Source organism: Rhodoferax ferrireducens (assembly GCF_003347515.1).
GTDB lineage: Bacteria > Pseudomonadota > Gammaproteobacteria > Burkholderiales > Burkholderiaceae_C > Rhodoferax.
Map to the genome: position 1 here is coordinate 1 of NZ_QEII01000323.1, position 113,581 is coordinate 113,581.

Consider the following 113,581-nt stretch of genomic DNA (forward strand, 5'->3'; position numbering starts at 1 on the left):
TTCTGGAGGCCTACAAGGCCAAGACCATCATCGTCAACAAGCGCTCCATGGCCGCCGGCTACGCCGGTCTCGACAACGAGCTGTTCTACCTGGACAAGACCATGATGGTGTTTGGCGATGCCAAGAAAGTCGTGGAGGACATGGGCAAGGCGGTGGAGTGATCCTCAGGCGCCGCAACACTTCTTGTATTTCTTGCCGCTGCCGCAGGAACACGGGTCGTTGCGGCCCGGTGTGGCCACCTTGTGCACGGTTTCCACGCGCGGGCCGATGCTTTGCCACATCTCGCGCAGGTTGTACACGGCCCATACGGCGTCGGCAAAGTCGTTCATGCGCTTGAGGCTGAGCGTGGGCGGGCCTTCGCCGTCGTCAAAGGCGGACATCGTCGGCGGGTCGGTGTCGTCCTCGGTCAGCGTGACGATGACGTCGAGTGCGGCATTGAGCCACTTGACGGCCTCCTTGTTGCGCGGCGCGGTCCATTCCTCCGGCCAGGCTTCGACCGCAAACATGAAACCCAGCGCCCACACCTGACCGAAGGACGGCACCTCTTCACCTTCCATGGCGGCGCGTTCTTCCTCGGGCAGGGCGGCGATAGCGCCGCGCACATCCATCACTTCGGGCTGGTAGGCGGCCTCGTCGTCGAGCGCCTCGATCTTGGTGTCGAGCGCCTGCACGACTTCGTTCCAGCGCCGCGCCCACAAGGCCATGAAGCGATCTTGCTGCGCCGCGTCGGCAAACGAGACGTCGCCGTCGGAGTCCTCCGCACCGTTGCCCAGCAACACCGGCAGGTATTCGGCGGTTGGGATCGGACGGCGGCAACAAATCAGCGCGGCCATGAAGCCTTCGCAAAACTCCCACTGCGGCGTCTCGTCGTCGCGCGTGCGCAACTCATCCAGGATGGCGTCGATTTCATCAAACTCGTCGGCGCTCAACAGCTCGGGCGTCAGGATGGCGGTGTCTGCGAAGTCCGCAGCGGTTGGGGGCAGGTCTTGGGTCATGGTCGTGCTCGGGCGAAGAAGGAGGAAGGGAAACCCTGTATTTTGCCCTGCCACCGCTGCTGTTATCGTCAGCGCCAAGGAACCCACCCATGCTGCACTACCTGAACTCCATCTTCCCGGTTCGCTACACCGCCTTGGCGCTGAGTAGCGTGGGCCTGTTGCTCAGCCTCTTCGCCGTAGTGGGTTTCGGCGTCGGCATGCAGGCGGCACTGCTGTTTGCCGCGCTGCTGGGCCTGGGTGTTTTCGACGTGCGGCAGACCAAACGCTCCATCCTGCGCAACTACCCCATCATTGGTCACCTGCGTTTCATGATGGAGTATGTGCGGCCCGAAATTCGCCAGTACTTCATTGAAAGCGACAGCGAGGCCGCCCCGTTTTCGCGGGCCCAGCGCTCGCTGGTGTACCAGCGCGCCAAGGGCGAGCCGGACAAGCAGCCCTTCGGCACCCAGCTGGCGGTGTACGCCGAGGGCTATGAGTGGATGAACCACTCGGTGGCGCCCACGCAGCTGGCCTCGCACGACTTTCGCGTCACCATTGGCGCCGACACGACGCAGCCCTACGAGGCCAGCATCTTCAACATCTCGGCCATGAGTTTCGGCGCCCTGAGCGCCCATGCCGTCCTGGCGCTCAATGCCGGGGCCAAGCGCGGCGGTTTTGCGCACGACACCGGCGAGGGCTCGATCTCGGTCCACCATTGGAAGAACGGCGGTGACCTGATCTGGGAAATCGGCTCCGGCTATTTTGGCTGCCGCAATGCCGATGGCATTTTCTGCGCCGACAAGTTCATCACCAATGCCTGCGACCCGCAAGTCAAGATGATTGAACTCAAACTCAGCCAGGGCGCCAAACCCGGCCACGGCGGCGTGCTGCCCGGCGCCAAGGTGACGCCCGAGATTGCCGAAGCGCGTGGCGTGCCGGTCGGCGTGGACTGCATCTCGCCGGCCTCGCACAGTGCGTTCCATACGCCCACCGAAATGATGCACTTCATCGCCCGGCTGCGCGAACTCTCGGGCGGCAAGCCGACCGGCTTCAAGCTGTGCATCGGCCATCCATGGGAATGGTTTGCCATCGTCAAGGCCATGCTGGCCACCGGCATCACGCCCGACTTCATCGTGGTGGACGGGGCCGAGGGCGGCACCGGCGCGGCGCCGCTGGAGTTCACCGACCATGTCGGCTCGCCCCTGCAGGAAGGCCTGCTGCTGGTGCACAACACCTTGCGCGGCGCCGGCCTGCGCGAACGGATCAAGGTGGGCTGCGCCGGCAAGGTGGTGAGCGCTTTTGACATCGCGCGCCTGATGGCGCTGGGCGCCGACTGGTGCAACAGTGCACGTGGCTTCATGTTTGCGCTGGGCTGCATCCAGGCGCAGCACTGCGCCAGCGGCCAGTGCCCCACCGGGGTCACCACACAAGACCCGCTGCGCCAGCAATCGCTGGTGGTGCCGGACAAGGCCGATCGGGTCTACAACTTTCACCAACAAACGCTGCATGCGCTCAAGGAATTAGTACAGGCTGCTGGCCTGACGCACCCCAGCGACATCACGGCCCACCACATCGTGCGGCGCACGGCGGACCGCAAGGTGCTGTCGTTTGCCCAGTTGATCCTGACACAGTTGCCGGCAGGCGCCTTGCTGCAGGACGAGTTGGTGGGTCTGCCGCTGATCTACCAGCACAGTTGGCCTCTGGCCAGTGCGAACAGCTTCATGCTACAAAATACATAGCTTCTTGCGCACACCCCAAAAGGGCTAGAGCTCTATTTGATATAAAAATGGCTTTATTCGCCATGGATTGCTTCACTGCGTTCGCAATGACGGCAAACGGCAAAAAAACAGGCAGCTGGATCAGATGGGTGCATACCGGGGGTGCGATTCGCCCAAGTAAGATACTTTGTTTGAGGTGTTTCAATTTTTAATTCGTCATCGGACTCGCGAATAATTGAAGCGTTCAAGTGCCACGTCTGCAGCCAGACATCAACTTTGAATTGATACTCTTTGAGTGCCCAACATGTTGACAAACCCTCAATTTCCGAAAACTTGCATGCATTTTTTCGCCTGCGGCGCCAGCAGATATCACGCCCGGCGCATGGCGTGGGTGGCCATCCTGCTGGGCGGCCTGGGCTTTGGCGGCGGGGTTCAGGCGGGCGACAAACTGGTGCTCACCACCGGCGTGCTGGCCCCCTACACCACGCCTGATCACAGGGGGTTTCTGGACCAGATCATCGTGGCCGTCTTCCGTGAGGCCGGGCTCGATGCCGAGTTGCAGGTGTTTCCCACGGCGACCGCACGCGCCCTGCTCAATGCCAATGTGGGCGTTGACGACGGCGAGGCGATGCGCATTGCCGGACTGGAAACGCAGTATCCGAACCTGATTCGGGTACCAGAAACCCTCATCGCCAATGATTTCGTCGCTTATGCCACCCGTTTGCAATTGACCACCGGCAACTGGCAGTCAATTGAGCCCTACGTGCTGAGCTACATCATCGGCTGGAAGATTTTCGAAAAAAATGTCCCCCATGCCCGGGAGGTAACACCCGTGCGGGATGCCGACCAGCTCTTTGGCCTGCTGGCCAATGGTCGCACCGATCTGGCCTTGTACGAGCGCTGGCAGGGCCTGGCCAGAATCAAGGCCATGGGGCTCAAGGCGCATGCGCTGGAGCCGCCCCTGGCCAGGACCGACATGTTCATCTACCTGCACAAGAAACATGAGGCGCTGGTGCCGCGCGTGGCACAGGCGCTGGTGCGCCTGAAAGCCAATGGGACTTACCAGCGCATTTTTGATGCGACCCTGACGTCGCTGGCACCGCGCCTCAACACCACGGGCGATTGATGGGTTTTCTTCCGCTGAGATACCCCGGCCGGCTGGCGCAAAAACTGGCAGCTTTCATCGTGTTGTTCAGTTCGGTGCTGGCGCTGGGCATCACGGCGGCCGAGTTGTCGATCGAGTACCAGCGCGATTTGCGCAGCATCGACAGCCAGATGGCCCAGATCGAGGACGCCTACCTGCCCAGCGTGGTCGAGAACGTCTGGGTGGTTGACCATGAGCGACTGGGCACCTTGCTGCTGGGCATTACCCGCCTGCCCAATTTCAGCCTCGCAGAAATCCGCGTGGAGGGAAAAACGCTGTTGCGCCGGGGTCAAGAGGTGCAGGGAAACGGCGCCCGACGTGTCCTCCCGTTATGGCGCGAACACCGGGGCCAGAAACTGTTGATTGGCGAACTGCTGGTGGCGGCCAGTTACGAGGAGGTCTATCAACGCACTATCAATCGCCTGGTGTTTTTCCTCGGTGCCAATGTACTCAAGACTTTTTTTGTGGTGCTGTTCGTCTTCAGCCTGTTTTACCGCCTGATCGGGCGACACATAGTGCAGGTGGCCCGCCACGCCGGGCAGGTGGCCGAAGACCAGAGCATCGGCCCGCTGACGCTGGAACGCAAAGAGCCCCGCGAAGGCGACGAATTTTCCGAGCTGGTCACCGCCCTGAACCACATGCGCGAGCGCCTGCGCCAGCAGCAGGACTCTCTGCTGGCGCAGGTCAAGGATTTGCGGACCAAGGATGCTGCCATGGCGTCCTCGCTCAATGCCATTGCGATTGCGGATCTTGACGGCACTGTGACCTACATCAACCGCGCCTGCGCCGACCTGTGGCGGCTCGCTCACGAGGATGATGCGCGCGGGCACCCGCTGCGCGAGTACTGGAACGATCCGGTCGCGTTGAGCCCGGTACTGCAGGCACTGCAACACCACGGGCGCTGGCAGGGCGAGCTGCTGGCGCGCCGCGCCGATGGCAGCAAGGCGGACCTGCAGCTGGCGGCCAACATGGTCCTCAATGAGGCGGGCCAGCCGCTTTGCATGATGGCCTCGTTCGTTGACGTCACTGAGCGCAAAAAGGCCGAGAAGAAAATCAACGAACTGGCTTACTTTGACCCCGTGACCGGTCTACCCAATCGGACTTTGCTGATGGATCGCCTGCAGCAGTCCATGGCAGCCAGCACGCGCAATGACCTGTACAGCGCGCTGTTTTTTGTTGATCTGGACAAATTCAAGACGATCAACGACACGCTCGGGCGCGACATGGGTGATTTGTTGCTGAAGAAGGTCGCCAGGCGCCTCTCCCGCCTGGTGCGCGAGGGCGACACCGTGGCCCGCCTGGGCGGTGACGAATTTGTACTCATTCTGGAGGGCTTGAACCTGGAAGAAGGCGCCAGTGCAGCGGCGATTGAAACCATCGCCCACAAGATGCTCGACGCGCTCAACCAGCCCTACCTGCTCGGCGAGGTGACCCACCACAGCTCGGCCAGCCTGGGCATTACGCTGTTCAAGGGCGATTTGGTCAACGCAGAATATCTGATGAAACAGGCCGAGATTGCGATGTACAAGTCCAAAGAAGCCGGGCGCAACGCCTGGGGCTTTTTTGACCCCCGCATGGAATCGGCGGTCAAGGAGCGCGCAGCAATGGAGACCGATTTGCGGCTGGCCCTGGCACAGCAGCAATTCGTGCTTTTCTACCAGCCTCAAGTCAATGGCAAAATCCGGCTCACCGGCGCCGAGGCCCTGATCCGCTGGCTGCACCCACAACGCGGCATGGTGTCGCCGGCCGAGTTCATCCCACTGGCCGAGGACACCGGCCTGATCCTGCCCATAGGCCAATGGGTGCTGGAGGAGGCTTGCGCCCAGCTTGCGCGCTGGGCCGCCCAGCCGGGATTGGCCCATCTCACGATCGCGGTGAACGTCAGCGCCCGGCAATTCCGTCAGCCGAGCTTTGTCGACCAGGTCATGAGCGCCATCCTGCAAACCGGGGCCAATCCGCAACGGCTGAAACTGGAGCTGACCGAAAGCCTGCTGGTCCAGGATGTGCCGCAAGTGATCGAAAAAATGTCTGCCTTGAAAAGCCGTGGCGTGGGCTTCTCGCTCGACGATTTCGGCACCGGTTACTCCTCGCTGTCCTACCTCAAGCGTCTGCCGCTGGACCAACTGAAAATCGATGCCTCCTTCGTGCGCGACATCTTGCTTGACCCGAACGACGCCTCGATTGCCAAAACCATCGTGGCGCTGGCCCACAGTCTGGATCTGAATGTGATTGCCGAGGGGGTTGAAACAGAAGCGCAGCGGGAGTTTCTGGCAAGTTCGGGCTGCCATGACTGCCAGGGCTATCTGTTCAGCAGGCCCGTCCCCATCGCTGATTTCGAGCAGTTTACGCTACAAACTTAATAGCTGCCTGCGCGTGTACGCCAACGGCTAGAAGCCGTTTTTCCATACAAAGCACGGCATTGTCCTTGCTCAAGAGCAGGCTCTTGTGGGCAACGGCCAGATCGATGAACTTCTGGTCATCCGGGTCGGTGCAGGTGACGCCGGCCTTGGGGACGGCATCGACAATGCGCGCCTGAGCATCGAACTGCGCCAGCACCTGCGCGGCGCTGAGCTGGTAGAACGCCAGCCGCACGACAATCTTTGGATAGGCCAGCACCCGTTCCAGTTCATCGCGCATGGGCTGGGTGGCGATCCACTGAATCTCTTGGGCGGCCAGCGCCGCTTTCAGCGGCTGGGTGGCCGGGTCGTTGAAGACGAACGCGTCCAGGACAATATTGGTGTCGAGGACGATCATTTCGCGCGCGCCGAACCCTTCACCATGTCGAAGCGGAACATGCGGCACTCGATCGGCCCGTTCCACATCGGCACGCGGCGCGATTCCTTCAGACGCATCTTGCCCGGCAGCTTGAGGTCGGGCGTCAGCACCCACGCGGTCCAGTTGGGGTAGTTTTTCTTCCAGTGCGTGGCCAGCTGGCTGAAGAACTCGCCGCCGTCTTCGGTTTCGGGCAACTCGCGCGCACCAAAGCGACCCTCTTGCGCGGGCGCTCCCGCCACACCGGCCACCTCGATGCGCTCGCCATAAGGCGGATTGAGCATCATCACGCCGGGGCCTTCCACTGGCGGCATGCGCTGCAAGGCGTCGCCACCGCGGAATTCGATCACGTCAGCGACGCCGGCGCGTTCGGCGTTGCGCTGGGCAAAGTCGACCATGCGGTGCGATACATCGCTGCCAAAAATAATGGGCTTTTGGCCTGGTTCGCGCACCACCTCTGCCTCAGCAGCTTCCTTTTTCATGGCCTCCCACTCCTGACGGCGGAACGGCAAATACTTCTCGAAGGCGAAGCGGCGGCGGCTGCCGGCGGCGATATTGCAGGCCATCTGCGCGGCTTCAATCGCAATCGTGCCGCTGCCGCAGCAGGGGTCGTACAGCGGCAGCAGGTCCTCGTCGCCCTCCATCCAGCCGCTGGCGGCGATCATGGCCGCGGCCAGGGTTTCCTTCAGGGGCGCGTCGCCCTTGTCCTCGCGCCAGCCGCGCTTGAACAGCGGTTCACCCGAGGTGTCCAGGTACAGCGAGCAGTTGTCGGTGGTCAGGTGGGTGTAGATGCGGGCATCGGGCCACTGGGTGTTGACATCCGGGCGCACACCGCCCGCCGTGGCCCGGAAACGGTCGCACACGGCGTCCTTGATCTTGAGGGCCGCAAAGTTCAGCGAGGTCAGCGGGCTGTGCTGCGCCGTGACTTCCACCTTGATGCTTTCGCGGGGCGTGAACCAGCGCTCCCACGCCACCTCACTGGCGGCGCGGTACAGGTCCTGCTCGCTGCGGTACTCGGTGAACGACAACAGCACCAGCACGCGCTGCGCCAGGCGGCTGTAGAGGTTGAGCAGCATCGCATGCGCGAGCGAGGTGCGCACGGCCACGCCGCCGCGTTGCTTGGTCGCACAGCCCGGTGGCAGGCCGGTGATGCGCAGCACCTCGGGTAGCAACAAGTCCTCCACGCCGGCGGCACAGGGCAAAAATAATTGAAGTTGGTTCACGGAAGTGTCCTGTCAGTTAGTCTGTCATTGCGAGTGAAGCGCGGCAATCCAGGGAGCATGGATTGCCGCGCTTCACTCGCAATGACGAAAATTAATTTCCAGCTCGTTACAGCGCTTTTCTCAAGGACGCCGGGGCAATGCGAAGCCCTTCCCGGTATTTCGCCACGGTACGGCGGGCACATTCGATGCCCTGCTCCTTGAGCATCTCGGAAATCTGGTTGTCGCTGAGCGGTTTGTCGACACTCTCGGCACTGATGAATTGCTTGATCAGCGCCCGCACCGCCGTGCTGGAGGCGTTGCCGCCGGAGTCGGTGCCCAGGCCGGAGCCGAAGAAATACTTGAGCTCAAAGGTGCCAAACGGCGTCGCCATGTACTTGGCGGTGGTCACGCGGCTGATGGTGGACTCGTGCAGGCCGAGCTCGTCGGCAATCTCGCGCAGCACCAGCGGGCGCATGGCCAGCTCGCCATGCATGAAGAAACTTTTTTGCCGCTCGACGATGGCGTTGCTGACGCGAAGAATGGTGTCAAAGCGCTGCTGGATGTTCTTGATGAACCAGCGCGCCTCCTGCAAGCGCTGCTGTAGCGCGGCATAGCTGGACGCCTCGTTGCCGCCACCCTTGTGCTGCTTGAGGGCGTTAGCGTAGATGTCGTGCACCCGCAGGCGCGGCATCACATCGGTGTTGAGGCGCACGCGGAACTTGGCTTGCGCGCCCTTGCCGGTCTGGATCACCAGCACGTCCGGCACCACGATGTTGCGTTCGACATCACAGAAGCGCCGCCCCGGTTTGGGCTCCAGACGGCCAATGAGCGCAATCGCTTCGCGCACCAAGGCGTCGGTCGCACCACACAGCTGCACCAGACGTTTCACGTCGCGCCGCGCCAGCAGGTCCATGGGCTGGGCGCAAATGCGCAGAGCGACTTTCACCGCCGCCATCATGGGCTTGCACGCCGGGTCTGTCGCACCTTGATCCAGCAAGGCCTTGAGCTGCAAGGTCAGGCACTCGGCCAGGCCACGCGCGCCCACGCCGGCCGGCTCCAGACTCTGCAGCAGGGACAAGGCCACGGTGAAATGGTGCACCAGCTGTTCGACCTGCTCTTCGTCCTCGCCCGCCAGCCCCTGGGCCAGCGAGAGCAGCGTGTCTTCCAGGTAACCATCGTCGTTCAGCGACTCGATCAGGAAGCGCAGCGCGGCCCGGTCTTCCTCGCTCAGGCGCAGCCCCAGCGCCTGGCGATGCAGATGGCTTTGCAGCGACACCTGGGTGCGCGCCATCTCGGTCACGTCGGCGTCTTCATTGCCGTTCAGGTTGTTGCTGCTGGGCTTGGCGTCGCCGCCCCACTCACTGTCGTCGGGCGACAGGGTCGCGCTGCCGTCCCCGTCCCAACTTTGCCCGTCGTCCGAGGAGAGGGGCGCAACTTCAGAGTCATTTTCGCTTGTAACCCTTGTTTCTGTTACGTAGTCTGCTGCTGAATTAGCAGCAGATTCAGCTTCGAGGTCGTCATTGCGAACGGGTGTGTCGGCCTGTGCCAGACCGAACTCTTCGCGCGGCGGTTCGTCGGCGCTCTGCTCCAGAAACGGGTTCTCGTCGAGCATCTGCTCAACCTCCTGGCTGAGCTCCAGCGTCGACAACTGCAACAGCCGGATCGACTGCTGCAACTGCGGTGTGAGCGCCAGGTGCTGCGAAACGCGAAGGGACAGGCCTTGTTTCATGTGCTCACCGTCGTATCGGGCGCGTGAGTAAAGGCCGCCGCGCCGGGCCGCCCCAAGCAAGGCCAGCCCCCTCGGGGGGCAGTGCAGTACACGCAGTGACAAACGTGGGGGCCATATATCTACATTTTGAAGTGTTCACCAAGATAGACACGGCGCACGTTGGCGTCGTTAACGATCTCGGAAGGTGTGCCTTGCGCCAGCACGGTGCCGTCGCTGATGATGTAAGCATGATCACAAATACCCAGGGTTTCGCGCACGTTATGGTCGGTGATCAAGACCCCGATGCCGCGGCCTTTCAGGAAACTGATGATGCGCTGAATCTCGATCACGGCAATCGGATCGATGCCGGCAAACGGCTCGTCCAGCAGAATGAAGCGCGGCTGGGTGGCAAGCGCCCGCGCAATCTCGACCCGGCGCCGCTCGCCACCGGACAAGGCCAGCGCTGGCGTTTCCCGCAGGTGGTCCACGCGCAAGTCCCGCAACAGGCTGGTCAGGCGCTTTTCGATCTCGCCTTTGGCCAGCGGTTTGCCCGATTCGTCACGCTGCAACTCCAGCACCGCCCGCACATTGTCTTCAACGTTGAGCTTGCGAAAAATGGAGGCTTCCTGCGGCAAGTAGCTCAGGCCCAGCCGGGCCCGCCGGTGGATCGGCATTTGCGCGACCGAGTGCCCGTCAATCGTGATGTCCCCGGCGCTGGCGTGCACCAGGCCGACAATCATGTAGAAGGAAGTGGTCTTACCGGCGCCGTTGGGGCCCAGCAGCCCCACGACCTCGCCCTTGCGCACCACCAGGGACACGTCCTTGACCGCCTTGCGGCTGCCATAAAACTTCTGCAAATGACTGACTTCCAGCCGGCTCTCGCCGCTGGCAACGTCAAGTCGGGCCGGTGCTGCAGGGGCGAATACGTCTTGCGTCACTTTTTCTCCCCGCCCAGCGTCGTGCTGTCGCGCAATACCGGTTTCGGCGCTTGCGCCTTGTTGGCCTCGGCCGACGGCGCGGTTGCGGCCGCGTCCGGCGCCGGCGTCAACATGGCCCGCACCCGCCCGGCCAGACCGCCCTTGGCGACAGCGCCGTCGATGGTGAAAACATCGGTGGTGTTGTTGTACAGGATCACCGCGCCCGTCATCTCGTCGTTCAGCGTGGCGCCGCGGTAACGGCGCAACTGCGCGTTGCTGATGAACTTCACGGTGTCAGCCCGGCTGTCGTACTCGATCGTCTCGCCTTCGCCCTCAATGAACTCCTCCACCCCTTCGCGCTTCTGCCGGAAAAACGCGAGCTTGCCCGGCTCGGCGACCACCACGCCAAACTGGTAGCCCTCGGCATCCTGGCGCACGTCGATCCGGGCGCCCCGGATCAGGATGGTGCCTTTGGTCAACACCACCCGACCGGTGAAGACACTGGTCTGCTTCAAGTCGTCATGACGCAGCGCATCGGACTCCACATTCATGGGCTTGTTGCGGTCGGCTTTCTCTGCGCGAGCCAGTCCCATGGCAAGGGTCAGGCTCGCAATCAAAAGCAGGGAGAAAAGGGGTGATTTCATAAAGGCATGAATCTTGCATTAACGTCGTGCTTTTGATTGTAACGACCATAAGCGGCATCGTGCCACCTCACCCGATCAATGGTGAGGGCAATTGCGTTCTTGTGGGGCTTGTCGGGCATGCACCCTGGACAGATCCATGGTGTGCTGTGCCAGTGACGAATGTAGGAGCTAACGCAACAGCGCATCAACTCGGGGCCGCGTGACGGCCCCTTGCGCTCAAATCACCTCACCGACCGCTGCGCACTTGCGCGGCCAGAAACTCAACGACCGTCAGGGCGCGGTCCATACTCTTGGCCAGCGAACCATCGGTGTAAAAACGACCCGCCACGCCCATGGCGGGCACGCCCTCGACCTTGTAGGCGTTTTGCAACTGGGTGCCGCGGGTCGCCTTGGTCGCGACCGAGAATGAGTTGAACTGCTCCAGAAATTTGGCTTTGTCCACGCCCTGCTTGGCGACCCAGTCGGCGATTTGCTCGCCCTTGGCGAGGTTTTGTTTTTCAGCATGAATGGCCGTAAACACCTTCGCATGCAGTTTGTCCAGCAGGCCCATGGCCTCCAGCGCATAGTACAAACGCTGCTGCGGCACGAAACTGTCCTGGAAAGCCACCGGCACGCGTCGCACCGCCAGATCCTTGGGTGCGCGCTTGCGCCAGGCCTCAAAGGCTGGCTCAAAGACATTGCAGTGCGGACAGCTGTACCAGAAGAACTCGACCACTTCAATCTTGCCGGCAGGTGCTTCCACCGGCGCGGCTTTCTCCACCACCAAGTAATCGGTGCCCGCCTCGGGCGGTTTGCCTTGGGCCAAAGCCACGGATGGTACTAATGCAGAACCTGCCACAGCAGCACCGCAGGCCAGAGAAAAATCACGACGCTTCATCTTCAAACACTCCAGTTAAATCAATCGGACCCAGCCCGGCGCAATAAGTTCAGCGCCACGGGGCCACGGCACCTAGCGCTGCACCCGGACCAGCGCGGTTTCCATGCCGGCGGCCTCCAGCTTTTCCTTGGTTTTGTCAGCCTCTTCTTTTCTGTCAAAGGGGCCGACGCGCACCCGGTACACGACCCGACCCGACTGCTCACGCTCGGTCACTTTGGCTTCCACGCCGCCCAGCGACAACTTGGCCCGCTGGCTTTCGGCATCTTCGGGTGTGCGAAACGCGCCCACCTGGACGAAGTACGAGAACGGTTCCGCCGCCGCGTTGGCCGCACGCGCCTTGGCCAGATCCCCGAGCGGATCGGTAGACACCGCCGGTTTACCGCCATTTTTGGCCGCTGCCGCCACCGCGGCCGCGTCTGGCGATGGTTTCGCCGCCGGCACCGGTGCGGTCGCCGCGACCGGTCCGGCGGAAGGCGCTACGGGAGCCGGGGCCGCCGGAACCACGGGCTTGATCGGATTTTTGCCATACAAGGGGGTATTGGGATCCCAGTCCTTGTTCTTTTTGAGCTCTGCCGCATCCTGATCCGCGCTGCGGCTTTGTCCTTTGCTGACAAACGGGATGGGAACCTTGGTGACATAGACAGCGACCGCCAGCGCCGCACCGAGACCAACGACCACCCCTATGACGAACCCCAGAATGGTTCCCCCGTGCTGTTTTTTCATGTGCTGCCCATTCAACTCGATTTACATTTTCTGCGGAGCGCTGACGCCCAGCACTGCCAGACCATTGTGCAACACCTGGGCGGTGGCAGCGACCAGCGCCAGGCGGGCCAATTTGACAGTCACGTCATCCACCAGGATGCGCTCGGCATCGTAATAACTGTGGTAGCAGGCCGCGAGTTCGCGCAGGTAAAAAGTGACGTCGTGCGGCGCGAAATCCTGCGCTGCAGCGCTCAGCATCTCGGGGTACTTGGCCAGCAACAGCATGAGGGCCTGGGCCTGCGGGCTTTGCAGCGGCGACAGGTCGACCTGGCCCAAGCTCGCCACGTCGCCCCCATCCTTTTCACGCCAGGCGGCCAGCACCGAGCAAATCCGGGCATGCGCGTACTGCACGTAGTACACCGGGTTGTCGTTGTTCTTGGCCACGGCCAGATCCACGTCAAAGGTGTATTCGGTGTCGGGCTTGCGGCTGAGCAGGAAGAAGCGCACGGCATCCTTCGAGGTCCATTCGATCAGGTCGCGCAGCGTCACATAGCTGCCGGCGCGCTTGGAAATCTTGACCTCTTCGCCACCCTTGACCACGCGCACCATGGTGTGCAGCACGTAGTCCGGATAGCCTTGGGGGATGCCCACACCGGCGGCCTGCAGGCCGGCCCGCACGCGGGAAATGGTGCCATGGTGATCCGTGCCCTGGATGTTGACCACCTTCTCGAAGCCGCGCTCCCATTTGGTGATGTGGTACGCCACGTCGGGCACGAAGTAGGTGTAGCTGCCGTCGCCCTTGCGCATGACGCGGTCCTTGTCGTCGCCGTATTCGGTGGACTTGAGCCACAGCGCGCCGTCCAGCTCATAGGTCTTGCCGGCGTCGTGCAGCTTCTTCACCACATCATCGACCTTGCCGCTGAGGTAAAGGCTGGATTCCAGGTAGTAGTTGTCGAACTGGACGGAAAAAGCCTTCAGGTCCAGATCCTGCTCGTGGCGCAGATAGGCCACGGCAAACAGGCGGATGTCGTCGAGCGCTTCCACGTCGCCGGACGCCGTGTACTCGCGGTCGTCCGAGCGCACGGTCTTTTTCGCCTGGAAGTCGGCCGCAATGTCGGCAATGTAGTCGCCGTTGTAAAAGCCCTTGCTGGCGGGGTTGTCGGGGTCCACCGGCCAGCAGTCATCGCCCGGCTTGAAGCCCCGGGCTCGCAATTGGGTGCTGGTCGCGAGGGTGCCGATCTGCACGCCGGCGTCGTTGTAATAAAACTCGCGGTACACCTCCCAGCCTTGGGTCTGGTACAGGTTGCAGATGGCATCGCCCAAAGCTGCCTGGCGGCCGTGGCCCACATGCAGCGGGCCGGTCGGGTTGGCCGAGACAAACTCCACCAACATGCGGTGACTTGTACGCGCCTGGCTGCCAAAGTTGGGGCCCTGCGCCAGCACCTCGCGCACGATTTGTTGCTTGGCCTCGGGCTTGAGCTTGATATTGATGAAGCCGGGGCCGGCAATGTCAATGGCCTCCACCCAACGCTGAAACGGGGCGGCTACCAGCAATTCGGCGCGTAGATTCTCCGCCAGCTGGCGCGGGTTGAGCTTGAGCGGTTTGGCCAGTTGCATGGCGGCCGTGGTGGCGAGATCGCCATGGGCGGCGACCTTGGGCGACTCAAAGGCGGCTTTGGCGCCGGCGCCAGGAGACAGTTTTTCCAGGGCTTGCGCCAGGGATTCGAGCAATTCAATTTTTACAGACAACATGGCGTGATTTTACGAGGGACGCCGATGCCGCCCGATCGGCCCCGCGGTAACGCTTTGTCATCAGATTTGCCAATCCGGGCGTTGTGTGCTGGAATCCAGCCCGGATTCCCCTTCTAAACCCGTTCAAAGGATGCATGATGAAGAAACTGATGACCCTTCTCGGCCTGGCCCTGTCCCTGTCTATGGGCGCTGTCCATGCCGCTGACGCGCCCGCCGCCGATGCCGCCGCCAAGACGCCGCAGCAAAGCAAAATGGCCATGTGCAACAAGGAAGCCACTGACAAAAAGGGGGATGAACGCAAAGCCTTCATGAAGGAATGCCTGAGCGCAAAACCTGTGGCCGCCACCTCCGACAAGAAAATGGCCCAGCAGGAAAAAATGAAAACCTGCAACAAAGACGCTGGTGAGAAGAAACTCAAGGGCGCCGAGCGCAAGACCTTCATGAAAGACTGCCTGAGTAGCTAACTTTCACGTTTAACCAGGCCATGCGGGATGAGGTCAAGCACTGACGTCACGAAGCGCAAAAAAACCCCGCCGGTTTTGCCCGACGGGGTTTTCTTTTGGCATGATGCGACCATGATGTCCCGTTCTCCCCAGTCCCCGTCCATTTCCTGCGTGATCCCCGCCTTCAATGAAGCGCGCAATCTGGGCGCGGTGGTGCCTCATATCCTGGAAACACTTTCGTCTTTAAGTGATCGCATCGAGCTGATCGTGGTGGACGACGGTAGCCGCGACGACACCACGCAAGTCATGCAGGCGCTGTGCGCGGCCCACAGTGAGGTGGTCTACCTCAAGCTCTCGCGCAACTTCGGCAAGGAGCCGGCCCTCACGGCCGGCATCGACGCCACCCGCGGCGACGTGGTGGTCTTGATGGATGCTGACGGCCAGCACCCCGTGGCACTCCTGCCCGAGATGCTGCAAAAGTGGCAAGCCGGCTCGGACGTGGTGTACGCCGTGCGAAAGACCCGCGAAGACCAGTCCGGGCTGCAGGTCAGCCTGACCGGGCTGTTTTACAGAATGGTCAACTTCGGCAACCGGGTCAAGATTCCGGCCAACGCCGGAGATTTCCGGCTGATGGACCGCAAGGTGGTCGACGCCCTGAAAAGCCTGCCCGAACGCAACCGCTTCATGAAAGGGCTGTACGCCTGGGTTGGCTTTAACAGCACGGCCATTGATTACCAGCCGCTGCCGCGTGCGGACGGCAAGAGCAATTTTGGCCTGCGCGGCTCCCTGTCGCTGGCGCTGACCGGTATTCTGGCGTTTTCGATTGCCCCCTTGCGCGCCTTGACCCTGGTCGGGCTGGTGCTGTCGGCCATCGCGCTGGGCTATGGCGGCTGGGTCGTCGGCGAATATTTCTTCTCCGGCATCGCCGTCCCCGGCTACGCCACGATCGTGGTCGGCATGATGTTTTTCAGCGGCATCCAGCTGCTCTCGATCGGCGTGCTGGCGGAATACGTGGGCCGCATTTATGAAGAGGTCAAGCAGCGCCCGCCCTACCTCATCAGCCAGCGCGCGGGGGCCGGACTGGCCACGCCCGCATCGGCCGTGGGCGAAGACCTGCCTCTGGAACGCCAGGAAGCCTCCCTGCTTTGAGCGCCTCCACGTTCTGGTTCCTGGCCGTCGGGGGTACGGCGGCGCTCACGCACATGCTGGTGTTCACGCTGGTGCAACATCTGATGTGGCCCGAGCTGGCCAACGCCCTGGGGTTTCTTGTCGCGTTTTTTGTCAGCTTTGCGGGCCACCGACTGCTGAGCTTCAAGGATGCAGGCACCAGCGTCGGCACCAGTTTGCGCCGCTTTGCCGTGACCGCCCTGGCCGGTTTTGCCAGCAATGAACTCGTCTTTGTGCTGCTCTTGCGCGGCTTTGATATGCCCGCACTGCTGGCGCTATTTATAGCCTTGGTCTTTGCAGCCGGACAAACCTTTGTGTTCAGCCGCTTCTGGGCCTTTCGCCGCTAGCAGGCGGCCCCATGGGGCGGGGCCATCAGGGTCCATGACATCGCTAGATCGCAATACCGCGCCACAAGGGTTCCAGCCACATTTTTTCGAGCTCCCCCAGTCGCTCACCCAGGAGCAGGCATTCGCGCTGGAGCTGGGTCAAACGCTGCTGCAACTCATGGCCGGCCAGTTCCAGTTCAAATAGCTCCGGTGGACTCAGGTCATGGGGGTTGGCACCCCAAAAGCCCAAGGCGTTCCAGGCTTGGCGCAAGCGGTTCAATCGTATGAGGGCGGTGTCCACAATTTCCAGGACCGGGCCGGCCCGGCCTTGCGCCTTCAGAGTCACGGCCAATTGCTGCGCCTGCGCCGTGCGTTCGTCGATTTGCTGCAGTGGCGACCCGTCCGCGAAGGCAGGCTGAGCCGGGGTCGTGGTCGGGTTTTCCGGCACGGCACGGGCCAAATTGCATATGAAACTGCTCCACGCTGGATCATATTCACCGGGCACCACGCGCAGCGCGAAGTCGGCACGGGTCAAGGGCGCACGGGGCGTGCGCAAGATGCCCATGGTGAGCTCGACAACGGCAAGCAGGCGGCCAAGGGACGAGATACCTGGCTCCAACAGGCGCGCTGGATAACCCGAGCCGTCGAGCCGCTCGTGGTGCTCGCCGATGGCCCGGCACAATGTCTGCGGGTAGTCGGTCGTCTTGCTTAACAACATTTGCGCCACCCGGGGGTGAACCATGAGGTGCTTGTGACCCATCAGGTCCAGTGGCGCCTTGGACGTCAGGTATTCGGGCTGAATATAGACCTCTCCGATATCGTGCAATAGCCCGCCGAGCATGGCCATGCGGACGTTCACCGACGAAGACAAATCCGGCCCGCTGGCCATGGCACCCGCCAGCGCCATGGACTCCAGCGCATGCGGCAGGCTGCTGGGTCGGGTGGCCATGGCGGCGGTCAACAGCAGTTGCGCCACCGAATGCAACGGCAATTGCTTGACTTGCTCCAGCAAGACAGGCGCCCAAGGGCGCAGGGCTCGCGCCAGCGCGGCATCCGTGTTCAAGCAGGCCAAAAGGTCCGCATGCAGGCTGAACGAGGTGACACCATCTTCCGCCGCCAGGCAGGTCTCCAGCGGATATCTCAATTTGCGATCCAGCAGCCGCTGCTGCAAGGCAGATGACACGGGTTGCCCTTTGGCCCAGAGCTTGAGCCCCTGCACATCGACGATGTCCTGTGAGGCGACGATGGAGTAGGCCTCGCTCGCCTTGACGATGGCATTGAGTGCGTCGGGATTGGCCTGGTTGTCGCCGGCAGGGGCCATGGTCATGGCCGCCCTCTGCAAGCTGTGGCGTGATTCCACGCCAGTTGGAAAACGCACGCGCGCGACGACCTGAACAGTTCATTCATGACCCAGACTCCCGTTTGGTTTCTTTTGTTGAACTAGAACGTTTATTCTGGCATGAAAGTCGTGTCCACGGGAAACTAGTCGCCCGCGTGGCAGTGAGCGCCCTTGAGATGCGCGCTACTGGCGTTATCGGTGACCCGGGTCTTTGCAGCCGGGCAAGCCTTTGGGTTCAGCTGGTTTCGCGCCTGCCGCCGCCAGCGGGCTGCCTGACTGGTACAGCGCCCAGCCGGCGCCCTGGAAAAACAGCTGCCAGTCGCTCAGACCCGCAGCCATGGTGTTGCCGGTGCGTGCCACAAACCAGTTGCCCGGCACGGCACCGGCCTGGGCCAGCACCACCGGCGATTGCAGCACCCGGGCTGCCTGTTCGTCAAAATCCGCCCCTTCAAACAGCTCGCGCTGCCAGCCGTCGCCCACCTGCTCACGCAATTGGGCCCAGTGCTCCAGCACCACCAGGGGTTTGCGCGTTTGCGCGTAAAACGGCAGGTCGTAGGGATAGGCATCCGACACATACACCGTGTCCGAGGGGCGGGCCGCGCAGGCCAGGGCCTGGGCAATGTCTTGCGTGCGCCCGGTGCGGGTCACGCCGCCGACCTGGGTGACGATGGCCAGCGCGATGCCGATATTGAGCAGGCACAAGCCGGCAAAAATCTTGCCCGCACTGGCACGGTGCGCCATGGCGCGCTCCCAGCCCAGCGCGGCCAGCAGCGCCAGCCCGGGCATGACCGGCAAAATATAGCCAACCAGCTTGGAGTTGGGGATGGAAAAGAAAAGCGTAATCGCCCCGACCCAGATCCAGCACAAACTCCACCATGGCGGGGCCATTAGCGGCGCGGACTTGGGCGCAACGCCGAGTGCGTGGCGAGCCTGCCGGCGCAACTGATTCAGTGCAAAAAACACCCAGGGAAACAGCAGCAGGACCAGCGACAGCAGGTAAAACCACCAGGGCTGCGGGTTGTTGTAGGTGGCCGCGGTGTAACGGTTGAACTGCTGGCCGATGAACATGTAGTCAAACAGCTGTGGGTATTTTTGCTGGGCGACGACAAACCAGGGCAGGGCAATCGCCGCAAACAGCGCCAGACCGGTGAGCCAGGGCAGGTACAGCACTTTCTTGAACTGACGTGTCCAGAGCAGCCAGATGAATATCACCAGGCCCGGCAGCGCAATGCCGATCAGTCCCTTGCTGAGCATGCCCAGAGCGCAGGCCACAAAACCCATACGCGCCAGCGTGGCATCGGGCTTGTCGCCGGCCATGAAGGCAAAGGCAAAACACCAGATCGCCACGCCAATCCAGGTTGCCACCAGCATGTCGTGGTTGATGTACTGGCCGCCGATCAAAAAGGTCAGGCTGGTGCCCAGCATGAGAACGGCGCGGCGGGCGATGGACTCGCTGCTGATGGTGCGCGCCGACAGGTACAGGGCGATGATCATCAGGCCCCCGTGCAGCGCCGGCACCAGACGCAGGGCCAGCTCGTTGACGCCAAACGTGGCCAGCGACATCGCCTCCAGCCAGTACAGATAGGGCGGTTTGTGAAAGAACGGCAGGCCGTTGAGGCGCGGCGTGAGCCAGTCACCACTTTGCAGCATCCAGCGTCCGATTTCGCCGTAACGGCCCTCGTCGGGCACAGCCAGCGGCCGCAGGGACGCCAGCAACAGCAAGAGCAGCCAGAGCGCGGCCAGGGTCAGCCAGGATTTTTGTCGTTCGGTCAGGGAGGTATTCACTGGCGAATTTTAGCGGGCAGGGCCAGGATCACGCGTCTGGCCGTGGGCTAGGTCGACGCGCCCCGAACCAGCTGGACCCGCGCCTGGGCCAGCGCCATGGAGAAGTCGGCCCCGCTCAGATAGGCGAATTCCTGCGCACGCGCCGCGCCGATGACGTCGCCCGGCTCGGCGGCCCGCGCCGGGTGGCACATGATGATGCTGCCGGCCGGGGCGGCGCGCAGCCAGCCGGCCATCCGCCCCGCGTAGCGGGCTTCGGTGCCCGCAAAATCATAAATGCCTAAAAGGGCTGTACCGCACGTCACACCTGCGTTAGAAGCTATCTTTTCAAGAGCAGATGCACCCATCGCCGCGATCACCCGGCTTTTCAAGTCGGCGTGGCCCGCTGGCGCGCGTGAAATCCGCAGATAAGGCAGGCGAGCGCCATAGCGGCTGGCCAGGGCCTGTACCAAGGCCTCGCGAATGCCGGCGAACTGCTGCACATGCTGGTGGCCGTCGACGTAATCGGGCGGCGCCTGCCATTGCGCTTCGAACGCATCCAGCTGGCGCTCGATCACGCCGCGCGCCGCCGTCGGCTCGAAGCCCCCCAGCGCGGCTTTGAGCATGGCCGCGCCCAAGGACAGGCCGTGCCCGGCGCTGATGGCAAAGTCACTGGTCCAGTCCAGGTGCAGGCCGACATCGATGCGCCCGCGCAGCTCGCGCAGCAGCGCCACATCCTGCGCCCAGCGCGGTGACAGCACCATGGCGCTGGTGGCGCTGAGGCGCCCCAGACGCGCCAGCCGGGCAATGCCCAGCGAGGCGCTTTCATGAACGGCAAAGTCATCGGCGCACAGGATCACTCCTTTCATGCCCGCCTCGTCTCGCCTGCCACTCGCATCCGTGTCCATCATTGCGCCTTCCAAAAACCGGCCTGACCGTAATGGTGTTTGAGAAAATCAATCCACAGGCGCACGCGCAGGGGCAGGTGCCGGGCACTGGGAAACACGGCGTAAATGCCGTTGGCCGGGGCGGCGAAGTCTTCCAGCACCGGCACCAGCGCCCCGGCGGCGATCTCGGCCTCGACCTCCCAGGTGCTGCGCCAGGCAATGCCATAGCCGGCCAGGCACCAGTCATGCAACACCTGGCCGTCCGAGCAGTTCAGCGGGCCGCCGGGTTTCAGATAGATGAGTTCATGGGCCTCACCCTTGGGCAGCTTGAAGGCCCAGCCCCGGGTTTGAGAGGCCTCGCTGGACAGGGTCAGGCAATCAAAGCGCGACAAGTCCTGCGGGTGGGCCGGCGTGCCGTGCTGCCTCAGGTACGTGGGCGTGGCCACGCACAGGCGGCGGTTGTCAGCCAGGCGCACGCTGACCAGGGACGAGTCCGGCATGTCGCCGACGCGCACCGCGCAGTCAAAGCCTTCGCCCGCCAGATCGACCACTCGGTCGCTCAGGTTCAAGGAAATGGTGACCTCGGTATGTTGCTCCCGAAATCGCGGCACCAGCGGCGCCACATGGCGCCGCCCAAAGCCGGCCGGCGCCGTGATGCGCAAATGCCCGCTGGCTTTGACGCCACCGGCCGAGACACTGGCCTCGGCATTGGCGAGGTCGGCCAGCAAACGCTGGCAATCCTCCAGAAATGCGCTGCCTTCGTGCGTGAGCGCGATGCGCCGCGTGGTGCGCACCAGCAGCTTGACGCCAAGGCGCGCTTCCAGCGCATCGAGGCGGCGCCCCATGATGGCCGGGGCCACGCCCTCGGCCTTGGCGGCTGCCGTCAGGCTGCCGCGGGTGGCGACGGCGACAAAGGATTCAAGTTGTTTGAGCTGGGCCATGGGGGCAGAGCGCCTCTATTTCTGTGGTGCTGTAACCCAGCTCGGCCAGCAGTTCCGTGCTGTGCTCGCCAAGCCGGGGCGGGCTCAGGCGCACGCCCGGGCGCGCGCCGTCCAACGTGAGCGGCAGCAATACCGTTTTGGTTTGCCGGCCGTCCGGCAGGGTGATGGCGGCCAGGCCGCCGGTGGCGTTCAGGTGCGGATCGTCCAGCAAGTCCTGCGGCCGGGTGATGGGCGCAAACGGCAAGGCGTTTTTCTCGAACACGGCGCTCAACTCGGCCGCGCTGTACGCCGCCAGCCGTTCGCGCAGCACAGGCATCATCCAGTCGCGCGCGCGCACCCGGTCGTTGTTGCTGCGCAGGCGCGCGTCATTCTGGAGGTCGGCAAAACCGAAGGCCTCGCAGAACAGGGCCCAGGCGGTGTCGCTGACCACGGCCAGGAAGATCTGCTCGTTGTCCTTGACCTTGAACACGTCGTACACGGCCCAAGCCGAGATGCGCGCCGGCATGGGCGCGGCGGCCTGGCCGGTGACGGCGTACTGCATCATGTGCTGCGCCACCAGGAACACATTGTTCTCGAACAGCGCGCTTTGCACCTCCTGGCCGACACCAGTTTTTTCACGCGCACTGAGGGCGGCCATGGCGCCGATGGCACCGAACAGGCCGCCCATGATGTCGTTGATACTGGTGCCAGCGCGCAGTGGGTCGCCCGGGCGCCCGGTCATATAGGCCAGGCCGCCCATCATCTGCACCACCTCGTCCAGCGCCGTGCGCTGCGCGTAGGGGCCGGGCAGAAAACCTTTGTGGCTGACGTAGATCAGGCGCGGGTTCAGGGCCTTCAGGCTGGCGTAATCGAGCCCCAGTTTCTTCATGGTGCCGGGCTTGAAGTTTTCGCTCACGATATCGGCGGTGGCAATCAGGCGCAACACCGCCTCCTTGCCCTGCGGCGTCTGCAGGTCCAGCGCCAGGCTTTTCTTGTTGCGGTTAAACATCGGGAAAAAGCCGGCGCCGGAGCCGAGCAACTGGCGCGTGGCGTCGCCGGCACGGCCGTGGCCAATCGGCTCGACCTTGATGACTTCGGCCCCCAGGTCCGCCAGCACCAGGCCGCAGGTCGGGCCCATGACCATGTGGGTGAATTCGACGACGCGCAGGCCGGCATAGGGCAACGGCTTGGCCGTACCGTGGGGTTCTGTCACGTCGGACGCTGATGCCAGAGCGGCGGACGCGGGACGTGGCGTCCAGCCTTTGGGCAGACCCGCCTCCGGCGTCATGCCATAAAGCGGCTCGCCCGGCAGGCCGGCCGTCAGCGGCGCGCGCGCGGCCATGAGTTTGTCGAGATCGACGCCGGTGGCGACGCCCATGGCCTCGAACATGAAGACCAGGTCTTCCGTCACCACATTGCCGGAAGCGCCGGGCGCGTAGGGGCAGCCGCCCAGGCCGCCGAGCGAGCTGTCAAAGGTGCGGATACCCACGTCGTAGGCGGCCAGGCAGTTGGCCAAGCCCAGGCCGCGCGTGTTGTGCATGTGGGCGGCGCCGGTCCGCGCGCCGATGGCCGCACGCACCCGTGTGAACAGGCGGCGCACCTGGGCCGGGTTGGCCATGCCGGTGGTGTCGCTCAGGCCAACCTCGTTCACCCCAGCCGCCACGAGTTCGCGGGCCAGCCAGACCACATCATCCTCGGCCACGGCACCCTGCAGCGTGCAGCCAAAGGCGGTGGACATGCCGGCCTCGACCGTGACGCCGGGTGCGATGTCGTCGCGCAGGCGCACGATGGCGCGCACTTCTTCGATCATCTCTTCACGCGTTTTCCGCACATTGGCCAGCGAATGCGCGGCGCTGGCGGATACCGGAATCGTCAGCTTGTGCACGCCGGCCTGAAGGGCCGCCTGCGCGCCGCGTCGATTCGGCACCAGCGCCATGATGGTCACGCCGGGGTGGGTGAGGGCATGGCGCACCACCTCGGCGGCGTCGGCCATTTGCGGCAGGTGCCGGGCCGGCACAAAAGAGCAGACCTCGATCTCGCGCAGGCCGCTCGCCACCAACGCGTCAATCCAGCGGAGCTTATTCGCCGTGGCCAGGGTGGCCTTGACCGATTGCAGGCCGTCTCGCGGTCCGACCTCGCTGATCAGGACCTGCGGGTCAGTGCGCATCTTCTTGGCTTTCTCAGGCAAAGCGCCTATTGCGGCACCACGCCGGCCTTTTTCACCAGCCCGGCGTACTTCACCATTTCCGACTTGAAGTGCGCCAGCGCGAACTCCGGCGTCGAGATCTTGATGGTGTTGCCTTGCTTGGCCATGGACTCCTTGACCTCGGGCGTTGAAAACGCCGCCACAAAGGCGGCGTTGATGTGCTTGACCAGGTCCGGGGCCATGCCCTTGGGCCCGACCACGGCGATCCAACCTTCCACCATGTAGCCAGGGTAGCCTTGCTCGGTCGAGGTGGGGATGTCCGGCGCGGCCGGAATCCGCGCCGGCGCCGACACGCAAATCGCGCGCATGGTGCCGTTCTTGATGTGCGCCTGGGCGGACGGCAGGGCCAGCACGCCCATGTCGACCTGGCCGGCAATGATGTCCTGCACCATGGGCGCGACGCCGCGGTAGGGAATGTGGGTGACGAAGGTCTGCGTCACGTCCTTGAACATCTCGGGCGCCAAGTGCAGGATGGTGCCGTTGCCGCTGGAGGCGTAGTTGTACTTGCCCGGGTTGGCCTTGAACAGGGCCACCAGCTCCTTCATGTTTTTCGCCGGCACCTTGGGATTCACCACCAGCACCAGCGGGGTTGCGCCAATGATCGCAATCGGCGTGATGTCGGCCACCGGGTCAAACGGCACGGACTTGAGCACAGCAGGGTAAATCACATGGTTGTTGGACACCATGGAGAGCGTCAGGCCATCGGGCGCCGACTTGATCATGGTCGAGGTGCCGACCACGCCACCGGCGCCGGGCTGGTTCTCGATCACCACGGTCTGGCCGAGCGCCTTGCCCAGGGCGATTTGCGCGGCGCGGGCGATGCCGTCCACGCCGGAACCGGCCGACACCGGCAGGATGAACTTGACCACGCGGTCACTCGTCTGCGCCAGCAGCGCGGCGGGTGCGCCCCAAGCGGCGAGGCCGGCCGCAACGCCGCCGAGACGGATCAGGGTGTGGCGGCGGGAAAATTGTGTCGTTTGGTGTGTCATGTCTGTCTCCTTGTTATAAATAATTCAATGCTCTGCAGTATCACCTGATCGCGGCCTGCGCCTGCAGGGATTCAATTTGGGCCGCGTCATAACCCAGATCGGTCAGCAGCTGGCGCGTGTGTTCGCCCAGGGTCGGCGGGTGCAGGCGCACGCCCAGGCGCTGGCCGTCCAGGGTGATCGGAAACAGCGTGGTCTTGACGGTCTGGCCGGCCTTGGGGCCATCGGGCAGGCGCACATCGGCCAGGCCGCCGGTGGCCAGCAGGTGCGGGTCATCGAGCAGGTCTTCGGGCTTGCGGATCGGCGCGAAGGGCAGACCGGCCTGTTCCATCACCGCCGCCAGCTCGGCGGCGCTGCGCGGCGCCAGGCGTTCGCGCAGCGTGGCCAGCAGCTGCGGGCGCCGGGCCACGCGCAGGTTGTTGGTGGCGAGTTCGGCGTCGGCCTTCAAGTCGGGCAGGCCCAGGGCGTCGCAGAAGGTGAACCACTGCGCGTCGCTCACCGCCGCCAGGAAGATCTGCTCGCCGTCCTTGACCGTGAACACGTCATAGACAGCCCAGGGGTTGTCGCGCGCCGGCATGGGCGCCGGGTGCTTGCCGGTCATCGCGTACTGCAGCATGTGCTGGCCCATCAGGAACACATTGTTCTCGTACAGCGCCGACTGCACTTCCATGCCCTTGCCGCTGATGCCGCGCTGGATCAAGGCGCCCAAGGCGCCGATGGCGCCGAACAGCCCGCCCATGATGTCATTCACGCTGGTGCCGGCGCGTAGCGGGTCACCCGGGCGCCCGGTCATGTAGGCCAGGCCGCCCATCATCTGCACCACTTCGTCCAGCGCGGTGCGGTGGTCGTAAGGGCCGGGCAAAAAACCCTTGTGGCTGACGTAGATCAGGCGCGGGTTCACCAACGACAAGGCGGCGTAGTCCAGCCCGTATTTGCCCATGGTGCCGGGCTTGAAGTTCTCGGCCACCACGTCGGCCGAGGCCGCCAGCTTGCGCGCGACCTCGGCGCCGGCCGGGCTGTGCAGGTCGATCGCGATGCTTTTCTTGTTGCGGTTGAACATGGGGAAAAAGCCCGAGCCCGCGCCCAGCAAGTGCCGGGTGCGATCGCCGTCGATGGGCTCGACCTTGATCACCTCGGCGCCCATGTCGGCCAGCACCATGCCGCAGGTCGGGCCCATGACCATGTGGGTGAATTCGACGACGCGCAGGCCAGTCAGGGGTTGGGGCGTGGGGGTCTCTTGCATTTTGGATTGATTATTTAAAAAGGCGTTGATACGTGTCAGGCACAGGCCTGGGCGGGCGTGATGCCAGTGGGCAACATGGTCTTGGGCAGGCCGGCGCGCCACAGCGTGCCGTGCAGGGTTTCGCCATCCAGCCAGTGCGCCACTTTCTGGCGCAGCGCCAGCAGGCGCTCAATATCCTGCCCGGTGGCGATGCCCATGCTGGCGAACATATAGGCCAGGTCTTCGATCGCCACATTGCCGCTGGCGCCCGGTGCGTGCGGGCAGCCGCCGATGCCGGCCAGGCAGGCGTCGAAGCGCGTCACGCCCATTTGCAGCGCGGCATACACATTGGCCACGCCCATGCCGCGGGTGTCGTGAAAATGGCCGCAATTGAGTTTGTCGCCGGCAATGGGCAGGGCTTGCGCGAACAAGTCGTGCACCATGGCCGGGTCGGCATAGCCCACGGTGTCGGCCAGGCCCACGCGGTCGGCACCGGCGTCCAGCACGGCCCGCAGCAGGCGCAGCACTTCGGCCGGCTCGACCCGGCCCTGCAGCGTGCAGCCGAAGGCCGTGCTCATGCCGACCTCGATCAGCGTGCGCGAACCGCTGGCATTGCGCGCCGCGACGATGCGGCCGATCTCGGCCACCACCTCGTCCGGCGTTTTGCGCAGGTTGGCCAGGCTGTGGGCATGGCTGGCGGAAATAGGCAGCAGCATCAGGTCAGCCTCGCACGCCATGGCCAGCTCAGCCCCCTTGAAGTTGGGCACCAGCACCGAAGCCGTGAGGCCGGGCAGGGTCTTGGCAAAGGCCAGCAGCTCGGCGGTGTCGGCCAGTTGCGGCAGCAAACGCGCCGGCACGAAGGAGCCGACTTCGATCTCGCGCTGGCCGGCATCAAAGGCATCCTGAATCCATGCCAGCTTCTGCTCGGTGGGCATGACGCGGGTGATGCTTTGCAGGCCGTCGCGCAGTCCGACCTCGCGAAGGATGACGTAGCGGGGTAAAGCGGGGCTTGGGTGAGTGTGGTTCATGTGGGCGAGTTTAGATATGCCGGACAAGATAACGAAATAGATTTCGGAAGCGCTACCATTCCGAGATGGAACTTCTTGATCCTCCCCATTTCAGCCCTTGTTCAGCATGCGCGATCTCGATTTAACCACCTTGCGCCTGTTCGTGACGGTGTGCGAAACCCGCAATATTGCGCGCGCCGGCGAGCAGGCCCACATCGTGGGCTCGGCCATCAGCAAGCGCCTGGCGCAATTGGAAAACACCGTCGGCACGCCTTTGCTGGTGCGCCGCCGCCGCGGCGTCGAGCCCACGCCGGCCGGCGAAACCCTGCTGGAGCACGCCCGCAGCATGCTGGCCAGTGCCGACCGGATCGAGCGCGACATGGCCGCCTATGCCTCCGGCATCAAGGGCCAGGTGCGGCTGCTGGCCACGGCCTCGGTGATGGCCGAAGCGCTGGCCGACGACGTCGCGGCGTTTCTGAAGAACCCGGCGCACCGTGACATCCGGGTCGACATGGAGGAACGCATCAGCCCGGACGTGGTGCGCGGCATCTGGCAAGGCAGCGCCTCGCTGGGCATCTGCTGGGCCAGCGAGCACGGTGCCGATCTGGGCGCGCTGCAGTCGCGTCCCTACCGCAGCGACCACCTGGCGATCGTGGTCCACCCCTCGCATCCGCTGGCGGGCGCCAGGTCAGTGCGTTTTGAGCAGACCCTGGACTATGAGCACGTCAGCCTGCCGGTCAGCAGTGCCGTGCAGGTGATGTTGCAACGTATGGCTGCGGCCTTAGGCCGGACCCTGGTGCACCGCGTGATCGTCTCCAACTTTGAAGCTGCCCTGCGCGTGGTGCATGCCAACCTGGCCATCAGCGTGGTGCCGCTGGAGGTGGCGCGGCCTTACGCCGCCGGCCATGCGCTGTGCCTGATTCCGCTGGAGGAAGTCTGGGCGCGGCGGCATTTTGCGATCTGTTTTCGGGATGAGGCGGCTCTGTCGGCGGCGGCGCGCTTGCTGCTGGCGCATTTGCAGACACCCGGCGCCGGCATGGCGTGAATCAGGGTTTATAGCGCGATAGGCCTCAACCCAGATGCGTATGCCGTTCGGGTTTGGGCTCGGTTTCCATCGCCGCCAGCCCTTGCAGAATGCCACAGGCATTGACCGCCTGTTCGCTTTGACAGCGCTCGCGCAAGGCCCCCAGTTGTTGCTTGAGTTGCGTGAGTTCCCGCAGACGTTCATCGACATGGGCGATGTGCTGGTCAAACACCTCACTGATGGCGCCGCAGCCTTCGGCGGGCTGATCGGCCAGCCGCAGCAGGGCATGAATTTCACCGTGGCTCATGTCCAGCGCGCGGCAGTTGCGGATGAAGCGCAAACGCTCCACATGCGCCGGGCCGTACACCCGAAAGTTGCCTGGCGTGCGCGCGGGCGCTGGCAGCAGGCCTTCCTTCTCGTAATAGCGCACCGTCTCCACCGTGCATTGCGCCACCTGTGCCAATTCACCGATTTTCATGAGGGACTCCAGAAATACCTTGACTCTATAGTAACTTCAGGTTGCCTAATGGGCTGAATCAGTTTCAGGAACACGCCATGTCAGCCCAGCACCAGCACGATACACACGACCACGACCATTCACATGCCACGGCCTGTTGTGACCATAGTGCGGATCAGCCCTTGGTGCAACTCGGCCAGCCCGAGACGCGCCGTGACGGCATTCAAACCCCTATCCGCATCATGCAGATGGATTGCCCCACCGAAGAAGCGCTGTTGCGCAAGAAGCTGGGCGGCATGGCCGGTGTGGCGGGCATGGATTTCAACCTGATGCAGCGAGTGCTGACGGTGACGCACGAGCCCAAAGCCATAGAGACCATTTTGGCGGCTGTCCGTTCATTGGGCTTCACGCCCGAGATTGCCTGCGATACGTCGGCCCACTCCGAGCCCACGCCGGAGCCTGTCAAACCCTGGTGGCCGTTGGTGCTGGCGGGCGTGGCTGCCATTGGCTCAGAGCTTGCTCATTGGGCCGGACTGCCTACATGGGTGGCGGCCTTGCTGGCCATGGCAGCAGTCTTGGCCTGCGGCATCACGACCTACAAGAAGGGTTGGATTGCCATCCGCAACGGCAATCTCAACATCAACGCGCTGATGAGCATCGCCGTGACCGGTGCACTCCTGCTGGGCCAGTGGCCTGAAGCGGCCATGGTGATGGTGCTGTTCACGATTGCCGAGCTGATCGAGGCCAAGTCGCTAGACCGGGCGCGCCATGCCATCCGAGGCTTGATGCAGCTCGCGCCAGAACGCGCCACTGTCTTGCAAGCTGACGGGACTTGGGGCGAGGTCGCCGCAAAGTCGGTTCAAGTGGACGCCCGCGTTCGTATCAAACCCGGCGAACGCATCGCCTTGGACGGAACCATCGTCAGTGGGCGCTCAAACATCAACCAGGCACCGATCACGGGTGAGAGCCTGCCGGTGGAAAAAGCCGAAGGCGATCCTGTATTTGCCGGGACGATCAACGAATCCGGTTCCTTCGAGTACGCCGTCACAGCGGCAGCGGGCGACAGCACCCTGGCGCGCATCATCCATGCCGTCGAAGCCGCGCAAGGGGCGCGCGCGCCAACGCAGCGTTTCGTCGATCGCTTCGCGCAGGTCTATACCCCGGTGGTGTTCGCCATGGCGGTGGCCGTTGCCGTTTTACCGCCGCTGTTGTTGGGTGGGGACTGGTTTGACTGGGTCTACAAGGCGCTCGTTTTGCTCGTCATTGCCTGCCCTTGCGCGCTGGTGATTTCAACCCCTGTCACCATCGTGAGTGGCCTGGCCGCCGCGGCGCGCCAGGGCATTCTCGTCAAAGGTGGTGTTTATCTGGAAGAGGGCCGCAAGCTGGCCTGGCTGGCGCTCGACAAGACCGGCACCCTCACCCACGGCAGGCCCGCACAGACGGATTTCGTGGTGTTGAATGGCTGGAACGAGACCGAGGTTCGCAGTCTGGCCGCCAGTCTGGCCAGTCGCTCGGATCACCCGGTGTCACGCGCTTTGGCCGAAGCGGCCAAACGCGATGGCGTTGTCTTGCGAAATGTGGAAGAGTTTGAGGCGCTGCCCGGGCGCGGCACCAAAGGTTTGATTGACGGCAAGCGCTACCACCTGGGCAATCACCGCCTGATTCATGAGCAAGGCCGATGCTCGGACGAGCTGGAAGCGCGTCTGTCGGCCCTGGAAGAACAAGGCAAAACCGTAATCTTGCTGACCGACGAACAGAGTGTGCATGGCTTGTTCGCCGTGGCGGACACGGTCAAGGACAGCAGCCGCCAGGCGATAGCAGAACTGCACGCCTTGGGGATCAAAACCATCATGCTGACGGGCGACAACGCCCACACGGCACGGGCGATCGCCGCTCAGGTCGGTATCGACGAAGCCCGTGGCGATTTGCTGCCCGAGGACAAGCTCAAGGCGATTGAAAGCAAGCTCGGCAAAGAGGGTGCGGTCGGCATGGTCGGTGACGGCATCAATGACGCGCCGGCGCTGGCACGTTCCGACATTGGTTTCGCCATGGGTGCCGCGGGCACGGGGACGGCCATCGAGACGGCCGACGTGGCCTTGATGGATGACGACCTGCGCAAGTTGCCGCGCTTTGTTCGCTTGTCGCGCGACACCCATGCGCTATTGATTCAAAACATCGTGCTGGCGCTGGGCATCAAGGCTGTTTTTCTGGTCCTGACACTGACCGGCGCAGGCACGATGTGGATGGCGGTGTTTGCCGACGTGGGGGCGAGCTTGCTGGTGGTCGGCAATGGCCTGCGTTTGTTGCGGAAGTAGCCCGCCTCCGCCTGACTCGGGGTTTTATACGACCCAATTCAAGGCCTCAGCACCCCATCAAAATGGTCGATATCGGCCCGATCCTGCAAGCGCTGAATCAGCTGTTTTTGGGATGCGATGTCTTGCATCAATACCGCGAAGGCCTCCTGGGACACGGGTTTGCTGAACAGGTAGCCCTGGTAGATGGGACAGCCGTGTTGGTGAAGAAATTCGCGCTGGGCCTCGGTCTCCACGCCTTCGGCAATCACGTCCAGCCCCAGACTTTGGGCCAGCGTGATGATGGCCTGCACCACCACGGCATCGTTGGGGCCGTCTGGCAGGTTGTGCACAAACGACTGGTCAATCTTCAACTGATTCAGCGGAAGCTGGGTGAGGTAGGACAGGGATGAATAACCAGTGCCGAAGTCGTCCATGGAAAAGCTCAGCCCGAGCGCTTTGAGCTGTTGCATCTTTGCGATGGTGTCGCTGATGTTGTCAAGCACCAGGCTTTCGGTCAGTTCGAGTTTCAGGCGTGTTGCCGGGGCCCCCGTGCTCAGCAGCGCGTAACGCACCCGGTCAACGAAATCCGTCTGATGGAACTGGCGTGCACTGACATTCACGGACAGGTACAGGTCACGGTGAAGCGGATCACGCGACCAGGCGGCGAGTCGCTCACAGGCCTCTTCAAGCACCCATTGCCCCAGCGGCAGGATCAGGCCGGTTTCTTCCGCCAGGGGGATGAACTGGGCCGGTGACACGAGGCCGCGCGTGGGATGGTTCCAGCGCAGCAGGGCCTCCGCGCCGACAATCCCCACCTGGCCATGAACCTGCGCCTGATAGTGAAGCACAAATTGCTGGCTCTTGATGCCTTGGCGCATGGCGGTTTCCATGTCGGCCCGGGCAGCCAGGGAGGCTTGCATGTCGGGGTCGAAGAAACGCAAGGTGTTGCGCCCCGCTGACTTGGCCTGGTACATGGCGATGTCGGCCTGCTTGAGCAGGTCATCCACCGAATTCTCGTTGCCGACAAACAGGGTGGCACCGATGCTGGGTGTGCTGTGGTGTGTGCGGTCTCCCATCACATAGGACTGGTTCAAGGTTGACAACACTTTTTCGCCGATGGCCTGGGCCTGCGCAGCGGCCTCCTGCGGTTGCTCGCTCAAACCCTCCAGCATGACCACGAACTCGTCACCGCCCAAGCGCGAGATGGTGTCACCATCGCGCACACAGGTGGCCAAGCGGTGGGCGACCTCGATCAGCAAGCGGTCCCCGACATCATGGCCACAGGTGTCGTTGAGCATTTTGAAATTATCCAGGTCAATGAACAGCAAGGCCCCCATGTGTTGGGTACGCGCACTACCGGTCATGGCTCGATCCAGACGGTCCATCAGAAGGCGCCGGTTGGGCAACTCCGTCAGGGGGTCGTAAAAGGCCAGGCGCTCGATGCGCTGCTCCGCCGCCGTGCGCTCGCTGCGGGTACGCAGGGAGACGATGCCAAAGGCCAGATCGTCGGCGAGCTCTTCCAGCAGGCGTTGCTCTTCGATCGTGAAGGCATGGGCTTCGGTGGCGTAGATGCCCAGCATGCCAAAGGTGCTGCCGCCTTCGTCTTTCAGCGGCAGGGCAATGCAGGAACGGTACCCGCGTTGCAATGCGGCTTCACGCCAGGGTTGCGTCTGGGGGTCTGCGGCGAAATCGTCAACACCCGCAATGTCGCCGGTTCGAATGGCGGCTCCGCTGGGTTCGTCGGTGTCGGCCCAGGTGAACCGGGTGTGTTCCAGGTAGCCCATGTCGGCACCCGCCTTGGCCACCGGGCGCACGGTTCTGGCTTCATCGTGCTCGGCGTAGCCGACCCATGCCATGCGGTAGTCAGCCTCCTCGCACACGATGCGGCAGATGTTTTCCAGCAGGGTCTGCTCATCTTCCGCACGCACCAGAACCTGGTTGCAGTCGCTGATGGCACGCAACTCCCGATTCAGGCGACGCATGACCAGTTCATCCTGCTTGCGCTTGGTGAGGTCATAGGCCAGGCCAACGAATCCCGTGATGCGCGCGCGCTCATCCCGCAACGCGGTCACCGACAGGTTGACCGGAATGCGTGTCCCGTCTTTACGAATGTAGGTCCATTCGTTCTCCTCAGGCAGATTGCGACGCGGGCGGGCCGCAAACACATCAAATCCAGGGGCAATCGTTTCCCCCAGTTGCTCGGTCAATTGGGTGGCGTACCGGGCAAGCTCTTGCGGATCGTGCCAAAGCGCGGGGGTCTGCTGGTTCACCACCTCTTCGGCGGTGTAGCCCAGCAAGCGCTCGGCAGCAGGATTGAAGCTGGTCACGATGCCATCGGGTGAGGCGGAGATGACACCGTAGGCCACATTGTCCAGAATCGTGCGCTGGAAGAAGGTGAGCCGCTGCAAATCCTCTTCGCGCTGCTGAATCGCTGCCATCATGTCGTTGAAGCTCTGCCCCAGGCGGGCCACTTCGTCGCTCCCATTCGATGGCACGCGATGCCTGTAGTCCGCCTTGGCGCGAGCGAGTTCGGCCGCGTGCGTCAGGGACGCGATGGGGCGCACGATGGTGCGACGCAGAACCGCCAACTGACCCAGTGTGGCAATCAGAAATACGAGCGCACCGACACCAAAGAGCCACAGGACCTGCCGGGTTTGCTCGCCGAGTTGATTCAAGCCCATCCTGATGTGCAGCCGCGCGCCGTGAGGCAAGGCTTGCAGCATGTCTGCCGTATCGTGGCTGATATACAGGCCGTTGGGCTTGTCCGGCAGGACCCCAGGCGTGGCGTTGGACGTGCGGGTGAAGCTGGCCAGCGGGCGCTTGTTGTCCAGATAAATCACGGCCTGCAGGATTTGTGGGTTGACCCGCAAGGTGTTCAGGATTTCAGTGGCGCGCTGCGGGTCTTCAAAAGCCACAGCCGCGTCGGTGCCCACCGAAACCAATTGCGCATAGGGCTCCATGATTTGCCGTGTCCGGTCTTCAAGCGTAAAACGCTGATACAGCACCAGGCCCGCACCCGCCACCACAAACGCCAACAGGGCAGCACCCAGCAGCACGAGCGCCAACCGGTTGTGAATACTGAGTTTGCGAACCATGGCTCAGCGCACCTTTCGGATCACGCCATTCTCGAGAATCTCATGCGAGACTTCCAGCATCCGGGTCTGGACGGCCAGCGAAACCGCGCGTGCCTGGTCAAGATTGATGCTCATGCGCACCCGGTCTTCGACCTGGAAGCGGATCACACCCCCTTCGCGCAGGAATTCCGGCGCGTCGCCCACCGTCAGGATGGGCTTGCCTTTTAATTCACCCAGGACGGCGCGGCGTGCAACCGGGTTGTCAAGGGCCACAAAAACGATGTGGCAGCCCGGCAGTTTGTGCAGTGTGTCTGCGCGGTAAATTTCAAAGGGGTGACCTTGTTCGGTGCGGCCCTTGAACGTGTTCTCCAGCATATCGCCAAACGGATCGCGGCCCACGATGCAGACCCGCCAAGGGCCGAGGCCATTCGGGAAAGCACTGCTGGGCCAGGTCACGTAGTGGGCGAAATTGCGCAGAAAGGCGGCCTTGACCCGGTTCGGGTTTTCTGCCGTCAACTCCTGGCTTGCGACGTAGGCCTGCACCGGCAGTATGAGCAGGGCCAAGGCCAGCCGGGCGATCCAGGTCCAGCATGCTGAACGGCAGGGACTGGGGGTGGTTGTCATGAACGTGGCCCGGTGCTCAGAAGCTGGCGGTGAACGTGAGGAGAAACTCACGCGGACGGCTCCGCGTGCTCTGCGAGGGGCGGTAGCTTTGGTCGGTGAGGTTTTTTCCGGTCAGGGCCACATTCATGCGTCGATCACCGCGTGTCCACGCGTAGCCCACCATCGCATTGACGAGCGTGTAGGTCTGCTGGGCGGTGTCGGGGCTGTCTGGCAGAAGCGTCTGATCGGACACAAAGTTGACACCCCCACCGATATAAAAGCCCCGCAGGCCGTCTTGCGTGAAGTTGTAGCGCGTCCAGAGATTGGCCAGACGTGGTGCACTCATCTGCAGGGGCGCGTTGTGATACCTCAGCACGTTTTTGTAATTGGCTTGTCCGGCAGCGTCCAGCAAGGCAGGATCCTGGGCCAGGATGGCTGCGTCGTTGCCGCTGAACTCGGTGATCCGCGCGTTCATGAGGCTGTAGGACACATAGAGTTGCCAGTTGGGGGTCAAGGTAGCGGTGGCATCCAGCTCGACACCGCGCGAGCGTTGCTCGCCGCTTTGGACGTTGTAAATCTTCACCGTGCCGGAGCTATCGGTGACCGCCAGGTCATTGACGATGTTCTGGTTGCGAATATCGAAGAAGCTCAGCGTGCCAGAAACGCGGCCCTCGAACAGCTCAGCCTTAAGGCCGATGTCGTAGCCATCGCCCCGGGTCGGCGTGGCAGGCTGGGTGGTGCCGTCCGGGTTGTTTAGGACCTGGGTGCCGGGCACGAAGGACTCGGCATAGGAGCCGAACAGTGACAGCGCCGGCGTGAGCTTGTAGAGCAAGCCGTATTGCGGCGTGATGGCACTGGCGGAGATGGCGGCTTGAGACTCGCCGGTGAGGTGGTTGGTGAGCTGGCTTTGCGTCGACGTCCTGCGCCAGCCCGCTAGGAGCAGCAACCGGTCATCCAGGAAGCCGAAGGTGCTGCCACCATAAACGGACTTGTCCACGTAGTCGGTGGTCTGGTCGGTTGGGCTCGCGGTGAGCGCGGAGAGGGGCAAGGTGGCGAAGCGATTCCAGGTGGATGGATTGCTCAAATCCCATAGCGGCAATGGCGAGGCTGTGGGGTCGTTGCCAAGCGCCGGGTCGTTGGGCGCCTGGCCGGCCCGGTTGTCGAAACGGCGGTCAATATACTGCCCGCCCAGGAGGAGTCGAAGGCTGGCCCAGCTGAAGTTGTATTGGCCGACCGCCTGGGCCTCGATGGTGTTGTCCCGGTTGTGGTAGCTCTGGTATCTGACGCGGCGGCCTTGCAGCAGTGTCGTGTTGTTGGCCATGCCGAGGTTGCCGGAGAACAGGGCGTCTACCTGGTACTTCAAGTGGGAGTACCCGGCGCGCAGGTTCCACTGCTCATTGGCCTTGACATCGAGCCAGGCGCTCAGGTTGTCGGTATTGCTTTGGCGAAAGTCGGCGTAGGCCATGCTGTTCCAGTTGTCTGGCAGGCCTGGCACATCAACGCCTGACAGATTGGGGGCAGAGGCGGTTGGCACAAGCCCGCTCTGCGTGCCGTAGCCGGGCTTTTGCATCAGTTGGGGCGTCTCGGACTTGCGAAAGTTCTCGTACTTGAGCGTCACGCTCACGCGGTCATTGGGTTGCCACAGCAGGGACGGCGACAAGTTGCTCGAATGGGCATCATAGGGGTCCCAGTAGTGCATGTCCTGGTCGTAGGACGCCGCGAGCCGGTAAAAGAGCGTGGGGGATGCCGGGCCGGTGATGTCAGTCTCGAAACGGTGCTGGCCATAAGAGCCCACCGCCACATCGGCGGTGGCGGCAAACTGGGCCTGCGGGCTCTTGGTGATGATGTTGACGATGCCGCCGGGCGCAACCTGGCCATACAGGAAGGAGGCCGGTCCCTTGACCACCTCGACGCGCGAGATGTTGGTGAAATCGAAGACCGAGGGGCCATGGAAGCCGTCGCGCAATATCTGGACGTTGCCGGGCGTGGCGCTGACGGCGAAACCGCGGATGGCCAGGTTGGCATTGCCCTCGTTGAAGTCGTTGCTGCGGTAGGTAACACCCGGTGAGAAGCGTGCAACATCGAAAATATCCCTTGGCTTCTGGTCCTTGATGAAGGATTTGGTGAAGGCCTGGATGGCAAAGGGAAGTTCGCGGATCGGTGTATCCAGGCGCGAGCCCGAGACGGAGTTTGACGCGCGGTAACCGCTGTCGAGATAGGCGGACACCTCAAAGGGGGACACGCGCACATTGGCCAATTCGCCCAGGTCCATATCGGCCACGTCTTTTCGGGAGGCGACCGTCGCCTGAACAGCGGTAAGGTCACTTGCCATCGCCAATGACAGCGGCTGCAACCCGCCAGCCAGCCCCATCACCGCCAGGGCGAGCGTGCGTATTTCGAATTCAGGCAAGAAAAATGGCATTTAGACAATCGTGGATATCCAACGATTCCTCTCCCTTTGCATTCGGGTCACTATGTCCGCGGGACTCGAATGTAACGACTAAAAAAGCCTTCATCCATTGGTATTAACCTCCGTGCGTGAATGATGCGCCCGTCCCCCGTCGTGACGCGTGTAGCAACTTGATTTTGCGCAAGATTTGATGAAATGGGCGGTGGTGCAGGCATCGCGATGCGTGCCATGCATTTTCATGAAGAAATTAGCCTCTAGCCCTTGTCCAATAAGCGTATGAAGCTATTTATTTGATAGTTAATCGACTTGAACCGCGACGCGCGCCTGCAGCCCCGCAAACGAGATCAACTCTCCTGCCAGCGCACTGGCCATCACGGTCGGCGGGCTGGCCAGCCAGACCTGGCCGGGGCCGGAGCGGCCGGGGAAGTTGCGGTTGATGGCGCTGACCGTCACCTGGTCCGCCTCGGTGGACGAGCCCGGCCCGCAGTTGGCGCAGGCGCCGCACGAGGGTTGCAGGATTTGCGCGCCCACGGCGGCGAAGGTCTTGTCATAACCCTGGGCGATGCAGTAATCGCGCACGGCGGTGGTGCCGTATTGCAGATACAGCTTGACGCCGGACGGCACGCGCAAGCCATGCTGCAGCCCCCAGGCCAGCACGGCGTGGTAGTGCGCAAAGTCGCCGCGCTTGCCGGCGGTGCAGGAGCCGCCGTAAGCGATGTCGATCTTGACCGGGACGTCCAGCTGGCTCAGGGCCACGCCGTTGCCGGGGTCGCCAGGCGCGGCCACCATGGGGGAGAGGGCGGCGCAATCCAGCGTGATGTACCCGGCGTAATGCGCGTCGGGGTCGCTGTGCATCCAGGGCTCGATCTCGAAGTCGACACCGCGGCGTTCGCGCAAAAACACTTGCGTCTGGGCGTCGGGCGCCACGATGCCGGTCAGGCCGCCGAGTTCAGCCGTCATATTGGTCAAGGTGGCGCGCTCGTCGATGCTCAAGTGCGCCAGCGCCGAGCCGCCAAACTCGAACACCTTGCCGACCCCGAGCCCGGCCCGGATGTCGGGCGCGGCCAGCAGGTGCAGCACGATGTCTTTGGCGGTGATGCCCGGCGCGATCGGGCCGAGCAGCTCGATGCGCAGCGAGGCCGGCACGGTCAGGCGCACGGCGCCGGTGACAAAGGCGTTGGCCATGTCGGTGGTGCCGACGCCAAACGCCACGCAGCCCAGGGCGCCGCTGTGCGGCGTGTGCGAGTCGGTGCCGACCACCAGCTGGCCCGGCAACGCGTAGTGCTCGGCCATCATGGCGTGGCTGATGCCCGCCACGTTACTGCCGTCGTCCAGCGCCGCTTCTTCGTCGGTCAGCGTGCGGTGAAAGCGCAGGCCGTAGTCGTGCGCAAAGTCGCGCTGCGCCTGGCACATGGTCCGCACATTCGGCACCAGGCCCGCGCGCAAGTGGGCCGGGCTGCTCGCCACATAAGAGGTATGGTCTTCAAACACGATGATGGAGGCCGGCCCATGCAGGACCAGCGGGCGGCCGAAAGTGGTGTGCAGCATGTGGGCGCACATGCCGGTGTAGTACTCATGGATGAAGCGCCAGTCGGCGCGCACAAACATGCCGGCGCCCGGAAGATGAAAGCCGGCTCCGGCCGGGGGCTGTGCTTCGGTCAAGGCGGTCGGCAGGGCATGGCGCGCGATGATTTTTTCAAACAGGGTCTGCGGCTGGGGCTCCGGGAGCGCTCGGGCAGGGGCGGCGGGCACGGTGCTGCGCACCGTGCCCATGTGCAGCTGGCCAAAGCGCAGCAAGCCGCCGCTTTTCAAAATGGCGGCCGCCAAGGCGTCGCGTCCCGCCACCAGCTCATCCACGGCAATCGCCTCGCCACGTTGGATGCGCTCGACCAAGCCGAAGTCGGTCGAGGTGAACAGGCCAATGTTGTCGGCGTTCTGGCGGTAAATGCGCTCGAAACTGGCCGCAATCACCAGCCGGATGCCGGCCAGCTTTTCCGCCGCCGGGCTGTGCTCGCGCGAGGAGCCCTTGCCGTAGCGCTGCCCCGCCACGACCACGCTAAAGCCACCATCCCGCACGGCGTTGACGCCAATCGGGCTTTGTCCGTCGGCCCGAAAACCAGTGTAGGGATAACGCCCGAGCGCGTCGTCGTAGTGGCTCAGAATGGCCACCGGCGTGATCTCGTCAGTGGAAATATCGTCGCGCAAGGGACCGGCTTCAAGCCGCGAGAGTTTCGTGCCCTGCAATTGCAGGTTGATGCGGGCGGGGTCGCGGCACAGCAGCAGCAGACGCCCCGGCAGGGTCAAACGGGTGGCGTTGGAGGTCATGCCCGCATTGTGAACGCCGGCGGGGCTTTACCAGACTTTACATATTCGTCAGGCGCCCCTTCTTCGACCGCTCCCCGGGCTTGCCACAATACATGCCCATGCTGTCACCTCAGGAATCATACGTGTTCATGCCCGTCAACACCCTCGCATCGACCAGCCAGCCGTCTGCCCGGTCCGGCCCATCCCCTGCCGCGCCCGCCTGCCAGCTCAGCGTGGTCGTGCCCGTGTTCAACGAAGAGGCGGTGATCGCCCTGTTTCATGCGCGCCTGAGTCGGGTCCTGGCCGCCTGCGCCGGTGTGCATGAAATCATTTATGTGGACGACGGCAGCACCGACGGCTCGCGCCAGGTGCTGGAAGGCCTTCGGGCGACGTCTGCGTCCGTCGGCGTGGCGCGGCTCAGCCGCAATTTTGGCAAGGAGCGCGCCATGACGGCGGGCCTGGAGCTGGCCCGGGGCGATACCGTGATCATCCTGGATGTGGATTTGCAGGACCCGCCCGAGCTGATCCCGGCCATGCTGGAGGCCTGGCGCGCCGGCGCCGACGTGGTCAATATGCGGCGCACCGGCCGCGATGGCGAAACCCTGCTGAAACGCACCACCGCCCATTTCTTCTACCGCGTCATCAACAAACTCAGCGATGTGACCATTCCCAGCGATGTCGGCGATTTCCGCCTGTTCAGCCGCCGTGCCGTCGACGCGCTGAACCGCCTGCCCGAGTCCAACCGCTTCATGAAAGGCCTGTTCGCCTGGATCGGCTTCCCGCAGGTGACGCTGGATTACCACCGCAAGGCCCGCGCGGCCGGCCTGAGCAAGTGGCCGTACTGGAAGTTATGGAACTTTGCGCTGGAAGGCGTTACCTCCTTCTCCACCGTGCCGCTGCGCATCGCCTCCTACGTCGGTTTTCTGAGTGCGCTGGGCGCGTTTGTGTATGCCATTTATTTCTTTGTCAAAACCTATATCTGGGGCGACCCGGTCAAGGGTTTCCCGACGCTGATCGAGTTTGTGCTGCTGCTCGGCGGGCTGCAGCTGATGGCGATCGGCATCATGGGCGAGTATGTCGGGCGCATGTACCTGGAGTCCAAGCGCCGGCCCCTGTACCTGCTGGATTCCTTCCAGCCAGCCACGCTGACGGTCGCTGAGCCCGCGTGAGCACGCCCCCCATGCGCACCGACACCCCCGGTCAGGCGCCGGTCTGGTGGGCGCTGGCCGCTGTGCTGGGCCTGCGCCTGGTCAGCCTGGGCCTGTACCCGCTGATGGACAACACCGAGGCGCGCTACGCCGAAATCGCGCGCGTGATGTTTACCCTGGGCGACTGGGTCACGCCCTGGTACGACACCCACATCCCGTTCTGGGGCAAGCCGCCGCTGTCGTTCTGGACCACGGCGCTGGGCATGGCCGTGTTCGGCGTCAACGAGTTTGCCGCGCGCCTGCCGCATTTTCTGGCGGCTTTGCTGGTGGGCTGGCTGGTGTGGGGCTGGGCGGTGCAGCAATCACGCCAGCAAGCGCTGGCCGCGGTGGCCTTGCTGGCAGGCAGCAGCCTGATGCTGATCTCGGCCGGCGCGGTGATGACCGATATGACCCTGGCCGTGGGCACCACCCTGGCGATGCGCGGCTTCTGGCTGGGTTTGCATGGCGGGGAAGGCCAGCGCCAGCGCGAGGGCTGGCTGCTGTTTCTCGGCCTGGCCATCGGCCTGCTGGCCAAGGGGCCGCTGGTGCTGGTGCTGGCCGGCTTGCCGCTGGGTCTGTGGACGCTCTTTAGCCGCCAACTCGGGCGCGTCTGGCGCGATTTACCCTGGCTGCGCGGCACCTTGCTGATCGCGCTGCTGGTCGGCCCCTGGTACGTGGTGGCTGAGTTGCGCACGCCCGGCTTTCTGGACTATTTTTTGCTGGGCGAGCACTGGCACCGCTTCGTCACCGCCGGCTGGACCGGCGACCGCTACGGCGTGGCCCATTCGGCGGCACGCGGCAGCATCTGGGTTTATGCGTGGGTGGCGCTGCTGCCCTGGTCGCTGCTCCTGCCGCTGGCTTGGTGGCGCTGGCGCCGAGCGGCGGTCATTCCGGTGAGCGATCAGGCCACTCCGGCTCAGACCGCACGGACCGTTGCGGCCCCAGACAAGCCGCTGCAGCGCTACTGGATTTTGTGGAGCCTGGCACCCCTGGTGTTTTTCACCCTGGCCGGCAATATTCTGTGGACCTATGTGCTGCCGGCCCTGGCGCCGCTGGCCCTGCTGGGCGCGCGCTGGCTGTCCAGGCAGGCAGACCCGCGACGCGTGAACCGCTGGCTGACCGGCGGTCTGATCAGCAGTGCCCTGGTGTTTGCCGGCTTTGTAGGCTGGCTGAATTTGCAGCCAACACAAGACTGGCACACCACCCGCCATCTGATCGCTCACTATGCGGCCCTCAAAACCGAAGGCAGTACCCTGGCCTTCTATCCCGAGCGCCCTTATTCCGCGGCCTTTTACAGCCGGGGCCAGGCCGGAGAAATCACGCAAGCCGCCCAGCTGCTGACCCGCCTGGCGACGCCGCCCCTCTTCCTGGCGGTCAAGACCAGCGACCAGGACACCCTGCCACCTGAAGTGCAAGCCCGCCTCCAGCGGCAAGCGGAATACGGGGAGTACACGCTGTTTTATGTGGGCACGGGCACGCCAGGCGCCGCGCCGCCAGCCCTCTGAATGTTGGCCCGCATGAGGTGCCCATAGTCAAAACTTGAGCGCCACAGGGTGAGCTCTGAGCCCGACCTCGGGCGCCATGTTCAGGGGGCGGATTCTGTCACCCCGCCATCGGACAAATACCGCAGGCGTTTGATGTCGCGTAGTGGCGGCGCGCCGAAGAGGCGGCAGTATTCGCGGTTGAACTGAGATACGCTTTCACAGCCTACATGCATTGCGGCGCTGCCCGCATCGAGTTGTCGGCCAAGCATCAATTGCCGGGCCTCCTGAAGACGCCATTGTTTTTGCTACTGCACCGGACTCATGCCCGCAACGAACTTGAAATGCTGCCGGAAGGTGGATGGGCTCATGTGGGCACTGCTTGCCATTTCATCCACTTGCATGGGAAGCGCAAAGTGGTGTTTGAGCCAGGTAATGCTTTGAATGATTTTCTGACTCGGTGAGTTCACGCTGGCGAAGTGACGCAGCTTTGAGCCTTGTGCGCCGGTCAGCAAACGCATGGCGATTCCTTACTCGATCAGCGGGAAATCACAGAGGGTTTTGCCAATCCTTGAAATTTCGGTACGACTTCGATGGCGGCGACTTTAATAGCCGCGTACTCTGTCGACCAGCCCAATCATCGGCAAGCTTTCCCGATGCCGGCGCAGGTTGCCGATCACCGCACCGGCCACGGTTTCCGGCTGCGTCATGCTGGCGATATGCGGCGTCAGCACCACCTGGGGATGCGTCCAAAACGGATGCGCCTGCGGCAGCGGTTCCGGTTCGCAGACGTCCAGCATTGTTCATGCGCCAACGCGTCACCTCATCACTCCCAACTTGGCTTTCCGGTTGCGATAATACTCAGCGGATATTCACGTTGGTCAAGTGGCTGGCGCAATACGACCCGGCAGGCAAATTTCTCGATCCCGATATCATCGTCCAAAAGCCGCTCCATGAGCGCCTGAAAATGGGCAATGCTAGGCGCCACGATTTTCAGAAGGTAATCGTAACCACCACTGACGTTGTAGCATTCGACGATTTCGTGGTACTTACCAGCCCCTGCTTCGAATTTACGGAAGTCATGGGGCCGATGGCTGCTGATGGTCACCTCGGAAAACACGATGACGTGGCTGCCCAGCTTCTCCAGTGCGACCACCGCGCGGTAGCCACGGATAAGGCCGATGTCTTGAAGCCGTTTTGTACGGAGGAGACATGGGCTCTCACTGAGGCCAATGGCCTCGGCCAGATCAACATTAGAACAGCGTCCCTCGCGCTGAAGATGCACAAGAATCTTGATATCGAACTTGTCGAGGGAAGCTGAAGATCGCATGAGCCGATAGTACCCCTGCAGTGTCGGCCCCGGTTACCGCGCTTTTCCCGATTGCGCTGAGGTTAGCGCTTCGTCGAGCGTTTCAATCACCATGCCGGCTTGTTCCGCTGACAGCACCAGCGGCGGTCGAATCTTGAGCACATTGTGTCCCATCGCGCAGCCACTGAGCAAGACGCCCTTGTCGCGCATTCGATTGACCACCCGGGTGGTGAGCTCGCGGTCGGGTGCTCGCGATGCGCGGTTTGAGACAAGTTCCACGCCGACGAACATGCCCACGCCACGCACATCACCAATGGCCTCGTGCCGGGTGGCCAGATCGGCGATGCCGTTGCGCAGGATACTCCCGACCTTGGCGGCATGCTGCACCAGGCCTTCCTTCTCGATCGTATCCAACACCGCCAGCGCCGCCGCGCACGATACGGTATTGCCGGCGAAGGTATTGAAGTATCTTGAGTTTTTGCCGAATTCCGCCAGCGCGTCAGCGGTGGCCAGCAGTCCCGCGATAGGTTGTCCATTGCCCATCGGCTTGCCCAGGGTGACGATGTCAGGAATGACGCCGTGACGCTGAAAGCCCCACATATGCTCGCCCGTCCGGCCAAAGCCAGGCTGGACCTCGTCGGCGATGAAGAGGCCGCCGGCCCGCTTGATCGCGTCGACCGCGCCCTTCAACAAGCCCGCGGGTTCCGGGAGGATGCCGTCGCTGGTGAACACGGAGTCGACAATCAGTGCCGCTGGCTTGATGCCGTGACGCCGAAGATCGGCGATCGCCGCCTCGACATCGCGCGTGAAGCGTTCGGAGAGGTCAGCCCCCTCAGCATGATAGAGGCGCGGTGCCGGGACCACGCGAACGTGCGCGCCGAGATCAACTGTCGCGCCGAGTGATGGCGAGAATTGCGACACTGCGTCGGTGAAGCCGTGATAGGCGGTGTCCGTCACGATCACGCCCGTGCCGCCCGTGCGGACCTTGGCGATGCGATAGGCGACGTCGTTTGCCTCGCTGCCCGTGCAGGTCAACATGAGATGAGCAAGATCAGTCTCAGGCACGGTCGCGAGCAGGCGTTCGGCCAGTTCAAGAATCGTGTCGTGCAGATAGCGGGTGTTGGTCGCGAGCGTCTGCACTTGCCTGCATATCGCCTCGGTCACCGCCGGGTGACAATGTCCGAGTGACGCGACGTTGTTGTAAATATCGAGGTAACGGCGACCTGCCGGATCGATCAGCCATACGCCTTCGCCGCGCACGATGTGAAGCGGATGTTCGTACATAAGCCGATATGCCGGGCCGAGCAAGGCCTCGCGCCGCGCGATCATCGCCGCGGTGACTGGTCCCACGTCGACACGTCCGGGGATATAGGCGTTGACCATATTGAGGTCAGTAGTGCTTTTCATTGGCTTTTCCATTTCCTTATCCTTTTTGTACTTCGGTTAGTAATCGGTCGCGCGCCTCATTGCGGGAAAGATCAGCCATCTGAGACAGTGCTTCCCATGCGGCGGGATTGTGGCGCATGATGTAGGTGCGGTTCTCGGGGTAGCGCTTGGCGCGCCATTCCGAAATCAGTGCGGTGATGAGGTGGCGTGTCGCCATGAGATCGGCCACGATCTCCTGCTCGACTTCGGTAAGCGGCAGCGTCGCGTGATAGGCCCCGACGAACTGCGCCGGTCCCTCGAACGGATCGGCGTTGCCAGTCATGTGAAAGGCCGCCGCCGTAGCGACCTCGCCAACCAGCGGTGCATGCAGCATGTCGCCGAAGTCGATAATCCCCACTATGCGTTCATGATCGTCGGGTGCGACCAGCACGTTGTAGAGGTGGTAGTCGTTGTGGATGACCTGCGCCCTCACCGAGGCCAGACGCGGCAGGACATGGTCCGTGAAGCGCTTCATGAACAACTCGGCGAGCGCGCGACGCGGGGCGTCATCGATGCCGTCGAGCTTGTCTGTCAGCCGGTGCGCTGCGGAGACATTCCAGAGCAGATCGTGCGTCGCCGAAGGATGCGTGAAATCGCGCAAGGCGAGGTTCAATTTGGCGAGCAATGCCCCCATTGCCCGACGCTGCGCGGCAGTTCGGGGAGTCTCCCGGATCTGGATGCCGTCGAGATAGGTCAGCATCCGCACGGTGGTTTGGACCACGCCGGCCAACGCCACCGTGTCGCGCGTCTGGCCGCCAAGCGTTCGCACCACGCGTGGCACCGGCAGGTCGGGCGATACGCGGGCCATGTGCTCAAGAGCACCAATCTGGAAATCGACGACCGAAACCGGCTCGGATGGATTGCTGATCTTGAAGACGTAACGCGTGCCGTCCGCGGTCTCTATGGAACAATTCTGGTCGCGCTCGCCCGCCAATGATTTGACGCTGCCATCGATACCGTAGAGACGACTGACCAGGGCCCCTACCTCGTCTGGGGCAAGGCTGGGCACTGCTGTACTCAACGCCGCTGCCTCGATCGGACGATTCTCCGGCATCACGCGCCTCGTTTCATCGTTGCGGTCTGGGGCAGACATTCGAGTCCAAGCAAACCAGGAAGTTGGCGAATATCGGTCAACCTGTTGACACCATAACCGTCGCACGCGGGCTCGTGACCGCGATCGATGAACGCTTTGGCCATGAATCCCAGATCGGACGCCGTCATGAGGTCGTAACGAAAGCTCGACGAGACGTGCATCATCTGGTCAGGACCGCAGCCGAGTTGATCGAACATATATTCGAACATTTGGGCCCGTGGTTTGTAGGCATGTGCTTCCTCGGCGGTGTACACGGCGTGGAAGGGGGCCTTGAGATGGGCGACGCTATGCGGAATCAAATCGACCATCGAGTTCGACAGGATCACCAATGGGATGTGCGGAGCGATTGCCTCCAACGCCTCGACCACGTTCGGATGGGGCTGCCAGGTCGGGACGGCGTCGTACAACGCGATCGCATCGGATTGACGATATTCAACGCCGTGTGCCTTGCACGCCCGTTGAATGGAATTTTCAACAACGTCAAAGAACGGTTTCCACTCACCTAATACTTCATCAAGGCGGTAGAACCCGAAACTGTCTAGGAAAGCCGGCATCCGATTGGCCGGAACACGATTTTCGAAAATTTTCTTTGCAGTCGGCCCCATTTCGAAGTTAATGAGCGTCCCGTAACAATCGAAGCTGATGAATTTTGGCTTGTATATCATTTGGTAAATCTCCTACAGGTGGATGAATACAAGTTTAGAGTTCTCAGTGCTACGGAGATGCTTTATTGCCGTGAGACTCAAGCAATTTCCACTTGAATCTGGAGCATGCCTGGCATTTTCCGTGGCGTCCGTTGAGGTCGAACTTTGTCGGGGCATGTTCGTCCGACTTTCTGTTGTCGCGACAGCCTGGAGTGGATTTCGTGTCGGTGCCGGGGAGATGCAACTCTCCAGGAGCTGCGTCCCCGATCTGTATTGACCAGCTTTTTCTGCTCAGATCAAGCTGCTAATGTGAATGCTCTGCTGATGGCCGTTGGGCGGCGGAACCCGGCGCGGGTTGATGCCATTGATCAACTGCACGTCGCCCGACGGCAGCGCATTAACGCGCTCCGTCTCATCAGGAAGTGCGCATGACGTCGCGAGATTTGGATTTTCTCGATGTCGCGGTTTTGGTCGACTTGCAGTCTCCGCACACGCCGTAGAGGGACAGTGAATGCTCATGAAGAGCAAAGCCGCGTTCCTTCGCGATTTCTTCCTGGCGCCGTTCGATGCCGCTGTCAACGAATTCGTCCACCTTGCTGCAGGCGGTGCAGATCAGGTGGTCGTGATGACTGCCTTCATTGAGCTCAAACACTGCGGCGCCCGACTCGAAATGACGGCGGATGACAATGTCCGTTTCGGCAAACTGCATCAGCACGCGGTAAATGGTCGCGAGACCAATGTCGATCTTCTCGTCGATCAGGAAGCGGTAGATCTCTTCCGCCGACAGGTGCTTGGTTTCGCGCTCATGAAAGAGCTGCAGGATGCGCAACCTTGGCAATGTCGCTTTCAGGCCGGATTGGCGCAGTGCTTTGGGAATGTCTACTAGTTCGTTCATCAAAAAAACTCGCAGATATTGCTGCCTGCGAGCCAAGCTTCCAGAGGATGAGGAGACAAATTCAAAAGCGCCGGTGCTCTAAAACATTACGCCGGGCGGTAGAACGTTGAGTGCCGGTGACAGGGCGTCGAGTATTCGAAGGAGCGCTGAGCTTACTCAACAAGCTTGTATATCTCTGCAAGGTCGCATAAGTCCCAGTTCCCGCCAGTCAGTACTACGCAAACTTTTTCATCCGGTCTGACTTTTACGACACCGGCCAACAATGCTCCAATACCAATCGAAGCGGCGGGTTCCGCGATCAATTTCGCATCCTTGGCAAGTGCACGCATACCCGCGATGATATATTCGTCTTCAACGAGAACAATCTCATCCACATACTTTTCAATGATGGGATATGGGTTTTGACCTGGCACGCTTATTCGTAAACCGTCCGCAATGGTGTTTCTTAACGGAAGCGATGTACGTTCCTTATTGATCCTGCTGTGGAAATACTTCGGTGTCAAGGCAGGCTCTGCGCCTATAACGCGCACCGATGGTTTTGTTTCTTTGATGGCGGTAGCGATGCCTGAAATGAGGCCTCCGCCGCCCATGGGAATAATGACCGTATCCACATCTTCCAAATCCTCCAATATTTCACACCCTATGGTTCCCTGACCAGCCATTACCAGAGGGTCCTCAAAAGCGTGAACTACTGCGTATTTGTTTTCTTCGGCAATTTCATACACCCTCTTCCATCTGGCGGCAGTATCGCCATCGAAAAGAATGACTTCTGCCCCAAGGGCTTTTGTATTGTCAATTTTAATTTTTGGCGTGGTAACCGGGAGTACCAATAACGCTTTTACGCCCAGCATTCTGGCGGCGTAAGCAAGCCCCTGGGCATGATTGCCCGAAGAAGTGGCGATGATGCCGTTGGCTATTTCTTCCTTGGGGAGCGAAAGTGCTTTGTTCAGAGCGCCTCGAATTTTAAAGGCGCCCGTAATTTGCAAGGTTTCAGGTTTGAGATACAGCTGACAACCAACGGCTTTTTCCAACTTTTCTGCACGCAATAACGGCGTATGTTTGATGTGGGGCCTCAGCCGTTCCTGGGCTTCTCGAATGTCCTGAATGGTAGGGTAGTTGCGCATAGTGTTTTTCGCCTTTCAATTTCCAAACTTACGCTCCTTCGAACCTAAGAGGAAAGCTTTAATCGATGGTTAATTTGATTTTTGGGCCAAGCCGCGGATTTGCTCACAAGGCATTGCACACTCGGCCAAGAGCAAGAACTATTCAATGAACTCAAAGAAAGTGCCAACATTACGTTCTATTGCGTTCTGATAGATTTTGTTCGAAGTCGTGTTGTCCTGTATGGCCATTCCTGTGGAGTCGAAAATGGTGATTTCCTCATCATTTTCTCGTCCTGGCTTTTTACCTAGCAATATCTCGCCAATTTCTCCATGGATGTCGTCTTTGGTGATGATATTTTTGTTCAAGGGATGCCACGTTTCGCCTTTTTCGGTGCACTGTGCAATGGAATCAACGACTACTTTTGCATTCCTGAAGATCTCAGGATCCAGTTCTTGTTTACCCTGTTGATCTGTACCAATGGCAACAATATGTGTACCGGGCTTTACCCAGTCTGCTTCCACAAGCGACCCTTTCCCTCGGGTCGTGGTGATCAAGATATCAGCCTGCTGAACAGCTTCTTTCTTGGAATTAGCCATCATTACCGGAATGCCGAATTCGCTTTCGATATCCGTTTTAAATTTGGAAAGCGTATCCGGGTTTCTGTTCCATGCATGGATCTCTCCAATTTTCATAACCTCGCTGATTGCCCGGATTTGCATCCTTGCCTGATTCCCTGTGCCGATAGAGGCAATTTTCTTCGCATTTTTTCTTGCCAGTACTTTTACTGAAATGGCACCACATGCCCCAGTTCTGAGGCCAGTGATCAAACTTCCATCCATCACGCAAATCAACGCACAGGTCGTGGCATCAAATAGCAGAATGGTCCCCATGCCGCTCGGCACGCCGTGTGTTGTTGGGTTATCAATGAACCCTCCAGAAGACGCTTTCATGGAGATCACTTCATTGGATTTATAGTAACCAAGCTTGAAGTCGATATCCCCGCGAGGTGAAGGAAGATCTATCCCTATATAGCTAGGCTGCACCACCTGGTTACTGTTAAAGGCTTTGTATGCTTCCTCCACCGTACCTATGACTTCCTTCATAGATATTAATTTGCTTACTTCATCTTTCTTGAGCAGCAGAGTTTTCATTTGTATTACCCCTCGATTTTTTAAATGTCGAACATACCGGCAGGCATCGTATTGAAACCCGTTAGTAGCCACGCCCCCTGTCGACCAGCCCAACCATTGGCAGGCCTTGCCGGTACCGGCGCAGGTTGTCGACCACGGCATCGACCGCCGTCTCGGGCTGCGTCATGCTGGCGATATGCGGTGTGATCACCACCTTGGGATGTGTCCAGAACGGGTGTTCGGGCGGCAGCGGTTCCGGTTCGCACACGTCCAGCATCGCACCGGAGAGCTGTCCTGTATCCAGTGCCTGCAGCAGGTCGTCCTGCACCAGGTGGCCGCCACGCCCTACGTTGATCACGGTGGCACCGCGTGGCAGCTGGTCGAAGAGCCGCTTGGAGAAAATGCCTCGGGTGCTGTCGGTCAGTGGCAGCAGGCAGATCAAGATGTCCGTGCGCGCCAGAAAATCCCGCAAGCCATCGGGGCCGTCGTGGCACTGCACACCGTAGATCTGTTGCGGCGATCGGCTCCAACCTGCGCAGGAAAAGCCAAAGGCGCGCAGGCGGTCCAGCACGGCGCGGCCCAGGGTGCCCAGGCCCATCACACCCACGCGCCGCGATGATGCGGGGTGCACACGGTGCGCCTTCCAGGTATTTTCACGTTGCTGATCGAGGTAGGTGCGCCAGTCGCGATGAATGGACAGCACAGCAAGCGTCACGTACTCGACCATGCCATGGATGATGCCCGATTCGACCATGCGCACCACCGGCAGTGTGGCGGGAATGGTGGAGAAGTCGAACTGGTCGGTTCCTGCGCCGGTCGAGAACAGGACTTCCAGATTCGGAAACTGTGTGCTCAGGTCAGTCGGCGGCTGCCAGGCAGCCAGAAAGCGTACCTCCCGCGGGTCCCCGATATCGGGCCAGATCCGAAACGGCAGCTCCGGCATCTTGCGGGCAAACAGTTCTGCCCATACCGCACCGCGAACCGGATCAGATTTGTAGACAAAGGTCATGCGCGGTTCATTCGGCGCTGAGTCTGGCGATTTCCCGCATCAGCAACGACGGGCTGGCTAAGACCGGGCATGTCAGTTCCGCGGCGAGCCTGTCGCGCAAATGCGCCAGCGACGCCTGAGCAAGCACCAGCACATCCACCTCTTTGGACATCTCGGTGGCCGCCTCGTAAAGAATGGCGTCATGCCGCGCACGATCGCCTGCCATCAGCGCCTGGTAGGCCTCGGCGCGCAGCACAGTCTTGATCATGATTTCGCGCCCTTGCTCTGCGGCATGCGCGCGCAGTAGTGCACTGCTCGGTTCCACCGTGCTGGATGCCGTGCAGAGCAGACCAATGCGCGGGCCGCTGCGCGCCGCTTCCGACGCCATCGGGTCATCGATCTTCAGGATCGGCTGCGTCACGATGCGCCGCGCGATATCGACGGCCGGCGACGTCGATGAACAGGTGACGACGATCAGGTCGGGCTGCGCTTGCGCCGCCAGCACGATTTGATCAACCACGCGCCGGTAAACCAGCGGCTGCGGCGCTCCGCGCAACAGGTCTTGCAACAGGCTTTCGTTAAGGATATGAAAGCAGTCGGCGGTGGGAATTTCGGCGCGCGCGCGCGTCCGAAACTCATCGACCAGGAAACCGACGGTATGGATAAAGGCAATGCGTTTGGTCATTCAAAATTCTCCTGCAAGCTGGATTGAGCGCGGCATCGGCCATCCGCCTGCGGCGGGTTGAGGGTGTTGAAGAGTTTCTTAGATGTCGAGCTTGAAGACCGACTTGAGTTCTTCGATCTGCTCGGTGTTCAAAGGGCTGGTCGGCGTATTGCGCAGCAGCAGGAACAGCTTGGCCGTCTCTTCCAGTTCCTCCGTTGCGTAGACGGCAGCTTCGAGCGAGGTGCCGGAAACCACCGGCCCGTGATTGGCAAGCAGCACAGCACAATGCTTGCGCGCAAGGCCGCGGATCGCATCGCCCAACGCGGGATCGCCGGGGCGGTGATAGGGAATCAGCGGCAGGAGGCCGACCTTCATCACGAAGTAAGCCGTCATGGGCGGGATGCAATCGTCATGGTTCAGGCCGCACATGCAGGAGACGGCGGCGGAATGCGTGGAATGCAGGTGCACGATGGCGCCCGCGCCCGCACGCTCCTCGTACATCGCGCGATGCAGAAAGGCTTCCTTGGAAGGCGCATCGCCGCTGACGTGGCGGCCGTCCCAGTCGAGCTTGGTCAGTCGTGCCGGATCGAGGCGGCCGAGGCAGACATTGGTCGGCGTCAGCAACCAGCCGTCGTCCAGCCGCACGCTGATGTTGCCGCTGCTGCCGGCGGTCAAACCGCGGTCGAACAGCGAGCGGCCGAATCCGACCATCTCTTCGCGCAATGCGGCTTCGTCGCGGCCGGTGGAAATCATCGTGCTCATTGCAGTCTGGCCCAGGCCTTGAGGAAGAAATCCTCGCTGCCGAAATTGCCGGACTTGAGCGCGAGCGCCAGCGGCGGCGTGCCGTCGTCGTCGTGCAGGGTGCTGGTCCATGGCACGCCAGGATCGATTTCGGGCCCGATGCGCAATCCCTTCACGCCGAGCGCTTTGACGACCGCGCCTGAAGTCTCGCCGCCGGCCACGATCATCTGGCCCACGCCAAGCAGCACCAGGCCACGCGCAATCGTTGCCAGCGCATTCTCCACGAGTTCGCCCGCATGCGCCACGCCGAGTTCGGCCTGCACCTGCCTGACTGCCTCGGGCGTGGCCGTGGCATAGATCAATACCGGTTGCTGCGCGATGCGACCACCTGCCCAGTCGAGAGCAGCAGAAACCACATCCTCACCGCGCGCCAGCTGTATCGGATCGATGTTGAAGGAGGGAAAGGACGCGCGCATCACTTCCACTTGCCTTTGCGTGGCCATGGAACAGCTGCCCGAAATCACGGCGCGCAGGCCGCCGGTCTTCGGCAGCGCATCGGCAACGGCATTCTCGGCAAGCAGGCCGCGCAAACGGAAGTTTTGCGGCAAGCCGAGCGCGATGCCGGAACCGCCGGTCACCAGCGGCAGATCGGCACAGGCCGCGCCTATCGCGTCGAGGTCCGCATTGGACAGCGCATCGACGATGGCAAAACCGTGGCCCTGCTGGCGCAGCGCGGTGAAGCGTTCACGGATCGCCGCATCGCCCCTGCTCACCGTCGCGTAATCGACGAGGCCGACCTTGCGCCCCGCCTGCTGCTGCAGCACGCGCACCAGGTTCGCGTCGGTCATCGGCGTCAGCGGATGGTTGTGCATGCCGGACTCGGAGAGCGGCACATCGCCGACGAAAAGATTGCCCTTGTAGAGGGTACGTCCGTTGGCGGGAAAGGCCGGGCAGGCGATGGTGAAATCGGTCTCCAGCGCCTGCATCAAGGCTTCGGCGACGGGGCCGATGTTGCCGCGCGGCGTGGAATCGAAGGTCGAGCAATACTTGAAGTAGAACTGCCGACAGCCTGCCTCGCGCAACCAGCGCAAAGCGGCAAGCGATTCCGCCACCGCGTCCTCGACCGGATTGGTGCGCGATTTCAACGCGATCACCACCGCGTCGACATCATCGGGCGGCGGCCCCTCCGGCACACCGATCAATTGCACGGTGCGCATGCCCGCCTTCACCAGCATGCCGGCGAGGTCCGTGCCGCCGGTGAAATCGTCCGCAATGCATCCCAACAGTGCTGTCATGGCCATCGCCTATTTACGCCGGGCGGTAGATCACGTACACCTTCGCCACTTGCCCAAGGCTCTCCCAGCTGCAAGAGGCCTTCTGCTCGATGAGGAAGATGTCGCCCTTCGAGAACGTGCCGCTGCGACCCGTTTCATCGACGAAGGTCACGCTGCCTTCCAGCAGGTGCATCAGTTCCATGTGGCGGAAGAACATCGCGCGGCGGGTATAGGGCGTCGAGTCCCAGGTGCCGCAGGTGAATTCGCCGTCGGCCGAACGGTAGTCGGTGTAGTTGCGGCAAACCGGCGCCGGTGTGAGCAGAAGCTCGGCCAGCGGCCCGCCCGCTGACGGTCCCATCTCTGGGTTCTCCTTGATTGGCACGATGGCGCCGTCGCCCGCCTGGCTCTTGTTGTAACGGGTGAAGATCAGCGACACCGGTCCTTGTGCGGACCAGGTGAATGCCGCACCCTGCTTGAGCAGCGCGCTCTGGTTCGGCCCCAGCGTCAGGGTGGAGCCCTGCTGCGTCAGGGTCAGACTGCCTTCGTTGACGATGATGAATTCATCCTTTGGCAGGGACTGCACGGAGCCGCTGCCGGCGTCGAGCGCGATGACGCCCGCGGTGACGGGGCTCGGCTCCCAGTCCAGGACGCGGCGGCTGGAAAGGAAACGGTCCTCTCCCGTCGCAGTTTTCACTGCGGTGCCCAGGCTCTTGTCGCGCGCGAACTGGCGCAGATCGACGAAGGATGGCGGGTTAGCCAGCATGGCCGCTGCTTGCTGCAAATTCGACATGGTTTGTTCTCGATTCGATAATGATGTAAATAAAGGCTACGCCGCTTGCGTTGCAAGCTTGGCGAAACGCCCGATGTGGTAACACTCGATCGGCGTGCTGGTGCTGCCGGTATGGATCAGTTCCGCCATGACGTCGCCCACGCCCGGTCCCAACTGGAAGCCTTCGCCGGAGAAGCCAAAGGCGTAGTACAGGCCAGGTACGCGCGCGCTCGGCCCCATGACCGGCCGACTGTCTTCCATGTAGCCCTCGATCCCGCTCCAGACGCGAATGATGTTCAGGTGCTTGAATGCGGGCACCACGCGCGGCGCGTTCGTCAGCTTGTACAGCGTTCTGTTCGGATTCACGTAGGCGCGCCGATTCTCCATATCCACCGGTTCATGACCGCCGCCGCCGATGATGATGTTGCCGCGCGCAACCTGGCGGAAGAAGACGACTTGCTCGAACACGTCCGCCTGAGCACCAATCGTCGGCCCGATGGCGTAAGGCACCGGTTCGGTGACGCACATCTGCGGCGCTTTGGCGATCATCGGCACCGGCTCGCCGAAGCTTTCGCTGATGCGATTGCCCCATGCACCGGCGGTGATGAGCGCCACGGGCGCACGGAAGGTCCGGCCATCGGCGGCGGTCACGCGGAAGTCCCCGCCCTCCTTTTCGACACTCACGATGTCGGTGTTTTCAAACAGCTGCGCGCCTTCGCGCACCGCGGCACGGCCGATTGCCGGCGCCGCCAGGCGGGGATTGGCATGACCGTCGTGGGGGGCATAGCAACCCGCAGTGACTTCCGGCCCCAGGTAGGGAAAACGCTCGTGCAGCGCTTTCGCGCTCAGCATTTGCATATCCAGGCCGAAGGAGCCGGCATCCTCCGTATACTTCACCATTCGTTCCTCGTGCGCCGGCGTGAAGCCGGTACGCAGATGGCCGTTCAGCAGGAGCTCGACGTCCGAACCGAACAATTCCTTGAAGTTCAGCCAGGTCTCGCGCGCGCGGTTTGACAGCGGCAGTTGCTCGACGGGGCGGCCCATCCGGCGCGTGTTGCCGAAGTTGACACCGCTGGCCTGCTGGCCGACCAATCCCCGCTCGAGCAGGATGACCGACACCCCGCGCTTGCGCAGGAAAAAGGCCGAGGCGGCGCCCATGATGCCGCCGCCGACGATGATGACATCCGCTTGAATCGCACTCATTGATCCTCCTCCCGCACTGCAAGCGACAGCGGCTTGACCGGCGCCTGGCCGCGCAGCCGCCCTACCAGTTCCACTGGAACACCGGCGGCATGGGCGATGACTTCCGCCCCCGCGTTTGCGCAATAACGTCCCTGGCAGCGCCCCATGCCGACGCGGCTGAAGGCCTTGGCCCGGTTCGCTTCCTGCGCACCCATTTCACACACCACGCGGCGCAATTCGCCGGCGGTGACCGCTTCGCAGCGGCAGACGATGGCCTCGTCCGGCAATTCGGCTGCCTGCTTCGCCGGCCATGGGAAGGCTTGCACCAGTCCGCGGCGGAAGCGGTCCATGCTGGCCTGCGCCCTCCGCAGCTGCTGCAATTGTTCATCGTCCACCTTGAGATGGAAATCCTTCAGCACGGCCATGGCCGCAAGACGGCCGCCGATCTCGGCACCGTCCGCGCCCAGCACGCGCACGCCGTCGCCGGCCAGGTACACGCCCGGCACCGAGCTGCGGCCGTCCTCCCCGAGCTCGGGCAGCCACTGGCGCGTTTCCTGGTCGAAGCGGAACGCGCAGCGCGCCAGGTCGGCGAGCTGGGTCTCGGGGCGCAGGTGGTAACCCATGGCGACGGCGTCGCAGTCGAAGCTGCGCACCTTGCCGCGGCCGTCGCGCACCGTCACGCCCTGCACGCCGTTGTCCGCGGAACCGGTGATCTCGAGCGGCGTGACGCCGGTCAGCACCGGCACGCCGGCGCGCTTCAAGCCGGCCACCAGGCGCAGGCCCTCGATCAGCACCTTGGGGCGCGCCAGCAGTTTCGGCAGCGCGGCGACACGGCGCATCAGGGGCGAGGTGTCGAGCACGGCGGCGACTTTCGCGCCCGCCTTGACGTATTGCGAAGCGACCAGGTACAGCAGCGGCCCGGTGCCCATGAACACCACCTGGCGGCCGATCGCGCAGGCCTGCGCCTTCAATGCGATCTGCGACGCGCCCAGGCTGTAGGTGCCGGCAAACTGCCAGCCCTTGACGGGCATCAGGCGGTCGGTCGCGCCGGAACAGATCACCAGCGCATCGTAGGGCAAGGCTGAGGTGCGCTCGTTCTTGACGACATTCAGCTTCTTGTCGGAGATGTTCCAGGCCAGGGTTTCCGGCCAATAGTCGATCTTGTCGCGCAGCGCATCGAAGCTCTCGTGCAGCGCCTGGGCGGAGGCGGCCACGGTGCCGTACAGCTTGGCGTAGGGCCGGGTAAAGTTGTCCGGCTGGCGGCGGTAGATCTGGCCGCCGTCGCGGCGGTTCTCGTCGATCACGATCGGGCGCAGGCCGGCGGCGACCAGCGTCTGCGCGCAGCGCACGCCCGACGGCCCGGCACCGACGATGATTACGCGAGGTTGGGCCATGTCGCCTCCGGTTGTTTTGTGACGATATGCATTCCTTCTCCTACCACGGTGGTGCAAGCGCGCAAGCGCTCGCCGTCAGCGGTCCAGACCCAGCAATCCTGGCACGCGCCCATCAGGCAAAAGCCGGCGCGCTTGCCGTCGCCGAATTCGGACTCGCGCAGGTGCCGCACGTTGTTGAGCAGGGCGACCATCAGGGTGTCGCCGGCGAGCGCCTCGACCGTGTGGCCGTCGATCATGATGCGCACGCGCGCACGGTTGGTTTCCGCCAATCGGATAAAACGCTGACTCATGCCACGCGTCCTTCTACCAGGCGCAGTGGCGTCTGTATGTCGCGCAATGTCGCTTCTGAATGATGGCAGAGAATGCTGCCGCCATTGTCGAGCACCCGGCGCGGCGGCGGCAGGTTGTTGCACACGCCGTCCACGCGTAACGAGCAGCGATCGAGGAAGGAGCAGATACCGCGCATCTGGCCGGACGATGTCAGCGCCGGCAACCCGGCCGGGTTGCGTTCGCCCACTTCTTCCAGCCAGCCGCGGCGCAGCGCCGGCACCGACGAGATCAACAAGTGCGTATACGGATGGTAAGGCGGCAGCGCCAATGCCTCGCGCTTGCGCGCCTCCACCTTGTGGCCTGAATACATCACCACGATCTCGTCGCAGATGGCGCGCACCGTGTTGATGTCATGGCTGATGAACATGTAGGACACGTTCAGCTCCTTGCGCAGTTCGGCCATCAGTTCGAGGATGGCGGCGCCGACCACGGTATCGAGCGCGGACGTGACTTCGTCGCACAGGATCAGGTCAGGCTGCGCGGCCAGCGCACGCGCCAGGTTGATGCGCTGCTTCTGGCCGCCGGACAATTCCCCCGGCAAGCGGTCGGCCACTGTTGACGGCAATTTGACCAGGTCGAGCAGCTGCAATACCCGCTTGCGGCGTGCTTCGCCCTTCATGTCGTGGTAGAACTCAAGTGGACGCGCGAGGATGCGTTCAATTGAATGCATGGGATTGAGCGCGGTATCGGCACTCTGGAACACGAACTGGATACGGCGGAATTGTTCGCGCGTGCGTCCTTCGAGCGTGGGCGCCAGGCGCTTACCGTCCAGCAGGATCTCGCCTTCCGAGGGTGCGACCATGCCGGCGATAGCGCGCGCCAGCGTGGTCTTGCCGGAGCCCGATTCGCCGATCACGCCGATGGTCGCGCCGCGCGGGATGACGAGGCTGATGTCGTCCAGCACGCACTTGATCGGCACGCCGCGCTTGGCGACGCCGTAGGAGGCGTAGAGGCCGCGCACTTCCAACAGCGGGTGTTCCTGTGTCAACTTGACCTCGACGCTTGCTTCACTGCGCTGCTTGGGCGCGATCGCGGCCAGCAGGCTCTTCGTGTAAGGATGGGCAGGCGCGGACAGTATCTGCGTGGTCGATCCGATTTCTCGAACCTCACCGTCGCGCAGCACCACGATGCGGTCGGCCATTTGCGCGACCACCGCCAGGTCGTGCGAAACATAGACCGCCGTGCTGCCGCGCTCCTTCACTACCTTCTTGAAGGCGCGCAAAACCTCGATCTGCGTCGTCACGTCCAGCGCCGTGGTCGGCTCGTCCATGATCACCAGTTCCGGGTCGGTGATCATGGCCATCGCCGCCATCAGGCGCTGCAACTGGCCGCCCGACACCTGGTGCGGATAACGCATGCCGATCTTTTCCGGGTCTGGCAGAGCCAGCGCACGGAACAACTCGACCGCCTTGGCTTCGGCGACTTCGCGCGACATCACCTTGTGAATCAGCGCGCTCTCGACCACCTGGTCCATCAGGCGTTTGGACGGGTTGAAGGAGGCGGCGGCGCTTTGCGCAATGTAGGCGACCGTACGGCCGCGCAACTTCGCCAACTGACCTTCGCTCATCGACAGCACCTCGTGCCCGGCAACGGTTACCGTGCCGCCGGCCAGACGGCAGCCGGCGCGGGCATAGCCCATCAGCGCCAGCGCGATGGTCGTCTTGCCAGAGCCGGACTCGCCGATCAATGCGAGCACCTCGCCTTTTTGAATCGAAAAATCAGCGCCATGGACGATGGGCACATCCTCGTCCATGTCATTGCGGGCGGTGACCCGCAGGCCGGATACCTTGACGATGTCGTTCATATCATGCCTCGCTTCCACGGCGCTTGCGGCCGGCAAAACTGTCGATGGCCATGTTGACACCGATGGTCAACGTCGCGATGGCAATGGCCGGGATGATCACCGCCGGTGCGCCTTCGGAGAGGCCGATGATGTTTTCACGTACCAGCGATCCCCAGTCAGCCTCCGGCGGCTGCACCCCGAGCCCGAGGAAGCTCATGCCGCTCAGCATCAGCACGATGAACACGAAGCGCAGGCCGAAGTCGGCGAGCACGGGACGGAACATGTTCGGCAGCATCTCGAAGAGGGTGATGTAGAACAGGCCTTCGCCGCGTGCGCGCGCCGCCTGCACATAGTCCATGGCCTGCACATTCACGGCCAGGGCACGGGCGATGCGGTAGGCGCCGGCCATGTAGCCAACACCGGCCGTCAGGATCAGCACCGGGATCGAGGCGCCGAACGCGGCGATGATGATCAGCGCCAGCAGTTTGCTGGGGATGCTGATCTTGATGTCGATGATGCGGCTGACGATGGCGTCGAACCAGCCGCCCAAAGCCGCAGCGAACAAGGCCAGGACGGTGCCGCCGATGCTGGCCAGCAGCACCCCAGCCAGCGCCACGCCGATGGTGTACGGCGCACCGTGCAGGATGCGGCTCAGCATGTCGCGCCCGAGGTAATCGGTGCCAAGCGGGTGTTGCGCGCTCATCGGCGCGAACACATCGTCGCCGGTGACGCCGCCTACACCATACTGGGCAATGTAGGGCCCGATCAGGGCCATCAGCAGCCAGAACGTGACAATCACGATGCCGATCACGCCCGCTATTGGCAGGCGGCGGCGCGGCTTGCGCTTGACGGTGGGAGTCATAACGGGGGTATTCACGGGGTTGTTCATTTACGCAGCCTCGGGTTGGAAAGAATCGCGGCCATGTCAGCCAGGGTCAGCAACACCAGATAGCCGGCACAGAAAATCATGGCGCAGGCTTGTACCACCGGCATGTCGCGCATAGTGACGGAGTCGACCATCAAGCTGGCGATGCCCGGATAGTTGAAGATCGATTCAACGATGATTACGCCGCCGATCAGGTAAGCCAGGGAGAGCGCCACCGCGTTGGCGATCGGGCCGACCGCGTTCGGCAGTGCATGGGCCAGCACCATGCGAATCGGCCGCACGCCCTTCAGGCGCGCCATCTCGACGTAGGAAGAATTGAGCTGGTCGATCACCGCGGCGCGGGTCATGCGCGCCATCTGCGCCACGATCACGCAGCACAGCGTCATCACCGGCATCGCGTACACGCGCAGGAACTGGCCGAAGGTGGCGATATCCTCGGTACGCGACAGCGCGGACAGCCAGCGCAGCTTGACTGCAAAGATCAGCACCGCCACGGTGGCGATCAGGAATTCCGGTACCGACACCGTCCACACCGTCGCCACGCTGACCGTGCGGTCGAACAGCGAGCCGCGGTACATCGCCGACGTGATGCCGATGGCCAGCGCAACCGGCACCGATACGGCTGTCGTTGCCGCCGCCAGCATCAGCGAGTTCGGCAAACGTCCGCCGATCAGATCTGCCACCGGCAAGCCATTGGCCAACGCAATGCCGGGATTTCCAGTCAGCAGCCCGCCCAACCAGTGGAAATACCGGACATAGGCAGGCTGGTCCAGCCCGAACTTTGCCCGCAAGGCAGCGAGCAGTTCAGGCGTGGACTCCTGCCCGAGCAGTGCCTGCGCCGCATCGCCCGGCAACAGGTTGGTGATCGTAAAGATCACGACCGAAACGGCCAGCAGAGTCAGCGCGCCGACACCGAGCCGATTGATGACGAGTCGTACAGTGGTACCGTTCATGATTGAACCTTTCATCATTAAAGTGGCCGATATCGTGCAGATTTAGCACAGACACCGGCCATCTGTCGTCAGGCTTCGAGCCAGACGTGCTCGGCAAATTCCATGCCCATCAGGCCGCCCAGCGGGTGACTGCTGTAGCCCTTGAGCTTGTTGGTGAAACCGTCGATCGAGTGGATGAACATCGGAATGCCGACGCCACAGCCCTCGTGCGCCATCACCTGCATGTCGCCATACATCTGCTTGCGCTTGGCTTCATTGGTTTCACCGCGCGCCGCATCCAGCAACTGGTCGAACTGCTCGTTCTTCCAGCCCGACACGTTCGTCGGCGAATTGGACTTGTAGAACAGCGTGAACATCAGGTCGACCGTCGGACGCGGACTGACGTTGCCGAAGGACAGCGGATGCTTGGCCCAGTGGTTCGACCAGTAGCCGTCCGCCGGCATGCGCTTGATGTCCAGGTTAAGGCCGACCTTCTGCGCCGACAATTGCAGGATCTGCGCCATGTCGACCGAACCGGTGGCCGCCGTCGATGCCACCACCGGCAGGGTCATGCCGGCCATGCCGGATTTCTGCAGGTGGAACTTGGCCTTGTCCAGGTCGTATGCGCGTTGCGGCAGGCCGGAAAAGTAGTAACGGCTTGAGGCCTGGACAGGCTGGTCGTTGCCGATGAGGCCGAAACCGCGCATGGCCACCTTGCGGATTTGTTCGCGGTCCAGCATGTATTTCATCGCCAGCACGAAATCCGGGTTCTTCACCGGGCCGAGATTGTCGCGCATGATGATGTCGGTGTAATGGCCGGTCTTCGATTCGAATAGCGTGTAGCCGGGAGCAGCCGTTACGGTCGGCGCCGAGCGCGGGTTAATGCCATTGATCAGGTGCACGTCGCCCGACAGCAGTGCGTTCACGCGCGCCGCCTCGTCGGGAATCGAAAAGTATTCAATCTCATCGAGGTAGGGCTTGCCTGGCACCCAGTAGTCGTCATTGCGCACGCTGATCGAGCGCACGCCCGGCTTGAATTCCTTGCACTTGTACGAACCGGTGCCGATCGCGGTGGTGAAATCCGTCGTGCCGTCCTTGATGATCGAGAAATGAGGGGTGCCCAGCAGTGCCGGCAGGTCGGCGTTGGGCGAATTCAATTTGATCTGGAGTTCGAGCGGGCCGGTCGCCTTGACTTCCTCGAACTCTTCGGCCACCGCCTTGACCTTCGAGAGGGTGGCGGGATTCTTGTGGCGCAGCAGGGAATACACCACGTCGGCCGAGATCAGCGGCTTGCCGTCATGGAAGCGCACATCCTTGCGCAGCTTGACGGTCCACAACGCCCCGTCCTTGGTAGTGATCGATTCGGCAAGCGCCATCTGGGGAGTGAGCTTGGTGTCGATGGCGGTCAGGCGGCTGTAGAACATGAAGTGGCGCACATAGTCGGCGAAGCCCCCACCCTTGGCCGGATCAAGCGTGTCCGCGGTGGAACCGGCACCAACGGCGACGCGGATCTTGCCGCCCTTTTTCGGGGTCTGGGCAAAGGCGATGCCGGTGTGTGTAAGCAGAGTGCCGGCGGCGGAAGCAACCATGCCGCTGGCCAAAAGCTTTTGCATCACATCGCGGCGCGATACGCCGCGCTTGAGGTCGTCGACGATGCGGTCGCCTATCTCGGAATGCTGCGGGTTGACGATATTGAATTTTCTGTCGCTCATGTCTGTCTCCTCAAAAGTTCTTGGTAAATATATACAACGTTTTCCTGAGCCTTGCTGCCGCCCGGTCTCACCCGGCTCAATGCAACCAATCCTGCACCCGGTAATAGGCTCCCACTATCGGCAAAAACCAGGGCTTGCCGAAGTGGCCAGGTATCGCCGGCCACTCCAGTCCCCGCCATGGATTCAGTTCGGGGTGTCCGGCCATGACATCGGCCATCACCTGCCCCATGTGAACGGACATCTGCACGCCATGTCCGCTGTATCCGGTCGAGTAATACATTCCGCGGTGCTCGCCGGCGCGCGGCAAACGATCCGCGGTCATGTCGACCAATCCACCCCAGCAGTAGTCGATACCCACGCCGCGCAGCTCGGGGAAGAATTCCTCCATTGCGGAGCGCAGGATGCGCCCGCTCTTCTGGTCCGAGGTCGGATTGGACATCGCAAAACGCGCGCGCCCGCCGAAAATCAAACGGTTGTCGGGCGAGAGGCGGAAGTAATTGCCAATGTTCTTCGAGGTGACGTAGTTGCGGCGTTGCGGCAGCAGGCGGTCGAGCAAGGCCTTGTCCAGCGGTTCGGTACCGATGATGAAGCTGCCCACAGAGATCATGCGGCGGCGGAAATAAGAGAACGGGCCCGTGCGGGAATTTCCCGTGGCCAGCAGCACTTGTTTGGCATCGAGGGTGCCGCGAGCGCTGGTGACGCGAAAGCCGCCATCGGAACGGCGCTCCAACCCGGTCACCGGCGCATTTTCAACAACACGCGCTCCGTTTCGGGCAGCGGCCTCTGCCAGCCCTACGCCAAACTTGCCCACGTGCAGCTGTGCACTGGATTTCTGCAGCAGCCCGCCAAAGAATTTGTCGGAACCGATTTCAGACCGGATGCGATCCGCCGGCACCATCTCGGCATGCGGATCAACCTCGCGGCGCAGCAGGTCGCAGGCGCGCGCCAGCTTGTCGTAGTGCTCAGGCTTGGCGGCCAGCTTGAGCTTGCCGACACGCTTGAAGTCGCAGGCGATATCCTCCTGCTTGACCAGCGCCTCGACTGTATGAAACGCCGCGTCGTAAGCCTGGTAGAAGGCGCGCGCCTTCTCCACGCCGAGACGCCCGGCGAGCGCGCCGAAATCATGCGCTGTGCCGCTGCTGCAGTGGCCGCCGTTGCGCCCGGATGCCTCACCCACGACGCGGCCCGCTTCGAGCACGACCACTGATGCGCCGCGCTTTGCCAGCGCCAGCGCGGCCGACAAGCCGGTAAAGCCCGCCCCGACCACAACGACGTCGGCACGTCCCGATACCGGTCCTTGCGCACCGCTGGTGAAGGCAGGTGCGGTATCTAGCCAATAGGATTCCAGTTTCATCGCTGCGTCCTGTCTTGGTGGCTTTCCGGGTTCATGGGCATCGTGCTTACAGACCGACGAGGGCCGGCAGACTGCTCAGGTCCTTCATTTCGTGGGAACCCCAGACCGGCCAGCTCGGCTCGTGGCCGCGCCCGATGAACGCCCTGTTCTTGATGCCGATGTCGTCCGCCGACAGGTGGTCGTAGCGATAGCTCGACGACACATGCAGGATGTCTTCCGGGTTGCAGCCCAACTGATCGATCATGTATTCGAAAGCTTGCAGACGCGGCTTGTAGGCTTGCGCCTGCTCCGCGGTGTAGACGCGGTGAAACGGTGCACTCAGCTTGGCGACGCTGTGGGGGATCAGGTCATTCATGGAGTTGGAGAGGATCACCAGCTTGTACTCCTTGGCCAGGCGGGCCAGCGCAGCCGGCACGTCCGGCCACGGATTCCAGCTCGGCACGGCCTCGTAGAACTTCAAGCCTTCGTTGTCGCGGTATTCAATACCCCAGTGGCGGCAGGTGCGCTGCACCGCATTGCAGACGATCTGGTTGTACGGCTTCCAGTCGCCCATCACCTCATCCAGGCGGTAGGAGGAGAAATCGCGCGTGAACTGCCCCATGTTTTCCGGAGCAATGCGGTCGGCAAAAATCTCGCGCGCCACATCCGCCATCTGGAAGTTGATCAGCGTTCCGTAGCAATCGAAGGAGATGTACTTCGGCCTCAAGTTGGTAGTCATGGTTCAGGTTCCTTTGTTTGACAAATTCGGGCCTACGGAGTCGCTGCGTCCGGTCGGCGGCTTGGGTTCGAAAAGCACGTTCTCGCTGGCTATTTGCACTCGCTGGAATGTTGCCTTCTGGAAATAATTAGACCACCTCTGCCCTGCATAAATGTCTTGTTTTCATACCGTTCAAGCACAGAAACAGCGGTGTTTAAGGTGCCGATCAGCATAATTTGCTGAGCCCGAAATCGACGAGCACACTCTTGTAGCGCAGGTTCGCCTCGTACGCCTGGCGCCCGAGATCCTTGCCGATGCCGGAGCGCTTGTAACCGCCGGTTGGGATCACGAAGTCCGAGGTGCGGCCGTAACGGTTGATCCATACCGTGCCCGCTTCGATGCCCCGTGCCATGCGCAATGCACGGCCGATATCGGCGGTATGGACACCGGCCGCCAGGCCGTACTCCGGATGGTCGGCAAGCACAAGCGCCTCATCCTCGTCATCGAAGACCTGCACCGTGAGTACCGGCCCGAAAATTTCGGTTTTTACTGCTTCCATGCGGGGGGCGGTATTGGCCAGGATGGTCGGCTGATAGAACGCGCCTTCGTTGCCGGTTGCGATACGGCTGCCGCCGGCAACGATGCGCCCGCCTTCAGCTACCGCGCGCTGCACAATGCCATCAATCCGCTCCATTTCCCGGTTCGAAATGATCGGGCTCATGGTGGCATCTGGATCCCAGGTATTGCCTGCTTTGAGCTCCGCAAAGATCGCGGAAAGACGCGCAATGAACCGGTCCGCGATCGCACGCTGCACGATCAGGCGAGACCCGGCCACGCAGACCTGGCCGGCATTGAGCGTGATGGCGCGCGCAACGGTGCGAGCGGTTTTTTCCATGTCGGGCACGTCGGCGAATACGATCTGCGGGCTCTTGCCGCCCAGTTCGAGCGTCACTGACTTGGTGCCGTTTTCCGCGCATGCCGCCATGATCGCGGCGCCAGTCCGGGTTGAGCCGGTGAAGGTCACCTTCGATATCCTGGGATGGCGGCACAGGGCGTCCCCGGTCACCCGGCCGTCGCCTTGCACAATGTTGAAGATCCCATCCGGTATGCCGGCCTCGGTCGCCAGTTCGGCGATACGCAGCACGCTGAACGGCGTCATCTCGGAGGGCTTGAGGACGACGGCATTTCCTGCCGCCAGCGCCGGCGCCACTTTCCACGACGACATCACGAGCGGCAAGTTCCAGGGCGCAATGGCGCCGATGACGCCATACGGCTCGGCGATGGTCATGCCGAGATGGTCGGTGCGCGTCGGCGCGACGTCACCGCCGATTTTGTCCGCCCACTCGGCAAAGAAACGGATGCCGTCCGCGGTGAACGGCACATCCCAGCTCGCCGCATCCTTGACCGGTCGCGTCGAACCGATCGCCTCGAGCGGCGCCAGGGTCTTCACATCGGCATCGATCAAATCCGCCCAGCGGCGCAGGATGCGCGCGCGGTCGCGCGGTGCGCAGCGCGCCCAGTCGCTGGTCTTGAATGCGCGCCAGGAATCCTGCACCGCACGGTCGACAAGATCCGCATCCGCCACCGGCAGGCCGGCATAAACCTTGCCGTCGGAAGGACGCTTCACATCCAGCGTATCCGCCTTGCCCTCCACATATTGTCCGCCGATAAAATGCGCGCTGCGCACTGCAACCTGATCCGGGTCGAAGCGTTCCATTAGCAATCCTTTCAAATGAATGCGAATCAGGCAGGCACCAGGAATCTGCACCGGCCCGAATGGCTGTGTCTGGATCTTAAGAGCGCTACCGAAGTATTTCCTGCGGTCTCAAGCACCCACTGCGACACAAGATTTCGTTCTGGAGGCGCCGACAAAAGATCGTGTTGAATTGCATTTCTCCGCTGCCAGCCGCACATGTATGTGGCAAGATAGCTTTACTCTGAAGAGTCACGGGACTCACAAAATGCGGTCTGGAAAACGGTGCAGGAGCAATGCCGCTTTTGGTTCTGTAGCAGTCCGAACAGATAAGGAACAAAGCATGAATGATCGAACGTCGAACGGTGCCGTCCGCTACCGAAGGATGACGAAGGATGACTTGCAGATGGCGCACAAGCTGTCGATTTCGGTGCTGTGGCCACACCGGCTGAACGACTGGAAATTCATCCATGGACTGGGCGAGGGCATCGTCGCCGAAGACGGTTCCGGCATCGTTGGAACGGCGATGTGCTGGGTCCATGGGTCCAACTATGCTTCGCTCGGCATGATGATTGTCTCGCCGGAGCACCAGCGCAAAGGCATCGGATGCGAACTGGTGTCACGAATCCTGAAGGAAGTTGGCGACCGCACAATCCTGCTGCATGCCACTGCGGGCGGCGTGAAATTTTGTGAAAGTTTCGGCTTCGTGCAGACCGGCTGGGTCCACCAGCATCAAGGCAGCGTCTTCCGCGCACCGCTCGTGCCGCTCGGCGCAGGCGAGCGCATCCGGCCCATCAGTTCGCGGGATGAACCGGCGCTCAGCGAATTGTCCAGGCGCGCAGTCGGCATGCCGCGCGCCACCGTGCTCAAGCATCTGATGGACGTGGCGGACACCGTCGCCATCGACCGCTACGGCGAACTGATCGCCTTCGCGTCGCTGCGCAAGTTCGGACACGGCTATGTGATCGGTCCCGTTGTCGCTCCCGATGCCGAGCGTGCCAAGGTCCTGATCGCCCACTGGGCGGGCACACATGCAGGCGCTTTTGTCCGCCTCGACGTGCCGGGCAGTAGCGACCTCAGCCCTTGGCTCACCGAAATGGGCCTGGTCCAGGTCGAGGCGACGGTACACGCGATGGCGCGAGGCGAACCGCCGCGGCCCGACCCCTCGGTCACACGCTTTGCGCTGCTCAGCCAGTCCCTCGGTTAGAGACATTGAATCATGACAATCCAGACTACCCCTACCGGAATCACTTACCGCCGAATGAACGGTAACGACCTGCCCGCAGCACATGCCCTGTCGCAAACGGTGCGCTGGCCGCACCGCCTTGAAGACTGGCAGTTCGTCCACCGCCTGGGCACCGGCTTCGTCGCGGAGGAAGGCGGCGCAATGATCGGCACCGCCCTGTGCTGGAAGCAGGGAGACGCACAAGCGTCGCTCGGGATGATCATCGTTTCGCCCGAACATCAGGGTAAAGGCATCGGCCGCGAGCTGATGAACCGGGTGCTGGAAGAGCTTGGCGGCCGCTGCACGCTGCTCATCGCCACGCCGGCCGGGCAGCCGCTCTATGAACGCCTCGGTTTCGTGGCGACGGGCACCATCCATCAGCACCAGGGCACGATGGCTTCCATCGCGCCCCTTGCACTCGCTTCCGGAGAGAACATCCGCCTGGCTGAACCAGCCGACATTGCAAAAATCATCGCATTGGCGAACCGGGCCACCGGCATGTCGCGCGACGCGTTGCTGAAACAGCTGGTCTCCGTGGCGGAGGGGGCTGTGCTCGAACGCCATGGCGAACTTGCGGGCTTCTCCTTCATCCGCCGCTTCGGCCGCGGACACATAATCGGGCCGATGGTGGCTACCGATAGCGAACGTGCGAAGGCACTGATCGCACACTGGTCGAGCGCCTATGCCGGTTCCTTCGTACGTGTGGACGTCACGGGCACAAGCGGCCTGGGCGCCTGGCTCACGGAGGCGGGATTGGTTCAGGTGGATACCGGGGTGGCCATGGCGCGTAACGGCGCGCCGCATCAGGACGAAGCCGTCAAGCAGTTTGCCATCGCCAATCAGGCGCTCTGCTGATATACGGCGCAAGGTATGCGCCAAAAGTCAGTATTGCCCTGAAGCCAGCAATAACGCAGGATTACGGTCCGCGTCAGAGACGCGCGTGGTGGGCTATATATCCCCCAGCTTGAATACAGTGACAAGTTGAGAAAGCTTGACGGCCTGCTGCCGCAGGGATTCGGATGCACCACCCGCCTCTTCCACCAACACGGCATTCCTTTGTGTCACACGGTCTATCTGACCGATCGCCAAGCTGACTTGATCAATGCCCGAGCTCTGTTTTTGACTCGCAACAGCGATATTGTTGACGATGTGTGCCACGCGCCCGACGCTTTCCATGATGTCGTTCATGGTATCGCCGGCCTGGTGCACGAGCTGTGCGCCGGCGTCGATCTTGCCCACCGAATCATCAATGAGCGTCTTGACCTCCTTTGCCGCGCTTGCGGAGCGCTGTGCAAGACTGCGCACCTCGCTGGCGACGACAGCGAAGCCCCGGCCTTGCTCGCCCGCACGCGCCGCTTCCACCGCCGCATTCAGCGCCAGAATGTTGGTCTGGAAGGCGATGCCGTCGATCACGCCAATGATGTCGACAATCTTCCTCGCCGATGCATTGATCGAATCCATCTTGCTAACCACCTCGGCCACGACGGCGCCGCCCCTTTGCGCAGTTTCGGATGCAGAGACAACGAGCCGGTTCGCATCGCGTGCGTTTTCCGCATTCTGCTTCACGGTTGACGTGATTTCTTCCATCGAAGACGCGGTTTCTTTTAATGATGAAACCTGTTGTTCGGTCTGGGAGCGAAGGTCCTGGCTTCCTGAAGCGACCTGCGCAGAGTCGCTGTTGATGGTCTGCGTCGCAAGATTGATCTGCCCGATGGTCTGCGTGAGGTTCCTTTGCATCGTGTGCATCGCGGCCAGAAGGCTGCCATCGTCCCCTTGCCGGAGTGCGACGTTCATGGTCAAGTCGCCGGCAGCGATGCTGCGTACGATATGCGCGGCATATTCGGGCTCGCCCCCGAGATCGCGGTAGATGTTTCGAATAAGGAAAAACCCAAATAGCGCTGCGATGAGCGTACACAACACAATCGCAATCGCTGCGGTATTGCGCAGCGCCGCATAGCGCGCTACAGCACGCTCATATTCGTCTTTCGCCGCCTCCACTTGCAATTTGCGCAAGGCATTGATGCCTTGCACGACGGCAGGTGCCAGCTTCTGAATCTTGTCCTGGGCTGTTTTAGCAGTTTCTACATCGCCGCTGCGCAAGGCGGACAAGGCGGGAAGAAAACCTTCTGTATTCATCCTGGACCATTCAGCCTCGAATTTATCGGCCAGGCGTTTCTCATCCGGCATGAGAATGACCGGCAGGTAGCCACTCCATGTCGTATTGATTTCGGTGATGTTTTTCTCGATTTGCGCCGATTCGGCTTTCACATCGACCATCGGGTCAGTGATCGCCAAGGACAGTGAAAGGCGATTGTGCAACATGAGCGCTTCTATTCTCGAGATCTGCTCCAGCACCACTGCCCGGTCTTCATAGACGGCCTTTAACCCTTCATTGGCTTTTTTCATACCATGCAAACCCAGCATGCCGATACCGGCGGCCAGTATCGACAGGAACGTGATCACGGCGATCAATCGCGATTTAATTGTCATGTGCGTTGTACTTCCTTCAGGAATGAAGATGCCGCTCGCGAAGGCAGCCGGCGCAATAAAGTATCCCACTGGGTACGCGGCAGAAAATGCCGAATACATCGCAAATACGCGATCTCCGGTGATTTCTACGCCGGTCTGCGAAAGCTAACGCTGCGCACCTCTGATTACGATGGCGTCACTGTCATGTCGCTGGCGTTTTGCATCAACTGGTGCGCATAGACGGCTTACCTCGTTCACACATGCTTATGTTTTTAAACGGATTCCTATCATGAAAAACAACTCTCTCGTCGCGCTTGACCGCGCACACCTGATCCACCCCGTCGTCAACTTCCGCACCCACGAACAGAGGGGTGTCACGATTCTCGAATCGGGACGCGGCGCCTATCTGCGCGATGCGCAGGGCAACGAAGTCCTCGATGCGTTTTCCGGCCTATGGTGTGTCAACGTAGGTTATGGACAAGAGAGCATTGTCCGCGTTGCGGCGGAGCAGATGAGCCGGCTGCCGTATGCGACCGGATACTTTCACTTCGGGTCCGAGCCCGCCATCCGCCTGGCCGCACGCCTGGTGGAACTGGCGCCGGCGTCGCTGCGCCACGTGTATTTCACGCTCGGCGGTTCGGATGCGGTGGATTCCGCGATCCGCTTCATCACGCACTATTACAACTCGACCGGCCGTCCGCAAAAGAAACATTTCATCTCGCTGGACCACGGCTATCACGGCTCGTCCTCGCAGGGTTCGGGCTTGACGGCAATCGCCGCGTTCCACCAGAATTTCGATGTCCCGCTACCCAACCAGCACAAGATCGCGTCGCCCTATCCCTACCGCAATCCGGTCGGCTCCGACCCCGAAGCCATCATCCGCGCGTCGGTCGACGCATTACGCGCCAAGGTGCGCGAACTGGGACCGGAGCGGGTGGCGGCATTTTTCTGCGAGCCGGTGCAAGGATCCGGCGGCGTGATCGTGCCGCCCAAGGGCTGGCTCAAGGCGATGCGGGACGCCTGCCGCGAACTGGACATCCTGTTCGTCGTCGACGAGGTCATAACGGGATTCGGCCGCACCGGCCCGCTTTTCGCCTGCGAGGCGGAAGGCGTCGAGCCCGACCTGATGACGGTCGCCAAGGGCTTGACCGCGGGCTACGCGCCGATGGGCGCCGTCCTGATGTCGGATGCGGTGTATGCGGGTATCGCCGATGGCGGCGCGCCCGGCACGCCAGTCGGCCATGGCCATACCTACTCCGCGCATCCGGTCAGCGCCGCCATCGCGCTCGAAGTGTTGCGCCTGTACGGCGAAGGCGGACTGCTCGCCAACGGCATTGCCCAGGCGCCTCGCTTCGAGGAAGGCTTGCGCGACATGCTGCAGCATCCGCTGGTCGGCGATGCGCGCAGCCGCGGCATGCTGGGCGCGCTCGAACTGGTTGCCGACAAGGCAAGCAAGGCGCGCTTCGATGCGTCGCTGAAACTCAGCGACCGCATCTCCGAAGCCGCATACCGCAACCGCGTGGTGTTCCGCGCCTTCGGCGACAACATCCTCGGCTTCGCCCCGGCCTTGTGCTATGGCGCAAGCGACTTCGACCTGTTATTCGAGCGCCTGAAGAAAACGCTGGATGAGGTGCTCGATCAGCCGGAGGTGCGCCGTGCCATCAGGTAATGGCAGTATCGTACGGAAGCCCTGAGATGCCAAAGGCGAAATTGGCTGCTACGATGATGGTCTCGTAGGATTTACGGAAAATGGCAAATAACAATGATGCATGACGCTTTCAAGCTGGACCGGATCGACATTCGAATCCTCAGTCATCTGCAGCGTAACGGCCGGGTCACCAATGTGGATCTGGCTGATGCCATTGGCCTGTCGCCGAGCCCTTGCCTGATCCGGGTCAAGAGGCTCGAAAAGGCAGGCTTCATTACCGGCTACGGCGCCCATGTGCAGCTCGAAAAGTTGGGCCCCATGCAAATGGTGTTCACCCAGGTGACGCTGTCGGATCACCGCAGAGAGGATTTTGCGAAATTCGAAGCCGCTATCCGCAATATCAGCGAGGTCGTCGAATGTCATCTTGTGAGCGGCGGTTTCGACTATCTGCTGAAGTTCGTTACCCGCAGCGTAGTCCATTACCAGACCATCATCGAAGAAGTGCTCGAGCAAAATATCAACATCGAGAAATACTTCAGCTACATCGTGATCAAATCGCCCGTCATCAAGCACTACTACCCGATCGAGAAACTGTATTCCTCGCAGGAATGACCGGCCACGCCGCCGATTGACCCTGCAGCTTCCGATGTCATAAGGCAGCCAGACCCGTGGCTCGCCTTCCCTATTCTTGTCCCCTCCCTCCCCATTTCGCGTGCCGCACAACATGCCAAATGTGCGAAAAAAAACACAGCTTCTGTCAATTTCACTGGTAGTTTATGCAAGCACCCGCTGCGCAACGGGAACTAGCATAGATACCTGCAGATGTTTTATCCGCCACCCCTGGCGGGCTTCCCTTATTTCATTAACAGATCGACCTTCATGATGAATCATTCATTCAACATCGCCGTCATCCCAGGCGATGGCATTGGTAAAGAAGTGATGCCCGAAGGCCTTCGCGTGCTTGACGCCGCCGCGGAACGCTTCGGCATCCGGCTCAATTGCACCCACATCGAATGGGCCAGCTGCGACTATTACGCGGCGACCGGCAAGATGATGCCCGACGACTGGAAGGCGCAACTTTCCGGCATGGACGCCATCTACTTCGGCGCAGTCGGCTGGCCGGACACCGTGCCGGACCACGTTTCGCTGTGGGGCTCGCTGCTGAAATTCCGGCGCGAGTTCGACCAGTACATCAACCTGCGTCCGGCCCGCCTGTTCGACGGCGTGCCCTGCCCGCTCGCCGGACGCCAGCCAGGCGACATCGATTTCATGATCGTGCGTGAAAACACCGAGGGCGAGTACACCGCTATCGGCGGGGCGATGTACGAAGGCACCGATCGTGAAGTTGTGCTGCAGCAAGCGGTGTTCTCACGGCACGGCACTGATCGTGTACTAAAGTTCGCGTTCGACCTGGCGCAGCAGCGCCAACGCAAGCATGTCACGGTCGCTACCAAGAGCAACGGCATTGCGATAAGTATGCCGTGGTGGGATACACGTGCGGCGGAGATGGCGGCGCACTACCCGGATGTGCGCTGGGACAAGCAGCATATCGACGCCCTGACCGCGCGCTTCGTACTGCAGCCGCAGCGCTTCGACGTGGTGGTCGCGTCCAACCTGTTCGGCGACATCCTGTCCGACCTCGGGCCGGCCTGCACCGGTACGCTGGGTCTTGCACCCTCCGCCAACCTGAACCCGGAGCGAAAATTCCCGTCAATGTTCGAGCCGGTCCATGGTTCGGCGCCGGACATCTATGGCAAGAACATCGCTAATCCGATCGGCATGATTTGGTCCGGCGCGCTGATGCTGGATTTCCTCGACCAGCGCGGCGAGGCCGGACGACAAGCGCACGACGCCATCCTGGCCGCCATTCAGCAAGTGTTGCTCGACGGTCCCCGCACGGCCGATCTCGGCGGGAGTGCCTCGACAACCGACATGGGCATGGCAATCGCTGCCGCAGTAGAACGCGCAGCGTGACCCGTCCCATCATGAATACATCCATTGCACTACATAAGGACTTTTGATCATGTCTTTGACTCTTACGCGTACTGATCTGCTCAAGGAACAGAATTTCATCGATGGACAATGGCGCGACTGCATTAGCGGATTGCGCCATAAGGTCGCCAACCCGGCGACAGACGGCGCCTTCGCCAGCGTGCCCGATAGCGGCGCCGCGGACGCGCACATGGCCACCCTCGCCGCACAGGCCGCTTTCGACGGTTGGCGCACGCTCCCCGCCCGCGAACGTGCGCGCTTCCTCAAGCGCTGGCATGCGCTGATCATGGCCAATGCGGAGGACATCGCCAGGATCATCTCGTACGAGCAAGGCAAGCCTCTCGCGGAAGCACGCGGAGAAGTCAACTATGGCGCGTCGTATGTCGAATGGTTTGCGGAAGAGGCCGTTAGAACCTACGGAGACATCATTCCCGAGCAGGTGCGCGGAAGAAAAATGATGGTCGCAAAGGAACCGGTCGGCGTCGTCGCGGCGATTACCCCGTGGAACTTCCCGCTTGCGATGATCGCACGCAAGATTGCTCCCGCGCTCGCGGCGGGATGTACCGTCGTCGCCAAGCCGGCGGAAGATACGCCGCTGACGGCGCTGGCACTGGTCAGGCTGGCGCAAGAGGCCGGCCTTCCTCCCGGCGTGCTCAATATCGTCACCGCATCCCGGGCCCAGGTCAAGGAAGTCGTTGGTGCATGGCTGCTCGATTCCAGGGTGCGCAAAATTACTTTCACGGGGTCGACTGCCGTTGGAAAACACCTTGCACGCGAATCGGCGGGCACCTTGAAACGCTTGTCGCTCGAACTCGGCGGCAACGCGCCCTTCATCGTGTTCGAGGATGCCGACCTCGACGCCGCCGCCGACGGATTGATGACGGCGAAGTTCCGCAACTGCGGACAGACCTGCGTGTCCCCGAACCGGGTCTACGTCCAGGAGTCCATCTACGCGGAATTCGCAAAGAAGGTCACCGCCCGCGTGGAAGCGCTGCGCGTCGGACCGGCGACCAGGGAAGACTCACAGATCGGCCCGATGATCAATGGGCGCGCGGTAGAGAAAATCGAACACCACGTGCAGGATGCCTTGTCCCACGGCGGCAAGCTCCTTGCAGGAGGAGGCCGGGTGAGGAACGAGGTTGCCGATGGTCCCAACTACTTCGCGCCGACGGTCATTGCTGAGGCAAACCATGACATGGCTCTGGCCTCGGAAGAAACTTTCGGCCCTGTCGTTGCCCTGTTCCGCTTCACCGGAGAAGCCGAGGTCGTCGCGCTCGCCAACAATACGCCTTTCGGTTTGGCCGCCTACTTTTACTCGCGCGACATCGTCCGTGTGTCGCGTGTCGCCGAGCGTCTCCAGGCCGGCATCGTCGGCATCAACGAAGGTGCATTGGCGTCGGAAGCAGCGCCCTTTGGCGGCGTCAAGGAATCGGGTTACGGGCGCGAGGGCTCCCAATATGGATTGGACGATTACATGCAGATGAAATATCTGTGCCAGGGCGGGTTTGCCTAACAAGCTATAAGGACACTGCTGCAATGCATACGATAAAAGAAACTCTCGATACTTATCCGATCGAGATCGAATTTCCGGATATTCGCCCTTATGCCGAGGGCAATGCCGGCATTCCTTACGTGTACTCCTTCGACAGCGGTGTTCCGGGCCCGCATGTGATGATCAATGCCCTCACGCATGGAAATGAGGTGTGCGGCGCGATCGCGGTCAAGGAGTTGCTTGATCTGGGCATCCGGCCGCGCCAGGGCAAGCTGACGCTTGCCTTCGCCAACGTCGACGCGTACAACAGTTTCAACCCTGCCAACCCAGACGCTTCGCGTTTCGTCGACCAGGACCTCAACCGCGTCTGGACCGCCGGAATTCTGGACGACCTGTCCCGCGATTCCTCGGAGCTGCGCCGCGCACGCCAGATGCGTCCGGTAGTCGACACCGTCGACTTCCTGCTCGACCTGCATTCAATGCACGAACGGAGCGCCCCGCTGGCGGTTTCCGGCCCGCTGTCCAAAGGCATTGCGCTTGCCCGCGAACTCAAGACACCCTCCTACATCATTGCCGATGAAGGTCATCCAGAAGGCCGCCGACTGCGCGACTATGCCGACTTCGGCGCCCCGGACAGCCCGAAGAATGCCTTGCTGGTTGAATGTGGCCAGCATTGGGAGGCCTCGGTGGCAGGCATCGCGCGGGACGTCACTGCCCGTTTCCTGATGATGCACGGCATCGTCAGGACCGAAGATCTGCCCCACGGCTGGTTCCGGCGCCTTCCCCTCAAGTCGCGTGTGGTGCGCGTGACGGAAGCGGTGGTGTCTAACAGCATGGACTTCCATTTCGTTCGCAACTTCACCGGCCTGGAAACCTTTGCGGAAGAAGGCACCGTCATTGCCTGGCGTGACGGCGAAGCCGTCAGGACCCCGTACCCGAACTGCGTGCTCGTGATGCCGTCGCTGCGACAATTGCGCCCCGGCGTGACTGTGGTGCGGCTTGGGCAATTGCTGGACTACTGAGCTTTCTCAGGCCCGGCTCGTCGATGAAGACGATTTCGCGCTTGAGCATGTTCAGGCGGCGCAACTACCTCTGCTTCTGATACTGCATGGACCAGGCAGCGCATTGGTGGGTGCAAAGCCCTACCGGGATCGAACGCGGGGAGTTTTCAGTTTCTTGCTGCTTGCAGCGTCAGCGGCTTTTTTGGCGGTGACTTGTTTTTCTTTGTCACATTGATCGAGGCATAACAAGGCATCGACATAGGACGTAAACCGGTTCAGATAGTCAGGCGAGATCTCGCGCATCAAGGCCAGTGAGCGCAGCACCAGCATGTGCGAATTGATCGGCCCGGCATTCTTGGGCGCTTGCTTGATGGCTTGCGTTACTTGCTTGTCAACGCTGAGTTTCGACCAGGTGTTTCTGAAGTAGCGTGTGGTTTTCAGCTCGCGGCGCAAGCCGACATCGCCATCAAAACCACCCTCTACATGGTCCGGCGAATGTTGCGCCATGTAGCGGACAAGCTCACCCAGGGACGCGCGAGGGTCGCTTTCTTTCGATGGGGCGACGGTGTCCTTGGTATCGCGTTGGGCTTGCTCGAACCGCTCTCTGAAAGTCACCAAGGCCTTCGCCAGTTTGGCGTCAAGTATGCGTTTGACAGGGCCTTGATGCGCGCTTGCGCGAGTCGCCAGCACTTGCAGGTAGTGCAGGCGCACGGGATCAAACTGATCCGCGCCCAGTTGGCGCAAGGACGCGATGTCCCCGCTGAAATCAACGGTTTCATTCACGGCGCGGCAGTTTTCGCATTGGCGGTTTTAGGCACAGGCGCCATTTCCACGCGCCGGTTTTGCGAGCGCGCCGCATCGTCAATATTGGGGGTGACCGGCTGCTCAGCACCAAAGGCCGCCGCGAACACCATGGACGCGGGCATGCCTTCGTCGATCAAGGTCCGCGTGACCGTCAACGCCCGTTGTGCCGACAACTCCCAGTTGTCAGCGAACCGGCTGTTGCTACCGCGTATCGACCGATCGTCGGTAAAGCCGCTCACCATCAACAGTTCCTCACGCGCCGCCAGATAGGCGCGCAGCGGGGGGACCAGGCTGTTCAACAGTTGCCGACCGTCGGGCTGCAACTGGTCCGAATTCAACGAGAACAGGACGCGGCCACTGATGCCAATGCGCCCGTTGTTCAAGGTGATCCGCCCCGTGGCCAGCGGAATCGCCAAAGCTTTTTCAAGCGTGATGCGCCGCTGCTCTTCGACTTGGCGTTTTTGTATCTCGGCCTCCAGGCTGCTCGCCATCTCCAGTTGGATGCCCAGCACGGCCACCAGGATCAACACAAAAGCCCCCAGCAAACCCGCCATCAGGTCGCCAAAAACGGCCCAGACCGGCGCGGTGTCCTCAACCCCGGCGTCACTCTCAATCATCAGCTCACCTCTTCGGCAGACAAGGCCTGCTTGCCCGGGAGCTGGCGCAATTCTTCAAAGATTTCCTTTTGCGACATGATGCTCAGATCAATGATTTCACGCGCCTGACCGACGTAGTAGGCGAGCTGGTCGTCACTTCTCGCCATGGATTTATCCATCGCGGCTTCAATGCGTTGCAAGTTTCCAATCAGCTTCTCGTTGGCCTCGTTGAACGAGTTCACCGCAAAAGCAAAGGACTCGCTCAAGCTCGATACTTCGACCGCACTGCTGGTGACGTGCGCCGCAATGTCGGAGAGCTTGGCGGCCTCCAGGTCCACCTTCTCGGCGAACTGGCCTCCGGCCTGGTTCAGCGCCTCCGCCGATGTCGTCACCAAGGAATCGATCACGGCCCGCTGTTCAGCGGACGCGTGATTGATGCCGTCGAGCAGCGAGTTCAGTGTTTCCATGATGCGACTGCGCTCGTCCAGGAGTTCGTTGTCGCGCACGATGCTGCTGGACATTTCCTGACGCAATTGGCCAATGACCTCGGCAGCGGCGCGTGGCGCCTCCGAGGCAGTTTCGATGAGCCGCGTGATCGGGTCTTCCAGCGCGACACCCAGCGTTGTCAAATGGCTGGTCAGCGCGGCCTGCAATTCACCCAGCCGTTCAACCGCGGCGTGGCCACGCTGCACTTCTTCATTTCTGAGCGCACCGAGTTCGGTACGCAACAGGCTCGTCACTTGATCCATGCGCGCGCTGTGCTGTTCTATCCAGTTCGCTTCGGACGCGATGCGAGACCGAAGCAATTCCTCGGAGCACGTCGTCAAGCGCGTGATCTCGCCCAGCGTATGGCTGGCGCTACTCCGCGCCTGTTCCGTGATCGCTTGCGCGGTTTGGGTCAAGGTGTGGCAGATGGCTTGTTGCTGGCTGAGCGTTTGTGCGCCTGTTTCTTGCCACTCACGATGGAGCCCTGCGGCCATGCTTTCCAGCGAACTCATCCATGCGTCCAGCCGCTGCCTGTCGCTCGATGCCTGATCGGCCTGCAAGGTGGCGTGCGCCTCGTTAGTCGCAATCAGAAGCGAGGTGGATCGTTGCTCGAATGTGTCGTTAAATGCCGCCAGTGATTGGCCCACACCAGTGACCATGTTTTCGCTGGTCCGTTCGTGATCGGCGAGCGCCGCCGTCCATGTATTCGCGACAGTGGAGGCGGTAGCGCTAAACCGTTCAGAAAGCCCATCGAGTTGCAGCTGCGCCGTATCGATCACGCGTTCGTGCAGTAACCTCGCTTCTTTGGCAATCCCCGTCATGGCGGCTTCGACCACGGGTTTGAGACTCTCGCCGGCAACCTGTGCGCTTTGCGTCAGGCTGTCTCTGAGAGACTTGTCCACGGAAGAAGCCAGATCGCTGTAAATGCCTTTGACCTCGCCGTGAAAGCTTTCCTGATTGGTCAGCAAGCGTTCGTTCAACTGCTGGCTCATGCGTTCCATCTGCGCCATCATCGCCTGCAGTTTGTCGACAACTTCCGGCAAGGCTTGGGCTTGAAACTGCAGCGCCTTGTAGGCTTCCTGGCGCTGATGCGTGAGTGAAAAACCGCGCAACACTGTCGCAATTTTTGTGTCCAGCAGTTGCGCTGCCTGCATTCTTTCGCGTCGGCTGAGTGCCGACATCAGGCCCAGCATGGCGGAGGTGGCAACGCCGGCCACGGAGGTGCCAAACGCCAGCCCCAAGCCCTTGATCGGTGCGGCAAGCGCCGTGCGGATCGCCTGAAGATCGGTCGTGCCTTCCAGTGAAAATGCGGCCCCATTGAGGGTGACGACCATCCCCAGAAACGTACCCAACATGCCCAGCATCACCAGCAGCCCCACCAGGTAAGGCGTGAGCGCCGGGCCGGGCAGGCCGATGCGTTCACCTTCTATGCGCAAACGCACGGCGTTCTGCAGCGACGGATGCACGCCGTCGAGCCAGTCACCGAGATTCGTGAGCGGGTCAGGAATCGCCGCCAACGACGTGGTCAAGGTCGCGCTGGCCTGCCGAAACTGACGCAGTTCGAGCGCGCCAAACCCATAGACCGCGCCAATGATCATCGTCATCGTCAGTGCCAGAACATGGGCGCCCATGAATCCGGCCCCGACCCAAACGACCGCCGCCGCGCCCAACAAAAAAGCGATCGTGAACAAATTTCTATTCATTTATGTTGTGTCATTTCATTGTTGATAGCTTCCATCAGCCCAACCGTCGGTTGCAGGCGAAGGTCCAATTCCGCGAGCAGCGCCGTTTGCAATTCATGGCAGAAGCGCGCCAGCCAGGCGCCCGCTGTCATCCACAAGGCCGGGTCGTCTGTTTGTTGCGTATCGACCAGCATCTGCTGATGTGCCTGGCGCAATTGCTCAAAGCGCCTCTTTAAAAGCAAAGGTACCGTGGCGAGCAATTTGCTCTCGCGCTCACAGACTATCGCGTCGAAAGTCGCATCCAAATCTGCTAGCGTCTTGAGCGCAGGTGACGCCTTGGCAAGCACCGCCCGCACGCTGGAGCGCAGTGGGCGAACGCTCGAATCCATGGCGCGTTGCTGCGCAGCATAGTAGCGACGATAGGGCTCATAGTCGGCGCCCAGGTTGGGCGGACAACTCTGGGTGATTGAATTCACCAAGTTAGTCCGTACCCGGGCGAATTCGTCACCGATGGCAGCACTTGTTTCTGATTTCAACCCAAATTTTGCAGATGACTGATCTGCGCTGCTTTCGTTGAGAGCAGCACACAGATTGATGGCGTCATGCAGGTTTAACCACAGCCCCAGCTTTTCTGCGAAGGCCGTCCCCGGCTCGACCGCATCCACCACGGCCAAGTCGGAGAGAACTCGGATGAGTTTCGAGCTATGGAAGTTTGTACGCGTCAGTGCTCGCGTCATATGCAAGAAAAATCCAATTTAATAAACTAGGGCTTGGGCCAAATATCTGCCTTTGGCTGCTACCGCATGGCATGCGTCCGATAGCCATCGGAGCGGGGATGGTTTGGGGGGTTGTTGGGTAAATCGAAATCAAGCGTCGCATCTGCGGACTTGCATGATGCAAGTGATTTTACCCGGTTGAACTTCGTGACTCTGTTTGCGCTCATGGTGTGCTGAATTGAACCTTGCTCCAAATGGCAGCTTCTCGACTCTCCGTTTGTGACCGGCTTGGGCATCCAGGCGCCGGCGACGATAGGCGGGTATGGCGCACCCGAAGTAGCCCGCGAATAGAAATTTAATGCGCGTAGGCGAGACCTCGAGGCTTGGTGCTTGTTGAACTCCGTTACATCTGAAATGCCTTCTGCGTCACTTTTCCCGTTGAGTCGCGCGTTGTAAACACACAGGCCGTCAATCAGGCTTATCAACCGGAGTATCAAATGGAAATGAATCAACCCTCGAACCGCATCCACCCCTTGATGGCGGGCGCAGCCGTGTCCGTAATGCTCGTAAGCCTACTGGGCATCGCAGCCGTCACAGGCGTCTTACCGAATTCGCATGCCACCGCGGCGCAAATTGTGCCGATTACCGCACAGGCTCCCGCCGTCGCACCGATATCTGCACCTGTTCATCAAGTCGCAGTTGCTCCGGCAGTCCGCGATGAACGCGCAATGCGCAAAACTGTCGTGCATCACCATCCGGTCCAGCACGCACAGGCGCAGTCCAGCCGACAGTATTCCCAGGCACCTGTGTACCAGCAACCAGCTCCTGTTGCACAAAATAGCCCCATTGGCATCGGCATAGGCGCGGTGGTCGGAGGATTGCTGGGCAATCAAGTAGGTGGCGGCAAGGGCAAGACCCTGGCAACCGTCGCCGGGGCTGTGGGTGGTGGATATCTTGGCAATGAAATTGCCAAGCGAAACCCATAAAGCTTTGGATACAGTAGTGAGGCCGTCTAGTCGGACCGGCCGGCCGAAAATATGTGGCGGCCAGCATTAACCTCTGCATGGTCTGGGTGTCGGCTGCGCAGCACGCGATGTCCGGTGTTGCTCGGGTGCGGGCGCTGCGGTTATTGAAATCATCGCCACATTGCTGACGCACACGGCGTCCCGATCTGTGACCACCATGTAGCGACCAGTTCGGAAACCTCTACAGCCGGGTCCAGCAGACAATGAAGTATTCCCGGTTTTCCGCCCGATCGGGCGCGCGACAGTGCCGGCGGGAACTCCTCTGAGCGCGTGACACGCTCCCCATGGCCGCAGAAGTCGGGATTCCGGAGTTGCGTGGCACTCACGCGCCGCTCATGGTGCCGTCCGCGGAAACGCCTTGTTCATCGCGTGCCTGAGATCGGCAATCAGATCCTCCGGCTTTTCCAGGCCAATCGATATGCGGATCAGGCCGTCATCGACGCCGAATCGTTGGCGCATCTCTACGGAGACGCCGGAGTGCGTGGTCGATGCCGGGTGGCAGACCAGGGTCTCGGTCCCACCCAGACTGACCGCCGACTTCATCAGCTGGAGATTGTCGATCAGCTTGAACGCCGCCTCGCGCCCGCCTGGCACGACGAACGAGAACGTGGAGCCGGCAGCAGAGAAGTAGGTCTTGAAGATCTTCTGGTACGCCACCGAGTCGATGTGGTCCGGGTGCAGGACCTTCACCTCCGCGAACTCGTTGCTGCTGAGCCAGGCCGCCACTGTGGTCGCAGAACTCGCGGAGTAGCGCATGCGCAGTTCGAGGGTCTCGAGGGACCTCGACAGCATCCAACAAGTGTGCGGGTCAGGCTGCGAGCCCGTGGCGCTGCGCACCGAACGTACCTGGTCGACGATGGATTTCGTTCCGGCCACAGCGCCGGCCACGAGGTCGCTGTGCCCGCCCACGTACTTGGTCAACGAATAGACGCACAGGTCGGCCCCGTGCAGGGAGGGCTGGCAGAACACGGGCCCCATCATCGTGTTGTCGCAGACGATCAGGGGCCGCCGCAGTGCCTTCGACGCATGCAGATTGACCGCCTGATTGATGACTTCAAAGTCGATCAGGTCGTTGGTTGGGTTGCTCGGTGCCTCCACGTACACCATCGCGACATGGCCGAGCTTTGCGCCCTCCTCCAGCGTGGCCAATACACGCTCGGCGGAGGCCTCGGCCGGCAGCTCCAGCAGGATCACGCCCCACTGGGTCATGAGCTTGCGCATCAGCGTTTCGGTACCGCCATACAGCGGCATGCTGTGGACCACCACGTCGCCTGGACGACACAGAGCGAAGAAGGATGCCGAGATCGCCGCCATGCCGCTGGAGAACGCGGCCGCCGCGGCGCCACCGTCATAGAGCGCGAATCGGCGTTCGAAGATCTCCATGTTGGGGTGGTTAAAGCGGCTGTACACCAGGCCGGCAGAGTCCTGGCCCTGGTCCAGCGGCACCCGACCGGCGGTTTGATCAAAAAAGTGTGCCCCGGCCTCGGCGCTCGGGAACACGAAGGTCGAGGTCAGGAAGACCGGCGGCTTGACAGCCCCCTCGGACCGGTGCGGATCGTATCCATATCCCATCATGAGCGTCTGTGCGCTCAGCGTGTGTCCGTCGATTTCGCGGGAGTAAATGTCTTTCATGGCAGCTTTCGATTTAGAACGGACGCTCGGCACAAAGGTATGCGACGCATCGGTCACGGTTACAGAGATGCACTCTATTAGAGCAGGTGGAGCGGCATTTCGTGTCGAACTGTGGCTCGTCGCATCGCCGCAGCAGCGGTTCTTGCCGAACGTGTGGCCTTGTCGCAATCACCCTGCCTGGCGCGAGTCAAGCGGCTTGGAGAAGCGGGCTATATCAAGTCTTACGTCGCCTTGCTGGATACAGAACGAACAGGCCTGCACGTCAACATCAGGCTGCGACTCGCAGAGCAAGGGCGTGATCGAGCAGTCCGAGGATCACATCAGGACCATCCCCGTAGTCATGGCACCAACGCTACGTCGCAGGGTACCGCGTGAGCGGTTTCGTCCAAGGGCACCCAGTCGCCTGTCATGAACGGCCGCTGATCAGAAGTGAATTGGGCAAAAAAGAAAGCTGCTGTTCGCCAGTTCCCGCATGTGTCATTCAGAAACTCAAGGTACTGACGCAGCGCCCCCTGATCCGCCCGTGAGAACGATCAGCCCCCGAAGACCAAAGCCTGGTGCAGCGACACCCCCGCCAACGGCATAGACGCCGGGGACTGTCGTCATCTTCGCGGCATCGGTCCGTATCACCGGGCCGCCGAGCGGGGCAATCCCGCCCCCACCCGTCAATTCGTAAGCCGCGCCATCTCGGCATACAAATCCGCCTTGCCTTCAAAACCAATACCCGGCAGGGCCGGCAAGGTCACGTAGCCGTTTTCCACCTTCACGCCATCGGGGAAGCCGCCGTAGGGCTGGAACAAATCAGGGTAGGACTCGTTGCCGCCCAGCCCCAGGCCGGCCGCGATCGCCAGCGACATCTGATGGCCGCCGTGCGGGATGCAGCGGCTGGGCGACCAGCCGTAGTCTTTCAGCATGTCCAGCGTGCGCAGGTATTCGACCAGGCCGTAGCTCAGGGCGCAGTCGAACTGCAGCCAGTCCCGGTCCGGGCGCATGCCGCCGTGGCGAATCAGGTTGCGCGCATCCTGCATGGAGAACAGGTTTTCGCCGGTGGCCAGACTGCCCTGGTAGACCTCGCCCAAGCGGGCCTGCAGTTCGTAGTCGAGCGGGTCGCCCGCTTCCTCGTACCAGAACAGCGGGTAAGCGGACAGCGCCTTGCCGTAATCAATGGCGGTCTGCAGATCGAAACGGCCATTGGCGTCCACTGCCAGTTGTTGCCCCGGCTGCAGCAGCTGGAGCACGGACTCGATGCGCTCCATGTCATCCGCGATCGAGGCGCCGCCGATCTTCATCTTGACGACCGAGTAGCCGCGCTCCAGGTAACTCGTCATCTCGCGGCGCAGGCCGTCCAGCCCCTTGCCGGGGTGGTAGTAACCGCCGGCGGCGTAAACGAAGACGCGCGGGTTCGCCGTGCCGTTGCCGTAGCGCTGGGCCAGCAATTCATAGAGCGGTTTTTGTTCGATTTTCGCCACGGCATCCCACACCGCCATGTCGATGGTGCCCACGGCCACCGAGCGCTCGCCATGGCCGCCGGGTTTTTCGTTGGACATCATGCAGGCCCAGACCTTGTGCGGGTCGATGTTGTCGCCGCTGTCGCTCAGCAGAGTAGCCGGTGCCGCCTCCAGCACGCGCGGGCGAAAGCGTTCGCGGATCAGGCTGCCCTGGCCGTAGCGGCCGTTGGAATTGAAGCCGTAGCCAATCACCGGCTTGCCGTCGCGGATCACGTCGGTGACGACGGCGACCAGGCTGAGCGTCATCTTCGAGAAGTCGATGTAGGCGTTGCGGATGTCCGACTTGATCGGTCGGGTCGATTCAATGATGTCAACAATTTTCATGAAGGTTTTCCTTAGCGCGGCAGCGAGGCGCCGCCACAAATTTGAAGGTCTTGCCCGGTGATGGCCGCCGCCTGGGGCGAGAGCAAAAACGCCACCAGGGCCGCGACTTCGGCCGGGTCGATGTAGCGGCCAATCGGCGGCAACTGGGGCGCGCTGCCGGCGCGCGCCGGGTCGCTCAACATGGCTGTCTGGGTGGCGGCGGGCGAGACCACGTTGACGGTCACGCCTTGCGCGGCGACCTCGCCGGCCCAGCTGCGCGCCATCGCAATCAACGCCGCTTTCACCGCCGCATACTGGCTGCGCCCGGCCATGCCTTGCGCCACGCGGCTGCCGATCAGCACCACGCGGCCCTGGCCACGCTCCGCCATGGCGGGCACCAGTGTTTGCGCCAGCTGGGTGGCCGACTGCACATGCAGGCGCCACATGGCTTCACCGGCCTGCAGATCGAGCGAGGCCAGCGGCGCGGTGCGCATCCAGCCCGCCGCATGCACCAGCGCCGTCACCGGCGGCTGGGTCTGCAGCGCGCGGGTAATGGCGTGGCCGTCCATCAGGTCCACCGCCACGGGCGTGAAGTGGGCGTCCTCCAGCACCGGGGCCGACAGGTCCCAGCCGCTCACCTGCCAGCCCTGTTCCAGCAGGTGCCGCGCTATGGCCAGGCCAATGCCCGAGCTGCTGCCGGTGACCAGCGCGTGCGCTCGGGCGGGGCTGTTGGCGCTGTTATTCGGCGGCACGAATGCCCCCTTCGGCAATGATCTTGGCGGAACGGGCCATGTCGTCCTTCTGGAAGCGCGCGAACTCGTCCATGGTGCCACCGGCCACCAGCAGGCCCTGTTGGATCAGCTTGTCGCGCATCTCGCCGTTCAAGGCCTTGTTGACCTCGGCGTTCAGGCGATGCGCAATGTCCAGCGGCAGCTTGGCCGGGCCCCAGACGCCGTACCAGCTGTAGAACTCGTAGCCGGGGATGGTTTCACCAACCGTGGGCACCTCGGGCAAAGTGGAAACACGCGCCGCCGAGGTCACGGCGATGACCTTGAGCATGCCGCTCTTGTAGAAGTTGTACGAGCCCAGAATCGGGTCGACAAAGCCGCTGATCTGGCCGCCGATCAGGTCCTGAAACGCCGGCGCCGTGCCTTTGTAGGGCACGATGAGCAGGTCCAGGTTGCCGGAGCGGCGCAGCAACTCGGTCGACAGGTGCCCGGCCGAGCCGGTCGAGCCGATGGCAAACGCCAGCTTGCCGGGATTGGCCTTGCCATAGGCGATCAGGCCCTTGAGGTCCTTCACCGGCAGGTCCTTGTTGACCGCCACCGACAGCGGCGCCTTGGCCACCAGCGCCACCGGCACAAAGTCGCGCGTCACGTCATAGGGCGCGGTCTTGACCGTCATCGGCGCCGTGGTGAAGGTGGAGGCGTTGAACAGCAGGGTGTAGCCATCGGCCGGGGCCTTGGCCACGGCGTCGCCGCCAATCATGCCCTGGGCGCCTGGCTTGTTGTCAATGATGAAAGTCTGGCCGGTCTGCTCGCTCAGCTTCTGCGCCAGCATGCGGCCCACGGCGTCCAACGTGCCACCGGGCGGAAACGGAATGATCATTTTGACGGGCCGGTTCGGCCAGGCTTGCGCCATGGCCACGGCGCTGGCGCCCAGCAAGGCCGTGGCCAACAGGGTGCGGACGAAGTTTTTGCGATTCATGGTGTCTGTCTCCTCGGATGATTTTTTAAGCGATTACTTGAGCAGGCCAGCGTTGGCGACGGCTTGGCGGATCAGCTCGTTCTCGGCCGCCGAGGGCGCATGCGTGGGCGGGCGCACATGGGCGCTTTCCAGCACGCCGGCGAACTTCATGGCGGCTTTCATGCGGGCGTGGGCTTCGCCGGTGGGTTCGCCCGCGCCGTAGACCGCTTCCTTGATCGGGGTGATGAGGCCCTGGATCTTCATGGCCTGGTGCAGGTCGCCGGCTTTCACGGCGTCAAACAAATCGATGATCAGTTGCGGGATGGCACTGGCAAAACCGACCAGCGCGCCGTCCACGCCCTGCACCATGGAGGCCAGCAGGTATTCGTCGTGGCAGGTCAGGATCGCCTTGCTCGGGTCGGCATCGCGGATGGCCTTGATGTCGCGCGCATATTTGCTCATCTCGCGCTGGCCCACCTTGAAGGCCTGCACATAAGGCAGACGCGCCAGATCGGCCAGCAGTTCGGACGAATACGAGGCCTGGGTGCGGGCTGGGTAGACGTGGCACACCAGGTCCAGGTTAGACGCTTGCCAGATGGCGTCGAAATACTGCAAGGCGTGATCCGGATGGAAACCAAAACGCAGCCAGTGGTGCGGCGGCATCACGTCCAGCGCCGAGGCGCCGGCTTCCACGGCGAGGCGCGCATGCTCGGCGGCTTCGGTCAGGCCTTCGCAGACGATGGAGGAAATCACCGGTAGGCGGCCTTTGAGTTCGTCGGCCACGATGCGCGTGACCCGGGCCCGCTCGGTCGGCGTGAGCGAGAACACTTCGCCGGTGTGGCCGTTGGTCATGACGGCGACCACCCCTTTGTGGCCGGCCAGCCAGGAGGCGAGGCGGCGCAGGGCCGGCTCGTTGATGCTGTTGTCGGTCTTGAACGGGCAGGCAATGGCGGGAATAATCCCCCGATAATTGGCGATGGTGGGCATGGAGTCTCCTGATTGACGGGTTGGAAAAAAGATGCCCGGATGATCGGCCACGCCGCCCCACCCCGTCCAATACTCGAAACGCATAAAACTATTCACTTATGGGCCCCGGCAACCGACCGCTTGATCTTGAATGGCTGGAAGACTTTCTGGCCCTCGCCGAGAACGGCAATTTTTCGCGTGCGGCGCAGGTGCGCGCGATTGCGCAACCGGCGTTCAGCCGCCACATCAAGTCGCTGGAAGAGTGGGTCGGGGTGGATCTGTTTGACCGCAGCGCGCACCCGGTGTCGCTGACCGAGGCCGGCAAGCGCTTTCACCCTGCAGTTGACGACCTGTTGCAGCGGCTTGAAGTCTCGCGCCTCAAGGCCCGCGCCGCCCATGAGCAGGCCGCGATGAGCTTGCGCTTTGCCGCCACGCATGTGTTGTCGCTGAGCTTTTTCCCCAGCTGGCTCAGTGGCATCGAGGCGCAGCTGCGGCTGGGACCGATCCAGATCATGTCGGACAACCTGGTGGCTTGCGAGGAACTGATGCTGCAGCGGCGCATCCAGTTTCTGCTGTGCCACGGCCATTCATCGGTGGCCAGCCGGCTGGATGACGTGCAGTTCACCTTTGCCCGGGTCAGCGACGACGTCTTGCTGCCGGTCACGGCGCCGCTGGCCAGCGGGCAGCCACAGCACTGGATCGACGACGCCCCGCAAACCAGCGTGCCGGTGCTGGCCTATAGTCAGGACTCCGGCCTCGGCCGCATCATGCGCGCGCTGATGTCGTCCGCGCTTGATGAAGCGCCGTTCAGCACCGTGTTCACGGCCCACCATGCGGTGCTGCTCAAAACCATGGCCAAGGAGGGGCGCGGCATCGCCTGGTTGCCGCAGAGCCTGATCAAGGACGATCTCGCTGGCGGCGCTCTGGTGGCTGCGGGCAATCCGCGCTGGCATATCCCGGTGGACATCCGCCTGTATCGCCCGCGCGCGCCCTTGTCGGCGCCGGCAGAGGCTTTGTGGCGGGTGGTTGAAACGCGCGACCGGGGCGAGGTGCGTCACACCGCCCGTGATGTGAACGTCTAAGGGCCTCCACCTTCGTAGAGTCGAGATGCCAATGGCAAGAGATCGCGCAGTCTGTCCAATCTTTGCGAGGCTTCTGGATGCGTTGACATCATCGACTGCGCCACACTGTTTCGCGCAAGTTTCTGCATGAATTCCAACTGCTTGCGCGGATCAAATCCAGCCAAAGCGGCTAATTCAAACCCAACTTCGTCCGCCTCAAATTCAGTCTGATGCGCAATGAGCGAAAAGTAAGTGTCCAACGAGAAATACTGTTCCTCCATCTCAGTGTGAACGTCCGAGGCGCTACGAACGATTCGGGAAGGCATTAGCGCCATTGCCGAAGTGAGGGTTTGCCTTTCATGTTGCAAAAGAATGTGCGACACCTCATGGGCAAGGACAAACGCAATCTGTTCATTGTCAAGTTCAAGGCGGGAAACGTATTCCTCTGAGAGGATGATTGTTCCCTCCGCGAACGAGAGCGCGTCGACGTCTTTGCTGTTGACTATTTCCAGACGTGGTCTGGCAAGCGCCTTGGGTTGCTGGGCTTGAATAACAGGGAGCAGCCGCTCCCAAACACGGGCAATCTTTCGGCACTGTGCCAGGCATCCTTCTTCCTGTTTAAGTTCGATTTTTGCTAAAAATCGCTTTCTTAAATCAACGGAATGGTCGCCCACTTCGGACTCTGAAAAAGCCAGCCCGGCGCTCGCCTCGGCGACATTTATAGGATCCGGAGCACAGTGCGCCGACGTAGTCGCGCAGACGATCAAAAAAATGGCAAAGATTGTGTCAAGGCCCCATGTTGGCTTGAGATCAACGAGAGAGGACTTCAGCTGCGACATATGAGACATATGAACCTCCTGCAAGAAACAGTCTATTGGTTTATATTTTTTTCTTCAAGCAGCAGCGGTCAATGCAAAACGCTCTGCATCCCATCAGACACCGGAAATCGGTGAACGGTCGCTGGCGCTGCAAAGACCGCAACTCCAATTACCTCTATTTTTGTCACAGATAAACAGATTTATTGCAAGTTAATCATCGGCGAAGTGTCAAATAAAATCAGGTCATGAGCCAAGCCCCTGCCCCTGTGTTGAAAAAGTCCAGAGCGTCGCCCTTTGAGGCACCGCGCGCCGTGCTATTCGACGCCTATGGCACCTTGTTTGACGTCTACAGCGTGGGCCTAGTGGCCGAGCAGTTATTCCCCGGCCACGGCCAGGCCTTGAGCGTGTTGTGGCGCGACAAGCAGATTGAATACACCCGGCTGGTGACCACCAGCAACCATGGCGCGCACTACCAACCGTTTTGGGAGCTGACCCGTGCGGCGCTCGTGTACGCTATTAAAAGAGTAGCTGCTACCGCAGAGCAGACGGGGGCTAGCGGCCAATTTGATATAAATTTTGGGCCTCAGATCGAGCGCCTGATGAACCAGTACCGCCATTTGAGCGCCTTCCCGGAAAACCGGCAGGTGCTGAGTGAGCTGAAAGCCAGGGGCATCCCCACCGGCATCCTGAGCAATGGCGACCCGGCGATGCTGCAGCTGGCCGTCAAATCCGCCGGCCTGTCCGAGCTGCTGGACCATGTAATCAGCGTCGACCCAATCCGCAAGTACAAAACCCACCCCGAGGCCTACGCGTTGGGCGAACAGGCCACCGGCCTGTCCGCCAGCCTGATCGCCTTCGTCAGCTGCAACGCCTGGGACGCGCTCGCCGCCACCTGGTACGGCTACCAGACGCTGTGGGTCAACCGTTACCATCTGCCCTTCGAAGAACTGGGCACCCAGCCCACGCGCACCGGCAGCAGCCTGCGCGATGTGCTCGACTTTTTTCCCATCTCCACCCCTAACTGAAACTCACACCATGACCGAACGCACCCCCAAGCACCGCCTGCAAGTGGCCACCAATCTGCTGCAGTTCATCGACTCCAAAGTCCTGCCAGGCACCGGCGTGACGCCCGCCAAGTTCTGGAAAGGCGTTGACGCCATCGTGGCCGATCTGGCGCCCAAAAACATCGCCTTACTCAAAGAACGCGACCGCCTGCAATCCGAGCTGGACGCGTGGCACACCGCCCATCCCGGCCCCATCGCGGATATGCCCGCTTACCGCGCCTTCCTGGAGCAAATCGGCTACCTCGTGCCGAGCCCGAAAAAGGTCCGCATCAGCACCGCCAAGGTCGATGCCGAACTCGCCATCCAGGCCGGCCCGCAGCTGGTGGTGCCGGTGCTGAACGCCCGCTACGCCCTGAACGCCGCCAACGCGCGCTGGGGTTCCCTGTATGACGCGCTGTACGGCACCGACGTGATTTCGGACGCCAAGGGCTGCGAAAAAGTCGGTAAAAAAGGCGGCTACAACCCCAAGCGCGGCGCCAAGGTCATCGAATACGCGCGCCATGTGCTGGACCGCACCGCGCCGCTGCGCAAGGGCTCGCATGTGGACTCGGTGAGCTACCGCATCAAGGACGGCAAGCTGGCGGTCAAGCTGGCTGACGGTTCCAATACCAGCCTGGCCAACCCGGCGCAGCTGGTCGGTTATCAGGGTGAAGAAAAGGCGCCGTCCAGCGTGCTGTTCCTGCACAACGGCCTGCACCTGGACCTGCAAATCAACCGCGCGACCGCCATCGGCGCCAGCGACCCGGCTGGCGTCAGCGACCTGGTGCTGGAAGCGGCCCTCTCCACGATTCTGGACCTGGAAGACTCGGTTGCCGTGGTCGATGCCGACGACAAGGTGCTGGCCTACAGCAACTGGCTCGGCATCCTGCAAGGCACGCTGACCGAAGAAGTCCGCAAGGGCGACAAAGTATTTACCCGCGGCCTGAACGCCGACCGCGTCTACACGCCCGCCTCCGGCAAGGGCAAAAAAGTCGTTCTGCACGGCCGCTCACTCATGTTCGTGCGCAACGTCGGCCACCTGATGACCAATCCGGCCATTCTGTACACCGACAAAGCCGGCGTTACCCGCGAAATCCCGGAAGGCATTCTGGACGCCGTGGTCACCACGACCATCGCCATGCACGACCTGAAGCGCACCGCCACGGACGCCATCCGCAACTCGCGCAAAGGCTCGGTCTACATCGTCAAGCCCAAGATGCACGGCCCGGCGGAAGTCGCGTTCGCGGCGGAGTTGTTCACCCGCGTCGAGAAGATGCTGGGACTTGAAGACAGCACCGTCAAGCTCGGCATCATGGACGAAGAGCGTCGCACCAGCGTGAATCTGAAAGCCTGCATCGAAGCCGCCAGCAGCCGCGTCGCCTTCATCAACACCGGCTTCCTGGACCGCACCGGCGACGAGATGCACAGCGCCATGTTGGCCGGCCCCATGATCCGCAAGGGCGACATGAAAACCAGCGCCTGGATTGCCGCCTACGAACGCAGCAACGTGCTGGTCGGTTTGAGCTGCGGCTTGCGCGGCAAGGCGCAGATCGGCAAGGGCATGTGGGCCATGCCGGATCTGATGAAAGACATGCTGAAGCAAAAGATTGCGCACCCGCTGGCCGGTGCCAACACCGCCTGGGTGCCCAGCCCGACCGGCGCCACGCTGCATGCGCTGCACTACCACCAGGTGCTGGTCAGCGACATCCAGAAGGAACTGGAAAAGATCGACTTCAACAAGGAGCGCGACAACCTGCTGGTTGGCCTGCTGACCATTCCCGTGGCCGCAACACCGAGCTGGTCGGATGTTGAAAAACAGCAAGAGCTCGACAACAACGCGCAAGGCATCCTGGGTTACGTGGTGCGCTGGATCGACCAGGGCGTCGGCTGCTCCAAGGTGCCCGACATCCACAACATCGGTCTGATGGAAGACCGCGCCACCCTGCGCATCAGCAGCCAGCACATGGCGAACTGGCTGCACCACGGTGTCGTCACCGAAGCGCAAGTGAAGGAAACCTTTGAGCGCATGGCGGCGGTGGTGGACGGCCAGAACGCGGGCGACCCGCTGTACAAGAACATGGCGGGGAACTTCGAGACATCCATGGCGTTCAAGGCGGCGTGCGATCTGGTGTTCAAGGGGCTGGCGCAGCCGAGCGGTTACACCGAGCCGCTGCTGCATGCCTGGCGGTTGAAGGTGAAGGCGGCTGCGCTGGCGCCGGTTGCACCCGTGGTGGAAGTGCCGGTGACGGAGGTGCCGGTGCCGGCTGCGGAGCCCATGGCGGCGCCTGAGGAAGCGGCACCGGCGGCTTGAGATTTGCTACTTAATTAGTAGTTTCATGCGCTGAATTGGCAGGGGCTAGAGGCTATTTATCTAGAACTTCCGTAATAAAAATGGCACCTGAAGGTGCCATTTTTTCTACTCAATCGGCTCGGCTCGGTCTCTTACACCGGCGAATGCGTCTTGAGCCAGTCCTTCAGTGCGGCGTCCACGCGCGTTTGCCAGCCATCGCCTGTCGCACGAAAGGCTTGCACCACCTCATTTGAGAGGCGGATGGTCGTGGACACCTTGGTAGGCGCCTTCTGCGGCCCGCGTGGACGCATGCCCAATGTCTTTTGCAAGGTGAGGGGCAAGACCTCGCTGGCGGGTTTGAACACCCGCATATCCGCAGCCGTCAATTCCCGAACTTCGCCGTTGTCGTCAATGAGTGGGATACGTTTGCTCATAGTCTTTAATCTCCCGTGAGTTGGCCTTGCGAAAACTGATAACCCGAATGCCGCCTTCAATGGGCGTGAAGCACAACACATGCAGCCGCGCATCTAAAAAACCTACCGCCACGTAACGCACTTCAGGGTAAACCTTGCGCACATCCCGCTTGATGATGGCGCTATCAAAATCGAACTCCCTTGCCCGCTTAAACGACAGACTACGGTCACGGATGTTGGTGTCGTTTTTGTTGGCGTCGAACTCGATATGCACAATCCTGATTGTAGTAACACTTCTGCAGTGAGGAAAGGCTTTTTGTTACTACATTTTCAGGTGTACATGGCGTGCAAAAAATCAGCAGAGAGGCGTATTTTTCACAGAGCTTCAACCGCCAAACTGCCCCCCTGCCTGAACCGTTTGGCCGCGTACATGGCCTGGTCTGCTTCCTTGAACAGGCTGTCGATCGCCTGGTCCTCGCCGCTGAACAGCGCAAAGCCCACACTGGCGCCGATGGTGTGCTGATGCTCGCCCAGCGCAAAGGGCGGGCGCAGTGCGGCCTCGATCTTCGCGGCCAGACCGTGCGCCTGGTCTTGCGCCTCCGGCCACGTCGCGCCCAGGTTCTGGATCAGCACCACAAACTCATCGCCGCCGAGCCGCGCCACCGTGTCGCTGAGCCGCACGCACGCCAGCAGACGGCCGGCCAACTGCTGCAGCAGCAGGTCGCCCATGTCGTGACCCAGCTTGTCATTCACCCACTTGAAACCATCCAGGTCGAACAGCATCACGACACCGAACAAATGACTGCGCGCGCTGGCCAGGCGCGCCTGGCCCAGGCGATCCATCAGCAGGCGGCGATTCGGCAGGTGCGTTAGCGGGTCAAGAAACGCGAGTTCGCGAATCTGCGCCTGCGCCAGCTTCTGTTCGGTCACATCGAGGTAGGTGCCGGTCATGCGCAAAGCCCGGCCATTTTCATCACGCTGTGTCACTTTGCCGCGGCTGTGAATCCAGACCCAATGGCCATCCGAATGCCGAACCCGGAAATCAATGACAAGAGCCTGGGTCCGCCCCGCCTCGTGATCGATGCGAGCCGCCCGCAAGGCCGGCAAATCGTCTGGATGCACCCGCGCATGCCAGTCGACAACATCCTCCACCGCGTCGTTCGCGGTAAGCCCGATCATTTCCTGCGCCCGGGCATTGACCTCACGTTTGTCCGTGACCAAGTCCACGTCCCACAAGCCGAGGTCGGCGCCGGCCAGCGCCAGATCCATGCGCTGCGCTTGCTCGGCCGTCTCTTTCTCGCGCGCCTTGGTCAGCGCCAATAAAGCCATTTGCTTGCGCTGCGACAGGTAAACACTGACGAGCAGCAACAGCGCCAGCAGGCCATACATCTGGCCATAGAGCAGTGCGGTGCTGCGCCACGGTAGCAGCAAGGCACCCATTTCGCGGCTCACGGCCAGCACCAGGGGCTTGTCCATGCCGATGGCCTGGGGCGCGATGGTCCGGATGGCCATCATGCGTTCTTCACCGGTGCTATAAACAATCCCGGTCATCAGGTTCTCGGTCTTGCCGCTGTCGCGGTGGCGGCTGAACATGGAGCCGGGCACCGCCAGGTTCTTGCCTTCGGTGCCCGGTTGCTGCGGCATGGCCATCAGGATCTTGCCGTCCCAGTGCGCCAGCGCGGCGCGCATGTCGGGCGCATACAGGACCGAGCGCAGCATGACCGCGAAGTAGTCGGGGTCCAGCGTGGCAATGACGATGCCGGCAAAGTTGCCGCGGGCATCGGTCCAAATCTTGTCTAGGTTGAGGGAGAAAACCTTCAAGGTCGTGGTGTAAGGTTCGCTCACATACAGCGTGTCGAGCTGCGGATGACTCTTCGCGGCCCCAAAATAGGATCGCTCGCGCACCTGGCCGCCCAGCAGTTCTTCACGATTCGAGGCCAGGATGGTCCGCTGGGTGTCCGCCACCAGCATGGTGCGCACGCCGGGCATGGCCGCACTCAGGGCCGCGAGGTGGCGCGATGCCGCGCCTTGCCCCTCGGCGGTGGCAAAGTAAGCCATGTCCTTGCGCACGCTGTCGAGCGCGGCACTCGCCCCGATCAGTTGATGGCCAATGTTTTCCTCCACCACACGGGCCTGGTCCATCAGGCGCTTGCCCTCGCGCTGCAGCAGCCGCTGGCGCTCATCCAGCACCAGATAAGCCAGGGCCGCACCCAGCAGCGCCAACAGCAAAACCACCAGCAGCCACTGGATGCGGTGCTGGCGCCGGGTGGCAACGATCATTTGGTGCATGGTGAGTTCAATAAGGCATGACGCTGGCGCGTTGCGCGCGTGGCCCGGCCAAGGCTACAGACATAAGCGGGCCTTAATTGTACGAGCGGGTACCCCTCACCCGGCATTTCGAATCATCAGCCCATCGCGCGTTGCCGCGCCGGATCGAATCAAATCCGCAATCAGGTTTTCGACCCACTGCGCAAAATCCAGCTCGGAAAAATGCGTGCTGTAAATCAGCAGGAAGTACGACGTGGCGCGCGCCCAGGCGATGAAGGCCGGCAGCGCCAGGCTTTGCACTTCCAGCAGCTTGAACTTCAGCAGCACCTTGGCGGCGTGACTGATGTGTTTTTCCGGATGGCTGACAAAGCTGTCCAGGCGCGCGCGGGCGCTGGCCAACGAGGTCTCGATGCTGGCGAAGGCGGGGCCGTGGCCCGGAATCACGATCGCCGGCGCGAGCGATTCAATCAGGTCCAGCGTGTCCCCCACGGCGGCAAAGGCATCCACGCCTTCCAGCTCGGGAAACACCACGCCAAAGCCGCGCTCCCACAAGGCATCGGCCGAGACCAGCACGCGGGCTGCCGGCTCGAACAGGATCACCGAGTGCGGGTCGTGCCCGGGCGCCGCGTGGATTTGCCACAGCGTGTCGCCGAGCCGAATCTCGGTGCCTGGCAGCAGCAGCGCATCGAAGCCGAATTGCGGGCAGGTCTGCCCGGTCGGCGCATAGGTCAGCGCGTGCGGGTCCCAGGGACTGACATGCCGGGCCAGGCCGGGTGGAATGAGGGTCATCAGCGCCGGGTAAGCGCCCTGCAGCGCCGCGTTGCCGCCGCAGTGGTCGCTGTGCAAGTGGGTGTTGAGCAGCAGATCGAGCGGGCGGCCGTTCAGCGCTGATTCGACCAGCAGCAGCGTTTGCGGCGCATGGGTGCCGTAGCCGCTGTCCATCAACGCACTTGATTCGCGGCCGCGGATCAGGATGTTGTTGGACGACAGCCAGCCGCGTTCCAGAACGGTGATGTGAGGGGGAAGCGTGGGTCGCTGCAAGGGTGTGTTCCTGTGGATTTAATGTGGGGCCGCTTAAACGGCCATGCTCACTGGGCTTGGGCCAGTGTCCGGGTGATTTCGGCTTCGCCGGCGACAAGGTCGGCATCAAACAGCAGCGCAACCAGCCCGGCTTCACGGGCCTGCACGGTCGCCAGAAAAGCGCTGACGCCCTGCTTCTGGCGGCCCAGCGCGGCAAAGGTGTCAAAGCCCGCTTCAAGAAATTTTTGCAGGGAACCCATGCCCGCCAGGTTGGCCGGTCCGCGCATCATCTTGAGCATGAAGCGCAGGCCGGGGGTGCGCGTCAGCCGGTCGAGTTCATGGCCAATCTCCACCACTGTGTTCAGCTGGGCGTTGCGGTCCGCGCGCCGGTCCACCGCGCGCCAGGCGCGGCAGTAACGCGCCGCTTCACCACCCTCGCTGTGCGTCATCCAATGTTGGGCCATGTCCAGATCCAGCTCTTCCGTCAGGCGGTGCACCTGCGCCAGCGAGACAGCGGTCTGCACCACCTGGTGCGGAAAAACGCGTTCCAGCGTGCCGGCGATTCGGGCAAATTGCGCATCGCGGGCGGAATAGTCTTTCTCGCTGTACAGCTCATCCAGAAAAAACAGGGCGGCGAGTTTGAATTGCGCCGAGTGCAGCAGGTCGTAGTACGTGCCGGCAAAGCGCCGCGCCTGCAATTGCTTGATGTCGCTCACGGCCCGCGCCAGGCCGGGGGTGTCGGCGGCTATTTGTCGCAACTCGGTGACGCGCATGACCGAATCGCGAATAAGTTGGCTAGCGTTCATGGGTGTACCAGTCTATCGGAATGTCAGTGCTGCCAGGCGGCGCGGCGGGCGAGGCGCTCGAAGGCCATGTCGACCACCACTGCCAGCAAGCCCACCAGCACGGCACCCTGCAATACGTAGGCGGTGTTGAAGCCGCTCAAGCCCACGATGATGGGCGAGCCCAGCGTTTTGGCGCCCACGGTGGAGGCGATGGCTGCCGTACCGATGTTGATGATGACCGAGGTGCGGATGCCGGCGATCCACACCGGCAGGGCCAGCGGCACCTCCACCTGCCAAAAACACTGCCACGGCGACATGCCCATGCCGGTGGCCGATTCGCGCACCGCGGGCGGCACCGCGTGCAGACCGGCCACGGTGGCCTGCACCACCGGCAGCAGCCCATACAGGGCCAGGGCGAACAGCGCCGGCAGCTCGCCAAAGCCGACCAGGGGCACCGCCACCGCCAGCACCGCCACCGGGGGAAAGGTCTGCCCCATGGCCACCAGCGCCTGCACCACGGAGCTGAACTGCCGGCCCGCGGGCCGCGTGATGAAGATGCCGGCCAGGCTGCCGACCAGCACTGACAGCAGGCTGGAGATACCGACCAGTTTGCAGTGTTGCCACAGCAGCTCGGCGAACGGTTCCTGCTGGTAGACCGGGCGCTCCAAAGCCGGGAACAGGCTGGAGAACAAGGGCCGGGAGTGGGGCAAATACAGCACCAGGGCCAGCAGCGCGGCGCTGGCCCACAGCAGGCCGCCTTGCCAGAAGCGCGGCCGGCCCGGACCGGTGGCGATCGCGGACGTGGCGAAAGAGGCCGTCATGGCGCGGCGCTCAGGGGGCCGTGCCATGCCGGGCAAAAATGTCGGCCGCATGCAGCACGCCCGCCGGCTCGCCGGACGCATCGACGAGGTTGACTTGGGCCAGCTGATGCTGGGTCATGAACGACACCGCCTCGCGCAACGAGGCTTGCGCCGGCAAGCTCCAACCGGTCTGCGCTGGCTCACTGCGGGCGAGGCTGCCGGCGCTCTGCAGCGAGAGCAGCTTGATGCCGATGTCGCTGCGGCCGACAAAGTCCACCACCAGGTCGTTGGCCGGATTCGTCAGCAGTTCCAGCGGTGTCCCCACCTGCACGATCTGGCCCTGGTCGAGCAGCACGATCCGGGTCGCCAGCAACAGGGCTTCGTCGATGTCGTGCGTGACCAGCACAATGGTTTTGCCCGAGAGCTGGTGCACACGTTTCAGCTCCGCCTGCAGGGCAGCACGGGTCACCGGGTCAAGCGCGCCAAAGGGTTCATCCATCAAGAGCACCGCCGGGTCGGCGGCCAGGGCGCGCGCCACGCCGATGCGCTGCTGCTGGCCGCCCGAGAGCTGGTGCGGATAGCGCTCGCGGTACAGCTCCGGGTCGAGCTGAAACAACTGCAGCAGCTCGGTCACGCGCTGCTCGATGCGCCGCGCCTCCCAACCCAGCATCTGCGGCACGGTGGCGATGTTGCGCGCCACCGTCCAGTGCGGGAACAGGCCGACCGACTGGATGGCGTAGCCCATGCGCAAACGCAGCTCGCGCACCTTGAATTTGTAGATTTCCTCGCCCTCAAACAGGATGCGGCCGGCGTCGTGATCTTCCATGCGGTTGATCATCTTCAGCAGGGTGGATTTGCCGGAGCCCGAGGCGCCGATCACCACCAGCAACTCACCGCGCTCGATCTTGAGGTTCAGGCCCTCGATGACCTTGAGCCCGCCGTAGGCTTTGCTGATGTTTTGGAATTCGATCATGGCTGCAGCGCCGCTTGTGGCCCGGTCGCCAGCCTTGTCTGGGGGCCTTGTGTCACCGTGATCAGGACCTTGAACGCAGTGTCCGCCAGCACCGCCAGCGCGACGATGGGCAGCACACCCAGCAGCACCAGGTCATGCGCACTGCTGAACAGGCCCTCGAACATGATGGCGCCCAGGCCGCCCGCGCCAATCAGGGCCGTCACGGCCGCCAGGCCAATCGCCTGGTTGGTGGCGGTGCGCGCGCCCGCCAGCAGCACCGGCAGCGCCAGCGGCACCTCCACCCGGTAAAAAATTTGCAGCGGCGACATGCCCATGCCGCGCGCCGCCTCGCGCACGGCGGCCGGCACCTGTTCCAGCCCGGCCAGCGTGCCGCGCACCACCGGCAGCAGGCTGTAGAGAATCAGCGCGATGACGCCCGGCGCCATGCCAACGCCGCTGATGCCGGCCCGCGCCAGCGTCGGATAGGCCGCAGCCAGCAAGGCCAGCGGCGCCATCAGCAAGCCGAACAGGGCAATCGAGGGAATGGTCTGGATGATGTTGAGCACCGGGAACAGCGCCTGACGCCCGCGCGCGGATTTGCAGACCCACCAACCGAGTGGCAGGCCCAGGCACAGCGTGGGCAGCAGCGCCGCCAGCACAATGGCGATGTGGCGCAGCACGGCCGCTCCGAACACCCCGGACTGGTTGGCCCATTCCTTCATGATCGACAGCGCATCGCACGCGCCCGAGAGCAGCGGCAGCGAGAAGAGAATCACCGCCATGAGCAGCACCGCTATGCGAACCGCCAGCCCCACTTGCAGACGCTGCAAGGCGTCCACCACCGTCAACCAGAGAACGATCAACAGCGTCCAGAACGCGCCGCCCAACGCGGTACGCGCCAGCGGCGATTCGGTCAATGCCACCTGGCTGGCATAAGACCCCGCCACGGCCAGCAAGCCCGCCAGCAGGGCGACCGCGCCGATCACCTGGAACCAGAGGACGGCACGCGTCGGTCGCAGCAGCGGGGCCAGCATGAGCGCCAGCAACAAGGCGAGCCAGCCCCACGACGGACCGTCCAGCGTCCGCAACAGGGAAACCGCCTCGCCCGACACCAGCCGGTTCGGCGCCACGCGCAGGAACGGCAGGCCGGCGACGGCGCCAACACCGATGAAGGCAAGTACCGCCGCGACCGGATTCCAGCGCACCGGCAGTGCCCCGCGTAGCACGCTCAAGCGCTCAGGCCCGAGCTACTTGATCAGGCCCTTGGATTTGAGAAAGTCGCCCGCCACTTTTTTGGCATCCTGGCCTTCGAGCTGAATTTTGGCGTTGAGTGACTGCAAGGTCGGGCCGTCCAGCGCCTTGAACACCGGCGCCAGAATGGTCCTGATCTTCGGGTTCTTGCTCAGCACCTCGTCGCGGACGATGGGCGTGGGCGCATAAATCGGCTGCACGCCCTTGGGGTCGTCCATGATGACCAGGCCCAGCGCCGCCACCGGGCCGTCGGTGCCATAGGCCATGGCGGCATTCACACCGGAAGTTTTTTCGGCCGCCGCCCGGATGGTGGCCGAGGTATCGCCGCCAGCGAGGGTCAGCAACTGCTCGGGCTTGAGCTTGAAGCCGTAGGCGCTCTGGAAGGCCGGCAACGCGTCCGAACGCTCCACAAACTCGGCCGAGGCCGCCAGCTTGAACTGGCCGCCGCCGCTGATCCATTTGCCCATGTCGTCCAGCGTCTTGAGCTTGTTGGCCGTCGCCACGTCCTTGCGCACCGCAATCGCCCAGGTGTTGTTGGCCGGCGAGGGCTCCAGCCAGACGATTTTGTTCTTCTCGAAGTCCAGCGCCTTCACGCGCTCATAGCCGGCCTTGGCGTTCTTCCAGGCCGGGTTGGACTCCTCGGCGAACATGAAGGCGCCGTTGCCGGTGTATTCCGGATAGATGTCGATCTCGCCCGCCGTGATGGCGCCGCGCACCACCTTGGTGTTGCCGAGCGAGGACTTGTTTTCGGTCTTGATGCCGCCGGCCTCCAGTGCCAGCACGATCATGTTGCCCAGCAACTTGCCCTCGGTGTCAATCTTGGAGCCAACCCGCACCGGCGCTGCCGGCTGCGCCAGCGCAGCGCCGGCCAGCAAGGACGCGGTGAACAGCATGAGGGCTCGACGTTGGATAGGTTTCATGGCATGGGCCTTTCGTGAAAAGAGTTGTTTTGATTTTGCAGCATGCCGGTGAATTGCAGTTGCGCAAACCGCGCATAGGCCCCAAACCCGTCAAAATAGGACTCTTAAATTTTCGGCGCTGGAGCCTTGTCATGCCCATCATCCCACCCCCTGATCCCACCGTCTGCCCGCTGTGCGGGCAATCCAACCAGTGCGCCGGGCAGGTGGAACGCGCCACCGGCGTCAAGCAACCACCCTGCTGGTGCACCCAGGCCACGTTCGGGGCCGAACTGCTGGCGCGCGTGCCGGAGCCCGCCCGCCGCCTGGCCTGTATTTGCGCCGCCTGCGCGCGGACCGTCGCACCATGAGCTGGTTGGACCGTTTTCCGCTGCTCTGGTTGAGCGTGCTGGCGCTCTGGATGGCGGTCGCGCCGATCACGCCCGAGCCGCACCTGATTGAAAAACTCAGGATGCTCTGGCAGGGCACACTGGCGCGCCCGATAGACATCTTCGACCTGTTCCTGCATGCCACGCCGCTGGTGTTGCTGGCGCTGCGCCTGTGGCGCTTGAAGTCGAAAACAGGGGCAACTTGACAAGCGCTACCTAATTTATAGCTACTTGCGCACTATTGACGAGGGCTAGAGGCTTATTTGGCGTATAAATCTGCAGCAACCCGATCGTTTATTCAATAATTCAACATAAGTTGTAGAATTGAACAATGGATAAATTATCAGCTATCGCCGTCTTTGAATCACTCTCGTCCGGCGTGCGCCTGGACATCTACCGGTTGCTGGTCAAAGTCGGACCGGCGGGCTTGGTCGCCGGAGAAATCGCCAGCACCCTGGCGGTGCCGCCAACCAATCTGTCGTTTCACCTGAAGGCGCTGACCCATGCGCAGCTGGTCGCCGTGGTGCAGGAAGGGCGCTTCCAGCGCTACCGCGCCAACCTTAGCCTGATGCAGGATTTGATCGGATATTTGACCGAAGAATGCTGCGCCGGCCATCCCGAGCAATGCAGCGACCTGTGCCCGCCGCTGGCCTGCGCCGAGGCGGCGCTGCTCCCGACGCCGGCCTGAGTCGGTGCAGAGGGGTGCGCCTTGCACGACTGTTATTTCAACCTTTGATGGAGTTTCAAAATGAAGAAGATCCAGGTTTTTGATCCGGCCCTGTGCTGCAGCAGCGGCGTTTGTGGTGTCGAAGTGGACCAGGCGCTGGTCAGTTTTGCGGCCGACGTGGCATGGGCCCAACAGAACGGCGCCCTGGTCGAGCGCTTCAACCTGGCGCAACAACCGATGGTTTTTGCCGAGCATGCCGTCGTGAAGGGCCTGCTGGAACGCTCCGGCGAGAGCGCCTTGCCGGTGACGCTGGTGGACGGTGAACTGGCTTTGGCCGGGCGCTACCCGACGCGCGACGAGTTGACGCGCTGGCTGGCGGACAAGGTCCAGTCCGCCACCGAACAACCGGTGATGGAACAGTCCGCCCCAGCCCCCGGCGCCTGCTGCTCCGGCGGTCGCTGCTGCTGATCCACAGGCGCGTACCAGAAGCCCGTCATTGCGAGCGCAGCGCGGCAATCCAGGAGTCATGGATTGCCGCGCTGCGCTCGCAATGACGGATTCAAGTGCTCATCAGCGTTGAAAGAAACCAACTATGAAATTCCTCGATCAGCCCCCGCGTTTCCTGTTCTTCACCGGCAAGGGCGGCGTCGGCAAGACCTCGATTGCCTGTGCCACCGCAATCCAGCTGGCGGCGGCGGGCCAGCGCGTGCTGCTGGTCAGCACCGATCCGGCGTCCAATGTCGGTCAGGTGTTTGGCATCACGATCGGCAACCAGATCACCGCCATCCCCAGCGTGGCCAGGCTGAGCGCGCTGGAGATCGACCCGCAAGCCGCCGCGCAGGCCTACCGCGACCGCATCGTCGGGCCGGTGCGCGGCAAGCTGCCCGACAGCGTGGTGAAAGGCATCGAGGAACAACTCTCCGGCGCCTGCACCACCGAGATTGCGGCGTTTGACGAATTCACCGCCTTGCTCATCGATTCCGCGTTAACGCACGATTTCGAGCACATCATTTTCGATACCGCACCCACCGGCCACACCATCCGCATGCTGCAGTTGCCGGGCGCGTGGAGCGGCTTTCTGGAGGACGGCAAGGGCGATGCCTCGTGCCTGGGCCCGCTGGCCGGGCTGGAAAAACAGCGCACCCAATACAAGGCGGCGGTGGACGCGCTGGCCGACCCCGCGCGCACCCGCCTGGTGCTGGTGGCACGGGCGCAAGCCTCCACCTTGCGCGAGGCGGCGCGCACGCATGACGAGCTGGCCGGCATTGGCCTGTCCAAACAGTTTCTGGTGATCAACGGCGTCTTTCCATCCGACGAGGTCGCGCAAGACCCGCTGGCGACCGCCATCCGCCGGCGCGAACAGGCGGCGCTGACGGTCCTGCCCGCCGCGCTGCTGGCCCTGCCGACGGACCAGATTCCGCTCAAGGCGTTTGATCTGGTGGGGCTGGACGCTTTGCGCCAGCTGCTGACATCTAGCGCTCCAGTCGCAGCCGATGTCCGTCATCGCGAGGCCGCAGGCCGTGGCGATCCAGAATGGCGTGCCCGCGATATGGATTACCGCGCTTCGCTCGCAATGACGGAGTTGGCAGAACCCGGTTCCCTTACCGCCCCCAGCCTGTCGCAGCTGGTGGACGAGATCGCCGCCGACGGCCACGGTCTGGTGATGCTGATGGGCAAGGGCGGCGTCGGCAAAACCACGCTGGCGGCGGCGGTGGCGGTGCAGCTGGCGCACCGCGGCTTGAGCGTGCACCTGACCACCTCCGACCCCGCCGCGCATCTGCTCGAGACCCTGCACGGCACGCTGGAACACCTGACGGTCAGCCGCATCGACCCGCACGAAGTCACCGAACGCTACCGCGCACAAGTGCTGGCAGCCAAGGGCGCCAAGCTCGACGCCGCCGGCCGCGCCCTGCTGGAGGAAGACCTGCGTTCGCCCTGCACCGAAGAGATTGCCGTGTTCCAGGCCTTCTCGCGCATCATTCGCGAGGCCGGGCAAAAGTTTGTCGTGATGGACACCGCGCCCACCGGCCACACCTTGCTGCTGCTGGACGCCACCGGCGCCTACCACCGCGACATCGCGCGCCAGATGGAAGCCAGCAAGATGCACTTCACGACACCGATGATGCAGTTGCAAGACCCGAAGCAAACCAAGGTACTGCTGGTGACGCTGGCCGAAACCACGCCGGTGCTGGAGGCCGCCAATCTGCAGGCCGACCTGCAGCGCGCCGGCATCGCGCCCTGGGCCTGGGTCATCAACAACAGCGTGGCGGCCACCTCGATGACCGCGCCGCTTACGTCACCCTTGTTACGCCAACGCGCCCGCAACGAACTGCGCGAGATCGAAGCGGTCGCCAGCCGCCACGCCCAGCGTTACGCCCTGGTGCCCTTGCTGCAAGACGAACCGGTTGGCGTCGAACGCCTTTTGCAACTTGCCGCCAATCCATCCACCAAAACACTAACTCCCAAGGAAATCTGAAATGACCGACAAAGTCCTGAACGTCTTGTTCCTGTGCACCCACAACTCGGCGCGCAGCATCCTGGCCGAAGCCATCCTCAACCACATCGGCCGGGGTCGCTTCAAGGCCTATTCGGCCGGTAGCAGCCCGCGCGACAATCAACAACCCAACCCGCTGGGCCTGCAAGTGCTGCAAAACGCGGGCATTGCCGTGGCGGGTCTGCGCAGCAAGAGCTGGGACGAATTCGCCAGCCCGGAGGCGCCACACATGGACCTGGTGATCACCGTCTGCGACAACGCCGCCGGCGAGGTCTGCCCCTACTGGCCCGGCCAGCCGGCTACCGCGCACTGGGGCTACCCCGACCCGTCGGTCGGTGATGGCTCGGAAGCCCAGAAGCTGGAAGCCTTTCGCCAGACCCTGCACGCGCTCAAACGCCGGCTTGAACTGCTGATCAGCCTGCCCCCCGCGAAGCTGGAAAAGACCTTGCTGCAGAGTACGGCCCGCGACCTGGCCAAGGGGTAAGACCATGGACGCCCCACGTCAAGACAGCACCCAACCGGCGACCGCTGCTGCTTCGTCGTTGCGAGCGCAGCGCGGCAATCCAGGCGCCATGAGCCTCTTCGAGCGCTATCTCACCGTCTGGGTATTCCTGTGCATTGTCGTCGGCATTGTGCTCGGCCAGTGGCTGCCCGGTGTGTTTCAGGCCATCGGCGGCATGGAGGTGGCGAATGTCAACCTGCCCGTCGGTGTGCTGATCTGGGTCATGATCATTCCGATGTTGGTCAAGGTGGACTTTGGCGCGCTGCACGAGGTGCGCCAGCATGTAAAGGGCATCGGCGTCACGCTGTTCGTCAACTGGCTGGTGAAACCGTTCACCATGGCCTTCCTCGGCTGGCTGTTCATCCGCCATCTGTTTGCGCCGCTGCTGCCCGCCGACCAGCTCGACAGTTATATCGCCGGCCTGATTTTGCTGGCCGCCGCGCCCTGCACCGCCATGGTGTTTGTCTGGAGCCGGCTTACCGGTGGTGACCCGCTGTTCACCCTGTCGCAAGTGGCGCTGAACGACAGCATCATGGTGATCGCCTTTGCGCCGCTGGTGGCGTTCTTGCTGGGCATCTCGGCCATCACCGTGCCGTGGGCAACGCTGCTGATTTCAGTGGGGCTGTACATCGTGATTCCAGTGCTGCTGGCGCAGCTGTGGCGCAAGGCCTTGATGGCCAAGGGACCGGCCGCATTTGACGCCGCCATGCACAGGATCGGCCCCTGGTCCATCGCTGCCTTGCTGGCCACGCTGGTGCTGCTGTTCGCCTTCCAGGGTGAGGCGATTTTGAAGCAGCCGCTGGTGATTGCCTTGCTGGCCGTGCCGATTTTGATCCAGGTGTTTTTCAACTCTGCGCTGGCTTACTGGCTGAACCGCGCAGTCGGTGAAAAACACAATATCGCCTGCCCCTCGGCCTTGATTGGCGCCTCCAACTTCTTCGAGCTGGCGGTGGCAGCGGCCATCAGCCTGTTTGGCTTCAACTCGGGCGCGGCACTGGCCACGGTGGTGGGCGTGCTGATCGAAGTGCCGGTGATGCTGCTGGTCGTCTACATTGTCAACAATTCCAAACCCTGGTACGAACGCGGCTTGACCCACCAAGCGCCAGCGTCCCGCTCTGAAAGAACCCAGCCATGACCGACATCACGATTTTTCACAACCCCAAGTGCGGCACCTCGCGCAACACGCTGGCACTGATCCGCAACAGCGGTGTCGAGCCGCGTGTCATTCCCTATCTGCAAACACCGCCGACCCGGACTGAGCTGGTGGCGCTGATTGGTGCCCTCGGCACGCCGGTGCGCGAGGTGATGCGCGCCAAGGAAGCGGTCTACCAAGAGCTGGACCTGGACAACCCCAAGTGGACCGATGACGAGCTGGTCGACGCCATGCTGGCACACCCGATCCTGATCAACCGTCCTATCGTCGTCACGCCGCTGGGCGCGCGCCTGTGCCGACCGTCCGAAGCCGTGCTCGACATTCTGCCCCAGCCGCAACAGGGCGCCTTCACCAAGGAAGATGGCGAAGCGGTGATCGACGAGCAAGGCCGACGGGTCTGAACCGATGTCCGACTTGTTAGCCGATCTGCCCCAGGTCAAGGCCGAACGTTTCAACGTTCCCGACCTTGCCCAACTGCGCCCCGCCGTGCCCAGCACCCATGCACCGCGGTTTCTGCTGCTCTACGGCTCCTTGCGCGCACGCTCGTTCAGCCGGCTTCTGACCGAGGAGGCCGCGCGCCTGCTGACGGCCATGGGCGCCGAGGTCAAAATCTTCAACCCCAGCGGCCTGCCGCTGCCCGACGACGCACCCGAGAGTCACCCCAAGGTGGCGGAGTTGCGGGCGCTGGCGCATTGGGCGGAAGGCATGGTGTGGTGCTCGCCCGAGCGCCACGGCGCCATGACCGGCATCATAAAAAGCCAGATCGACTGGATTCCCCTGTCGGTTGGCGCCGTGCGACCGACGCAGGGCAAGACGCTGGCGCTGATGCAGGTGTGCGGCGGCTCGCAATCCTTTAACGCCGTCAACCAGTTGCGCGTGCTGGGCCGCTGGATGCGCATGCTGACCATCCCGAACCAGTCCTCGGTCGCCAAGGCTTTTCTGGAATTCGACGAGGCCGGACGCATGAAGCCATCGGCCTACTTTGATCGGGTGGTGGACGTGATGGAAGAGCTGGTCAAGTTCACTTTGTTGACCCGGGACATCGGGCCCTACCTGGTGGACCGCTACAGTGAGCGCAAGGAAAGCGCCGAGGAGCTGTCCAGGCGGGTCAACCAGAAGGCTATCTGACTACTCATTTTTTGATAGCTGCTAGCGCATGAGGTACGCGGGCTGGAGGCGAATTAATTCAAGGAAATCAAGACCCTCCAAATCAGGCCTGTCGACTCAACTTATTCTGTCAATATTCCCTTGTACCGGCTCCCGAAGTTGCGACTATACGAGTATCCAAGGTCCCAAATGTACCCGCTGTAAGATGAGTTGCATGCGTTGGTTGACCCCTCCCCCATACATGTTTTTTCTCCGTCGCCGCGTCTTCCTCGCGCTGATTCTTTTGTCCACTCTGAATTTCGCGGCTTCCGGCGAACAACGTCCCGTGCGCATTGGCCTGCTGGCCTTTCTCGACACCGAGGCAATGACCAGCCAGTGGACGCCGCTGGTCAATCATCTTGCGGCCGCGCTTCCAGGCTACAAGCCGGTTCTCATTCAGCTAGACCATGCGGCTCTGCGCGAGGCGGTGGCCACCCAGTCAGTCGACTTTGTCATCACCAATCCAGGCAGCTATGTCGCGCTCGAAATGGAATTCGGCATCAGCCGGATTGCCACGCTCGATACCGCGCAGGCACCTTCACCGATGCGGGCGGTCGGTTCGGCCGTGATTGTGCGGGCCGACCGCAAAGATTTGGTTTCCTTGTCCGATCTAGCCGGCAAGCGCGTGATCGCCGTCGGAGAAAATGCTTTTGGTGGTTTCCAGGTGGCGTGGCGCGAGTTTGCGCAACTTGGCCTTGACCCCTTCACGGACTTCGCGCAACTCGACTTCGTCGGCTTGCCGATGCACACGGTGACCGACGCCGTTATCGAAGGCCGCGCCGATGCCGGGATCGTTCGGGCCTGCACCATTGAAAATCTGGCGTCACGCCCTCCGTCTGGCTTTCGCGTGCTGTCGCCACGCCGCGAGCCGGATTTTCCCTGCCAGACGTCGACCCGTCTTTATCCCGACTGGCCGATTGCCACGCTGCGGAGCACGCCGCCGGCCCTGGCGAAGTCCATCGCCATCGCGTTACTCGCCATGTCGGTGACGCCGGAAGGCATGTCGTGGACAGTGCCGGCCGATTACCAGGCGGTCCATGAGCTGTTTCGCGAACTGCAAACGGGGCCATACAGCTACCTCAAGGAAAGCACGCTGCGGGCGGCTGTGGTCCGCTACTGGCCGCTGATACTCATGCTGGCGACGCTGATGGTCGCCTGGATTATCTACACCGTGCGGGTTGAGTATCTGGTGCAGGCGCGTACCGCCGCGCTGCGACAGGCGCTGGACGAACGCAAGACAATTGAAGGTCGCATGCGCGTGCATCAAGAGCAGGTCGAGCACCTGTCACGCCTCTCAATACTCGGCGAGCTTTCCGGCACGCTGGCGCATGAAATCAATCAGCCACTCGCCAGCATTGGCAACTATGCGCAGAGCCTGGTGCTGCGGGTGGACAACGGCCGCGTGACCGATGCCGCCGTGCGTGAGGCCAGCCTCGAGATGGCCGGCCAGGCCGCGCGGGCGGCGGGCATCCTGAGTCGCATTCGCGGTTTTTCCCGGAAGCGGGCGACCGTGCGTGAACGCCGTGTTCTGGCCGAGCTGGTGCGCGAAACGGTTGTACTGTTTTCGGGGATGCTTTCAAACCGGCCCGAGATTCGGGTGGATGAGGGAACGGCAGCAAACTGTGTGGTTGAGGTTGATCCCCTGCAGATCCAGCAAATCATGCTGAACCTGCTCAAGAATGGGCTGGACGCGATGCAGGATTTACCTGACGACCAGCGCCGCCTGGACATCGTTCTGCGACCGGACAACGGCACGCTGCACGTTGCGGTTCGTGATTACGGGCGCGGCCTCGCCCCCGAGGCGCAAGAACATCTGTTTGAGCCTTTTTTTACCACCAAGACGGACGGCCTGGGGCTCGGCCTGTCGATCTGCACCACCATCATTGAAGCGCACGGCGGCCGCCTTTCGGCCCAGCCGCCGGCCGAAGGGCCTGGACTGGTCTTCACTTTTACGCTCCCCACTCATGACTGATTTTGCTAACAATCCGGTGATCCATGTCGTGGACGATGACGCGGCGTTTCGCCGCTCGCTCGTTTTTCTGCTCGAATCGCTCGGCTGGCCGGTGCTCGCGCACGCCTCTGCGGGCGACTTTCTCAGGGCCTGCCCGGTGCCGCCGGCGGATTTCGGCTGTCTCGTGCTGGACATCCGCATGCCCGGCATGAATGGGCTTGAACTTCAGCAGGCGTTGCGCGCACGGGGCTGGACGCCGGCTGTGGTGTTCATGACTGGGCACGGCGACGTCGAACTCGCGGTGCAGGCGATGAAGCAGGGGGCTTTTGATTTTCTCGAAAAGCCGTTTCGCGATCAAACCTTGCTCGATACAGTCGGCGCCGCCGTGCGCCACGGCGGCGAACAGCGGGTAGCAGAGCAACGGCGCGAGCGCGGGCAACTGCTGCTCGCCCGCCTGTCGCCACGCGAGCGGGAAGTAGCCCGCCTCGTTGCGCTTGGCCTGCCGAACAAGCTGGTGGCGCGCGACCTCGAGATCAGCGAAAAGACGGTGCATGTGCATCGCCAGCACGTCATGGAAAAAGCCGAGGTCAGCAGTGCCGCCGAACTGGCTCGCCTCATGTTGTGGGTCGACCCACAGGCGCTCGGTTGAGGATACCGTCGCGCTCAGGCGCGGTCCAGTTTGGCGGGCAGGCCGTTGCGTACAGCGGTGCCGGCGATGGCGTCAACCCACACTGATTTGCCGGGCCGGGTGGGGTCGGCGAGTCCGAGGTCGTTGATGTTGATGCCAGCGCGCAATGCGGGCTTGTCCGGCTGCTGTAGTTTGCCAATGCGGTGGGCGCGGGCGCCGAGCTCGCGATGGCCAAAGCCGTGCTCGATGGCGACGACGCCCTGCATCACGCCCTCATGCACGATCACGGTCGTTTTGACGGCACCGCCTGGCGTGCTCAGGGTGGCAATGTCGCCGCTCTTCAGTCCCGCCTTGGCGGCATCGGCCGGATGCACGAGGAGCGGATTGTTGGCGTGAACTCCGGTCAGCCGGGTAGCGGCGATGCTGTAGGAGTTTTGCAGCGCCGACTTGAAGCTGACCACCTGCAGCGGCCACTTCGCTTCGCCGTAGATCTTGCGCATCGGCGTGCCGTCGAAAAAGGCGGGTTGCTGCCAGCTGGCACAGCCCGTGAAGCGCTTGCCGGTGATGCTGTTTTTGCTGCCACCGACCATGTCACTCCATAGCCAGAGTGGATTCTTGAAACGGTTGGTCTGCCATTCGGGATTGTTCTCGTCCTGGGCGTCCTTGGCGGGTTGGTAGCGTCCACCCCGGGTGAACAGGAAGGCCACCTTGCGCCACTCCTCGGGCTTCAGGTTAGCCTCAAGCAGCGGGCGCAGCCGGTCGACACCAGACAGCGTGAGGTCCTCGTCGGTGGCGTCGGGCACCGGCTCCTTGCCGAGCCAGGCGATGTTGGCGCCGCCGCGCAGATACCAGTGCTCGGGGCGCTCCAGCGGTAATGGCTTTCCATCCATGTCGCTCATGGCCTCCGGCCCGAAGCCGGGAAGCGCCATGGCTTTCGCCAGCGCGATGAAGAAGGTTTCCATGCCAATGGCCTGACCGTCCGGCGTTTTCGCCGCCTTGGGCTCGACCACCGGCCAGCGCGCCGTGCAGGCCTTGGTCGGCACACCCGCCCACGGTGCGCTCCAGCCCCAGCTTTCGTACATCAGTGAATCCGGCACGATGTAGTCGGCGAAGGCGTTGCTTTCGTTGATCAGCGGATCGACTGAGATGATCAGGGGAATTTTCTTCGGATCGGCGAGGTCTTTTTCGATCTGTGCGCGCAAACCGGGGATGCCATAGAGCGGGTTGGAGCTCCACAGGATCAGAGCCCGAATGCCGTAGGGGTAGCCGTTCATGGCCCCGGTGAACCATTCAGTGGCCAGGCCCGGTGCGTTCGGGAACCACGGTGACTGTGCCGGGTAGGGTTTGCCTTCGGTTTTTTTGCGCGCGAATTCGCTGGTTTTTTCGTAGGGCGCGTTACGGCCAAGTGGCGTGCCTTTGGGCTTGATCGCACCGGGGAAATTGTCGAGGTTGTAGCGCGGCCCCTCGCCGTTGTCCTTGAAGCTGCCGCCGTTCATGACCAGGCCGCCCTTCCAGTTCAGGTTGCCGATCAGCAGGTTGAGCGTCATTACCGAGAAGGCGTTGTAGAAGCCGGCGCCCGACATCATGCCGCCGTGGGCGATGACTGACGCCTTCCTGCCGTGGCTGGTGAACTCGGCGGCCAGCGCGCTGATGGTGGGTACCGCAATGCCGCAGGCTTGGGCGCATTGCTCAATCGTCTGCTTCTCAATGGATGCCTTGAGCAGCAGCCAGGCGGTTTGCACCGCAAGCGGTTTGTCGTCAACGGTCAGGCTGGCCTGGGCGTCAAGTGCGGCCGGGCCGCTTGCCTCACCGGCCAGCGCCGGCTTGCCGTCGGCACCGAGGACCAGATAGGAATCGCTCTCCTTGTAGCGCTCTTCCTCGGCAAGTGGCAAACCGATATCGGAGCCGCGCAGAAAGCGCCCTTGGCGCGGGTGACCCGCTTCGGTGATGACCAGCCAGGTGGCACTGGAGAAGGACGGCTCGCCCTGCTGTTCGGCGACCGTGAGGTTGGGGTTGGCGAGGTAGGCGGTATTGATGCGCCCGTTGTCGAGCATCCAGCGCATCATGCCGAGCGCCAGTGCGCTGTCGGTGCCGGGACGGATCGGAATCCAGCGGCCGCGGTCGGCGGCGGCGCGGTTGTCGGCGTTGGTCAGAACCGGGTCGACCACCACATAGTTGAGTTTGCCGTCGCTGCGCCCCTTGGCCAGCATGGCGCCGGTACGCTTGAACGGGTTGCCGGCATTGCCCGGCGCCGTGCCGATGAAGATGACGAACTCGCTGTTGGCCAGATCGGGCTTGCCGTGCGGCATTTTTTTCATGTCGCCGAACAAGGCGCCGGAGCCGGAGCGGTAGGCGCCGCCACAGTAGGAGCCGTGGCCAACGAAATTGAGGGTGCCGTAGGAATTGTTCCAGAAGCGCCGGGCGAAAGCTTCACGGCCGTCATTGACGCTGGAGAGCAGCGCTACCTGATTGACCTGGGCGCCGAATTCGGGCTGCGCGGTGTCGATCGGCGTAGTCAGTTTACGCAGGGCCTTGAGGCCGGCAACCGGACCTTCGCCGAACAGGTCACCGCCTTCAGTCACTTCCCTGACCAATTGGTCAAAGGCGATGGGCTCCCACTTGCCGGAGTTGCGTGGGCCGACGCGTTTCAGTGGCGTCAGGACGCGAAATGGCGAGCTGATCTGCGACAGCACAGCGTTACCCCGGCCGCAGGCGGTCGAGCGGCCGACGAGGCCTTTATCCTGAAAGCGCGACATGGCGATCAGGCTTTCCTTGACGGAGGCCTTCATCGGCAGGTGCGGTTCGGTAGAGAGCGGGCTGTAGGGATTGCCTGCCACGCGAATGATGCGGCCCGACGCCTTGTCGATGCGCACCCGCACACCGCACTGGGTGGTGCAGCCCAGGCAGGCGGTGTAGCTGACCTGCTGCGCGGGGTTGGGCTGCAGCTTGCCGGTGATGGGGTCCACCGTGAATTCGGGTGCGGCGGCATTGCCCCAGACATTGTGCTTGGGCGCATCTTTACCCATCACCTTGTCGGCGATACGGCCCAGGGTTTGCGAAAAACCGACGGTGAAGGCGGTGAGCCCGCCGGCGGCGATGAGTTGGCGACGTGTGTTTTTCATGATGATCTCCTTGCGCTTACGCGGATTTGGCGGTCAGGCGCTCGACCGGCAGCAGCGTGGTGAGTACGATGAACAGAGCGACCCACAAGCCAAAGGTGCCGACAATGCCAAGCAGGCCGTCGTAGCCGAGCGGCAGTTGATACTGATAAAAGCCAGCCCCGGTCTTGGGAACTTCTTGTCCACCGATGAAGATAGTCCAGCGCATCATCCAGGCGCTGTGCAGGGCGAGCAGGCCGATCAGCCATCCGCTGCCCGGGCGGCGCAGCGCAAGCCACAGCGTCAATGCCGTGCTGCCAGCGGCCCAAACTGCGGTCAGCTTCCAGGCGGCGGAGGGTGCTACCTGGGCCAGTGCCTGGGCGTGGCTCGGCGACAAGCCCGTGAGGCCAAGCAGCAGCCAGACCGCGCCGATCAACAGGGCCAGTCCCTGCGTTAGTGCCAGGGCCCGGGACAGGCGTTTGGTATCGTCTGAGGAGGCCGGCTTGCCAGCAAAACGCTGGAGGATCAGCGTGAGGCCGATGCCACCCGCCAGCGCAGTGACCACGAACTGCACCGGCAGGAAGGGTGTGTCCCACAGCGGACGCGCTCGGACCACCATCACCTCCATGCCGGTATAAACCGCGACCAACGAGGCGCCGACGAAGGCAAGGGCGGCGGCGGCGAGCAGCGCGCCCCGGCTTTCGAATCCGCCGTAGGCCATCCGTCGGCAAAGACGGGCCAGGCGCGGCGACAGGGCGCCATCCGCCGCCTGTTGCGCCAGCAGTGGTCGGAAAGCCAGCCAGGCGTACAGGATCAGGCCGCCCAGATAGACGGGGATGAAGAAGGCACCCCAAGACATCCATGAGGAGGGCGTGAAGTACAGATAGAAGTGATAAAAGCGGCCCGGCTGATGCAGGTCGGCCAGCAGCGCAACGGGCGCCGTCAGGCCGCAGAGCAGGGCAGCGAGCAGGGCAACCCGCGAAATTCCGATCCAACCGGGACGCCGCCAGACGATGCCCGGCAGCGAGACCACAAAGGCGCCGTAGGACAGGCCAATCAGAAAGAAGTACTGCACTGCCCACGGCAGCCAGGCGACTTCGCGGACAACATTGACGGTTTCAACAATGGTCGGGTTCATGATTCGTCTCCATGAGTTGCGGGGTTCCACAGCGCGCCCTGGCCCTCCACCTTGCCCTGGAAGCGTTCATCCAGGCCGAT

Annotated in this window: 102 protein-coding genes and 3 pseudogenes (1 of these 105 cut by a window edge); 34 read left to right on the top strand and 71 right to left on the bottom strand. The window is 62.4% G+C overall.

All coding sequences use genetic code 11. The features are described 5' to 3' along the window. Positions 1-161 (top strand): NAD(P)(+) transhydrogenase (Re/Si-specific) subunit beta (locus C5P05_RS29825; RefSeq protein ID WP_198674913.1); only part of this gene is annotated, 161 nt, incomplete at its 5' end. Between the two features lie 3 nt (positions 162-164). On the opposite strand, the gene C5P05_RS29830 is transcribed toward C5P05_RS29825, so the two are convergent. Then, positions 165-995, bottom strand: coding sequence for a UPF0149 family protein (locus C5P05_RS29830; protein WP_114973510.1), 831 nt, complete (start codon positions 993-995; stop codon positions 165-167). A gap of 89 nt (positions 996-1,084) precedes the next feature. Between C5P05_RS29830 and C5P05_RS29835 the strand changes: the two genes are divergently transcribed. The 3 genes from C5P05_RS29835 (at position 1,085) to C5P05_RS29845 (ending at position 6,196) form a co-directional block, all read left to right on the top strand. Then, entirely contained in the window at positions 1,085-2,713 is a 1,629-nt protein-coding gene (locus C5P05_RS29835) for an FMN-binding glutamate synthase family protein (protein WP_114973511.1), read from the top strand. A 316-nt stretch (positions 2,714-3,029) separates the two neighbouring features. Continuing rightward, on the top strand, positions 3,030-3,818 hold the full coding sequence (locus tag C5P05_RS29840; RefSeq protein WP_157979489.1) for a substrate-binding periplasmic protein: 789 nt from the start codon (positions 3,030-3,032) through the stop codon (positions 3,816-3,818). Next, complete coding sequence (locus tag C5P05_RS29845; RefSeq protein ID WP_114973513.1) at positions 3,818-6,196, top strand: EAL domain-containing protein; 2,379 nt, start codon at positions 3,818-3,820, stop codon at positions 6,194-6,196. Before C5P05_RS29840 ends, C5P05_RS29845 begins: the two co-directional genes overlap by 1 nt. On the opposite strand, the gene C5P05_RS29850 is transcribed toward C5P05_RS29845, so the two are convergent. The 8 genes from C5P05_RS29850 to argS all read right to left on the bottom strand — a co-directional run bounded on the left by C5P05_RS29850 (position 6,180) and on the right by argS (position 14,410). After that, positions 6,180-6,590, bottom strand: coding sequence for a putative toxin-antitoxin system toxin component, PIN family (locus C5P05_RS29850; RefSeq protein ID WP_114973514.1), 411 nt, complete (start codon positions 6,588-6,590; stop codon positions 6,180-6,182). The two genes, C5P05_RS29845 and C5P05_RS29850, sit on opposite strands and share 17 nt — an antisense overlap. After that, positions 6,587-7,831: a THUMP domain-containing class I SAM-dependent RNA methyltransferase gene (locus tag C5P05_RS29855; protein ID WP_114973515.1), complete on the bottom strand. Its 1,245-nt coding sequence runs from the start codon at positions 7,829-7,831 to the stop codon at positions 6,587-6,589. Before C5P05_RS29855 ends, C5P05_RS29850 begins: the two co-directional genes overlap by 4 nt. Positions 7,832-7,937: 106 nt before the next feature. Next, positions 7,938-9,539 carry an RNA polymerase factor sigma-54 gene (rpoN, locus tag C5P05_RS29860; RefSeq protein WP_114973516.1) on the bottom strand — a complete coding sequence of 534 codons (1,602 nt, stop codon included), beginning with the start codon at positions 9,537-9,539 and terminating at the stop codon, positions 7,938-7,940. Between the two features lie 119 nt (positions 9,540-9,658). Continuing rightward, a complete protein-coding gene (lptB, locus tag C5P05_RS29870) occupies positions 9,659-10,456 on the bottom strand; it encodes an LPS export ABC transporter ATP-binding protein (RefSeq protein ID WP_114973517.1) in 798 nt (265 codons plus the stop codon). Continuing rightward, positions 10,453-11,079: a lipopolysaccharide transport periplasmic protein LptA gene (gene lptA, locus C5P05_RS29875; protein WP_114973518.1), complete on the bottom strand. Its 627-nt coding sequence runs from the start codon at positions 11,077-11,079 to the stop codon at positions 10,453-10,455. The genes lptB and lptA overlap by 4 nt, the downstream gene beginning before the upstream one ends. A gap of 226 nt (positions 11,080-11,305) precedes the next feature. Beyond that, the gene (locus C5P05_RS29880) at positions 11,306-11,956 is read right to left on the bottom strand and encodes a thiol:disulfide interchange protein DsbA/DsbL (protein ID WP_114973519.1); all 651 of its coding nucleotides are present in this window, start codon (positions 11,954-11,956) and stop codon (positions 11,306-11,308) included. A gap of 72 nt (positions 11,957-12,028) precedes the next feature. Further along, positions 12,029-12,679 carry an SPOR domain-containing protein gene (locus C5P05_RS29885; RefSeq protein ID WP_114973520.1) on the bottom strand — a complete coding sequence of 217 codons (651 nt, stop codon included), beginning with the start codon at positions 12,677-12,679 and terminating at the stop codon, positions 12,029-12,031. Positions 12,680-12,700: 21 nt separating this feature from the next. Continuing rightward, positions 12,701-14,410, bottom strand: a complete 1,710-nt coding sequence (gene argS, locus C5P05_RS29890) for an arginine--tRNA ligase (protein ID WP_114973521.1) — start codon at positions 14,408-14,410, stop codon at positions 12,701-12,703. Between the two features lie 137 nt (positions 14,411-14,547). Here argS and C5P05_RS29895 point away from each other — a divergent pair, with 137 nt between their 5' ends. From C5P05_RS29895 to C5P05_RS29905, 3 genes are all read left to right on the top strand, one after another. Further along, positions 14,548-14,874 carry a PsiF family protein gene (locus C5P05_RS29895; RefSeq protein ID WP_114973630.1) on the top strand — a complete coding sequence of 109 codons (327 nt, stop codon included), beginning with the start codon at positions 14,548-14,550 and terminating at the stop codon, positions 14,872-14,874. Between the two features lie 111 nt (positions 14,875-14,985). After that, positions 14,986-16,002, top strand: a complete 1,017-nt coding sequence (locus C5P05_RS29900; protein WP_114973631.1) for a glycosyltransferase family 2 protein — start codon at positions 14,986-14,988, stop codon at positions 16,000-16,002. After that, on the top strand, positions 15,999-16,367 hold the full coding sequence (locus C5P05_RS29905; RefSeq protein ID WP_114973522.1) for a GtrA family protein: 369 nt from the start codon (positions 15,999-16,001) through the stop codon (positions 16,365-16,367). The genes C5P05_RS29900 and C5P05_RS29905 overlap by 4 nt, the downstream gene beginning before the upstream one ends. Positions 16,368-16,410: 43 nt before the next feature. Here the strand turns inward: C5P05_RS29905 and C5P05_RS29910 are convergent, their stop codons facing one another. From C5P05_RS29910 to C5P05_RS29945, 9 genes and pseudogenes are all read right to left on the bottom strand, one after another. Continuing rightward, a complete protein-coding gene (locus tag C5P05_RS29910; RefSeq protein WP_114973523.1) occupies positions 16,411-17,673 on the bottom strand; it encodes an HD-GYP domain-containing protein in 1,263 nt (420 codons plus the stop codon). Between the two features lie 204 nt (positions 17,674-17,877). Next, on the bottom strand, positions 17,878-19,470 hold the full coding sequence (locus C5P05_RS29915; RefSeq protein WP_114973524.1) for an ArnT family glycosyltransferase: 1,593 nt from the start codon (positions 19,468-19,470) through the stop codon (positions 17,878-17,880). 47 nt (positions 19,471-19,517) lie between these two features. Next, positions 19,518-20,357: a ChbG/HpnK family deacetylase gene (locus tag C5P05_RS29920; protein WP_232834722.1), complete on the bottom strand. Its 840-nt coding sequence runs from the start codon at positions 20,355-20,357 to the stop codon at positions 19,518-19,520. Continuing rightward, complete coding sequence (locus C5P05_RS29925) at positions 20,354-21,274, bottom strand: LysR family transcriptional regulator (RefSeq protein ID WP_114973525.1); 921 nt, start codon at positions 21,272-21,274, stop codon at positions 20,354-20,356. The genes C5P05_RS29920 and C5P05_RS29925 overlap by 4 nt, the downstream gene beginning before the upstream one ends. Next, entirely contained in the window at positions 21,252-22,466 is a 1,215-nt protein-coding gene (locus C5P05_RS34795) for a CaiB/BaiF CoA-transferase family protein (RefSeq protein WP_332871375.1), read from the bottom strand. Before C5P05_RS34795 ends, C5P05_RS29925 begins: the two co-directional genes overlap by 23 nt. A 177-nt stretch (positions 22,467-22,643) precedes the next feature. Next, positions 22,644-23,420 (bottom strand): annotated as a pseudogene (locus tag C5P05_RS34800) (hydroxymethylglutaryl-CoA lyase); the annotation flags it as partial. 26 nt (positions 23,421-23,446) lie between these two features. Beyond that, positions 23,447-24,448 carry a Bug family tripartite tricarboxylate transporter substrate binding protein gene (locus C5P05_RS29935; RefSeq protein WP_114973527.1) on the bottom strand — a complete coding sequence of 334 codons (1,002 nt, stop codon included), beginning with the start codon at positions 24,446-24,448 and terminating at the stop codon, positions 23,447-23,449. Between the two features lie 40 nt (positions 24,449-24,488). Further along, positions 24,489-25,688, bottom strand: coding sequence for a CaiB/BaiF CoA transferase family protein (locus tag C5P05_RS29940; protein ID WP_114973528.1), 1,200 nt, complete (start codon positions 25,686-25,688; stop codon positions 24,489-24,491). Between the two features lie 35 nt (positions 25,689-25,723). After that, positions 25,724-26,695, bottom strand: a complete 972-nt coding sequence (locus C5P05_RS29945; protein ID WP_114973529.1) for a hydroxymethylglutaryl-CoA lyase — start codon at positions 26,693-26,695, stop codon at positions 25,724-25,726. Between the two features lie 106 nt (positions 26,696-26,801). Between C5P05_RS29945 and C5P05_RS29950 the strand changes: the two genes are divergently transcribed. Then, the gene (locus C5P05_RS29950; protein WP_114973633.1) at positions 26,802-27,719 is read left to right on the top strand and encodes a LysR family transcriptional regulator; all 918 of its coding nucleotides are present in this window, start codon (positions 26,802-26,804) and stop codon (positions 27,717-27,719) included. Positions 27,720-27,744: 25 nt separating this feature from the next. On the opposite strand, the gene cadR is transcribed toward C5P05_RS29950, so the two are convergent. Further along, on the bottom strand, positions 27,745-28,176 hold the full coding sequence (cadR, locus tag C5P05_RS29955; RefSeq protein ID WP_114973530.1) for a Cd(II)/Pb(II)-responsive transcriptional regulator: 432 nt from the start codon (positions 28,174-28,176) through the stop codon (positions 27,745-27,747). A 77-nt stretch (positions 28,177-28,253) separates the two neighbouring features. Here cadR and C5P05_RS29960 point away from each other — a divergent pair, with 77 nt between their 5' ends. Continuing rightward, entirely contained in the window at positions 28,254-30,470 is a 2,217-nt protein-coding gene (locus C5P05_RS29960) for a heavy metal translocating P-type ATPase (protein WP_114973531.1), read from the top strand. A 38-nt stretch (positions 30,471-30,508) separates the two neighbouring features. On the opposite strand, the gene C5P05_RS29965 is transcribed toward C5P05_RS29960, so the two are convergent. From C5P05_RS29965 to C5P05_RS29980, 4 genes are all read right to left on the bottom strand, one after another. After that, a complete protein-coding gene (locus C5P05_RS29965; protein ID WP_114973532.1) occupies positions 30,509-33,544 on the bottom strand; it encodes an EAL domain-containing protein in 3,036 nt (1,011 codons plus the stop codon). Between the two features lie 3 nt (positions 33,545-33,547). Further along, positions 33,548-34,147, bottom strand: coding sequence for a YfiR family protein (locus tag C5P05_RS29970; protein WP_114973533.1), 600 nt, complete (start codon positions 34,145-34,147; stop codon positions 33,548-33,550). A gap of 16 nt (positions 34,148-34,163) precedes the next feature. After that, positions 34,164-36,548: a TonB-dependent siderophore receptor gene (locus tag C5P05_RS29975; RefSeq protein WP_114973534.1), complete on the bottom strand. Its 2,385-nt coding sequence runs from the start codon at positions 36,546-36,548 to the stop codon at positions 34,164-34,166. Between the two features lie 285 nt (positions 36,549-36,833). After that, positions 36,834-38,861 carry an aconitase family protein gene (locus tag C5P05_RS29980; RefSeq protein WP_114973535.1) on the bottom strand — a complete coding sequence of 676 codons (2,028 nt, stop codon included), beginning with the start codon at positions 38,859-38,861 and terminating at the stop codon, positions 36,834-36,836. 128 nt (positions 38,862-38,989) lie between these two features. On the opposite strand from C5P05_RS29980, the gene C5P05_RS29985 reads away from it, so the two are divergent. Together C5P05_RS29985 and C5P05_RS29990 are read left to right on the top strand one after the other, a co-directional pair. Beyond that, positions 38,990-40,009, top strand: a complete 1,020-nt coding sequence (locus C5P05_RS29985) for a glycosyltransferase family 2 protein (RefSeq protein ID WP_114973634.1) — start codon at positions 38,990-38,992, stop codon at positions 40,007-40,009. Then, entirely contained in the window at positions 40,006-41,532 is a 1,527-nt protein-coding gene (locus tag C5P05_RS29990; protein ID WP_198674914.1) for an ArnT family glycosyltransferase, read from the top strand. The genes C5P05_RS29985 and C5P05_RS29990 overlap by 4 nt, the downstream gene beginning before the upstream one ends. Positions 41,533-41,816: 284 nt before the next feature. Here C5P05_RS29990 and C5P05_RS29995 read toward each other — a convergent pair whose 3' ends face one another. The 24 genes and pseudogenes from C5P05_RS29995 to C5P05_RS30110 form a co-directional block, all read right to left on the bottom strand. Further along, positions 41,817-42,029 carry an AraC family transcriptional regulator gene (locus C5P05_RS29995; RefSeq protein ID WP_114973537.1) on the bottom strand — a complete coding sequence of 71 codons (213 nt, stop codon included), beginning with the start codon at positions 42,027-42,029 and terminating at the stop codon, positions 41,817-41,819. 84 nt (positions 42,030-42,113) lie between these two features. After that, positions 42,114-42,308 (bottom strand): annotated as a pseudogene (locus tag C5P05_RS30000) (NAD(P)-dependent oxidoreductase); the annotation flags it as partial. A gap of 26 nt (positions 42,309-42,334) precedes the next feature. Continuing rightward, on the bottom strand, positions 42,335-42,838 hold the full coding sequence (locus C5P05_RS30005) for an Lrp/AsnC family transcriptional regulator (RefSeq protein WP_114973538.1): 504 nt from the start codon (positions 42,836-42,838) through the stop codon (positions 42,335-42,337). Between the two features lie 33 nt (positions 42,839-42,871). Next, positions 42,872-44,224 carry an aspartate aminotransferase family protein gene (locus C5P05_RS30010; protein WP_114973539.1) on the bottom strand — a complete coding sequence of 451 codons (1,353 nt, stop codon included), beginning with the start codon at positions 44,222-44,224 and terminating at the stop codon, positions 42,872-42,874. 16 nt (positions 44,225-44,240) lie between these two features. Beyond that, positions 44,241-45,296, bottom strand: a complete 1,056-nt coding sequence (locus C5P05_RS30015) for a phosphotransferase (protein ID WP_114973540.1) — start codon at positions 45,294-45,296, stop codon at positions 44,241-44,243. Further along, the gene (locus tag C5P05_RS30020; protein ID WP_114973541.1) at positions 45,296-46,000 is read right to left on the bottom strand and encodes a haloacid dehalogenase type II; all 705 of its coding nucleotides are present in this window, start codon (positions 45,998-46,000) and stop codon (positions 45,296-45,298) included. The genes C5P05_RS30015 and C5P05_RS30020 overlap by 1 nt, the downstream gene beginning before the upstream one ends. Positions 46,001-46,394: 394 nt before the next feature. Beyond that, positions 46,395-46,874 (bottom strand): ferric iron uptake transcriptional regulator, encoded by a 480-nt coding sequence (fur, locus tag C5P05_RS30025; RefSeq protein WP_114973542.1) that lies wholly within the window; start codon positions 46,872-46,874, stop codon positions 46,395-46,397. 152 nt (positions 46,875-47,026) lie between these two features. Beyond that, positions 47,027-47,998 (bottom strand): threonine/serine dehydratase, encoded by a 972-nt coding sequence (locus tag C5P05_RS30030; protein WP_114973543.1) that lies wholly within the window; start codon positions 47,996-47,998, stop codon positions 47,027-47,029. A 138-nt stretch (positions 47,999-48,136) separates the two neighbouring features. Then, on the bottom strand, positions 48,137-49,129 hold the full coding sequence (locus C5P05_RS30035) for an ornithine cyclodeaminase family protein (RefSeq protein WP_114973544.1): 993 nt from the start codon (positions 49,127-49,129) through the stop codon (positions 48,137-48,139). Between the two features lie 61 nt (positions 49,130-49,190). Beyond that, complete coding sequence (locus C5P05_RS30040) at positions 49,191-50,117, bottom strand: 2-hydroxyacid dehydrogenase (protein ID WP_114973545.1); 927 nt, start codon at positions 50,115-50,117, stop codon at positions 49,191-49,193. A gap of 7 nt (positions 50,118-50,124) precedes the next feature. Then, positions 50,125-50,781 carry an aspartate/glutamate racemase family protein gene (locus tag C5P05_RS30045; protein WP_114973546.1) on the bottom strand — a complete coding sequence of 219 codons (657 nt, stop codon included), beginning with the start codon at positions 50,779-50,781 and terminating at the stop codon, positions 50,125-50,127. 78 nt (positions 50,782-50,859) lie between these two features. Further along, positions 50,860-51,522: a 3-oxo-tetronate 4-phosphate decarboxylase gene (gene otnC, locus C5P05_RS30050; protein WP_114973547.1), complete on the bottom strand. Its 663-nt coding sequence runs from the start codon at positions 51,520-51,522 to the stop codon at positions 50,860-50,862. Beyond that, on the bottom strand, positions 51,519-52,796 hold the full coding sequence (otnK, locus tag C5P05_RS30055) for a 3-oxo-tetronate kinase (protein WP_114973548.1): 1,278 nt from the start codon (positions 52,794-52,796) through the stop codon (positions 51,519-51,521). Before otnK ends, otnC begins: the two co-directional genes overlap by 4 nt. A gap of 13 nt (positions 52,797-52,809) precedes the next feature. After that, on the bottom strand, positions 52,810-53,565 hold the full coding sequence (locus C5P05_RS30060; RefSeq protein ID WP_114973549.1) for a cupin domain-containing protein: 756 nt from the start codon (positions 53,563-53,565) through the stop codon (positions 52,810-52,812). 36 nt (positions 53,566-53,601) lie between these two features. Beyond that, a complete protein-coding gene (locus tag C5P05_RS30065) occupies positions 53,602-54,747 on the bottom strand; it encodes an NAD(P)/FAD-dependent oxidoreductase (protein ID WP_114973550.1) in 1,146 nt (381 codons plus the stop codon). Beyond that, positions 54,744-56,120 (bottom strand): NAD(P)/FAD-dependent oxidoreductase, encoded by a 1,377-nt coding sequence (locus tag C5P05_RS30070; protein ID WP_114973551.1) that lies wholly within the window; start codon positions 56,118-56,120, stop codon positions 54,744-54,746. The genes C5P05_RS30065 and C5P05_RS30070 overlap by 4 nt, the downstream gene beginning before the upstream one ends. Further along, positions 56,102-56,410 (bottom strand): (2Fe-2S)-binding protein, encoded by a 309-nt coding sequence (locus C5P05_RS30075; RefSeq protein ID WP_114973552.1) that lies wholly within the window; start codon positions 56,408-56,410, stop codon positions 56,102-56,104. The genes C5P05_RS30070 and C5P05_RS30075 overlap by 19 nt, the downstream gene beginning before the upstream one ends. Next, positions 56,407-58,254, bottom strand: a complete 1,848-nt coding sequence (locus C5P05_RS30080) for an ABC transporter ATP-binding protein (RefSeq protein WP_114973553.1) — start codon at positions 58,252-58,254, stop codon at positions 56,407-56,409. The genes C5P05_RS30075 and C5P05_RS30080 overlap by 4 nt, the downstream gene beginning before the upstream one ends. 1 nt (position 58,255) lies before the next feature. Beyond that, positions 58,256-59,122, bottom strand: a complete 867-nt coding sequence (locus C5P05_RS30085; RefSeq protein WP_114973554.1) for an ABC transporter permease — start codon at positions 59,120-59,122, stop codon at positions 58,256-58,258. Then, positions 59,119-60,072 (bottom strand): ABC transporter permease, encoded by a 954-nt coding sequence (locus tag C5P05_RS30090; protein WP_114973555.1) that lies wholly within the window; start codon positions 60,070-60,072, stop codon positions 59,119-59,121. The genes C5P05_RS30085 and C5P05_RS30090 overlap by 4 nt, the downstream gene beginning before the upstream one ends. A gap of 68 nt (positions 60,073-60,140) precedes the next feature. Beyond that, positions 60,141-61,763: an ABC transporter substrate-binding protein gene (locus C5P05_RS30095; RefSeq protein WP_114973556.1), complete on the bottom strand. Its 1,623-nt coding sequence runs from the start codon at positions 61,761-61,763 to the stop codon at positions 60,141-60,143. Positions 61,764-61,839: 76 nt separating this feature from the next. Then, positions 61,840-63,117, bottom strand: coding sequence for an NAD(P)/FAD-dependent oxidoreductase (locus C5P05_RS30100; RefSeq protein WP_114973557.1), 1,278 nt, complete (start codon positions 63,115-63,117; stop codon positions 61,840-61,842). Between the two features lie 46 nt (positions 63,118-63,163). Next, positions 63,164-63,835 (bottom strand): haloacid dehalogenase type II, encoded by a 672-nt coding sequence (locus tag C5P05_RS30105; protein ID WP_114973558.1) that lies wholly within the window; start codon positions 63,833-63,835, stop codon positions 63,164-63,166. Between the two features lie 205 nt (positions 63,836-64,040). Further along, positions 64,041-65,531 carry an aldehyde dehydrogenase family protein gene (locus tag C5P05_RS30110; protein WP_114973559.1) on the bottom strand — a complete coding sequence of 497 codons (1,491 nt, stop codon included), beginning with the start codon at positions 65,529-65,531 and terminating at the stop codon, positions 64,041-64,043. Positions 65,532-65,850: 319 nt separating this feature from the next. Here C5P05_RS30110 and C5P05_RS30115 point away from each other — a divergent pair, with 319 nt between their 5' ends. Together C5P05_RS30115 and C5P05_RS30120 are read left to right on the top strand one after the other, a co-directional pair. Beyond that, positions 65,851-66,714, top strand: a complete 864-nt coding sequence (locus C5P05_RS30115; RefSeq protein WP_114973560.1) for a GNAT family N-acetyltransferase — start codon at positions 65,851-65,853, stop codon at positions 66,712-66,714. Positions 66,715-66,768: 54 nt separating this feature from the next. Beyond that, positions 66,769-67,587: a GNAT family N-acetyltransferase gene (locus C5P05_RS30120; protein ID WP_232834723.1), complete on the top strand. Its 819-nt coding sequence runs from the start codon at positions 66,769-66,771 to the stop codon at positions 67,585-67,587. A gap of 93 nt (positions 67,588-67,680) precedes the next feature. Here the strand turns inward: C5P05_RS30120 and C5P05_RS35075 are convergent, their stop codons facing one another. Continuing rightward, a complete protein-coding gene (locus C5P05_RS35075) occupies positions 67,681-69,321 on the bottom strand; it encodes a methyl-accepting chemotaxis protein (protein WP_114973562.1) in 1,641 nt (546 codons plus the stop codon). 169 nt (positions 69,322-69,490) lie between these two features. Between C5P05_RS35075 and C5P05_RS30130 the strand changes: the two genes are divergently transcribed. From C5P05_RS30130 to C5P05_RS30150, 5 genes are all read left to right on the top strand, one after another. Then, positions 69,491-70,870 carry an aspartate aminotransferase family protein gene (locus C5P05_RS30130; protein ID WP_114973563.1) on the top strand — a complete coding sequence of 460 codons (1,380 nt, stop codon included), beginning with the start codon at positions 69,491-69,493 and terminating at the stop codon, positions 70,868-70,870. A gap of 93 nt (positions 70,871-70,963) precedes the next feature. After that, complete coding sequence (locus tag C5P05_RS30135; RefSeq protein ID WP_420130789.1) at positions 70,964-71,461, top strand: Lrp/AsnC family transcriptional regulator; 498 nt, start codon at positions 70,964-70,966, stop codon at positions 71,459-71,461. Positions 71,462-71,731: 270 nt separating this feature from the next. Continuing rightward, a complete protein-coding gene (locus C5P05_RS30140; protein ID WP_114973636.1) occupies positions 71,732-72,823 on the top strand; it encodes a tartrate dehydrogenase in 1,092 nt (363 codons plus the stop codon). A 49-nt stretch (positions 72,824-72,872) separates the two neighbouring features. Then, a complete protein-coding gene (locus tag C5P05_RS30145) occupies positions 72,873-74,354 on the top strand; it encodes an NAD-dependent succinate-semialdehyde dehydrogenase (RefSeq protein WP_114973637.1) in 1,482 nt (493 codons plus the stop codon). Positions 74,355-74,377: 23 nt separating this feature from the next. Beyond that, a complete protein-coding gene (locus tag C5P05_RS30150) occupies positions 74,378-75,355 on the top strand; it encodes a M14 family metallopeptidase (protein ID WP_114973564.1) in 978 nt (325 codons plus the stop codon). Between the two features lie 120 nt (positions 75,356-75,475). Here the strand turns inward: C5P05_RS30150 and C5P05_RS30155 are convergent, their stop codons facing one another. The 4 genes from C5P05_RS30155 to C5P05_RS30170 are packed head-to-tail and all read right to left on the bottom strand — an operon-like array spanning position 75,476 to position 79,639. Next, entirely contained in the window at positions 75,476-76,117 is a 642-nt protein-coding gene (locus C5P05_RS30155; RefSeq protein WP_114973565.1) for a DUF2894 domain-containing protein, read from the bottom strand. Beyond that, positions 76,114-76,755, bottom strand: a complete 642-nt coding sequence (locus C5P05_RS30160) for an OmpA family protein (RefSeq protein ID WP_114973566.1) — start codon at positions 76,753-76,755, stop codon at positions 76,114-76,116. Before C5P05_RS30160 ends, C5P05_RS30155 begins: the two co-directional genes overlap by 4 nt. Beyond that, positions 76,755-78,923: a DUF802 domain-containing protein gene (locus C5P05_RS30165; protein WP_114973567.1), complete on the bottom strand. Its 2,169-nt coding sequence runs from the start codon at positions 78,921-78,923 to the stop codon at positions 76,755-76,757. The genes C5P05_RS30160 and C5P05_RS30165 overlap by 1 nt, the downstream gene beginning before the upstream one ends. Next, on the bottom strand, positions 78,920-79,639 hold the full coding sequence (locus C5P05_RS30170) for a DUF3348 domain-containing protein (RefSeq protein ID WP_114973568.1): 720 nt from the start codon (positions 79,637-79,639) through the stop codon (positions 78,920-78,922). Before C5P05_RS30170 ends, C5P05_RS30165 begins: the two co-directional genes overlap by 4 nt. Positions 79,640-80,115: 476 nt before the next feature. On the opposite strand from C5P05_RS30170, the gene C5P05_RS35080 reads away from it, so the two are divergent. Then, positions 80,116-80,604, top strand: coding sequence for a glycine zipper 2TM domain-containing protein (locus tag C5P05_RS35080; RefSeq protein WP_114973569.1), 489 nt, complete (start codon positions 80,116-80,118; stop codon positions 80,602-80,604). Positions 80,605-80,753: 149 nt separating this feature from the next. Here C5P05_RS35080 and C5P05_RS34820 read toward each other — a convergent pair. Both C5P05_RS34820 and C5P05_RS30185 read right to left on the bottom strand, forming a co-directional pair. Continuing rightward, a pseudogene (locus C5P05_RS34820) lies at positions 80,754-81,002 on the bottom strand (hypothetical protein); the annotation flags it as partial. Further along, positions 80,977-82,275, bottom strand: a complete 1,299-nt coding sequence (locus C5P05_RS30185) for a cystathionine gamma-synthase family protein (protein ID WP_114973571.1) — start codon at positions 82,273-82,275, stop codon at positions 80,977-80,979. The gene C5P05_RS30185 and the pseudogene C5P05_RS34820, both read right to left, overlap by 26 nt. A gap of 111 nt (positions 82,276-82,386) precedes the next feature. On the opposite strand from C5P05_RS30185, the gene C5P05_RS35360 reads away from it, so the two are divergent. Then, a complete protein-coding gene (locus C5P05_RS35360; RefSeq protein ID WP_420130790.1) occupies positions 82,387-82,650 on the top strand; it encodes an Lrp/AsnC family transcriptional regulator in 264 nt (87 codons plus the stop codon). Positions 82,651-82,940: 290 nt separating this feature from the next. Here C5P05_RS35360 and C5P05_RS30195 read toward each other — a convergent pair whose 3' ends face one another. Genes C5P05_RS30195 through C5P05_RS30210 form a run of 4 tightly spaced genes read right to left on the bottom strand, consistent with a single transcriptional unit; the run spans position 82,941 to position 86,759 of the window. After that, positions 82,941-84,107, bottom strand: a complete 1,167-nt coding sequence (locus C5P05_RS30195; protein ID WP_114973573.1) for a mandelate racemase/muconate lactonizing enzyme family protein — start codon at positions 84,105-84,107, stop codon at positions 82,941-82,943. Between the two features lie 11 nt (positions 84,108-84,118). Next, positions 84,119-84,838, bottom strand: a complete 720-nt coding sequence (locus tag C5P05_RS30200) for an SDR family NAD(P)-dependent oxidoreductase (protein WP_114973574.1) — start codon at positions 84,836-84,838, stop codon at positions 84,119-84,121. Then, positions 84,825-85,793, bottom strand: a complete 969-nt coding sequence (locus C5P05_RS30205) for a Bug family tripartite tricarboxylate transporter substrate binding protein (protein WP_114973575.1) — start codon at positions 85,791-85,793, stop codon at positions 84,825-84,827. The genes C5P05_RS30200 and C5P05_RS30205 overlap by 14 nt, the downstream gene beginning before the upstream one ends. Positions 85,794-85,826: 33 nt before the next feature. Then, on the bottom strand, positions 85,827-86,759 hold the full coding sequence (locus tag C5P05_RS30210) for a dihydrodipicolinate synthase family protein (protein WP_114973576.1): 933 nt from the start codon (positions 86,757-86,759) through the stop codon (positions 85,827-85,829). Between the two features lie 98 nt (positions 86,760-86,857). Here C5P05_RS30210 and C5P05_RS30215 point away from each other — a divergent pair, with 98 nt between their 5' ends. Next, positions 86,858-87,820, top strand: coding sequence for a LysR family transcriptional regulator (locus tag C5P05_RS30215; protein WP_114973577.1), 963 nt, complete (start codon positions 86,858-86,860; stop codon positions 87,818-87,820). Here C5P05_RS30215 and C5P05_RS30220 read toward each other — a convergent pair. Further along, the gene (locus C5P05_RS30220) at positions 87,817-88,647 is read right to left on the bottom strand and encodes a M48 family metalloprotease (RefSeq protein WP_114973578.1); all 831 of its coding nucleotides are present in this window, start codon (positions 88,645-88,647) and stop codon (positions 87,817-87,819) included. The two genes, C5P05_RS30215 and C5P05_RS30220, sit on opposite strands and share 4 nt — an antisense overlap. Positions 88,648-88,862: 215 nt before the next feature. Here C5P05_RS30220 and C5P05_RS30225 point away from each other — a divergent pair, with 215 nt between their 5' ends. Both C5P05_RS30225 and C5P05_RS30230 read left to right on the top strand, forming a co-directional pair. Continuing rightward, positions 88,863-89,642, top strand: coding sequence for a haloacid dehalogenase type II (locus C5P05_RS30225; protein ID WP_114973579.1), 780 nt, complete (start codon positions 88,863-88,865; stop codon positions 89,640-89,642). Positions 89,643-89,652: 10 nt separating this feature from the next. Then, positions 89,653-91,971, top strand: a complete 2,319-nt coding sequence (locus tag C5P05_RS30230; protein ID WP_114973580.1) for a malate synthase G — start codon at positions 89,653-89,655, stop codon at positions 91,969-91,971. A 131-nt stretch (positions 91,972-92,102) separates the two neighbouring features. Here C5P05_RS30230 and C5P05_RS30235 read toward each other — a convergent pair whose 3' ends face one another. The 9 genes from C5P05_RS30235 to osmF all read right to left on the bottom strand — a co-directional run bounded on the left by C5P05_RS30235 (position 92,103) and on the right by osmF (position 100,359). After that, entirely contained in the window at positions 92,103-92,384 is a 282-nt protein-coding gene (locus C5P05_RS30235) for a BrnA antitoxin family protein (protein ID WP_114973581.1), read from the bottom strand. After that, positions 92,359-92,637: a BrnT family toxin gene (locus C5P05_RS30240; RefSeq protein ID WP_114973582.1), complete on the bottom strand. Its 279-nt coding sequence runs from the start codon at positions 92,635-92,637 to the stop codon at positions 92,359-92,361. The genes C5P05_RS30235 and C5P05_RS30240 overlap by 26 nt, the downstream gene beginning before the upstream one ends. Positions 92,638-92,738: 101 nt before the next feature. Further along, positions 92,739-94,652, bottom strand: coding sequence for a diguanylate cyclase domain-containing protein (locus C5P05_RS30245; protein WP_114973583.1), 1,914 nt, complete (start codon positions 94,650-94,652; stop codon positions 92,739-92,741). 96 nt (positions 94,653-94,748) lie between these two features. After that, positions 94,749-95,672 (bottom strand): MBL fold metallo-hydrolase, encoded by a 924-nt coding sequence (locus C5P05_RS30250; RefSeq protein WP_114973584.1) that lies wholly within the window; start codon positions 95,670-95,672, stop codon positions 94,749-94,751. A 47-nt stretch (positions 95,673-95,719) separates the two neighbouring features. Next, on the bottom strand, positions 95,720-96,457 hold the full coding sequence (locus tag C5P05_RS30255; protein ID WP_114973585.1) for an FFLEELY motif protein: 738 nt from the start codon (positions 96,455-96,457) through the stop codon (positions 95,720-95,722). A gap of 23 nt (positions 96,458-96,480) precedes the next feature. Further along, positions 96,481-97,308, bottom strand: a complete 828-nt coding sequence (locus C5P05_RS30260; RefSeq protein ID WP_232834724.1) for an ABC transporter permease — start codon at positions 97,306-97,308, stop codon at positions 96,481-96,483. Beyond that, complete coding sequence (locus C5P05_RS30265) at positions 97,268-98,209, bottom strand: ABC transporter ATP-binding protein (protein ID WP_114973587.1); 942 nt, start codon at positions 98,207-98,209, stop codon at positions 97,268-97,270. The genes C5P05_RS30260 and C5P05_RS30265 overlap by 41 nt, the downstream gene beginning before the upstream one ends. Beyond that, the gene (locus C5P05_RS30270; RefSeq protein ID WP_232834731.1) at positions 98,206-99,414 is read right to left on the bottom strand and encodes an ABC transporter permease; all 1,209 of its coding nucleotides are present in this window, start codon (positions 99,412-99,414) and stop codon (positions 98,206-98,208) included. Before C5P05_RS30270 ends, C5P05_RS30265 begins: the two co-directional genes overlap by 4 nt. 21 nt (positions 99,415-99,435) lie before the next feature. After that, the gene (osmF, locus tag C5P05_RS30275; protein ID WP_114973588.1) at positions 99,436-100,359 is read right to left on the bottom strand and encodes an ABC transporter substrate-binding protein; all 924 of its coding nucleotides are present in this window, start codon (positions 100,357-100,359) and stop codon (positions 99,436-99,438) included. A 131-nt stretch (positions 100,360-100,490) separates the two neighbouring features. On the opposite strand from osmF, the gene C5P05_RS30280 reads away from it, so the two are divergent. The 11 genes from C5P05_RS30280 (at position 100,491) to C5P05_RS30330 (ending at position 109,286) form a co-directional block, all read left to right on the top strand. Continuing rightward, entirely contained in the window at positions 100,491-100,706 is a 216-nt protein-coding gene (locus C5P05_RS30280) for a cysteine-rich CWC family protein (RefSeq protein ID WP_114973639.1), read from the top strand. Beyond that, positions 100,703-100,930: a hypothetical protein gene (locus C5P05_RS30285; protein ID WP_114973589.1), complete on the top strand. Its 228-nt coding sequence runs from the start codon at positions 100,703-100,705 to the stop codon at positions 100,928-100,930. Before C5P05_RS30280 ends, C5P05_RS30285 begins: the two co-directional genes overlap by 4 nt. A 125-nt stretch (positions 100,931-101,055) precedes the next feature. Then, entirely contained in the window at positions 101,056-101,412 is a 357-nt protein-coding gene (locus C5P05_RS30290) for an ArsR/SmtB family transcription factor (protein ID WP_114973590.1), read from the top strand. A gap of 60 nt (positions 101,413-101,472) precedes the next feature. After that, a complete protein-coding gene (gene arsD / locus C5P05_RS30295; protein WP_114973591.1) occupies positions 101,473-101,859 on the top strand; it encodes an arsenite efflux transporter metallochaperone ArsD in 387 nt (128 codons plus the stop codon). A 124-nt stretch (positions 101,860-101,983) separates the two neighbouring features. Further along, a complete protein-coding gene (locus C5P05_RS30300; RefSeq protein ID WP_114973592.1) occupies positions 101,984-103,867 on the top strand; it encodes a TRC40/GET3/ArsA family transport-energizing ATPase in 1,884 nt (627 codons plus the stop codon). 1 nt (position 103,868) lies between these two features. Then, the gene (locus C5P05_RS30305) at positions 103,869-104,369 is read left to right on the top strand and encodes an arsenate reductase ArsC (RefSeq protein ID WP_114973593.1); all 501 of its coding nucleotides are present in this window, start codon (positions 103,869-103,871) and stop codon (positions 104,367-104,369) included. 88 nt (positions 104,370-104,457) lie between these two features. Then, entirely contained in the window at positions 104,458-105,522 is a 1,065-nt protein-coding gene (gene arsB, locus C5P05_RS30310; protein WP_114973640.1) for an ACR3 family arsenite efflux transporter, read from the top strand. Beyond that, positions 105,519-105,941: an arsenate reductase (glutaredoxin) gene (gene arsC / locus C5P05_RS30315; RefSeq protein WP_114973594.1), complete on the top strand. Its 423-nt coding sequence runs from the start codon at positions 105,519-105,521 to the stop codon at positions 105,939-105,941. The genes arsB and arsC overlap by 4 nt, the downstream gene beginning before the upstream one ends. 4 nt (positions 105,942-105,945) lie before the next feature. After that, positions 105,946-106,668: an arsenical resistance protein ArsH gene (gene arsH / locus C5P05_RS30320; protein WP_114973595.1), complete on the top strand. Its 723-nt coding sequence runs from the start codon at positions 105,946-105,948 to the stop codon at positions 106,666-106,668. A gap of 220 nt (positions 106,669-106,888) precedes the next feature. Next, the gene (locus C5P05_RS30325) at positions 106,889-108,658 is read left to right on the top strand and encodes a sensor histidine kinase (protein ID WP_198674916.1); all 1,770 of its coding nucleotides are present in this window, start codon (positions 106,889-106,891) and stop codon (positions 108,656-108,658) included. Continuing rightward, a complete protein-coding gene (locus tag C5P05_RS30330) occupies positions 108,651-109,286 on the top strand; it encodes a response regulator transcription factor (RefSeq protein ID WP_114973596.1) in 636 nt (211 codons plus the stop codon). Before C5P05_RS30325 ends, C5P05_RS30330 begins: the two co-directional genes overlap by 8 nt. A 14-nt stretch (positions 109,287-109,300) precedes the next feature. Here the strand turns inward: C5P05_RS30330 and C5P05_RS30335 are convergent, their stop codons facing one another. The 3 genes in view from C5P05_RS30335 to dsrO are tightly spaced (at most 16 nt apart) and all read right to left on the bottom strand, a layout consistent with a single transcriptional unit that may run on beyond the window. Beyond that, positions 109,301-112,387, bottom strand: coding sequence for a molybdopterin dinucleotide binding domain-containing protein (locus tag C5P05_RS30335; RefSeq protein ID WP_114973597.1), 3,087 nt, complete (start codon positions 112,385-112,387; stop codon positions 109,301-109,303). A 16-nt stretch (positions 112,388-112,403) separates the two neighbouring features. Beyond that, positions 112,404-113,501 (bottom strand): NrfD/PsrC family molybdoenzyme membrane anchor subunit, encoded by a 1,098-nt coding sequence (gene nrfD / locus C5P05_RS30340; RefSeq protein ID WP_114973598.1) that lies wholly within the window; start codon positions 113,499-113,501, stop codon positions 112,404-112,406. After that, positions 113,498-113,581, bottom strand: partial view of a sulfate reduction electron transfer complex DsrMKJOP subunit DsrO gene (gene dsrO / locus C5P05_RS30345; protein WP_114973599.1) — the final stretch only. 678 nt of this gene lie beyond the right edge of the window; only the last 84 of its 762 coding nucleotides appear in the window; its start codon lies beyond the right edge, outside the window; it ends in the stop codon at positions 113,498-113,500. Before dsrO ends, nrfD begins: the two co-directional genes overlap by 4 nt.

What these genes read in the sequence shown, in the direction of transcription:
- C5P05_RS29830 (WP_114973510.1), bottom strand. Translation starts at nt 995, where the DNA reads ATGACCCAAGACCTGCCCCCAACCGCTGCGGACTTCGCAGACACCGCC.
- C5P05_RS29835 (WP_114973511.1), top strand. Translation starts at nt 1,085, where the DNA reads ATGCTGCACTACCTGAACTCCATCTTCCCGGTTCGCTACACCGCCTTG.
- C5P05_RS29840 (WP_157979489.1), top strand. Translation starts at nt 3,030, where the DNA reads ATGCATTTTTTCGCCTGCGGCGCCAGCAGATATCACGCCCGGCGCATG.
- C5P05_RS29845 (WP_114973513.1), top strand. Translation starts at nt 3,818, where the DNA reads ATGGGTTTTCTTCCGCTGAGATACCCCGGCCGGCTGGCGCAAAAACTG.
- C5P05_RS29850 (WP_114973514.1), bottom strand. Translation starts at nt 6,590, where the DNA reads ATGATCGTCCTCGACACCAATATTGTCCTGGACGCGTTCGTCTTCAAC.
- rpoN (WP_114973516.1), bottom strand. Translation starts at nt 9,539, where the DNA reads ATGAAACAAGGCCTGTCCCTTCGCGTTTCGCAGCACCTGGCGCTCACA.
- lptA (WP_114973518.1), bottom strand. Translation starts at nt 11,079, where the DNA reads ATGAAATCACCCCTTTTCTCCCTGCTTTTGATTGCGAGCCTGACCCTT.
- C5P05_RS29880 (WP_114973519.1), bottom strand. Translation starts at nt 11,956, where the DNA reads ATGAAGCGTCGTGATTTTTCTCTGGCCTGCGGTGCTGCTGTGGCAGGT.
- C5P05_RS29885 (WP_114973520.1), bottom strand. Translation starts at nt 12,679, where the DNA reads ATGAAAAAACAGCACGGGGGAACCATTCTGGGGTTCGTCATAGGGGTG.
- argS (WP_114973521.1), bottom strand. Translation starts at nt 14,410, where the DNA reads ATGTTGTCTGTAAAAATTGAATTGCTCGAATCCCTGGCGCAAGCCCTG.
- C5P05_RS29895 (WP_114973630.1), top strand. Translation starts at nt 14,548, where the DNA reads ATGAAGAAACTGATGACCCTTCTCGGCCTGGCCCTGTCCCTGTCTATG.
- C5P05_RS29900 (WP_114973631.1), top strand. Translation starts at nt 14,986, where the DNA reads ATGATGTCCCGTTCTCCCCAGTCCCCGTCCATTTCCTGCGTGATCCCC.
- C5P05_RS29910 (WP_114973523.1), bottom strand. Translation starts at nt 17,673, where the DNA reads ATGACCATGGCCCCTGCCGGCGACAACCAGGCCAATCCCGACGCACTC.
- C5P05_RS29920 (WP_232834722.1), bottom strand. Translation starts at nt 20,357, where the DNA reads ATGATGGACACGGATGCGAGTGGCAGGCGAGACGAGGCGGGCATGAAA.
- C5P05_RS29925 (WP_114973525.1), bottom strand. Translation starts at nt 21,274, where the DNA reads ATGGCCCAGCTCAAACAACTTGAATCCTTTGTCGCCGTCGCCACCCGC.
- C5P05_RS29935 (WP_114973527.1), bottom strand. Translation starts at nt 24,448, where the DNA reads ATGACACACCAAACGACACAATTTTCCCGCCGCCACACCCTGATCCGT.
- C5P05_RS29940 (WP_114973528.1), bottom strand. Translation starts at nt 25,688, where the DNA reads ATGCAAGAGACCCCCACGCCCCAACCCCTGACTGGCCTGCGCGTCGTC.
- C5P05_RS29945 (WP_114973529.1), bottom strand. Translation starts at nt 26,695, where the DNA reads ATGAACCACACTCACCCAAGCCCCGCTTTACCCCGCTACGTCATCCTT.
- C5P05_RS29950 (WP_114973633.1), top strand. Translation starts at nt 26,802, where the DNA reads ATGCGCGATCTCGATTTAACCACCTTGCGCCTGTTCGTGACGGTGTGC.
- cadR (WP_114973530.1), bottom strand. Translation starts at nt 28,176, where the DNA reads ATGAAAATCGGTGAATTGGCACAGGTGGCGCAATGCACGGTGGAGACG.
- C5P05_RS29960 (WP_114973531.1), top strand. Translation starts at nt 28,254, where the DNA reads ATGTCAGCCCAGCACCAGCACGATACACACGACCACGACCATTCACAT.
- C5P05_RS29965 (WP_114973532.1), bottom strand. Translation starts at nt 33,544, where the DNA reads ATGGTTCGCAAACTCAGTATTCACAACCGGTTGGCGCTCGTGCTGCTG.
- C5P05_RS29970 (WP_114973533.1), bottom strand. Translation starts at nt 34,147, where the DNA reads ATGACAACCACCCCCAGTCCCTGCCGTTCAGCATGCTGGACCTGGATC.
- C5P05_RS29975 (WP_114973534.1), bottom strand. Translation starts at nt 36,548, where the DNA reads ATGCCATTTTTCTTGCCTGAATTCGAAATACGCACGCTCGCCCTGGCG.
- C5P05_RS29980 (WP_114973535.1), bottom strand. Translation starts at nt 38,861, where the DNA reads ATGACCTCCAACGCCACCCGTTTGACCCTGCCGGGGCGTCTGCTGCTG.
- C5P05_RS29985 (WP_114973634.1), top strand. Translation starts at nt 38,990, where the DNA reads ATGCCCGTCAACACCCTCGCATCGACCAGCCAGCCGTCTGCCCGGTCC.
- C5P05_RS29995 (WP_114973537.1), bottom strand. Translation starts at nt 42,029, where the DNA reads ATGCGTTTGCTGACCGGCGCACAAGGCTCAAAGCTGCGTCACTTCGCC.
- C5P05_RS30005 (WP_114973538.1), bottom strand. Translation starts at nt 42,838, where the DNA reads ATGCGATCTTCAGCTTCCCTCGACAAGTTCGATATCAAGATTCTTGTG.
- C5P05_RS30010 (WP_114973539.1), bottom strand. Translation starts at nt 44,224, where the DNA reads ATGAAAAGCACTACTGACCTCAATATGGTCAACGCCTATATCCCCGGA.
- C5P05_RS30015 (WP_114973540.1), bottom strand. Translation starts at nt 45,296, where the DNA reads ATGCCGGAGAATCGTCCGATCGAGGCAGCGGCGTTGAGTACAGCAGTG.
- C5P05_RS30020 (WP_114973541.1), bottom strand. Translation starts at nt 46,000, where the DNA reads ATGATATACAAGCCAAAATTCATCAGCTTCGATTGTTACGGGACGCTC.
- fur (WP_114973542.1), bottom strand. Translation starts at nt 46,874, where the DNA reads ATGAACGAACTAGTAGACATTCCCAAAGCACTGCGCCAATCCGGCCTG.
- C5P05_RS30030 (WP_114973543.1), bottom strand. Translation starts at nt 47,998, where the DNA reads ATGCGCAACTACCCTACCATTCAGGACATTCGAGAAGCCCAGGAACGG.
- C5P05_RS30035 (WP_114973544.1), bottom strand. Translation starts at nt 49,129, where the DNA reads ATGAAAACTCTGCTGCTCAAGAAAGATGAAGTAAGCAAATTAATATCT.
- C5P05_RS30040 (WP_114973545.1), bottom strand. Translation starts at nt 50,117, where the DNA reads ATGACCTTTGTCTACAAATCTGATCCGGTTCGCGGTGCGGTATGGGCA.
- C5P05_RS30045 (WP_114973546.1), bottom strand. Translation starts at nt 50,781, where the DNA reads ATGACCAAACGCATTGCCTTTATCCATACCGTCGGTTTCCTGGTCGAT.
- otnC (WP_114973547.1), bottom strand. Translation starts at nt 51,522, where the DNA reads ATGAGCACGATGATTTCCACCGGCCGCGACGAAGCCGCATTGCGCGAA.
- otnK (WP_114973548.1), bottom strand. Translation starts at nt 52,796, where the DNA reads ATGACAGCACTGTTGGGATGCATTGCGGACGATTTCACCGGCGGCACG.
- C5P05_RS30060 (WP_114973549.1), bottom strand. Translation starts at nt 53,565, where the DNA reads ATGTCGAATTTGCAGCAAGCAGCGGCCATGCTGGCTAACCCGCCATCC.
- C5P05_RS30065 (WP_114973550.1), bottom strand. Translation starts at nt 54,747, where the DNA reads ATGAGTGCGATTCAAGCGGATGTCATCATCGTCGGCGGCGGCATCATG.
- C5P05_RS30070 (WP_114973551.1), bottom strand. Translation starts at nt 56,120, where the DNA reads ATGGCCCAACCTCGCGTAATCATCGTCGGTGCCGGGCCGTCGGGCGTG.
- C5P05_RS30075 (WP_114973552.1), bottom strand. Translation starts at nt 56,410, where the DNA reads ATGAGTCAGCGTTTTATCCGATTGGCGGAAACCAACCGTGCGCGCGTG.
- C5P05_RS30080 (WP_114973553.1), bottom strand. Translation starts at nt 58,254, where the DNA reads ATGAACGACATCGTCAAGGTATCCGGCCTGCGGGTCACCGCCCGCAAT.
- C5P05_RS30085 (WP_114973554.1), bottom strand. Translation starts at nt 59,122, where the DNA reads ATGAACAACCCCGTGAATACCCCCGTTATGACTCCCACCGTCAAGCGC.
- C5P05_RS30090 (WP_114973555.1), bottom strand. Translation starts at nt 60,072, where the DNA reads ATGAACGGTACCACTGTACGACTCGTCATCAATCGGCTCGGTGTCGGC.
- C5P05_RS30095 (WP_114973556.1), bottom strand. Translation starts at nt 61,763, where the DNA reads ATGAGCGACAGAAAATTCAATATCGTCAACCCGCAGCATTCCGAGATA.
- C5P05_RS30100 (WP_114973557.1), bottom strand. Translation starts at nt 63,117, where the DNA reads ATGAAACTGGAATCCTATTGGCTAGATACCGCACCTGCCTTCACCAGC.
- C5P05_RS30105 (WP_114973558.1), bottom strand. Translation starts at nt 63,835, where the DNA reads ATGACTACCAACTTGAGGCCGAAGTACATCTCCTTCGATTGCTACGGA.
- C5P05_RS30110 (WP_114973559.1), bottom strand. Translation starts at nt 65,531, where the DNA reads ATGGAACGCTTCGACCCGGATCAGGTTGCAGTGCGCAGCGCGCATTTT.
- C5P05_RS30115 (WP_114973560.1), top strand. Translation starts at nt 65,851, where the DNA reads ATGAATGATCGAACGTCGAACGGTGCCGTCCGCTACCGAAGGATGACG.
- C5P05_RS30120 (WP_232834723.1), top strand. Translation starts at nt 66,769, where the DNA reads ATGAACGGTAACGACCTGCCCGCAGCACATGCCCTGTCGCAAACGGTG.
- C5P05_RS35075 (WP_114973562.1), bottom strand. Translation starts at nt 69,321, where the DNA reads ATGTATTCGGCATTTTCTGCCGCGTACCCAGTGGGATACTTTATTGCG.
- C5P05_RS30130 (WP_114973563.1), top strand. Translation starts at nt 69,491, where the DNA reads ATGAAAAACAACTCTCTCGTCGCGCTTGACCGCGCACACCTGATCCAC.
- C5P05_RS30135 (WP_420130789.1), top strand. Translation starts at nt 70,964, where the DNA reads ATGATGCATGACGCTTTCAAGCTGGACCGGATCGACATTCGAATCCTC.
- C5P05_RS30140 (WP_114973636.1), top strand. Translation starts at nt 71,732, where the DNA reads ATGAATCATTCATTCAACATCGCCGTCATCCCAGGCGATGGCATTGGT.
- C5P05_RS30145 (WP_114973637.1), top strand. Translation starts at nt 72,873, where the DNA reads ATGTCTTTGACTCTTACGCGTACTGATCTGCTCAAGGAACAGAATTTC.
- C5P05_RS30150 (WP_114973564.1), top strand. Translation starts at nt 74,378, where the DNA reads ATGCATACGATAAAAGAAACTCTCGATACTTATCCGATCGAGATCGAA.
- C5P05_RS30160 (WP_114973566.1), bottom strand. Translation starts at nt 76,755, where the DNA reads ATGATTGAGAGTGACGCCGGGGTTGAGGACACCGCGCCGGTCTGGGCC.
- C5P05_RS30165 (WP_114973567.1), bottom strand. Translation starts at nt 78,923, where the DNA reads ATGAATAGAAATTTGTTCACGATCGCTTTTTTGTTGGGCGCGGCGGCG.
- C5P05_RS30170 (WP_114973568.1), bottom strand. Translation starts at nt 79,639, where the DNA reads ATGACGCGAGCACTGACGCGTACAAACTTCCATAGCTCGAAACTCATC.
- C5P05_RS35080 (WP_114973569.1), top strand. Translation starts at nt 80,116, where the DNA reads ATGGAAATGAATCAACCCTCGAACCGCATCCACCCCTTGATGGCGGGC.
- C5P05_RS30185 (WP_114973571.1), bottom strand. Translation starts at nt 82,275, where the DNA reads ATGAAAGACATTTACTCCCGCGAAATCGACGGACACACGCTGAGCGCA.
- C5P05_RS30195 (WP_114973573.1), bottom strand. Translation starts at nt 84,107, where the DNA reads ATGAAAATTGTTGACATCATTGAATCGACCCGACCGATCAAGTCGGAC.
- C5P05_RS30205 (WP_114973575.1), bottom strand. Translation starts at nt 85,793, where the DNA reads ATGAATCGCAAAAACTTCGTCCGCACCCTGTTGGCCACGGCCTTGCTG.
- C5P05_RS30210 (WP_114973576.1), bottom strand. Translation starts at nt 86,759, where the DNA reads ATGCCCACCATCGCCAATTATCGGGGGATTATTCCCGCCATTGCCTGC.
- C5P05_RS30215 (WP_114973577.1), top strand. Translation starts at nt 86,858, where the DNA reads ATGGGCCCCGGCAACCGACCGCTTGATCTTGAATGGCTGGAAGACTTT.
- C5P05_RS30220 (WP_114973578.1), bottom strand. Translation starts at nt 88,647, where the DNA reads ATGTCTCATATGTCGCAGCTGAAGTCCTCTCTCGTTGATCTCAAGCCA.
- C5P05_RS30225 (WP_114973579.1), top strand. Translation starts at nt 88,863, where the DNA reads ATGAGCCAAGCCCCTGCCCCTGTGTTGAAAAAGTCCAGAGCGTCGCCC.
- C5P05_RS30230 (WP_114973580.1), top strand. Translation starts at nt 89,653, where the DNA reads ATGACCGAACGCACCCCCAAGCACCGCCTGCAAGTGGCCACCAATCTG.
- C5P05_RS30235 (WP_114973581.1), bottom strand. Translation starts at nt 92,384, where the DNA reads ATGAGCAAACGTATCCCACTCATTGACGACAACGGCGAAGTTCGGGAA.
- C5P05_RS30245 (WP_114973583.1), bottom strand. Translation starts at nt 94,652, where the DNA reads ATGCACCAAATGATCGTTGCCACCCGGCGCCAGCACCGCATCCAGTGG.
- C5P05_RS30255 (WP_114973585.1), bottom strand. Translation starts at nt 96,457, where the DNA reads ATGAACGCTAGCCAACTTATTCGCGATTCGGTCATGCGCGTCACCGAG.
- C5P05_RS30260 (WP_232834724.1), bottom strand. Translation starts at nt 97,308, where the DNA reads ATGCGGCCGACATTTTTGCCCGGCATGGCACGGCCCCCTGAGCGCCGC.
- C5P05_RS30265 (WP_114973587.1), bottom strand. Translation starts at nt 98,209, where the DNA reads ATGATCGAATTCCAAAACATCAGCAAAGCCTACGGCGGGCTCAAGGTC.
- osmF (WP_114973588.1), bottom strand. Translation starts at nt 100,359, where the DNA reads ATGAAACCTATCCAACGTCGAGCCCTCATGCTGTTCACCGCGTCCTTG.
- C5P05_RS30280 (WP_114973639.1), top strand. Translation starts at nt 100,491, where the DNA reads ATGCCCATCATCCCACCCCCTGATCCCACCGTCTGCCCGCTGTGCGGG.
- C5P05_RS30285 (WP_114973589.1), top strand. Translation starts at nt 100,703, where the DNA reads ATGAGCTGGTTGGACCGTTTTCCGCTGCTCTGGTTGAGCGTGCTGGCG.
- C5P05_RS30290 (WP_114973590.1), top strand. Translation starts at nt 101,056, where the DNA reads ATGGATAAATTATCAGCTATCGCCGTCTTTGAATCACTCTCGTCCGGC.
- arsD (WP_114973591.1), top strand. Translation starts at nt 101,473, where the DNA reads ATGAAGAAGATCCAGGTTTTTGATCCGGCCCTGTGCTGCAGCAGCGGC.
- C5P05_RS30300 (WP_114973592.1), top strand. Translation starts at nt 101,984, where the DNA reads ATGAAATTCCTCGATCAGCCCCCGCGTTTCCTGTTCTTCACCGGCAAG.
- C5P05_RS30305 (WP_114973593.1), top strand. Translation starts at nt 103,869, where the DNA reads ATGACCGACAAAGTCCTGAACGTCTTGTTCCTGTGCACCCACAACTCG.
- arsB (WP_114973640.1), top strand. Translation starts at nt 104,458, where the DNA reads ATGAGCCTCTTCGAGCGCTATCTCACCGTCTGGGTATTCCTGTGCATT.
- arsC (WP_114973594.1), top strand. Translation starts at nt 105,519, where the DNA reads ATGACCGACATCACGATTTTTCACAACCCCAAGTGCGGCACCTCGCGC.
- arsH (WP_114973595.1), top strand. Translation starts at nt 105,946, where the DNA reads ATGTCCGACTTGTTAGCCGATCTGCCCCAGGTCAAGGCCGAACGTTTC.
- C5P05_RS30325 (WP_198674916.1), top strand. Translation starts at nt 106,889, where the DNA reads ATGTTTTTTCTCCGTCGCCGCGTCTTCCTCGCGCTGATTCTTTTGTCC.
- C5P05_RS30330 (WP_114973596.1), top strand. Translation starts at nt 108,651, where the DNA reads ATGACTGATTTTGCTAACAATCCGGTGATCCATGTCGTGGACGATGAC.
- C5P05_RS30335 (WP_114973597.1), bottom strand. Translation starts at nt 112,387, where the DNA reads ATGAAAAACACACGTCGCCAACTCATCGCCGCCGGCGGGCTCACCGCC.
- nrfD (WP_114973598.1), bottom strand. Translation starts at nt 113,501, where the DNA reads ATGAACCCGACCATTGTTGAAACCGTCAATGTTGTCCGCGAAGTCGCC.